Annotated in this window: 105 protein-coding genes (2 of these 105 only partly in view); 31 read left to right on the top strand and 74 right to left on the bottom strand. The window is 73.3% G+C overall.

Features of this window, described 5'->3' with window-relative positions:
* The 4 genes from NP064_RS14040 to NP064_RS14055 all read right to left on the bottom strand — a co-directional run.
* Window positions 1–352: the 5' portion of a NuoB/complex I 20 kDa subunit family protein gene (locus NP064_RS14040; RefSeq protein ID WP_227570242.1), read on the bottom strand. 200 nt of this gene lie to the left of the window's left edge; only the first 352 of its 552 coding nucleotides appear in the window; it begins with the start codon at window positions 350–352; its stop codon lies beyond the left edge, outside the window.
* A gap of 12 nt (window positions 353–364) precedes the next feature.
* Window positions 365–727, bottom strand: coding sequence for an NADH-quinone oxidoreductase subunit A (locus NP064_RS14045; protein ID WP_227570241.1), 363 nt, complete (start codon window positions 725–727; stop codon window positions 365–367).
* 148 nt (window positions 728–875) lie between these two features.
* The gene (locus NP064_RS14050) at window positions 876–2,171 is read right to left on the bottom strand and encodes a geranylgeranyl reductase family protein (protein WP_227570240.1); all 1,296 of its coding nucleotides are present in this window, start codon (window positions 2,169–2,171) and stop codon (window positions 876–878) included.
* 117 nt (window positions 2,172–2,288) lie between these two features.
* On the bottom strand, window positions 2,289–2,987 hold the full coding sequence (locus tag NP064_RS14055) for a demethylmenaquinone methyltransferase (RefSeq protein WP_227570239.1): 699 nt from the start codon (window positions 2,985–2,987) through the stop codon (window positions 2,289–2,291).
* A 47-nt stretch (window positions 2,988–3,034) separates the two neighbouring features.
* Here NP064_RS14055 and NP064_RS14060 point away from each other — a divergent pair, with 47 nt between their 5' ends.
* Window positions 3,035–4,345: an isochorismate synthase gene (locus NP064_RS14060; RefSeq protein ID WP_227570238.1), complete on the top strand. Its 1,311-nt coding sequence runs from the start codon at window positions 3,035–3,037 to the stop codon at window positions 4,343–4,345.
* Between the two features lie 79 nt (window positions 4,346–4,424).
* On the opposite strand, the gene NP064_RS14065 is transcribed toward NP064_RS14060, so the two are convergent.
* The 5 genes from NP064_RS14065 to NP064_RS14085 form a co-directional block, all read right to left on the bottom strand.
* Window positions 4,425–6,149: a S1C family serine protease gene (locus tag NP064_RS14065; RefSeq protein WP_227570237.1), complete on the bottom strand. Its 1,725-nt coding sequence runs from the start codon at window positions 6,147–6,149 to the stop codon at window positions 4,425–4,427.
* A gap of 127 nt (window positions 6,150–6,276) precedes the next feature.
* The gene (menD, locus tag NP064_RS14070; RefSeq protein WP_227570236.1) at window positions 6,277–8,145 is read right to left on the bottom strand and encodes a 2-succinyl-5-enolpyruvyl-6-hydroxy-3-cyclohexene-1-carboxylic-acid synthase; all 1,869 of its coding nucleotides are present in this window, start codon (window positions 8,143–8,145) and stop codon (window positions 6,277–6,279) included.
* Window positions 8,146–8,175: 30 nt separating this feature from the next.
* Window positions 8,176–9,168, bottom strand: a complete 993-nt coding sequence (locus NP064_RS14075; protein WP_227570235.1) for an o-succinylbenzoate synthase — start codon at window positions 9,166–9,168, stop codon at window positions 8,176–8,178.
* Between the two features lie 9 nt (window positions 9,169–9,177).
* A complete protein-coding gene (locus NP064_RS14080; RefSeq protein WP_227570234.1) occupies window positions 9,178–9,816 on the bottom strand; it encodes a TetR/AcrR family transcriptional regulator in 639 nt (212 codons plus the stop codon).
* Complete coding sequence (locus NP064_RS14085) at window positions 9,813–10,139, bottom strand: DMT family transporter (RefSeq protein WP_227570233.1); 327 nt, start codon at window positions 10,137–10,139, stop codon at window positions 9,813–9,815. Before NP064_RS14085 ends, NP064_RS14080 begins: the two co-directional genes overlap by 4 nt.
* Before the next feature lie 82 nt (window positions 10,140–10,221).
* Here NP064_RS14085 and NP064_RS14090 point away from each other — a divergent pair, with 82 nt between their 5' ends.
* On the top strand, window positions 10,222–11,187 hold the full coding sequence (locus tag NP064_RS14090) for a 1,4-dihydroxy-2-naphthoyl-CoA synthase (RefSeq protein ID WP_227570232.1): 966 nt from the start codon (window positions 10,222–10,224) through the stop codon (window positions 11,185–11,187).
* A 4-nt stretch (window positions 11,188–11,191) separates the two neighbouring features.
* On the opposite strand, the gene NP064_RS14095 is transcribed toward NP064_RS14090, so the two are convergent.
* The 3 genes from NP064_RS14095 to NP064_RS14105 form a co-directional block, all read right to left on the bottom strand.
* A complete protein-coding gene (locus NP064_RS14095) occupies window positions 11,192–11,350 on the bottom strand; it encodes a hypothetical protein (RefSeq protein WP_227570231.1) in 159 nt (52 codons plus the stop codon).
* Window positions 11,351–11,544: 194 nt separating this feature from the next.
* Window positions 11,545–12,669 carry a DUF3048 domain-containing protein gene (locus NP064_RS14100; RefSeq protein ID WP_227570230.1) on the bottom strand — a complete coding sequence of 375 codons (1,125 nt, stop codon included), beginning with the start codon at window positions 12,667–12,669 and terminating at the stop codon, window positions 11,545–11,547.
* Window positions 12,670–12,700: 31 nt separating this feature from the next.
* Window positions 12,701–13,786 (bottom strand): DUF3048 domain-containing protein, encoded by a 1,086-nt coding sequence (locus NP064_RS14105; protein WP_227570229.1) that lies wholly within the window; start codon window positions 13,784–13,786, stop codon window positions 12,701–12,703.
* Between the two features lie 76 nt (window positions 13,787–13,862).
* Here NP064_RS14105 and menE point away from each other — a divergent pair, with 76 nt between their 5' ends.
* The 3 genes from menE to NP064_RS14120 all read left to right on the top strand — a co-directional run bounded on the left by menE (window position 13,863) and on the right by NP064_RS14120 (window position 16,840).
* Entirely contained in the window at window positions 13,863–15,143 is a 1,281-nt protein-coding gene (gene menE, locus NP064_RS14110; protein WP_227570228.1) for an o-succinylbenzoate--CoA ligase, read from the top strand.
* Window positions 15,144–15,235: 92 nt separating this feature from the next.
* Window positions 15,236–16,105, top strand: coding sequence for a 1,4-dihydroxy-2-naphthoate polyprenyltransferase (locus NP064_RS14115; RefSeq protein ID WP_227570227.1), 870 nt, complete (start codon window positions 15,236–15,238; stop codon window positions 16,103–16,105).
* Window positions 16,106–16,225: 120 nt separating this feature from the next.
* Window positions 16,226–16,840 (top strand): D-alanyl-D-alanine carboxypeptidase family protein, encoded by a 615-nt coding sequence (locus tag NP064_RS14120; protein WP_227570226.1) that lies wholly within the window; start codon window positions 16,226–16,228, stop codon window positions 16,838–16,840.
* 34 nt (window positions 16,841–16,874) lie between these two features.
* On the opposite strand, the gene NP064_RS14125 is transcribed toward NP064_RS14120, so the two are convergent.
* Window positions 16,875–17,144 carry a DUF4229 domain-containing protein gene (locus tag NP064_RS14125; protein WP_227570225.1) on the bottom strand — a complete coding sequence of 90 codons (270 nt, stop codon included), beginning with the start codon at window positions 17,142–17,144 and terminating at the stop codon, window positions 16,875–16,877.
* A gap of 133 nt (window positions 17,145–17,277) precedes the next feature.
* On the opposite strand from NP064_RS14125, the gene NP064_RS14130 reads away from it, so the two are divergent.
* Complete coding sequence (locus tag NP064_RS14130) at window positions 17,278–17,607, top strand: PLD nuclease N-terminal domain-containing protein (protein ID WP_227570224.1); 330 nt, start codon at window positions 17,278–17,280, stop codon at window positions 17,605–17,607.
* Window positions 17,608–17,701: 94 nt separating this feature from the next.
* On the opposite strand, the gene ccsB is transcribed toward NP064_RS14130, so the two are convergent.
* The 6 genes from ccsB to NP064_RS14160 form a co-directional block, all read right to left on the bottom strand.
* Window positions 17,702–18,724: a c-type cytochrome biogenesis protein CcsB gene (gene ccsB / locus NP064_RS14135; RefSeq protein ID WP_227570223.1), complete on the bottom strand. Its 1,023-nt coding sequence runs from the start codon at window positions 18,722–18,724 to the stop codon at window positions 17,702–17,704.
* Window positions 18,721–20,451: a cytochrome c biogenesis protein ResB gene (resB, locus tag NP064_RS14140; RefSeq protein WP_227570222.1), complete on the bottom strand. Its 1,731-nt coding sequence runs from the start codon at window positions 20,449–20,451 to the stop codon at window positions 18,721–18,723. Before resB ends, ccsB begins: the two co-directional genes overlap by 4 nt.
* On the bottom strand, window positions 20,451–21,287 hold the full coding sequence (locus NP064_RS14145) for a cytochrome c biogenesis CcdA family protein (RefSeq protein ID WP_227570263.1): 837 nt from the start codon (window positions 21,285–21,287) through the stop codon (window positions 20,451–20,453). Before NP064_RS14145 ends, resB begins: the two co-directional genes overlap by 1 nt.
* A gap of 89 nt (window positions 21,288–21,376) precedes the next feature.
* Window positions 21,377–21,976, bottom strand: coding sequence for a TlpA family protein disulfide reductase (locus NP064_RS14150; protein WP_227570221.1), 600 nt, complete (start codon window positions 21,974–21,976; stop codon window positions 21,377–21,379).
* The gene (locus NP064_RS14155; RefSeq protein ID WP_227570220.1) at window positions 21,973–22,629 is read right to left on the bottom strand and encodes a histidine phosphatase family protein; all 657 of its coding nucleotides are present in this window, start codon (window positions 22,627–22,629) and stop codon (window positions 21,973–21,975) included. The genes NP064_RS14150 and NP064_RS14155 overlap by 4 nt, the downstream gene beginning before the upstream one ends.
* Before the next feature lie 82 nt (window positions 22,630–22,711).
* Window positions 22,712–23,221: a MarR family winged helix-turn-helix transcriptional regulator gene (locus NP064_RS14160; RefSeq protein WP_227570219.1), complete on the bottom strand. Its 510-nt coding sequence runs from the start codon at window positions 23,219–23,221 to the stop codon at window positions 22,712–22,714.
* Window positions 23,222–23,349: 128 nt separating this feature from the next.
* On the opposite strand from NP064_RS14160, the gene NP064_RS14165 reads away from it, so the two are divergent.
* On the top strand, window positions 23,350–23,910 hold the full coding sequence (locus NP064_RS14165) for a YceI family protein (RefSeq protein ID WP_227570218.1): 561 nt from the start codon (window positions 23,350–23,352) through the stop codon (window positions 23,908–23,910).
* Between the two features lie 58 nt (window positions 23,911–23,968).
* Here the strand turns inward: NP064_RS14165 and NP064_RS14170 are convergent, their stop codons facing one another.
* Window positions 23,969–24,664: a redox-sensing transcriptional repressor Rex gene (locus NP064_RS14170; RefSeq protein WP_227570217.1), complete on the bottom strand. Its 696-nt coding sequence runs from the start codon at window positions 24,662–24,664 to the stop codon at window positions 23,969–23,971.
* 56 nt (window positions 24,665–24,720) lie between these two features.
* Entirely contained in the window at window positions 24,721–25,005 is a 285-nt protein-coding gene (locus NP064_RS14175) for a glutaredoxin family protein (protein ID WP_227570216.1), read from the bottom strand.
* 92 nt (window positions 25,006–25,097) lie between these two features.
* Here NP064_RS14175 and NP064_RS14180 point away from each other — a divergent pair, with 92 nt between their 5' ends.
* Together NP064_RS14180 and NP064_RS14185 are read left to right on the top strand one after the other, a co-directional pair.
* Window positions 25,098–25,916 (top strand): HAD family hydrolase, encoded by an 819-nt coding sequence (locus tag NP064_RS14180; protein ID WP_227570262.1) that lies wholly within the window; start codon window positions 25,098–25,100, stop codon window positions 25,914–25,916.
* A 34-nt stretch (window positions 25,917–25,950) separates the two neighbouring features.
* Window positions 25,951–26,508, top strand: coding sequence for a GNAT family N-acetyltransferase (locus tag NP064_RS14185; protein ID WP_227570215.1), 558 nt, complete (start codon window positions 25,951–25,953; stop codon window positions 26,506–26,508).
* On the opposite strand, the gene NP064_RS14190 is transcribed toward NP064_RS14185, so the two are convergent.
* The 5 genes from NP064_RS14190 to NP064_RS14210 all read right to left on the bottom strand — a co-directional run bounded on the left by NP064_RS14190 (window position 26,505) and on the right by NP064_RS14210 (window position 30,668).
* Window positions 26,505–27,473, bottom strand: coding sequence for an NAD(P)/FAD-dependent oxidoreductase (locus NP064_RS14190; protein ID WP_227570214.1), 969 nt, complete (start codon window positions 27,471–27,473; stop codon window positions 26,505–26,507). The genes NP064_RS14185 and NP064_RS14190 overlap by 4 nt on opposite strands.
* 121 nt (window positions 27,474–27,594) lie before the next feature.
* Window positions 27,595–28,656 (bottom strand): LacI family DNA-binding transcriptional regulator, encoded by a 1,062-nt coding sequence (locus NP064_RS14195; protein ID WP_227570213.1) that lies wholly within the window; start codon window positions 28,654–28,656, stop codon window positions 27,595–27,597.
* Between the two features lie 232 nt (window positions 28,657–28,888).
* Window positions 28,889–28,987, bottom strand: coding sequence for a 30S ribosomal protein bS22 (locus NP064_RS14200; RefSeq protein WP_003792170.1), 99 nt, complete (start codon window positions 28,985–28,987; stop codon window positions 28,889–28,891).
* A 153-nt stretch (window positions 28,988–29,140) separates the two neighbouring features.
* A complete protein-coding gene (locus NP064_RS14205) occupies window positions 29,141–29,350 on the bottom strand; it encodes a helix-turn-helix domain-containing protein (protein WP_227570212.1) in 210 nt (69 codons plus the stop codon).
* Between the two features lie 136 nt (window positions 29,351–29,486).
* The gene (locus tag NP064_RS14210; RefSeq protein WP_227570211.1) at window positions 29,487–30,668 is read right to left on the bottom strand and encodes an acetoin utilization protein AcuC; all 1,182 of its coding nucleotides are present in this window, start codon (window positions 30,666–30,668) and stop codon (window positions 29,487–29,489) included.
* Between the two features lie 76 nt (window positions 30,669–30,744).
* On the opposite strand from NP064_RS14210, the gene NP064_RS14215 reads away from it, so the two are divergent.
* Window positions 30,745–32,121: a TrkH family potassium uptake protein gene (locus NP064_RS14215; RefSeq protein ID WP_227570210.1), complete on the top strand. Its 1,377-nt coding sequence runs from the start codon at window positions 30,745–30,747 to the stop codon at window positions 32,119–32,121.
* A complete protein-coding gene (locus NP064_RS14220) occupies window positions 32,114–32,821 on the top strand; it encodes a potassium channel family protein (RefSeq protein ID WP_227570209.1) in 708 nt (235 codons plus the stop codon). Before NP064_RS14215 ends, NP064_RS14220 begins: the two co-directional genes overlap by 8 nt.
* A gap of 87 nt (window positions 32,822–32,908) precedes the next feature.
* On the opposite strand, the gene NP064_RS14225 is transcribed toward NP064_RS14220, so the two are convergent.
* The 5 genes from NP064_RS14225 to NP064_RS14245 form a co-directional block, all read right to left on the bottom strand.
* A complete protein-coding gene (locus NP064_RS14225; RefSeq protein ID WP_227570208.1) occupies window positions 32,909–33,937 on the bottom strand; it encodes a LacI family DNA-binding transcriptional regulator in 1,029 nt (342 codons plus the stop codon).
* A gap of 64 nt (window positions 33,938–34,001) precedes the next feature.
* Entirely contained in the window at window positions 34,002–35,636 is a 1,635-nt protein-coding gene (locus tag NP064_RS14230) for a GH39 family glycosyl hydrolase (RefSeq protein WP_227570207.1), read from the bottom strand.
* 117 nt (window positions 35,637–35,753) lie between these two features.
* Window positions 35,754–36,677: a carbohydrate ABC transporter permease gene (locus NP064_RS14235; protein WP_227570206.1), complete on the bottom strand. Its 924-nt coding sequence runs from the start codon at window positions 36,675–36,677 to the stop codon at window positions 35,754–35,756.
* A 13-nt stretch (window positions 36,678–36,690) separates the two neighbouring features.
* A complete protein-coding gene (locus NP064_RS14240; protein ID WP_227570205.1) occupies window positions 36,691–37,632 on the bottom strand; it encodes a carbohydrate ABC transporter permease in 942 nt (313 codons plus the stop codon).
* 95 nt (window positions 37,633–37,727) lie between these two features.
* Entirely contained in the window at window positions 37,728–39,047 is a 1,320-nt protein-coding gene (locus NP064_RS14245; protein WP_227570204.1) for an ABC transporter substrate-binding protein, read from the bottom strand.
* A gap of 180 nt (window positions 39,048–39,227) precedes the next feature.
* Between NP064_RS14245 and NP064_RS14250 the strand changes: the two genes are divergently transcribed.
* On the top strand, window positions 39,228–40,271 hold the full coding sequence (locus tag NP064_RS14250; RefSeq protein WP_227570203.1) for a LacI family DNA-binding transcriptional regulator: 1,044 nt from the start codon (window positions 39,228–39,230) through the stop codon (window positions 40,269–40,271).
* A gap of 47 nt (window positions 40,272–40,318) precedes the next feature.
* Here NP064_RS14250 and yjfF read toward each other — a convergent pair whose 3' ends face one another.
* The 4 genes from yjfF to NP064_RS14270 all read right to left on the bottom strand — a co-directional run bounded on the left by yjfF (window position 40,319) and on the right by NP064_RS14270 (window position 45,220).
* Entirely contained in the window at window positions 40,319–41,362 is a 1,044-nt protein-coding gene (yjfF, locus tag NP064_RS14255; protein WP_227570202.1) for a galactofuranose ABC transporter, permease protein YjfF, read from the bottom strand.
* Window positions 41,362–42,399: an ABC transporter permease gene (locus NP064_RS14260; protein ID WP_227570201.1), complete on the bottom strand. Its 1,038-nt coding sequence runs from the start codon at window positions 42,397–42,399 to the stop codon at window positions 41,362–41,364. The genes yjfF and NP064_RS14260 overlap by 1 nt, the downstream gene beginning before the upstream one ends.
* On the bottom strand, window positions 42,399–43,994 hold the full coding sequence (locus NP064_RS14265; protein WP_227570200.1) for a sugar ABC transporter ATP-binding protein: 1,596 nt from the start codon (window positions 43,992–43,994) through the stop codon (window positions 42,399–42,401). The genes NP064_RS14260 and NP064_RS14265 overlap by 1 nt, the downstream gene beginning before the upstream one ends.
* Before the next feature lie 227 nt (window positions 43,995–44,221).
* The gene (locus NP064_RS14270) at window positions 44,222–45,220 is read right to left on the bottom strand and encodes an ABC transporter substrate-binding protein (protein WP_227570199.1); all 999 of its coding nucleotides are present in this window, start codon (window positions 45,218–45,220) and stop codon (window positions 44,222–44,224) included.
* Window positions 45,221–45,565: 345 nt separating this feature from the next.
* Here NP064_RS14270 and NP064_RS14275 point away from each other — a divergent pair, with 345 nt between their 5' ends.
* Window positions 45,566–45,760 (top strand): helix-turn-helix transcriptional regulator, encoded by a 195-nt coding sequence (locus NP064_RS14275; RefSeq protein WP_227570198.1) that lies wholly within the window; start codon window positions 45,566–45,568, stop codon window positions 45,758–45,760.
* Window positions 45,747–46,184, top strand: coding sequence for a hypothetical protein (locus NP064_RS14280; RefSeq protein WP_227570197.1), 438 nt, complete (start codon window positions 45,747–45,749; stop codon window positions 46,182–46,184). The genes NP064_RS14275 and NP064_RS14280 overlap by 14 nt, the downstream gene beginning before the upstream one ends.
* Window positions 46,185–46,278: 94 nt before the next feature.
* On the opposite strand, the gene NP064_RS14285 is transcribed toward NP064_RS14280, so the two are convergent.
* The 15 genes from NP064_RS14285 to NP064_RS14355 all read right to left on the bottom strand — a co-directional run bounded on the left by NP064_RS14285 (window position 46,279) and on the right by NP064_RS14355 (window position 64,660).
* Complete coding sequence (locus tag NP064_RS14285) at window positions 46,279–46,839, bottom strand: TetR/AcrR family transcriptional regulator (protein ID WP_227570196.1); 561 nt, start codon at window positions 46,837–46,839, stop codon at window positions 46,279–46,281.
* Window positions 46,840–47,065: 226 nt separating this feature from the next.
* Window positions 47,066–48,328: a multiple monosaccharide ABC transporter permease gene (mmsB, locus tag NP064_RS14290; protein ID WP_227570195.1), complete on the bottom strand. Its 1,263-nt coding sequence runs from the start codon at window positions 48,326–48,328 to the stop codon at window positions 47,066–47,068.
* Window positions 48,325–49,863: a multiple monosaccharide ABC transporter ATP-binding protein gene (gene mmsA / locus NP064_RS14295; protein ID WP_227570194.1), complete on the bottom strand. Its 1,539-nt coding sequence runs from the start codon at window positions 49,861–49,863 to the stop codon at window positions 48,325–48,327. Before mmsA ends, mmsB begins: the two co-directional genes overlap by 4 nt.
* Before the next feature lie 102 nt (window positions 49,864–49,965).
* A complete protein-coding gene (gene chvE, locus NP064_RS14300) occupies window positions 49,966–51,114 on the bottom strand; it encodes a multiple monosaccharide ABC transporter substrate-binding protein (protein WP_227570193.1) in 1,149 nt (382 codons plus the stop codon).
* Window positions 51,115–51,464: 350 nt separating this feature from the next.
* The gene (gene araA, locus NP064_RS14305; RefSeq protein ID WP_227570192.1) at window positions 51,465–52,973 is read right to left on the bottom strand and encodes an L-arabinose isomerase; all 1,509 of its coding nucleotides are present in this window, start codon (window positions 52,971–52,973) and stop codon (window positions 51,465–51,467) included.
* A gap of 54 nt (window positions 52,974–53,027) precedes the next feature.
* Window positions 53,028–53,714: an L-ribulose-5-phosphate 4-epimerase gene (locus NP064_RS14310; protein WP_227570191.1), complete on the bottom strand. Its 687-nt coding sequence runs from the start codon at window positions 53,712–53,714 to the stop codon at window positions 53,028–53,030.
* Complete coding sequence (gene araB / locus NP064_RS14315) at window positions 53,711–55,459, bottom strand: ribulokinase (RefSeq protein ID WP_227570190.1); 1,749 nt, start codon at window positions 55,457–55,459, stop codon at window positions 53,711–53,713. The genes NP064_RS14310 and araB overlap by 4 nt, the downstream gene beginning before the upstream one ends.
* A 130-nt stretch (window positions 55,460–55,589) precedes the next feature.
* Window positions 55,590–56,597, bottom strand: a complete 1,008-nt coding sequence (locus tag NP064_RS14320) for a LacI family DNA-binding transcriptional regulator (RefSeq protein WP_227570189.1) — start codon at window positions 56,595–56,597, stop codon at window positions 55,590–55,592.
* Between the two features lie 98 nt (window positions 56,598–56,695).
* Window positions 56,696–57,583: a pyrroline-5-carboxylate reductase gene (gene proC / locus NP064_RS14325; RefSeq protein ID WP_308015233.1), complete on the bottom strand. Its 888-nt coding sequence runs from the start codon at window positions 57,581–57,583 to the stop codon at window positions 56,696–56,698.
* Window positions 57,584–57,638: 55 nt separating this feature from the next.
* Window positions 57,639–58,370 (bottom strand): ABC transporter permease, encoded by a 732-nt coding sequence (locus NP064_RS14330; protein WP_227570188.1) that lies wholly within the window; start codon window positions 58,368–58,370, stop codon window positions 57,639–57,641.
* Complete coding sequence (locus tag NP064_RS14335; RefSeq protein ID WP_227570187.1) at window positions 58,370–59,155, bottom strand: ABC transporter ATP-binding protein; 786 nt, start codon at window positions 59,153–59,155, stop codon at window positions 58,370–58,372. Before NP064_RS14335 ends, NP064_RS14330 begins: the two co-directional genes overlap by 1 nt.
* Window positions 59,156–59,304: 149 nt before the next feature.
* On the bottom strand, window positions 59,305–59,829 hold the full coding sequence (locus NP064_RS14340; protein WP_227570186.1) for a hypothetical protein: 525 nt from the start codon (window positions 59,827–59,829) through the stop codon (window positions 59,305–59,307).
* 111 nt (window positions 59,830–59,940) lie between these two features.
* On the bottom strand, window positions 59,941–61,566 hold the full coding sequence (locus tag NP064_RS14345; protein WP_227570185.1) for a DUF7059 domain-containing protein: 1,626 nt from the start codon (window positions 61,564–61,566) through the stop codon (window positions 59,941–59,943).
* A gap of 30 nt (window positions 61,567–61,596) precedes the next feature.
* Window positions 61,597–62,280, bottom strand: coding sequence for an endonuclease/exonuclease/phosphatase family protein (locus tag NP064_RS14350; protein ID WP_227570184.1), 684 nt, complete (start codon window positions 62,278–62,280; stop codon window positions 61,597–61,599).
* A 25-nt stretch (window positions 62,281–62,305) separates the two neighbouring features.
* A complete protein-coding gene (locus NP064_RS14355; protein WP_227570183.1) occupies window positions 62,306–64,660 on the bottom strand; it encodes a sodium-translocating pyrophosphatase in 2,355 nt (784 codons plus the stop codon).
* 264 nt (window positions 64,661–64,924) lie between these two features.
* Between NP064_RS14355 and NP064_RS14360 the strand changes: the two genes are divergently transcribed.
* From NP064_RS14360 to NP064_RS14370, 3 genes are read left to right on the top strand one after another with little or no spacing between them, the layout of a single operon-like run.
* Entirely contained in the window at window positions 64,925–65,473 is a 549-nt protein-coding gene (locus tag NP064_RS14360) for a sigma-70 family RNA polymerase sigma factor (protein WP_227570182.1), read from the top strand.
* Window positions 65,470–66,702 (top strand): hypothetical protein, encoded by a 1,233-nt coding sequence (locus tag NP064_RS14365; RefSeq protein ID WP_227570181.1) that lies wholly within the window; start codon window positions 65,470–65,472, stop codon window positions 66,700–66,702. The genes NP064_RS14360 and NP064_RS14365 overlap by 4 nt, the downstream gene beginning before the upstream one ends.
* 24 nt (window positions 66,703–66,726) lie before the next feature.
* Window positions 66,727–67,269: a sigma-70 family RNA polymerase sigma factor gene (locus tag NP064_RS14370; RefSeq protein ID WP_227570180.1), complete on the top strand. Its 543-nt coding sequence runs from the start codon at window positions 66,727–66,729 to the stop codon at window positions 67,267–67,269.
* Between the two features lie 158 nt (window positions 67,270–67,427).
* Here the strand turns inward: NP064_RS14370 and NP064_RS14375 are convergent, their stop codons facing one another.
* The 3 genes from NP064_RS14375 to NP064_RS14385 all read right to left on the bottom strand — a co-directional run bounded on the left by NP064_RS14375 (window position 67,428) and on the right by NP064_RS14385 (window position 70,348).
* Entirely contained in the window at window positions 67,428–67,751 is a 324-nt protein-coding gene (locus NP064_RS14375) for an STAS domain-containing protein (RefSeq protein WP_431355868.1), read from the bottom strand.
* Window positions 67,752–67,847: 96 nt separating this feature from the next.
* A complete protein-coding gene (locus NP064_RS14380; RefSeq protein ID WP_227570178.1) occupies window positions 67,848–68,534 on the bottom strand; it encodes an anaerobic ribonucleoside-triphosphate reductase activating protein in 687 nt (228 codons plus the stop codon).
* Window positions 68,531–70,348, bottom strand: a complete 1,818-nt coding sequence (locus NP064_RS14385) for a ribonucleoside triphosphate reductase (RefSeq protein WP_227570177.1) — start codon at window positions 70,346–70,348, stop codon at window positions 68,531–68,533. Before NP064_RS14385 ends, NP064_RS14380 begins: the two co-directional genes overlap by 4 nt.
* A gap of 271 nt (window positions 70,349–70,619) precedes the next feature.
* On the opposite strand from NP064_RS14385, the gene NP064_RS14390 reads away from it, so the two are divergent.
* Entirely contained in the window at window positions 70,620–73,151 is a 2,532-nt protein-coding gene (locus NP064_RS14390) for a DEAD/DEAH box helicase (protein ID WP_227570176.1), read from the top strand.
* Between the two features lie 131 nt (window positions 73,152–73,282).
* Here the strand turns inward: NP064_RS14390 and NP064_RS14395 are convergent, their stop codons facing one another.
* From NP064_RS14395 to ssd, 7 genes are all read right to left on the bottom strand, one after another.
* A complete protein-coding gene (locus NP064_RS14395; RefSeq protein ID WP_227570175.1) occupies window positions 73,283–73,654 on the bottom strand; it encodes an Rv3654c family TadE-like protein in 372 nt (123 codons plus the stop codon).
* Window positions 73,655–73,743: 89 nt separating this feature from the next.
* Window positions 73,744–74,106: a TadE family type IV pilus minor pilin gene (locus NP064_RS14400; RefSeq protein ID WP_227570174.1), complete on the bottom strand. Its 363-nt coding sequence runs from the start codon at window positions 74,104–74,106 to the stop codon at window positions 73,744–73,746.
* On the bottom strand, window positions 74,103–74,417 hold the full coding sequence (locus tag NP064_RS14405) for a DUF4244 domain-containing protein (protein WP_227570173.1): 315 nt from the start codon (window positions 74,415–74,417) through the stop codon (window positions 74,103–74,105). Before NP064_RS14405 ends, NP064_RS14400 begins: the two co-directional genes overlap by 4 nt.
* A gap of 171 nt (window positions 74,418–74,588) precedes the next feature.
* Window positions 74,589–75,164: a type II secretion system F family protein gene (locus tag NP064_RS14410; RefSeq protein WP_227570172.1), complete on the bottom strand. Its 576-nt coding sequence runs from the start codon at window positions 75,162–75,164 to the stop codon at window positions 74,589–74,591.
* Window positions 75,161–75,925, bottom strand: a complete 765-nt coding sequence (locus NP064_RS14415; RefSeq protein ID WP_227570171.1) for a type II secretion system F family protein — start codon at window positions 75,923–75,925, stop codon at window positions 75,161–75,163. Before NP064_RS14415 ends, NP064_RS14410 begins: the two co-directional genes overlap by 4 nt.
* On the bottom strand, window positions 75,922–77,214 hold the full coding sequence (locus NP064_RS14420) for a TadA family conjugal transfer-associated ATPase (protein ID WP_227570170.1): 1,293 nt from the start codon (window positions 77,212–77,214) through the stop codon (window positions 75,922–75,924). Before NP064_RS14420 ends, NP064_RS14415 begins: the two co-directional genes overlap by 4 nt.
* Window positions 77,211–77,945, bottom strand: coding sequence for a septum site-determining protein Ssd (gene ssd, locus NP064_RS14425; RefSeq protein ID WP_227570169.1), 735 nt, complete (start codon window positions 77,943–77,945; stop codon window positions 77,211–77,213). The genes NP064_RS14420 and ssd overlap by 4 nt, the downstream gene beginning before the upstream one ends.
* A gap of 299 nt (window positions 77,946–78,244) precedes the next feature.
* Between ssd and NP064_RS14430 the strand changes: the two genes are divergently transcribed.
* Window positions 78,245–79,099, top strand: a complete 855-nt coding sequence (locus tag NP064_RS14430; RefSeq protein WP_227570168.1) for an HAD family hydrolase — start codon at window positions 78,245–78,247, stop codon at window positions 79,097–79,099.
* A gap of 291 nt (window positions 79,100–79,390) precedes the next feature.
* Here NP064_RS14430 and NP064_RS14435 read toward each other — a convergent pair whose 3' ends face one another.
* On the bottom strand, window positions 79,391–80,281 hold the full coding sequence (locus NP064_RS14435) for a Fic family protein (protein WP_227570167.1): 891 nt from the start codon (window positions 80,279–80,281) through the stop codon (window positions 79,391–79,393).
* Between the two features lie 75 nt (window positions 80,282–80,356).
* Between NP064_RS14435 and NP064_RS14440 the strand changes: the two genes are divergently transcribed.
* Window positions 80,357–81,748: an NAD-dependent malic enzyme gene (locus tag NP064_RS14440; RefSeq protein ID WP_227570166.1), complete on the top strand. Its 1,392-nt coding sequence runs from the start codon at window positions 80,357–80,359 to the stop codon at window positions 81,746–81,748.
* A gap of 108 nt (window positions 81,749–81,856) precedes the next feature.
* Complete coding sequence (locus NP064_RS14445) at window positions 81,857–82,960, top strand: formate/nitrite transporter family protein (protein WP_227570165.1); 1,104 nt, start codon at window positions 81,857–81,859, stop codon at window positions 82,958–82,960.
* Between the two features lie 5 nt (window positions 82,961–82,965).
* Here the strand turns inward: NP064_RS14445 and NP064_RS14450 are convergent, their stop codons facing one another.
* Together NP064_RS14450 and NP064_RS14455 are read right to left on the bottom strand one after the other, a co-directional pair.
* On the bottom strand, window positions 82,966–83,172 hold the full coding sequence (locus tag NP064_RS14450; RefSeq protein WP_227570164.1) for a hypothetical protein: 207 nt from the start codon (window positions 83,170–83,172) through the stop codon (window positions 82,966–82,968).
* A gap of 1 nt (window position 83,173) precedes the next feature.
* The gene (locus tag NP064_RS14455) at window positions 83,174–84,562 is read right to left on the bottom strand and encodes an L-lactate MFS transporter (RefSeq protein ID WP_227570163.1); all 1,389 of its coding nucleotides are present in this window, start codon (window positions 84,560–84,562) and stop codon (window positions 83,174–83,176) included.
* Window positions 84,563–84,743: 181 nt separating this feature from the next.
* Here NP064_RS14455 and NP064_RS14460 point away from each other — a divergent pair, with 181 nt between their 5' ends.
* The 7 genes from NP064_RS14460 to NP064_RS14490 all read left to right on the top strand — a co-directional run bounded on the left by NP064_RS14460 (window position 84,744) and on the right by NP064_RS14490 (window position 95,445).
* Window positions 84,744–85,583 carry an ICP22 family protein gene (locus tag NP064_RS14460; protein ID WP_227570162.1) on the top strand — a complete coding sequence of 280 codons (840 nt, stop codon included), beginning with the start codon at window positions 84,744–84,746 and terminating at the stop codon, window positions 85,581–85,583.
* A 58-nt stretch (window positions 85,584–85,641) separates the two neighbouring features.
* Complete coding sequence (gene acs / locus NP064_RS14465; RefSeq protein ID WP_227570161.1) at window positions 85,642–87,765, top strand: acetate--CoA ligase; 2,124 nt, start codon at window positions 85,642–85,644, stop codon at window positions 87,763–87,765.
* 9 nt (window positions 87,766–87,774) lie between these two features.
* Entirely contained in the window at window positions 87,775–89,217 is a 1,443-nt protein-coding gene (locus tag NP064_RS14470) for a DUF2079 domain-containing protein (RefSeq protein WP_227570160.1), read from the top strand.
* 272 nt (window positions 89,218–89,489) lie between these two features.
* Window positions 89,490–90,875, top strand: a complete 1,386-nt coding sequence (locus tag NP064_RS14475) for a cellulase family glycosylhydrolase (protein WP_227570159.1) — start codon at window positions 89,490–89,492, stop codon at window positions 90,873–90,875.
* Window positions 90,876–91,062: 187 nt separating this feature from the next.
* Window positions 91,063–92,058 carry a mycothiol synthase gene (mshD, locus tag NP064_RS14480; RefSeq protein ID WP_227570146.1) on the top strand — a complete coding sequence of 332 codons (996 nt, stop codon included), beginning with the start codon at window positions 91,063–91,065 and terminating at the stop codon, window positions 92,056–92,058.
* Window positions 92,059–92,062: 4 nt separating this feature from the next.
* The gene (locus tag NP064_RS14485) at window positions 92,063–94,474 is read left to right on the top strand and encodes an RNA degradosome polyphosphate kinase (protein ID WP_227570145.1); all 2,412 of its coding nucleotides are present in this window, start codon (window positions 92,063–92,065) and stop codon (window positions 94,472–94,474) included.
* Window positions 94,471–95,445 (top strand): NUDIX hydrolase, encoded by a 975-nt coding sequence (locus NP064_RS14490; RefSeq protein WP_227570144.1) that lies wholly within the window; start codon window positions 94,471–94,473, stop codon window positions 95,443–95,445. Before NP064_RS14485 ends, NP064_RS14490 begins: the two co-directional genes overlap by 4 nt.
* A gap of 36 nt (window positions 95,446–95,481) precedes the next feature.
* Here NP064_RS14490 and NP064_RS14495 read toward each other — a convergent pair whose 3' ends face one another.
* From NP064_RS14495 to NP064_RS14505, 3 genes are all read right to left on the bottom strand, one after another.
* Complete coding sequence (locus NP064_RS14495; RefSeq protein ID WP_227570143.1) at window positions 95,482–96,486, bottom strand: inorganic phosphate transporter; 1,005 nt, start codon at window positions 96,484–96,486, stop codon at window positions 95,482–95,484.
* A gap of 6 nt (window positions 96,487–96,492) precedes the next feature.
* Window positions 96,493–97,113 carry a DUF47 domain-containing protein gene (locus NP064_RS14500; RefSeq protein WP_227570142.1) on the bottom strand — a complete coding sequence of 207 codons (621 nt, stop codon included), beginning with the start codon at window positions 97,111–97,113 and terminating at the stop codon, window positions 96,493–96,495.
* A gap of 247 nt (window positions 97,114–97,360) precedes the next feature.
* Window positions 97,361–98,008: a hypothetical protein gene (locus tag NP064_RS14505; RefSeq protein WP_227570141.1), complete on the bottom strand. Its 648-nt coding sequence runs from the start codon at window positions 98,006–98,008 to the stop codon at window positions 97,361–97,363.
* Window positions 98,009–98,095: 87 nt separating this feature from the next.
* On the opposite strand from NP064_RS14505, the gene NP064_RS14510 reads away from it, so the two are divergent.
* Window positions 98,096–99,550 carry a sugar porter family MFS transporter gene (locus tag NP064_RS14510; RefSeq protein ID WP_227570140.1) on the top strand — a complete coding sequence of 485 codons (1,455 nt, stop codon included), beginning with the start codon at window positions 98,096–98,098 and terminating at the stop codon, window positions 99,548–99,550.
* On the opposite strand, the gene NP064_RS14515 is transcribed toward NP064_RS14510, so the two are convergent.
* The gene (locus NP064_RS14515) at window positions 99,526–100,980 is read right to left on the bottom strand and encodes a Gfo/Idh/MocA family protein (protein WP_227570139.1); all 1,455 of its coding nucleotides are present in this window, start codon (window positions 100,978–100,980) and stop codon (window positions 99,526–99,528) included. The genes NP064_RS14510 and NP064_RS14515 overlap by 25 nt on opposite strands.
* A gap of 153 nt (window positions 100,981–101,133) precedes the next feature.
* On the opposite strand from NP064_RS14515, the gene arfA reads away from it, so the two are divergent.
* Window positions 101,134–102,672, top strand: a complete 1,539-nt coding sequence (gene arfA / locus NP064_RS14520; protein ID WP_227570138.1) for an arabinosylfuranosidase ArfA — start codon at window positions 101,134–101,136, stop codon at window positions 102,670–102,672.
* A gap of 110 nt (window positions 102,673–102,782) precedes the next feature.
* The gene (locus tag NP064_RS14525; RefSeq protein ID WP_227570137.1) at window positions 102,783–103,523 is read left to right on the top strand and encodes a FadR/GntR family transcriptional regulator; all 741 of its coding nucleotides are present in this window, start codon (window positions 102,783–102,785) and stop codon (window positions 103,521–103,523) included.
* A 4-nt stretch (window positions 103,524–103,527) separates the two neighbouring features.
* On the opposite strand, the gene NP064_RS14530 is transcribed toward NP064_RS14525, so the two are convergent.
* From NP064_RS14530 to NP064_RS14560, 7 genes are all read right to left on the bottom strand, one after another.
* Window positions 103,528–105,993: a glycosyl hydrolase family 95 catalytic domain-containing protein gene (locus tag NP064_RS14530; RefSeq protein WP_227570136.1), complete on the bottom strand. Its 2,466-nt coding sequence runs from the start codon at window positions 105,991–105,993 to the stop codon at window positions 103,528–103,530.
* Window positions 105,994–106,220: 227 nt separating this feature from the next.
* Window positions 106,221–108,803 carry an ATP-dependent Clp protease ATP-binding subunit gene (locus NP064_RS14535; protein ID WP_227570135.1) on the bottom strand — a complete coding sequence of 861 codons (2,583 nt, stop codon included), beginning with the start codon at window positions 108,801–108,803 and terminating at the stop codon, window positions 106,221–106,223.
* Between the two features lie 137 nt (window positions 108,804–108,940).
* Window positions 108,941–109,408: an acyl-CoA thioesterase gene (locus NP064_RS14540; protein ID WP_227570134.1), complete on the bottom strand. Its 468-nt coding sequence runs from the start codon at window positions 109,406–109,408 to the stop codon at window positions 108,941–108,943.
* Between the two features lie 55 nt (window positions 109,409–109,463).
* On the bottom strand, window positions 109,464–110,609 hold the full coding sequence (gene argJ, locus NP064_RS14545; RefSeq protein ID WP_227570133.1) for a bifunctional glutamate N-acetyltransferase/amino-acid acetyltransferase ArgJ: 1,146 nt from the start codon (window positions 110,607–110,609) through the stop codon (window positions 109,464–109,466).
* The gene (locus tag NP064_RS14550) at window positions 110,606–111,406 is read right to left on the bottom strand and encodes an urease accessory protein UreD (RefSeq protein WP_227570132.1); all 801 of its coding nucleotides are present in this window, start codon (window positions 111,404–111,406) and stop codon (window positions 110,606–110,608) included. Before NP064_RS14550 ends, argJ begins: the two co-directional genes overlap by 4 nt.
* Window positions 111,403–112,215 carry an urease accessory protein UreG gene (gene ureG, locus NP064_RS14555; protein WP_489146090.1) on the bottom strand — a complete coding sequence of 271 codons (813 nt, stop codon included), beginning with the start codon at window positions 112,213–112,215 and terminating at the stop codon, window positions 111,403–111,405. The genes NP064_RS14550 and ureG overlap by 4 nt, the downstream gene beginning before the upstream one ends.
* A protein-coding gene (locus NP064_RS14560) for an urease accessory protein UreF (protein ID WP_227570131.1) crosses the window boundary here: on the bottom strand, window positions 112,208–112,653 show its 3' portion. 289 nt of this gene lie beyond the right edge of the window; 446 of the gene's 735 nt are visible here — the last part of the coding sequence; its start codon lies beyond the right edge, outside the window — the gene reads right to left on this strand; the stop codon is at window positions 112,208–112,210. Before NP064_RS14560 ends, ureG begins: the two co-directional genes overlap by 8 nt.

The raw sequence follows: 112,653 nt of genomic DNA on the forward strand, positions 1-112,653 counted from the left end.
CGCCCTGCACGATCGCGTAGTTGTTGAACATCCCGCCCGACGAGGCGCACACGCCCATCGACAGGACCCACTTGGGCTCGGGCATCTGGTCGTAGACCTGCCGCACCACGGGGGCCATCTTCTGGCTCACGCGGCCCGCGACGATCATCAGGTCGGCCTGGCGCGGCGAGGCGCGGAAGACCTCCATGCCGAACCGGGAGATGTCGTAGCGGCTCGTGCCCGTCGCCATCATCTCGATGGCGCAGCACGCGAGACCGAAGGTGACCGGCCACAGCGAGCCCTTGCGGAAATACCCGACGAGGTTCTCGACCGTCGTCAGCAGGAACCCCGAGGGGGCTTCTTCGATACCCATGTCAGATCACCCCTAGTCCCACTCGAAACCGCCGCGGCGCCACTCGTACACGAAGGGCACCGTGATGAGGGCCAGGAAGCCCAGCATCGCGACGAGCCCGAACGTGGCGAGCTCCGTGAAGTTCACGGCCCACGGGTACAGGAAGACCACCTCGATGTCGAAGATGATGAAGGTCATCGCGACGAGGTAGTACTTGATCGGGAACCGGCCGCCACCGACGGCATGCGGTGTCGGCTCGATGCCGCACTCGTATGCGTCCAGTTTCGCGCGGTTGTAGCGCTTCGGCCCCAGGATCGCGCTGGCGCCCACGCCTCCGAGGGCGAGGACCGCGGCGACCCCCATCAGGAAGAGGAGCGGGACGTACGGGTTGGTCATTGCTCGACTCTCCCGGTCGTGGTGGGGACGCTTCCGCGCAGGACGAAGGTCAGCGAAGGCTGGGGTGGCGGTTGAGCGTCTCCCGAGGCAGGGAGACCTCGCCGGGACCTAAGTCCCAGCGCGACCCGCGACATCGAGGGTGAGCGCATCATGCCGCCGGCGCCAGTCGGGCGAGGGCCGAGATGGTCCGATCGACCATGTCGCCGCCCCGCGGCTCGTAGCAGTCGGACAAGAGCTTCAGCACGAACTTCATGAGCAGCGGGCGCGGCAGGCCATACCGGGTGCACACGTGCATGACCTGCGGGTGCTCGATGAGCTTCACGAAGACCCGGCCCAGCGTGTAGTACCCGCCCAGGTCGTCCTTCATGCGGGTCTGGTACGCGGCCAGTGCGCGCTCCCGCCCGGCGGCGGAGCCCCGGGCGGCGGCCTGGACCACCGAGTCGGCGGCGAACCTGCCGGCCTGGAGCCCGTAGGCGATGCCCTCGCCGTTGAACGGGCTGATCATCCCCGCGGAGTCGCCGGCGAGCATGAGCCCGCGACCGTACAGCGGGCCCCGGTTGAAGCCCATGGGCAGCGCGGCGCCGCGCACCTCGCCGATCTGGTTCTCGGGCGTGAACTCCCATTCCGCGGGGGCATTCGCCATCCACTTGCGGAACAGGTCCTTGTAGTCGACCTTCGTCGCTGCGGCGGTCGAGGACACCGAGCCGAGCCCGACGTTGGCGGTGCCGTCGCCGAGGGAGAAGATCCAGCCGTAGCCGGGCATGAGGTTCGAGGAGCCCGGGGCGCCGTCCCACAGCTCGAGCTGGCTCTCCATCCACGGGTCGTCGTGGCGCGGGGTGCGGAAGTAGGTCCGGACGGCGACCCCCATGGGCCGGTCCATCCGCTTCTCCAGGCCGAGGCCGGTGGCGAGCCGCGCGGAGACGCCGTCCGCGGCGATGACCACGGGGGCCCGGTAGGTGACGTCGTCCCCGGCGCGCTTGCCGTCGCTGCCCACCGGGCGGGCCGTCACGCCGACCACGCGGCCGGTGCGCTCGTCCAGCAGGGGGCCGGTGACGTTGGTGCGCTCGAGGAGCTTGGCGCCCGCGGCACGCGCGTGGGAGGCGAGCATGTGGTCCAGGCTCATGCGGGAGCGCGCCAGGCCGTAGGACGGGTAGCTGGACAGCTCGGGCCACGGCAGCTCGAGGCGGTGTCCGCCTCCGACCACGCGCAGGCCGCGGTTGCGGATCCAGCCGTCCTCCTCGCGCAGGGAGACGCCCATGGCGGCGAGCTCCTTGACCGCGCGCGGGGTCAGCCCGTCGCCGCAGACCTTGTCGCGGGGGAACTCCGCCTTCTCGAGCAGGAGCACCTCGAGGCCTGCGGAGGCGCAGTGATAGGCGGCGCTGGACCCAGCGGGACCTGCACCGACGACGATGACGTCGGCGTCATCGCTCCTTGCGTCAACCACTGACCCGCCCCACTTGTGAAGACGTTCACATCCCAACCTGGCCGAGTGTAGCCAGGGCCACAGACCGTGTCTGCGAAGGCTTACCTCACCTGCGGGCAATACCCGGTGATCGCCGGGTCAATTGGCCGGGCGGACCCCGCGGTGCAGCGCCACGATGCCGCCGGAGAGGTTGCGGAAGGCGACGTCACGCCATCCGGAGTCCTTCAGCAGACGGCCGAGCCCGATCTGGTCGGGCCACTCGCGGATCGACTCGGCCAGGTACACGTAGGCGTCCGGCTCCTTCGACACCGCACGGGCCACTGGCGGCAGCGCGCGCATGAGGTAGTTCGTGTAGACGGTGCGGAACGGCGCCCACGTCGGGCGCGAGAACTCGCACACCACCAGGCGGCCGCCCGGGCGCGTGACCCGCAGCATCTCCTCGAGGGCCTGCTGCGTCTGGGCGACGTTGCGCAGCCCGAACGACATCGTCACCGCGTCGAAGGACTCGTCGGCGAACGGCAGGTGCACCGCGTCGCCCGCCACGAACCCGAGGTCGGGGCGGCGGCGCTTGCCCACGCCGAGCATCCCCATCGACAGGTCGCACGGCACCACGCGCACACCGGCGTCCGCGAGCGGCTCGCTCGACGTGCCCGTCCCCGCGGCGAGGTCGAGCACGCGCTCGCCCGGCTGGGCACCGACGGCGGCGAGGGTCGCGCGACGCCAGTAGCGGTCCTGGCCGAGGGAGATGACGTCGTTCGTCAGGTCGTAGCGGCGGGCGACGCCGTCGAACATGGCGGCGACCTCACGAGGGTCCTTCTCGAGGCTGGCGCGTGACATGCGCCCATCGTCTCAGGTCCGAGCCCTTGGGACGTACCCTGATCGCGATGACCAGCACCATGCCCGACGCCGTCCCGCACCCCCTCGTGGTCCGGACGGTCGCGCTCGACCACCTCGCGCGGCCCGGCTCCACCGGCCCCGACCCCGACGACCTGCTCGGGCTGCTCCCCCCGGACGCCCCGCTGGCGTGGGTGCGGCGCGGCGACGGGATCGTCGGATGGGGCGAGGCGCTGCGCGTCGAGGTGTCCGGGCGCGACCGGTTCGCCGACGCGGAGCAGGCATGGCAGGAACTGCTCGCGCACGCGATCGTGCGCGACGAGGTGGACCTGCCCGGCACCGGGCCCGTCGCGTTCGCCTCGTTCGCCTTCGAGGAGGACTCTCCCGCGGGCGGCGTGCTGGTGGTGCCGCGGGTGGTCGTGGGCCGGCGCGGCGCGCGCAGCTGGCTGACCACGATCGACACCGGCGCGACCCTGCGGGCGACCCCCGACCTGGCCGACGTCGCCGCCCGCCAGCCCGAGCCCGTGAGCCCGGGCGCGGTGTCCTACGCCGAGGGCGCGGTGCCCTCCGAGGACTGGCTGTCCGTGGTCGAGCGCGGCGTCGCCGCCATCCGGGCCGGCGAGGTCGAGAAGGTCGTGCTGGCCCGGGACGTCTACGCCACCACGACCGAGCCGCTCGACGTGCGGTGGCCGTTGCGGCGCCTCGCCGCCCGCTACCCGTCGTGCTGGACGTTCAGCGTCGACGGGCTGATCGGCGCGACGCCCGAGCTGCTGGTCCGCTCCGAGAAGGGCCTGGTCACCTCACGGGTGCTCGCCGGCACGATCCGCCGGACGGGCGACGATGACGCCGACCTGGCCCGGGCCGCCACGCTGGCGCACTCGTCCAAGGACCTCGAGGAGCACGAGTACGCGGTGTCCTCGGTCGCGGACGCGCTGGCGCCCTTCTGCACCTCCACGAACGTGCCCGACGTGCCGTTCGTGCTGCACCTTCCCAACGTGCTGCACCTCGCGTCCGACGTGACCGGGGTGCTCGCCGCGAACCCGTCGAGCCTCGCGCTGGCCGCGGCCCTGCACCCGACGGCCGCGGTGTGCGGCACGCCCACAGCCGCGGCAGCCCGGCTGATCAGCCGCATCGAGGGCATGGAGCGCGGCCGGTACGCCGGTCCCGTTGGCTGGCTCGGGGCGGACGGCGACGGCGAGTGGGGCATCGCGCTGCGCTCGGCCCACGTCGACCCGCAGGACCCGCGCCGGGTTCGGCTGTTCGCGGGGTGCGGCATCGTCGCCGCGTCCGAGCCCGCCGCCGAGCTCGCCGAGTCGGAGGCGAAGCTCGTCCCGATGCGGGACGCGCTCGGCACAGCCTGACGCCTCTCCCCCGCTGTCACAGACGCGGAACGGCCGCCGCTCCTCCGAGCGGCGGCCGTTCTCGTCCTCCGGTCGAGGATCAGCCCTGGCCCTGCTGCTGGAACCACTCCCACAGCTGCTCGGGGGTGACGTTCGAGCCGTTGCGGGGCTGTCCCGGCTCCTGCGTGCTGCCGGGCGTCGGCTCCGGGAGGGTCGTCGAGTCCTCCTCGCGCGTGGCGAGCGTGACGTCGAACTCCTCGGTCTGGCCGTCCCGCACCACGGTGAGCGTGACCTCCGAGCCCGAGGTCAGCTCCCGCACGTACGCGGTGAGCGACTCCGCCCCGGCGACGGGCCGGTCGTCGATCGCGACGATCACGTCGCCCTGCCGGATCCCGGCCTCGGCCGCGGGCGACCCCTCGGTCACCTGCTGGACCACGGCGCCGCGGCGGGTCACCCCGTCGGCGGTGGCCGTGCCGTCGGACAACGAGACGCCGAGGAACGCGTGCTCCGCCGTCCCGTCGTCGATCAGCTGGGTGGCGATCTGCTCGGCCAGGTTGGACGGGATCGCGAAGCCCAGGCCGATCGACCCGGACTGGCTCGACAGCGTCGCGATCGAGGACGTGATGCCGATGACCAGGCCCTCCCCGTCGAACAGCGGCCCCCCGGAGTTGCCCGGGTTGATCGCGGCGTCGATCTGGATCGCGTTCGTCACCGCCTGGCCACCGGCCTGCGACGTCGAGACCGGCCGGTCGACCGCGGAGACGATGCCGGTGGTCACCGTGTTCGACAAGCCCAGCGGGTTGCCGACCGCCATGACGGGCTCGCCGACCCGCACGTCCGCGGAGTCGCCCAGCGAGGCCGGCTGCAGGTCGTCCGGGGCGTCTTGGAGCTGGATGACCGCGAGGTCCGTCGCGGTGTCCGTGCCCACGATCTCCGCCGCGAACAGTCGGCCGTCGGTGAGCGTCACCTCGATGCCACCCTCGGTGGCATCCCCGACCACGTGGTCGTTGGTGAGGATGTTGCCGGAGTCGTCGATGATGACGCCCGACCCCTGGCCGGCGCCGTCGGCCGTCTGCACCGCGATCGCGACCACCGAGGCCTGCACCGACGCCGCGACCCGCTCCCAGTCCGGGTTCTCGACCGACGATCCCTCGACCGGCGCGGACGGCGAGTCGGTGTCCTGCCCGATCGTCGCGAGGGACGAGTCGTCGTCGTCACGCAGCACGAGCGACATCAGCCCTGCCGTCACGATGCTCGCCAGCAGCGCCGCGGCGATAGCCACGCCGACGAGCGGCCCCCAGAGGGAGCGCCGCCGCTCGGGCTGGCCGTCTCCGGCGCCGCCCGTGGGGTACGGGCCACCGTCATGGGGCGGCTCGCCGGGCCCCCCGTAGCCGCCTTGGCCGCCAGGGCGGTCCTGGCCGCCAGGGCGGTCCTGGCCGCCGGGACCGGCGCCGCGCGGGTCGCCCGAGCCGTAGCCCCCGTACGAGGCCGGGGCCGCGGGATGCGGCGGGCGGAACGGGTTTGTGGGGTGCTCCCCCGGGCCCTGCTGGCCTGGCTGGCCCTGCTGGCCCTGCTGGCCCTGCTGGCCCTGAGGCGGCGGCCACTGCGAGGTCGGGGCGCCGGCGCTCTGGGGCGTCGTCGGACGGAGCACCTGCGTCTCCGCCGCATGGGCATCGTGCGCCTCGCGCTGCTCGGGCGGGGCGGGGCGCTGCGACTGGGGGTGCTCGGGCTCGGAATGCTGCTCGGGAACGGCCGGCCGCCGCGGCGGGGGCGGCTGCTCGGGCTGGCTGGGCTGAGCCGAGCGGGGATCGTCCGGGGTGCTCATGGGTGGCCTCCTTATTGCCCACCATGAGACATGCGAGCACTGGGCGCATCCTTCAGGATTCCTGGGAGTTCCCTAAGAATCGGCGCACGGCGGGGCGCGCGGCCCTCACCAGCGCGGATGCTGTCGCTCACGCCAGGGTGCGGCTGACCGCCTCGTCCGCGGCCGCCCCGAGCCGGGCCATCAGGGCCCGACGTCCGGCGCGGTCGACCCGCACCTCGACCACGCTCACGCCGGGACCGGGCGCGGCCAGGGCGGGCGCCAGGCCGTCGACGTCGGACACCCGGGTGTGGCGGACGCCGTAGCCCGCGCACAACGCGGACAGGTCGGCGCCGTGCGGTGTGCCGAAGACCCGCTCGAAGGCGTCGGCGTGCTCGGGCGCGCCGTGCTCGAGCGTCGAGAAGATGGACCCGCCGTCGTCGTTCGCGACCACGATCTGCAGGTCCACCGGCGGCTCGAAGGGCCCGCGCAGCAGGCCGCCGACGTCGTGCAGGAAGGTGAGGTCGCCGAACAGCGCGCGGACCCGGCGGTGCGGCAGTGCCAGGGCGACGCCGAGCGCGGTGGAGACCAGCCCGTCGATGCCCGCGAGGCCGCGGTTGGCCAGCACCATGCGCGGCCCGTCCCACGCCGCGACCAGGTCCAGGTCGCGGACGGGGTTGCTCGATCCGACCACCAGCACGTCGTCGCCGTGGGTGGCCCGGGCCACCTCCCGGGCGAGGGTGGGACCGCTGACCCGCGTCCCGCTGCGGGACGGCGGTGCAGGCGCGTCGAGCACGTCGTCGATGGCGGCGAGCGCCGCCTTGCCCGCGGCCTGCCACGCGGCCAGCCACCCCGGAGGCCCGCCGTCCGGGTCGGCTCCCGCGCGCATGCGGGCGGGGACGGCGGTGAGCACCTCGGAGGCGCCGCGCATCGCGTCGGGCCAGTCCCGTCCGGTGGGGGCGATGACCACGACCTCGACGTCGTCCCGGCCGAGCAGCGCCTGGACGGGACGGGTCAGCGTGGGGCGGCCCAGCACCACGGCCCGGCGCACCGCGCCGCCGAGCGCGGGGTGGGCCAGCAGCAGCCGGTGTGCTGGCACCCCGTTCGCGCTGCCCAGCGCCCCGGAGGACGGCTCGGCGAGCAACGGCCACCCGTTCGCCTCCGCGACCTCGCGGGCGACAGGGCCGGCCCCGTCCCCGGCGACGACAACCGTCGGCGCATCGGCAGCGCGTCGGGCGGCCAGCGCGGGCTCTCCCGCGAGGAAGGGCTCGGCCAGGGCCGCGAAGGGCCCGTCGACGGGGCTCGTGGCTGGCGCCGCGTGCTCCGCGGCGCGTGCCTCGACCCGGGTGATCCCGTCGGAGCTCGGCTCGGGCCAGCCGGACGACGCCGGCGCCAAGGGCTCGCGGAACGCCAGGTCGAGGTGGACAGGCCCTGGGTCGGCGCTCCGGGCGCCCAACGCAGCGGCCATCGCGCGCGAGAGCAGGTTCCGCAGGTCCCGGTCCTCGCCGGACCGGCCGACCGGCGCGGGCACGTCGGCGGTCAGCCGCACGGCGGCGCCGAAGATGCCGACCTGCGCGGTGGTCTGGTTGGCGCCCGTGCCGCGCAGCTCGTGCGGGCGGTCGGCCGTGAGCAGCACGAGGGGCAGGCCAGCGTGATGTGCCTCGAGGACGGCGGGGTGCAGGTTCGCCACAGCGGTGCCCGACGTGGTGACGACCACCACGGGCCGTCGCTCGCCGATCGCCTCGGCGGCCTTGGCCAGGCCCAGCGCGAGGAATCCCGCGGACCGCTCGTCGGTGCGCACGTGCAGCCGGATCGAGGGCGCGCCCGCCGGGCGCTGCCCGTCGGGCCGGGCGGCGTCGGCGAGGGCGTAGGCGAGCGGCGCGCTGCGGGAGCCCGGCGCCAGCACCGCGTCCCGCACGCCGAGCGCTGCGAGGGCCTGCACCAGGACACGGGCCGCGGTGGTGGCAGGACCGTCGTGGGCGCCTGCCGGGCGGGGGCCCGCGGCGGATGTGCTCGTCACGGTCCCACCGTAACCGCGGAGGCTGCGCGCTCAGGCACGGGCCGCCGCCGCCTCGATCGCCTCGATCGCGTCGAGCCGCGCGAGCCAGCGGTCACGCGTCGGCGCGTCGGCGGCGCTGGCGGCGAGCAGGCCGGGGTCGGCCTCGGGCCGGCTGACCTCGATCTGGCCGTCGCGGGGCAGCAGCGGGCGCCCGGTGACGTCGGCGGTGAGGAGCTGCGCGGTGGCGAGGCCGCAGGCGTATGGCAGATCGGGCAGCGCGGCCGCGAGCGCGATGCCCGCCGCGAGCCCCACGGAGGTCTCGAGCGCGGATGACACCACCACGGGGAGCCCCACCTCGGCGGCGAGGTCGAGGCAGGCGCGCACGCCGCCGAGCGGCTGCACCTTGAGCACCACGATGTCCGCGGCCTCGGCGCGCACCACCGCGAACGGGTCCTCGGCGCGACGGATCGACTCGTCGGCCGCGACCGGGACGTGGGTCGCACGGCGCACCGCCGCCAGTCCGGGCACGTCGGCGACGGGCTGCTCGGCGTACTCCAGCCCGCCCGCCGCGCGGTCGAGCACCCGGAGCCGGGCGATCGCGGTGTCGACGTCCCAGCCGCCGTTCGCGTCGACCCGGATGGCGCCGCCGGGCCCGAGGGCGTCGCGCACGGCCTCGAGCCGCTCGACCTCGTCGCGCTCCGACTGCCCTGGCTCGGCCACCTTCACCTTGGCGGTGCGGCACCCCCCGGAGGCGGTGACGATGCGGTGGGCGGTCTCGCCGTCCACCGCGGGGACGGTCACGTTGACCGGGATCGACGTGCGGACGGGGGCGGGCCAGCCGACGTCGGCCGCCTCGCGGGCGGCACGCAGCCAGCTCGCCGACTCGGCGGCGTCGTAGTCCCAGAACGGGCTGAGCTCGGCCCAGCCGGCCGGCCCGCGCCACAGCATGCCCTCGCGCACCGTGATGCGGCGGAACCGGGTGCGCAGCGGGATCGCGTAGACGTGGAGGTCGGCGGGCGGGGCGGTGGGATCAGGCCGGTGCACGCCTCCAGCCTAGGAGCCGCCGGGCAGCACCTGGGCGAGCAGAGCGGCGGCGCCCGGCCGGACCGGCCGCTGCTCGGTGAGGGCGGTGACGACCGCGCCGTCCACCACGGCGACCACGAGTGCCGGGCTGATCTCTGCCCCGGCCAGCCGCGCGACCTGGGCGACCACCGCGTCGAGCTCCGCGCGCCCTGCGGCGATCGCCCGAGCCAGGGCGGGCACGCGACCTGCGCCAAGGAGGTGCTCGTAGTGGGCGCGCACGGCGTCGTCGTCCCCCGGGGGCAGCACGGCGCTGGCGAGCAGTCGGGCGGCCTGGTCCGCGGGCGCACCCGCGCCGCGCAGGTCCTGGGCGGCCTGAGCGGCTACCGCGCGGGCGTGCTCGACCCAGGCGGCCACGAGCGCCTGACCCGCGGCCGTCAACAGGTCGTCGAGGCCGGTGAAGTAGTACGTGGTGGCGGACAGCGAGGCGCCGGCCCGCGCCGCGACGGCTCGGTGGGTGAGCGCCCCGGGACCCTCCTCGCGGACGATCGCGGCCGCCGCCTCGGCCAGCTCGGCGCGGCGACGCTCCCCCTTGGCGGTCGTCGTGCCCTTGGCGGCGGCGCCGGGGTGGGCGCCGGCCCCGGCCGCGTTCTCGTCGTGGGCGGCGGTCACGCGTGCTCCGCGCCGGACAGGTTGAGCCCGACCACGCCCGCGACGATCAGCACGAGGGAGACGATCTTGAGCACCGAGACCGTCTCGCCGAAGATCACGATCCCGAGCACGGCGGTGCCCACCGCCCCGATGCCCACCCAGACGCCGTACGCGACGCCCACCGGCAGCGTGCGCAGCGACCAGCTCAGGCCGGCGAAGGACAGCACGGCGAGCACCACGAAGGCGACGCTGGGCCACAGGCGCGAGAACCCGTCGGACGCCTTGAGGCTCAGCGCCCAGCCGGTCTCGAGGAGCCCGGACAGGACGAGGACGATCCAGGCCATGGGCCGGTCTCCATTCTGGTACGCACGTACCGCTCTGGTTTGGTACGACCGTACCACTCGTCTGCTGACCTAGGCTGGCCCCGTGAGCGACCTCCCCGCACAGGTGTCCCAGACCTTCGACCCGACGCGCTGGCGCGCAGTCGCCGGCTTCGAGGACCTCACCGACCTCACGTACCACCGAGGCGTCGAGCGCGGCGCCGGGCCGGACGGCCCCACCGAGCGGGACCTGCCCGTGGTGCGGGTCGCCTTCGACCGCCCCGAGGTACGCAACGCGTTCCGCCCGCACACCGTGGACGAGCTCTACCGCGTGCTCGACCACGCGCGCATGAGCTCCGACGTGGGCACTGTGCTGCTCACCGGCAACGGCCCCAGCCCCAAGGACGGCGGCTGGGCCTTCTGCTCGGGCGGCGACCAGCGCATCCGCGGGCGGGACGGCTACCGGTACACCTCGGACACCGCCGAGGAGCACGCCGACGCGATCGACCCCGCCCGCGCGGGCAGGCTCCACATCCTCGAGGTCCAGCGGCTCATCCGGACCATGCCCAAGGTCGTCGTGGCCGTGGTGGGCGGCTGGGCGGCGGGCGGCGGGCACTCGCTGCACGTCGTCGCCGACCTGACGATCGCCTCGCGCCAGCACGCGCGATTCATGCAGACCGACGCCAATGTCGGCTCGTTCGACGGGGGCTACGGCTCAGCGCTTCTCGCCCGCCAGGTGGGGCAGAAGCGCGCCCGGGAGATCTTCTTCCTCGCCCGCGAGTACTCCGCCGAGCAGGCCCTCGCGTGGGGCGCGGTCAACGACGTCGTCGACCACGACCAGCTCGAGGACGCGGCGCTCGAGTACGCGCGCATCATCGCGACCAAGTCCCCGCAGGCCATCCGAATGCTGAAGTTCGCCTTCAACCTGGCCGACGACGGACTGGCCGGGCAGCAGGTCTTCGCCGGGGAGGCCACGCGCCTGGCGTACATGACGGACGAGGCCGTCGAGGGCCGGGACGCGTTCCTGCAGCGCAGGGACCCGGACTGGTCCGGCTTCCCCTACGCCTACTGACCTGTCAGCGCTCGGCGAAGACCCAGGACGCGACGTCCAGCAGCTGGTTGACGACCAGGGCGCCGCCCAGGATCAACGCGAGAAGGATGGCGCCGGACAGGAGCACCGCCGCGACACCGTGGCCGTCGTGCTCGATCACCTCGTGCGAGTCAAGAGTTGTCATGCGACCAGCCTGGTCGCGCGGCCGCCGCGCCACATCGGCCCACCGGTCGAGCCGCGGGCCCCAGCCGTCCACCCCGCCGGGGGCGCTCCCGTCCGCCCGGGGGCGCAGTCGCCCGCGCCCGGCCTCCACCCTGGGCAGGACAAGGGACGAGCACGCGCGCGGCCAGGCGGCCGCTGACGCCCGGGCGGTCCCGCTCAGCTGATGGTGAGCGAGCCCTTCCCGGCGGGCACGAGCTCCACCCAGGTGTTGCCGGGGGCCAGCGTGACGGACGAGCCGTCGGCGCCGAGCAGCCGCAGCGGGGCGTCGGGGGCGTCCTTCTGCCACCTCGCCGCGAGGGTCTTGCCGCCCGTCGCCACCACCGCGTCCCCCGACCCCACCAGCGAGTAGGTCGGCACCGCGGCGCCGCCCTGGGCGCCGTACGGCGTGTCCGGGTGCTCGGCCGTGATCGCGACGACGTTGACCGCGGAGAGCCGGGCGCCGTTCGCCGCGCTCGCGGGCTTCGCGCCCTCGGACCGGAGCCACGCCGAGCCGTCCCACGTCCAGCTCGGGCTTGAAGCGGGCGAGAGCCGGAACGCGAGCGTCGTGGCCGGGGCGCCCGCGACGACGGCCGAGGCGCGCTCCATGCTCCGGGCGAAGTCGAACTGCTCCTGAGGGGCCGCCTGGTGCGCGCCGTCGACCTGCTCCCAGAACGTCTGCGGGCTGCCGTACACGTTGTGCGGCGCGGACCGGCCGCTCACCCGGTACATGCCCGCGACGCCCCGGTCGTGGCTCAGCGACTGCACGCCACTGGCCACGACCTCCTCGAGGATGCCGGGCTGGCCCCCCGAGTACGCGAGCAGCCCGCGCAGCGGCGCCACGATCAGCGGGTCCATCGGGCGCACCGAGCGGATCGGCCCGACCTCGTCCGGGGTCTGCGAGTGGAAGACCGCGACGAACCTCGACACGTCGAACTCGACGATGGTCTCCCAGACCACGTCCGCCTGGTCGAGCCCGGCCTGCGGGCGCGCGACGGCGGTGTTCTCCACCTTGACCGCGAGGGCCGGCCGGGCCGCGGGCTCGCCTGCCACGCCGGTGAGCGGCCACGTGGCCGGGACCACCGGAGCGGGGGCGGCCGCCTTCGCGGCGTCGATCGCCGGGGCGACGGACTCCGTGGCACGCACCTCCGGCGGCCCCGCGGGAGAGCCGCAGGCCGCCAGCAGGAGCACCGCGGCGACGCCCAGGCCCCAACGACGGGACGCGCCCGCGGCGAGGGGCCGCCGGTCACCGCCCGTCGTCACCGACGTCGTGCGTGCCGCGCGTGCCGTGCGTGCCGTGCGCATGAGTACCCCCTCGTCGCGGCGGGCGCCGCGGTCAGCTGACGGTGACGGTCCCCGACCCGTTCGGGACGAGCTCGACCCAGGTGTTGCCCGGAGCCAGTGTGACGGTCGATCCGTCCGCCGCGGTGAGCGTGAGCGGCGCGTCGGTGGACGGCTTGGACCAGGTCGCGGCGAGGGTCTGGCCGCCCGAGGCGACGAGCGCCTCACCCGTGCCCACGAGCTTCGTCTCCGGGACGGGGCTGCCCGCCGGGTCCACCGTGCCCGAGTCCACCAGGTCGACGCGCACCACCACGACGTTCGCGGCGGACAGTCGCGCGCCCGAGGGGGCGGTGGCGGGGACGCCCGACTCGGAGCGCAGCCACGCCCCCGCCTCGGCGTCCCAGTCCCAGCCCGGGTTCGAGTACGACGAGATGTGGACCGCCACGGACGCGGCCGGCGTGCCCGCGGTGACCGCGCTCGACTGGGCGACGGCCCGCGCGAAGCTGAACTGCTCGGGGGGCAGGTTCTGGTGGTCGGCGTCGGCCTGCTCGAGGAACGTCGCCAACGTCCCGAACACGTTGTGCGGGGCCTTCGCCGTCTTGGCGCGATAGAAGCCGCCGTCACCACGGTCGTGGCTGAGGATCTGCACCCCGGAGTCGGCTAGGGACGTCACGAAGCCGGCCTGCCCGCCGGAGAACGCCACCAGGCCCTTGAGCGGGGCGGTGATGGCGGGGTCCATCGGCCGGATCGAGCGGATGGGCCCGACCTCGGTGGGGAGCTGCGAGTTGTACACGGCGACGAACCGGGTCACGCCGCCCTCGACGACCTGCTCCCAGACCACGTCGGCCTGGTCCAGGCCCGTCTGCGGGCGGACCTCCTTGGGATTCTCGATCTTGACCGCCACGGCGGGGCGGTTCACGACGTCGTCGGCCGCGACACCGGTGAGCGGCCAGCGGTCCGGGACGACGGGCTCGGGCGCTGCGCCCTTGGCGGCGTCGATCGCGGCGTCGGCGGTGACCGGGTCGCTGGGGGCCCCCGATCCGCACGCGCCCAACGCGAGGCTGGCCCCCAGGGCGAGCAGGGCTGCTGCGCGGACGCGTCGGGCAGCCGGCGACCTCCGGGGACGGACTGTCACAGACACGGCTGAACTCCTTCCGCTGCCCGGCCGGTCTGCCGGGCGACCGCCACACTGTAGAGCCCCCGCCTAGGCTGGCCGTGTGAGCCGTGCCGTCCGCCAGATCTGTGTCTCGTCCTCCCCCGCCGACGTGTCGGCCCTGATGGCGGCCCTGTCCGCCGCCCTGGACGGCTCCGGGCCGGCCGTCCTGCCCGTGGCGGCGACGCAGCCCTCCGACGCGCCCCCGTCGGAGGCGCCGGACGACGTCGCCGTGGTGATCCGCACGTCGGGCTCGACCGGCGCCCCGCGCGGCGTGCAGCTCACCGCCGCGGCGCTCCGCGCGTCCGGCGAGGCGACGGCGGCCCGGCTCGGCGGCCACGGCCGCTGGCTGCTCGCCCTGCCCACCGAGCACGTGGCGGGACTGCAGGTGCTGGTGCGCTCGCTGCTCGCGGGGTCCGAGCCCGTCACCATGCCGGCGGGCGGCTTCCACGCCGAGTCCTTCGCGAGCGCCGTGGCGGAGCTCGACGCGGGAGGCCCGGGGCGCCGGTACACGTCCCTGGTGCCGACCCAGCTGCACCGCCTGCTCGACTCCCCCGTCGGCGTCGAGGCGCTGCGGGTCTTCGACGCGGTGCTGCTCGGCGGCGCCGCCGCCTCCCCGGCGATGGTGGACGAGGCCCGCGCCGCGGGGGTCCGCGTGGTGCTGACCTACGGGATGAGCGAGACCTGCGGCGGCTGCGTGTACGACGGCGTGCCGCTGGACGGGGTTCGCGTCGACGTGGACCCCGATGGCCGGGTGCTGCTGGCCGGCCCGGTGCTGGCCGCTGGGTACCTGGGCCGCCCCGACCTGGACGCCGAGGCGTTCACCGACCGCGAGGACGTGCGCTGGCTGCGCACCAGCGATCTCGGCGAGCTGGTCGCCGGCGACGGGCCCATCCCCCGGCTGCGCGTCCTGGGCCGCCTGGACGACGTCATCGTCACCGGCGGCGAGAAGGTCGCCCCGGCGGCCGTGGAGCGGGCGCTGCAGGCCCTCGACGGCGTCGCCGAGGCGTGCGTGGTGGGCGCGCCCGACGCCGAGTGGGGCCAGGCCGTCACCGCGGTCGTCGTGCCCCGCCCCGGCTCCGACGGCCCCACTCTGGGCGAGGCGCGCGCCGCCGTCGCCGCCGCGGTAGGACCCACCGCGGCTCCACGGCTGCTGCTGGTGGTGGAGGCGCTGCCGGTGCGCGGCCCCGGGAAGGTCGACCGCCGGGCCGTGGCGGAGGCTGTGGCCGCCGCCCTCGACGAGGCGGGCCACGACGCCGACGACGACCTCGACCACGTTCTCGGCGGCGACAGCCCGGCAGGCCGGGGGCACGGCGGGGAGCAGGCTCCCGGCGAGGCCCGGTAACGTCCGTCTGGAATCCCCGCCCGCACCGGCCCGCCCGGCGCATCTGCCCGCCCACCTGGCCCGTCCACGAGCGGCGACCGAACAGGAGCATCATGGCCACCTCGTCCCAGTGGATCGCGGGCGCCCGCCCCCGCACGCTGCCCGCAGCGGCCGCCCCCGTGATCGTCGGCACGGGCGCCGCCGCCCAGCTGGGCTCCGAGGACCTGCTGCGCGGGCTGCTCGCGCTGGGGGTCGCGCTCGCCCTGCAGGTGGGCGTCAACTACGCCAACGACTACTCCGACGGGGTGCGCGGCACCGACACCGACCGCGTCGGCCCCATGCGCCTGACCGCCGCAGGGCTCGCGCGCCCGCGGCAGGTCAAGCTCGCGGCGTTCGCCGCGTTCGGCGTCGGCTCGCTGCTGGGGCTGGCGCTCGTGGCGCTCTGCGGGCAGTGGTGGCTGATCGCCGTCGGCGCGGTGTCCATCGCCGCTGGCTGGTACTACACCGGCGGCAGGCGGCCCTACGGCTACCGGGGGCTCGGCGAGGTCGGCGTCTTCGTGTTCTTCGGCCTGGTCGCGGTGCTGGGCACCACGTACACGCAGGCTGGCCGGATCTCCTGGCCGGCCGCCGCGGGCGCCGTGTCGATCGGGCTCATCGCGTGCGCGCTGCTCATGGTCAACAACCTGCGGGACATCCCCACCGACGCCCTTGTGGGCAAGCGCACCCTCGCGGTGCGGCTGGGCGACCACCGGGCCCGACGCGTGTACGCCGCGATGGTCCTGCTGCCCATCGCGCTCGCCGTCGCGTGCGCCTTCGTCGCGCCGTGGTCGCTGCTCGTGCTGCTGCTGGTGTTCCCCGCCGGCCTGCTCGCGTTCACGGTGCTCGTGGGCGCGCGGGGGTTCGCCCTGGTTCCCGTGCTGGCGGGCACAGGCGCCTACGAGCTCGGCTTCGGCGTCCTGCTCGGGCTGGGCCTCGCGCTCTAGCGTCGACCGCCACTCGCCACCTGGGGACCACGCGCTCGGCGCGGCGCCCACCCCCGGGCGGACGGCGATCGAGCCGACGGGTGGACGCGGCGGGGCCGGAGCCCGGACCACCCTGGGTCCATGACCCTCTATGTCCATGGCCGCCGGGCGCGGTCGACGCGTCGTCGCACCATCGCCGTGATCGCCGTGCTCACCCTCGCGCTGACGGCCGGCGCGACGGTCGCCCTGCTGCGGGCGGCAGCCTCGGACGCAGCCGAGGACGCCGGAGGAGCCGTGATCGAGCAGGACCGCATCGTGGCGACCGGCTCAGCGGACCCCGCTCCGATGGACGAGGGCAAGGCGGGCACAGACCCCGCGCTCGCTGGCGTCGACGCGGAGCTGGCCCGACGGGTCTCGAGCGCCCAGGCGGCGGCCGCCGCGGAGGGCGTCGTGGTGGCCATCACCTCCGCGAAGCGCTCGGCCGAGGAGCAGCAGGCGCTCGTCGACGCGGCGATCACGCGGTACGGCTCGCAGGAGGAGGCGTCCCGGTGGGTGCTGCCTCCCGAGGCGTCGAGCCACGTGACGGGCCTGGCGGTCGACGTGGGTCCCACCGAGGGGGCGCTGTGGCTCGGCGAGCACGGGCTCGACTTCGGCCTGTGCCGCGCCTACGCCAACGAGATGTGGCACTTCGAGATGCTCCCCGAGGGAACGTCGACGTGCCCGCCCATGCACGAGGACTCGTCCGGTGGGTGGTGACCAGCGGAGGGCCCGAGGCGGGCTGGAGCAGCCCTCAGGCTGCGCCCCGCTCGCGCTCCGCGGCGTCGAGCGCGGCGTCCTCGACCTCGGCGTCAGCGGGTGCGGAGCGGCCCGGCTTGGCGCGCTGCGCCAGGTGCAGCGCCGCCGCGTCGCGCTGGCGGCCCAGCAGGACATAGGACAGCGCCCACGCGATGACCGCGGCGAGCACGATGGCGAGCCACGATCCCATCCCGACCCACACGAGCACGACGAGGGTCACGGCGAAGAGGCTGAGCCTCCACAGGGTGTACGTCACGACTGGCACGCCACCAGGGTATGCCGCCAGTCCGGCGCCGATGGACGGGGTCGCGCGGTCGGCGCGGTGAGCGGATGCCCGATGGGCGGACAGCGGCGGGCCCCGGCGCCTGGCCCCGCGCCGCGCGAACTAGGCTGAGGCGATGCGCAACCTCCTCGCCCTCGCAGCGGTCGCACTCATCGTCTACACGATCTTCGACGTCCTGCGCAGCGATGAGGCCGAACGGTTCGGGGTCCACAAGCTCATCTGGCTGGCCTTCATCGTGGTGCTGCCGGTGATCGGCTCGGTCGCCTGGCTGGTGCTGCGGCAGATGGCCCGGTCCAGGTCCGCGGGACCCGCGCGGTCGCCCGGCGCCGCCGCGCCCGCACCGGACGACGACCCCGAGTTCCTGTGGCGGCTTGAGCAGCAGCGCCGCCGGGCCGACCGCGAGCAGTCCCGCGAACACCCGGACGAGCCGCGCCCCGAGAGCTGACCTCGCCGGGCCGGCCGACAGCACAGCCGCAGACGGCAGCAGCCGCCGTGGACCTCCACGGCGGCTGCTGTCGTTCAGGCTCGAGCCGGGCGGCTCAAAAGCCGTTGTATGAGTGCAGGCCGTTGGGGATGAGGTTGACCACGGTGAAGTTGGCGATCACCGCGGCGTAGCCCCAGAACACGAAGTACGCGGCGCGGCGCCCGCTCCAGCCGCGCGTGGTGCGAGCGTGCAGGTACGCGGCGTAGACGACCCACGCGACGAAGGTGCCGACCTCCTTGGGGTCCCAGCCCCAGTACCGGCCCCAGGCGTGCTCGGCCCAGATCGAGCCGCCCACCAGGGCGAAGGTCCACAGCACGAATCCGATGGCGTTGAGCCGGAACGACTGCGCCTCCAGGGCGCGCGGCGAGGGCACGCTGCGCAGCCAGGCGAACGCGGGGCCGGTGACGCGCCACCGGTGCAACGCCCGGCGCAGGCCGTCCGCGCGGCGCCAGGGCTGCCCGAGGTGGCTGCGGCCCGTCTCGCGGGAGTCCTTGAGCACCTGCAGCAAGGCCGCCGCGAACGCGACAGTGAAGACGCCGGTGGCCAGGATCGCCACGCCGACGTGGAGCACCAGCCAGTAGCTGTCCAGCGCGGGCTGCACCGAGTCCGCACGGACGAAGAAGACCAGGAGCGCCACGGCGAGGGCGAGCACCGAGATGCCGAGCACGATCACCCCGACGAACGGGATGAACCGCTTGCGCTCCACGAACACGAGCACCGCCACCGCGGTCAGGACGCCCACGAGCGTGAACTCGTACATGTTGGCCGTGGGCGAGCGTCCTGCGGCGACTCCTCGCGCGACGATGCCCGCAAGGAGCAGCAGCCCGCCCAGGAGGGTCGTGGCGCGGGCGATGCCGCTGGCCTTGGACCCGTCGCTGGTGGGCATGTCGTCAGCCTCGGCAGGCACGTCCAGGGCCACCGACGGGACGCCGGCGCCGACCAGAGCGGGCTCGGGGGCCGCGGCACGAGAGGCGAGCTCGGCCTGACGGCCGAGAGCGAGCGTGTACGCGAGGAACGCGATCGTCAGCGCTGTCGCGGAACCCCACACGAACAACGTGCTCAGGTCGCCGACTGTCATCTCTGGGCCTCTTCTGCAGGTGCGGGCGGGCGGGGGGCGGACCCGTGCGAGGACGAGTCTGGGGAGGACGTGCTGGACAGAACGGCGCGAGACAGCCCGGGGAGCGCGCCGAGCACGCGGTCGAGCTCATCCTGCAGCCCCACGTCGTCGCTGCGGGCGAGCGCGCCAGCCGTGACCACTGTACGGACCGGGTCCGCGTCGTCCACCGCGGCGCGGACCCAGACCCGGCGACGCGGCACGAACAGCGACGTGCACAGGCCAGCGATGCCGAGCAGCGCGAAGACGAGCAGGAACGGCAGCGCCGGGTCGTAGCGCAGGTCGAGGGCGACGAAGCGCGGGACGCCCTCGAAGGTCAGGGTGCCGAGGCCGTCAGGGAGCTCGACGGTCTCGCCCGGGCGCAGGTGCAGGGTCACCGGGTCGCCCTGGGCGTCGACGGCCTGCTCCATGCCCGTGTCGTCGAGCTGGTAGACGTTCTGCGGGATGCCGGTGTCCAGGCCCAGGTCTCCCGACCACACCGAGAGCACCAGCACCGGGTCGGCGGGCTGGGGGTCGACGGACCGCCAGATCGTCTCGGTGAGCTGCTGCGCGGTGGGCAGGAGCGAGCCCACGAGCCCGATCTGCGCCTGGCCGCCGGACACGTCGGGCACCTTGATGACGCCCTGCGAGGTGTAGACCTCGTCCTGCGGCAGGAACGGCACGGCGCCGGCGAAGGCCACCTCTCCCGCGGCGTCGCGCACCACCACCTGCGGGGCGTACCCGTTGCCCTGCAGGTACACCTTGGCGCCGCCCGCGGCGAGCGGGTGGTTCACCTTGATGGTCGTGGCCTCGGGCTCGGCGCCGGGCTCGTCGAGGGTGACCTCGGCCAGGAAGTCGCGCGACTGCAGCGTCACCGGGTCGAAGCGCGAGGTGAAGCGGTCCAGGGTGAGCCGGAACGGGTCCAGGCTCTCCGGCTGGAAGGCGATACCGGACTCGAACGTGTCGTAGTCGGTCTGCGCGTTGACGAAGGTGCGCCCCTCCCCCAGGAGCACCTGCCCGCGGAAGTGCAGCATCTGGCCGGTCGCCACCGACACCAGCAGGCCGACGAGCGCCAGGTGGAACACGAGGTTGCCGGTCTCCCGCAGGTAGCCGCGCTCGGCGGACACGGACCAGACGCCCGGCTTCTCCTCGCGCACGTCGGTGCGGAACGTGGGCAGCGGCCCGCGACCGCGGAGCACCCGCTCAGCCGCGCGCACCACGTCCTCGGGGCTCGCGGAGGACTCGGCGGAGCCACGGGCGGGGAACCTGTCGAAGCGGCGGGGGGTGCGCGGCGGACGCGCGCGCAGAGCCCGGAGGTGGACCTTGGCGCGAGGCAGGATGCAGCCCACCAGCGACACGAACAACAGCAGGTAGATCGCCGAGAACCACGCCGACGTGTAGACGTCGAAGAAGCCGATCCGGTCGAGCCACGGGCCGCTGGCCGGGTGGTCCAGCAGGTACTGCGCGACGTCCGCCGGAGACTGCGGCCGCTGGGGGAACATCGAGCCGGGCACAGCCGCGACGGCCAGCAGCATGAGGAGGAGCAGCGCGACGCGCATGCTGGTGAGCTGGCGCCACGCCCAGCGCAGCCAGCCGACCACCCCCAGGCGCGGCAGCGCGGCGGGCGCGGCCCCGTCGCCGGGCAGCGCGTCGCCGGAGAACGCGTCCTCGAGCCCGTCGGGCGTGTAGGCGGGCGGGCGGTCGCTGCTCATCACACCACCGGGACGAAGACGTCGGAGCCTGTCAGGAGGCCTTGCAGCCAGAGCGACCACGACGACCACAGGCCGGTGGCCAGGGCGACACCGAGGACGACGAGCATCCCGCCGCCGACGCGGCTGACCGCGAGCCGGTGGCGGCGCAGGAAGCCGAGCGCGCGGCGACTGCGCGCGGCGCCCAGCGCGATCAGCAGGAAGGGCAGGCCGAGCCCCGCGCAGAACGCGACGGACAACACCGCGCCGCGGCCGGCGGAGCCCCCGTCCAGGGACAGCGCGGTGATGGCCACCAGCGTCGGCCCGATGCACGGCGTCCAGCCGAGCCCGAAGACGAGCCCCAGCAGCGGGGCGCCCCACAGTCCCGCCTGCGGGCTGACGCGCACCCGGCGGTCCTGCTGGAGGAAGGGCACGAAGCCCATGAACGCGAGGCCCATGAGGACCACCACGACGCCCAGGACCCGGGTGATGACGCCCTGGCCGTCGTGCAGCGCGGCGCCCACCGAGCCCGCGAGGACGCCCAGTGCGACGAAGACGAAGGTGAAGCCGGCGATGAACAGCGCGACCCCGGTCAGCAGCCTGCGCCGGTCGACGGCGGGCGCGGCATCGGCGGGCGCGGCGCCCGTCCCCGGCTGCCCGGCGCCGGGCTGGTCCGTCGAAGGCCGGCCTGTCCGTGGCTGGCCCAGCGGCGCCAGGACCCGGGGGGCCGTGGGCGAGGCCACCGTGGCGCCCGACATGCCGCCGAGGTAGCCGAGGTACCCCGGCACGAGCGGCAGCACGCACGGCGAGGCGAACGCGACGAAGCCGGCGAGGAGCGCGACCGGCACCGCGAGGGCCATCGAGCCGGAGAAGGCGGTGGTGGCGAACGCGTCGCCGACGTCTGCCGACAGCACCGCCGCTGACAGCCCCACCACCCCTGCTGCCACGGCTACGCGCCCTGCCCCTCGGCGAGGACGTCGTCGACGAGGCCGCGCAGGGTCGAGCCCTCGACCGCGCCGAGGACCCGCGCCGCGACGCGGCCGTCGCGGTCGAGCACGACTGTGGTGGGCACGGCCTGGACGGGGACGGCGCCCTGGAGCGCCGCGATCGCGCTGCGGTCCCCGTCGGCGATGCTCGGGTACGGCACCTCGAACGTGCGCTGGAAGGCCTGGGCGGCCCCGGCGTCGTCCGTGCCGTTGATGCCGAGCACCCGCACGCCCTGCGCGGCGTAGTCGGTCGCGAGGGCCGCCAGGTCGGGCGCCTCGGCGCGGCACGGCGGGCAGGCCGCGTACCAGGTGTTGAGCACCACGACGTCGCCGCGCCAGGCGGTGACGTCCTGCTGGGAGCCCTCGAAGTCCGTGCCGATGATCTCGACCGGCTCGGACCGCTCGGCCTCGACCCAGGTGCGCGTCGAGCCGTCGCCGGACTGGTAGCCCTGGTCGACGACGTCTGTGGGGCCCTGCGCGTCGTCGGAGCCGCACCCGGCGACGAGCAGCAGCCCGGCGACGAGCGCTCCGACGATCGCGGGACGACCCCGCAGGCCCCTCATGCTCCCGGCACTCCCGCGACGCCGGGCAGCAGGGCGCCGGCCGGCTCGCTGTAGTCGATGCCCACCAGCCGGTCGTCCTCGAACCGGAGGCTGGTCAGCGAGGCCACCGAGCACTCGCGTCGGCGCGGGTCGTGCCACAGGCGGCGGTTCTCGAGTGCTCGGCGGGTCACCCAGATGGGCAGCTGGTGGCTGACCAGCAGTGCCTCGTGGCCGCGGGCGGCCTCGCGGGCGGTGTCCACGGCGGCGAGCATCCGGTCCACCTGCACCCGGTAGGGCTCGCCCCAGGACGGGCGGAACGGGTTGCGCAGCAGCGGCCAGTGGCGGGGGTGCCGCAGGGAGCCGTCGCCGACGCCGAAGGTCAGGCCCTCGAACTGGTTGATCGCCTCGAGGAGGTTCTCGTCGACGCCGATCGGCAGGTCGAAGGCCGCGGCTATGGGCCCGGCGGTCTCCTGTGCGCGCTGCAGCGGCGACGCCGTGACGACGGTGATGTCCCGGCGCTCGCCCCCGGACTCCCCGGCGAGGTGCGCGGCGACCATCTCTGCCATCGCCCGTCCTCGCTCTGAGAGCCGGAATCCGTCGAGCCGGCCGTAGAGCACACCGGTGGGGTTGTGCACTTCACCGTGGCGCAGGAGATGGACAGTGGTGGCGACCATGGGACCAGTGTCCCAAACCCGGGCGTGTGCTCTGTGCCGTTCCGCTGTGGCGCGAGCCACGGATGGCCGCCGGGCCGGGCTCTCAGGCGTTCGAGCCGCCGCGCAGGGCGTCGGTGACGGCCTGCATCGCCGCGCCGAGGGCCTCGAGCTGGCCGGGGGTGAGCACGTCGACGAGGTGCTCGCGCACGGCGCGGACGTGGCCGGGCGCCGCGGCCACGAGCCGCTCCCAGCCGGCCTCCGTCATGGTGGCGTTGACGCCGCGGGCGTCCTCGCGGCAGGCGGTGCGCTCGACGAGGCCCGCGGCCTCCATGCGGCGGATGGTGTGCGTGAGCCGGCTGCGGGAGTGCGCGAGGCCGTCGGCGATCTCGGACATGCGCAGCGTTCGCCCGGGGGCCTCGGAGAGCCGCACCAGGACCTCGTACTCCCCGAGCGAGAGCCCGGAGTCGGCGTCGAGCTGGCGCGCGAGGGCGTCGTTGAGCAGGGCGTTCCCGTCGCGGAACGCCCGCCACTGGGCTTGCTGCTCAGCGGAGAGCCAGCGCACCTCGGGCTGGTCGTCGTGGGGGGCCGCCGTGGCTGCCGTCTGCTGTGTCATGGGTCCTCCGCTCCAGGAAGTCGGCAGCTCCGGGGCACTCTCGCGGTCCAGGGGTTGCGCGCTCGCCCTCAGTATAGTAGAAATCTCAACTAACAACCTGTTGATCATTCAACTATTAGGAGCCCTCCATGAGCACGACGACCACCACCCTCCCCGCCGGCCTCACCACGGGCGTCTGGGCCATCGACGCGTCGCACAGCGAGGCGGCGTTCTCCGTGCGCCACGCCGGCATCTCGAAGGTGCGCGGGACGGTCGCCATCACCGAGGGCGCGCTCACGGTCGGCGAGGACCTGAGCAGCACGTCCGTGACCGCCACGCTCGACCCGAGCACGGTCAGCACAGGCGACGCCGGCCGCGACGGCCACCTGCAGTCGGCCGACTTCTTCGAGGTCGAGTCCTTCCCGACCTGGACCTTCGTCTCCACCTCCGTGCGCAACGACGGCGGCGAGTTCGTCATCGCCGGCGACCTCACGCTGCACGGCGTGACCCGGCCCGTCGAGCTCGCGACCGAGTTCAACGGCACCGCCGTGGACGCCTACGGCAACCTGCGCGCCGGCTTCAGCGCCACCACGACCATCTCCCGCAAGGAGTTCGGCCTCACCTGGAACGCGGCCCTCGAGGCCGGCGGCGTGCTCGTCTCCGACAAGGCCGCCCTCACCATCGAGATCTCGGCGATCCGCCAGGCCTGAGCCTGACCACGCCTCATCGGACGGGGACCGCGCGCCTGGCGTGCGGTCCCCGTCCGCGTCAGCGGCCGCCACCCGACCGGTGGTGATCGTGGAACGCCAGGATCTGCAGCTCCGAGCCCAGGTCCACCGCCCGCAGGTCCACCCCCACCGGCACCTGCAAAGGACGCGGCGCGAAGGAGAGGATGCCGCGCACCCCCGCCCGCACCAGCCGGTCGCACACGTCCTGGGCCACCTCGGCGGGCGTCGCGATCACCGCGACGGTCGCCTCCTGGTCGCGGACCAGCGCGTCGAGGCGCTCGAGCGGCTCGACGAGGAGCCCGGCCGCGCGGGTCCCCACCACCGCCGGATCGGCGTCGACCAGCCCGACGACCACGAAGCCGCGGTCCGGGAACCCCGGGTACCGGGCGAGGGCGCGGCCCAGGTTGCCCACGCCGACGATGACGACGCGCCGCTCACGGGTCAGCCCGAGCGTGGCCTCCAGCTCCGCGCGCAAGCCGGCGACGTCGTAGCCCACGCCGCGCCGCCCATGCGCGCCGAGCAACGACAGGTCCTTGCGCAGCTGCTCGGGGCGCACGCCCGCGACCTCGGCGAGCACGCCCGACGGGGCCGTGACCACACCGCGCGCCATGAGCGTGGCGAGCGCCCGCAGGTACCCCGGCAGCCTTGAGATCGTGGCCGTGGGGACGGAGCCCTTCGTCCGGGCTCGCCCGGCGCCCGTCCCGTCCAGCGCCCCGCCGGCCTCGCGCAACACCACCTGGCCCCCTCGTCGTCGCTGACGACGCCAGGCTAGGCGGTGGACGCCGCCCCGGCCTAGGACCTCCGCGCGCCGTCCGCGAGCGCCGCCCGCACCCGGTGCTCGTCGATGCGCCAGTACCCGCGTCGCACGCCGTCCACCTCGACCACCGGCACCAGCTCGCCGTACTCCTCGCGGAGCGAGACGCCGCCCGGGCCGGGGAGGTCGACGTCGACCTCGTCCCATGTGGCGCCCTCCTCGGCGCACACGCGGCGCACAAGATCGCGCGCGTCGTCGCACAAGTGGCACCCCGAGCGGGTGAAGAGCTGGACGCGGGCCGCGGGCTGATCCGTGGGAGGCACCACACCAGCCTAGGCGCCGTCGTTACAGTGGCCAGGTGCCCGACCAGAACACGCCCGAGACCGCGGACGCCCCCAGGCCCGCGGTCGACGACATGCCGGCCGGCCTGGCCCCTCCCGCGGGCGGCCCCGCCACGCAGGGGGACCCCACCGTCGGCGCGTTCTTCGACGTGGACAACACGATCATCCGCGGCGCCAGCGCGTTCCACCTGGCCGTGGGGCTCTACCGGCGCGGGTTCTTCCGCTGGTGGGACATCATCACCTTCGCGGTGCACCAGTCGCGCTACCTGATGTTCGGCGAGAACAAGGAGCAGATCGACGAGGTCCGCGAGCGGGCCCTGGAGATCATGGAGGGGCACTCGGTGGCCGAGGTCGTGGCCATCGCCGAGGACGTGTACGACGAGGTGCTGTGCCTGCGCATCTTCCCCGGCACCCAGAAGCTCCTGGACGAGCACATCGCCGCCGGCCACCAGGTGTGGCTGGTGACGGCGACCCCGGTGGAGATCGGGGAGCTGATCGCGCGCCGGCTCGGCGTCACGGGCGCCATCGGCACCATCGCGGAGCACCGCAACGGCTTCTACACCGGGCGGCTCGTGGGCGACATGCTGCACGGCAAGGCCAAGGCCAGCGCGGTGCAGGCCATCGCCGAGCGCGACGGGATCGACCTGTCACGCTCGTACGCGTACGGCGACTCGGCGCATGACGTGTCGATCCTGTCGAAGGTCGGCAACCCGTGCGCGATCAACCCCGACGCGCGCCTGCGCCGCCACGCCCGCGAGGTGGGCTGGCCCATCCGGGAGTTCCGCGGCAAGCGCCGGGCCGCCCGGCGCGGCGTCAACGCGGCCAGCCTCGCCGGCCTGGTGTGGGCGGCGAGCCTCGTGGTGCGGGCCATCCGGCGCGGCTCGCGCTCCTGACCCGCCCGTGAGCACGGCTCCCTACACTGGCGTCGTGCCCGTCGCCGTCCGCCTCGCCGAGCCTGCCGACGCCGACGCCCTCGCAGAGGTCGCGGCCCTCACGTTCCCCCTCGCGTGCCCACCGGAGTCGACGCCCGAGTCCCAGCAGGCGTTCATCCGCACGGTCCTCTCCGCGGACCGGTTCGCCGACTACGCCGGCGACCCGTCGCGGGTCCTCCTCGTGGCGCAGGACGCAGCCGACGCCCCGGGCGGCCCCGGCGAGGGACCGCTGCTGGGCTACACGATGCTCGTGGACGGCGAGCCGTCCGACGCCGACGTGCGCGCCGCGATCACCCTGCGCCCCACCATCGAGCTGTCGAAGTGCTACGTGCTCGCGGGACAGCACGGGCGCGGCGTGGGGCCCGCGCTAATGGCGGCGTCGCTCGACGCGGCCCGCGAGCGCGGCGCCGTCGGCGTGTGGCTCGGCGTGAACCAGCTCAACGCCCGCGCCCAGGCGTTCTACCACCGCCACGGTTTCGAGCGCGTCGGCACGAAGCGCTTCCAGGTGGGCGACCGCCTGGAAGACGACTTCGTGCTCGAGCGCGAGCTCTAGGCCCACCGGGCCGCGGCCGCCCGGGCGCCGCGGTGCTGCTCCACGGCGATCCGGATGTCCTCGCCGCCGAGGTCGGCGTTGATGCCCGCTCCGGCGACGAGGCCGCCCGCGGCGGCGTTGATGACCTGCGCCCGAGGGTCGGCGAGGTTGCCCGCGACCCACACACCGGGGACCGCGGTGAGCCCCATCGGGTCGGCGTCGACGTAGGTGGCAGCCACCTGCCCGTCCATCTCGTAGTCGGTGGGCTCGAGCCCGAGGTCGCCGAGCAGCTCGAGACGCGCGCGCACCACCGCCGCGACGACCAGCTCCTGGCGCTCGACCACGGTCCCGTCGGCGAGCCGCACGCCGTCGGGCCCCCACGCCGCCACCTCGCCCTCGACCACCTGGACGCCCCGCGCCGCGAGCTTCTCGAGCTCCTCCTCGCCGAACGGGGGCGCGGTGTGCTGGAACAGCACGATGTCGCTGCTGAGCTGACGGAAGGCGAGCGCCTGGTGCACCGCGTGGCCGCTCGTCGCCAGGATGCCCAGGGCGTGGTCCCGGACCTCCCATCCGTGGCAGTACGGGCAGTGCAGCACGGTGCGGCCCCACCCCTCGGCGAGCCCGGGCACGTCGGGCAGCACGTCGACGACGCCGCTGGCCAGGAGCAGCCGGCGGGCGGTGACCGAGCGATCGGCGAGGTGGACGACGAACGAGCCGTCAGGCTGCCTCGTCGCGGAGCGGGCCTCGCCGTCGACGACCTGCACCCCGTAGCGAGCAACCTCCTCGCGGCCGATCGCGAGGAGGTCGTGCGGGGAGGCGCCCTCGCGCCCGAGGTAGTTGTGCATGTGAGCCGCTGGGGCGTTGCGGGGCGTGCCCGCATCGACCACCAGGACTGTCCTACGCGCCCTGCCGAGCACGAGCGCGCCGCTCAGGCCCGCCGCTCCGCCGCCGATGACCACCACGTCGTACGTCGTCTCGTTGTCCATGCCTCCAGATTTCAGATCGGAGGCCGCGGTGGCTACCCCTGACACCAATCCCGCACACAAGCGGCGCCTGGGGCCTCGTGGCGCATCGGCTGCGCGGGATCGACGCGCGGGCTGGTGGCGGTCAGAGGGCCCCGGTCCGGGACCCCGCGCTCCCCGCGAGGTCCACGGCGAGCGTGGTGGACCCGGCCCCCGCGGTGGACTCCCGCACCACGATCGAGTAGTCCGACACCACCTGCTGGTACGGGAGGGCATCGTTGGCGCCGGCGATCCGGGCGACGAGCAGGTCCACCGCGGTCCGCGCGATCTCCTCGCGCCCCGGGGACACGGTCGACAGCGTCGGCGAGGAGTAGGCCCCGTCGTCGATGTCGTCGAAGCCGATCACGGCGATCTGCTCCGGCACGGCCACCCGCCGGGCGTGCAGCACGTGGAGGGCGCCGAGGGCCAGCGCGTCGTTGAGCGCGAAGACGGCGTCGACCTCGACCCCCGAGTCGAGCATCCGGCGCATCGCCTCGGCGCCGGTCGAGCGGTGCCAGAGCCCTGCCTCGCCGATCAGGGCGGGGTCGACCTGCAGACCGGCGGCCGCGAGGGCCTGCTGGTAGCCGCGCACGCGGAGTGTCGCGGAGCCCATCTCCTCGCCCTCGTGGGCGCCGATCACGGCGATCCGGCGACGGCCCAGGTCGATGAGGTGCTGGGTGGCGGCCCGTGCCGCCTCCACGTTGTTCATCGTCACGTGATCGGCCGGGGCGCCGAAGACGCGCTCGCCGAGCAGCACCATGGGGAAGTCCACGGCGAACGACGCGGTGTCCTCGGGGCCCAGGCTAAGCGGGGAGAAGACCAGCCCGTCGGTGAGGTGCCGGCGCTGCCCGGACAGCACCTCGAGCTCGCGGGCCCGCACGGCGCCGGTCTGCTCGATCAGCACGGTGAGGCCGACCGCCTCGGCGGCGCGGATCACGGAGTCGGCGAGCTCGGCGAAGTACGGGAGGCTCAGCTCGGGCACCGCGAGGCCGATCATCCCGGTGCGCCCCTGGCGCAGGTTCCGGGCGGAGATGTTGACCTGGTAGCCGAGCTCGGCGATCGCGTCCTCGACCTTGGCGCGGGTGATCGGCCGGATGTGCGGGTACCCGTTGACCACGTTCGAGACAGTCTTGATCGAGACCCCAGCCAACTCGGCGACGTCGTGCATGGTCGCCCCTCCGGCGCGCCTGATGCTCCCCACGCTGCCCTCCCCCGTCGGCTCGTCCACGCGGACGCTGACTCACTGTGCCAGAACGGGTCGGCTCGCGGAACGGCCGAGCGGGGCGACCTGGCGGCTCCACCGTACATCGATGGAGAACCGCCGCGGAGCCCGCCAACGACTCAGGCCCGGCATGGAAGCCGGGCCCGAGGTCGTGCTGCCTACCGCTGGAGCGGAAGGGTCACTTCTTGTTGCGACGCTGGTGACGCGTCTTGCGCAGCAGCTTGCGGTGCTTCTTCTTAGCCATCCGCTTGCGACGCTTCTTGATGACGGAGCCCATAGGTCCTCGCTAACTGAAGGTGGTCGGACGCTCAGCGCCCTGCCAGGTGATGGTCGATCGACGCGCGGCACGTCGAACGCCCACGCACGGGAAAGTCCGCTCATACATTACGCGATCTCAGCGGTTCGATGCGACGCGGGGGCCTTCCAGTGCTCAGGAGGACATCCTGTCGCGCTCGACCACGGCCGTGCGCAGGTAGTGGTCCAACGCGTCCTGGGGCACCCGGAACGAGCGTCCGACCCGCACCGCGGGCATCTCACCCGAGTGCAGCAGCCGGTACACGGTCATCTTCGACACGCGCATGACGTCCGCGACCTCAGCGACGGTGAGGAACCGCATGCGCTGAGGCTGTTCGTTCGACATCGTGGCTCTTCCCGCGGGGCCGGCGTGCGAGCCGGCGTTTGCGCGGCCATGACCCAGGCCGCTGGTCCACCCTAGGCCCTGGCCAGGCGGCGCGAAAGCGGCCGAGGAGCAGATCACCCGGTCTGAGGCAGCCGGGTCAGTCGTGCTCCGGGTCCAGCCCGAGCAGCGGGAACGCGGCGGCGCGGGTGGCCCGGACCGCCCGGTCCACGTCGTCCGCCGGGTCGTACCCCGCGGCCCACGGTCGGAACGCCGCGTCCGCCCCATCGGTCATCCGAGCCGGCCCCCGGCGCCCGTACCGCGCCACCACCTCCGCCTGCCACTCCTCGGGCAGCCGCAGGCCGGGGTCCACCGGCCGGTGCGCCGCCTCCGCGATGACGTGCGCCCAGGCCCGGGGCACCACGTCCACCACCGCGTAGCCGCCGCCGCCCAGGGCCACCCAGCGCCCGTCCGCGACCTCGTGCGCCAGCCCGTGCACCAGCTCCACGGCGGCCCGCACCGCGTCGACGCTCACGTCCAGGTTGGTGATGGGGTCCTCGACGTGCGCGTCGCACCCGTGCTGGCTCACCACCACCTGCGGCGCGAAGGCCCGCAGCACGGCCGGCAGCACCGCGTCGATGGCCCGGAGCCACCCGGCGTCGCCCGTGCGAGCCGGGAGCGCCACGTTGACGGCGCTGCCCTCCGCGGCGGGGCCGCCCGTCTCACGCGGGTGCCCCGTGCCCGGGAACAGGGTGTGGCCGCTCTCGTGGACGGACACGGTCAGCACCCGCGGGTCGTCCCAGAACACCCGCTGCACCCCGTCGCCGTGGTGGGCGTCGACGTCCACGTAGGCCACCCGCTCGGCGCCCGCGTCGAGCAGCGCGCGGATCGCCACCGCGGCGTCGTTGTACACGCAGAAGCCGGAGGCCGCGCCCGGCATCGCGTGGTGCATGCCGCCGGTCAGGTTGACGCCGTGCTCCGCCTCGCCCCGCCACACCGCCAGGGCGACGGCCACGCTGCCGCCCACCACCCGGGCGGCGGCCTCGTGCATCCCTGAGAAGACCGGGTCGTCGGCCGTGCCGAGCCCACGCGCGGCGTCGGCCGCGCCGCCGTCCGAGGCAGCCCGCACCGCGGCGACATACGCCGGCTCGTGCACGGTCTGCAGCACGGCGTCCGACGCGGGCTCCGCGCCGACCACCCGCACACCGGGCCCCTCGAGCAGGCCCAACGACTGGGCCAGCCGCATGGTGAGGTCGAGGCGCAGCGGGGCCATCGGGTGCCCGTCACCGAAGTCGTAGCCCAGCAAGGCCGGCGACCACACGACCTGCACGTCCCCTGACATGGGCCCACGCTAGCCTCCGAGCCGCCGCCGACGTGACAGAGTGGGCATGTCAGCGCGTGCGCGTACGGGAGGTGCGATGGCTCGGGGCCTCCCCGGGGCGATCTGGTCGGGGCGAGAGCTGGTCGACCGGCTCGCCCGGCAGTCGCCCGCCCGGCTGGCGATCGGCGTGTTCGCCGGCGTGGTCGCGGTGTTCACCGCGCTGCTCTCGGCCCCGTGGGCCACGGCCACCGGCGAGCGCGCGCCGTTCGTCGACGCCCTGTTCACGGCCACTTCGGCGGTGTGCGTCACCGGGCTGGTGACCGTGCCCACCGGCTCGTACTGGTCGGGCGCCGGGCTCGTCACCATCGCCGTCGCGATCAAGGTGGGCGGTCTGGGCGTCATGACCCTCGCCTCGATCCTCGGCCTGGCCGTCTCCCGGCGCATCGGCCTGACCCAGCGCCTGCTGACCGCCTCCGAGACCAAGACCACCCGGCTGGGCGAGGTCGGCTCGCTGGTGCGCACCGTCATCGTCACGTCCACCGCCCTCGAGGTCGCCATCGCGGCCGTGCTGTTCCCCCGCTTCCACATGCTCAGCGAGGGCTGGGGCGAGGCGGCGTGGCACGCGGGGTTCTACGCGGTCTCCGCGTTCAACAACGCGGGCTTCGTGCCGACGGTCGACGGGCTGGCGCCGTTCGCCACGGACTGGTGGGTGCTGCTGCCCATCACGATCGGCGTGTTCATCGGCGCCCTGGGCTTCCCCGTGCTGCTCAACGTCGGGCGGCTGCTGCGCACCCCGAGCCGCTGGAACCTGCACGCGAAGCTGACCCTCACCACGAGCGCCGTGCTGGTGGTGCTCGGCGGCGTCCTCATCGCGGCGTTCGAGTGGACGAACCCCCGCACGTTCGGGCCGCTGGGGGTGGGCGACAAGCTCCTGACCGCGCTGTTCTCCGGTGTGATGCCCCGGTCCGGCGGCTTCGCCACGGTGCCCGTGGACGAGATGCGCGAGTCGACGTGGCTGATCAACGACGCCCTGATGTTCGTGGGAGGCGGCTCCGCGTCCACGGCGGGCGGCATCAAGGTGACGACGCTCGCCGTGATGCTGCTCGCGATCGTCGCCGAGGCGCGCGGCGACGAGGACGTCGAGGCATTCGGGCGGCGCATCCCCCGCGCGGCGCTGCAAGTCGCGATCGCGGTCTCGCTCGTGAGCGCGACCCTGGTGCTCGTCGCGACGCTCTTGTTGCTGGAGATCACCGGGTGGACGCTGGACGTGGTGCTGTTCGAGGTGATCTCGGCGTTCGCCACGTGCGGGCTCTCCACCGGCGTCACGGGCGACCTGCCCGAAGCCGGCAAGTACGTGCTCACCGTCCTCATGTTCATCGGCCGCACCGGCACGATGACGCTCGCCGCCGCGCTCGCGCTGCGCAACCGCCGCCGGGTCATCCGGTACCCCGAAGAGAGGCCGATCATTGGTTGACACCGAGCTCACCGGCGCCACGGCGCACGGTCGCCCCGGGCGGACCCCGAAGAAGGACGCCGGCGTGCTGGTCATCGGGCTGGGCCGCTTCGGCTCCGCCATCGCCACCACGCTGGACCGCCTGGGCCAGGACGTGCTGGCCGTCGAGCGCAGCCCCGAGCTGGTGGCCCAGTGGGCGGGCCGGATCCCGCTCGTCGAGGCCGACGCCGCGAACCCGGACGCGCTCGACCAGATGGGCGCCCGGGACTTCGGCGTGGCCGTGGTGGGCGTCGGCTCCTACCTGGAGGCCAGCGTGCTCATCACCGGGAACCTGGTGGACCTGGGCACCCCGCAGATCTGGGCGAAGGCGGTCTCGGCCGAGCACGCGCGCATCCTGCAGCGCATCGGCGCCCACCACGTCGTGCTCCCTGAGGCGGACGCCGGCTCCCGGGTCGCGCACCTCGTCTCCGGGAAGATGCTCGACTACATCGAGGTCGAGGACGGCTTCACGATCGTCAAGATGCGGCCCCCGCGGGAGACGCAGGGGTTCACGATCGAGCAGTCGAAGATCCGCGACCGGTACGGCGTCACGGTGATCGGGGTCAAGAGCCCGGGCCGGGAGTTCGTCTACGCCCAGCCCGACACCCGCATCGCCGCCAACGACCTGCTCATCGTGTCCGGCCACGCCGACCTGCTGGAGCGGTTCGCCGCACGGCCGTGAGCTCGGGACCGGGATAGTGACGACCTCGATCTCGACGCCGAGTGGGTCGCTGCCCCCTCGCGGGGCAGTTCAGGAGATGAGGTCCGGTCAGTCCTGCCGAGCAGGCGGCGGGGCCGCGCTGCCGCGCAGGACGAGCGGGGGGATCGCCGTCGAACGCGCAGTCGACCTTCCGGTGCGCGCCAGGTCCATGAGCATCCCGAACGCGCGCCGGCCCAGGCCCACGAAGTCCTGGGCCACCGTGGTCAACGGCGGCGACCACATCGCCGCGAACGGCTCGTCGTCGAAGCCCACCACGCTCACGTCCTGCGGCACCGACCGGCCCGCGTCCATGAATGCCCGCATCAGGCCGATCGCGAGCTGGTCGTTGCCCGCCAGGACCGCCGTGACCGCAGGGTCCTGGGCGAGCAGGACCCCCGCCTCGTAGCCCGCCGCCGGATGCCAGCCCGGCGCCATCGGCTCGGGCTCCGGCGCGCCCGCGGCGGCCAGCGCGTCCCGCCAGCCGAGCGTGCGGCCCACCTCCGGGCCGCTCGACGGGATGGACACGTGATGGACGGTGCGGTGCCCCATACCCAGCAGGTAGTCCACCGCCTCCGCGGCCGCGGACCTGTCGTCGAGGTCCGCGTGCGGACGGTCGTGCTCCCCCGGCCGTGTCGCCGAGACGGTGACCACCGGCACCGACTCGGGCAGCGCCCGAGCCGCGGCGATCCCCGCGGCGTCGAACTCGAGCACCACCACGCCGGCCACCGCCTGGCCCAGCACCAGGTCGACCACGCTGTCGACGACCGCCTGCTCGTCCGACTCGACCACGGTGATCACCACCAGGTACCCCGCCGCCCGCGCCGCCTCCTCGACCCCCTGGAGCGTGGCCGCGTACCCGTACCGCGTGGTGTTCCCCGCCAGCACCGAGATCATCGAGTGCCGGCCGCTGACCAGCGCCCTGGCCGCCGCGTTGGGCCGGTAGCCCAGCTCGTCGATGGCGGCCATCACCTGCGCCCGCTTCGCCGCGGAGACCGGGGTCGAGCCCGTGATCACCCGGGAGACCGTCGGCACGGACACACCGGCCACGCGGGCGACATCGGCGATCACGGGAGGTCTGCGGCGGGTGGGCTCAGTCACAACGGAACCTTAGCGACGACAGGGCGCCGAGCCTCCCCGGACGGTCAGGGATGGTCTGTGCTTGCTAGGGAGCCTGCGTCACCGAGGCGACCGCCCAGGGCGCGAGCTCGAGGTCGATCTCCAACACGCCGGTCACGGGGACCACGAGCGTCTCGACGCGCAGGTCGTCGGCATGGCGCCGCAGCTCGTCCGCCTGGTCGCGCGTGAGGTTGAGCGGCTGGCCCATCTGGTGCCAGCGCTCGGCCACGTTGCCGTGGTCCCAGTCGACGACGCGGACGGAGAGCTCGGTCCCGGGCGCGAGCCCTTCGACGGTGTGGCGGATCCTGCGGGCGGGGCCCATCGCGGCCAGGTGGCGCGTCGCCTCGTAGGCCGTCTCGGAGCCGATGCCCCGGCGGCCCATCTCCTCCGGGTAGTTGAGGAAGACGGCCGACAGCAGGCCTGTCGCGCTGTCGCGGGTGATGACGCCGTGCGGCGTGCTGAGCAGCGTCTCGTCGCCCAGCCGGTGCAGCATCTCGAAAGCGTGGAAGGTCGGCTTGTGGATGCCCTGCTCGTTGACCAGGCCGAAGCCCCCGTGGAACGGTCCGATGCCGGCGCCGCCCTCCTCGAACACGTCGGTGAACGTCCAGTAGGAGATCGAGTCGGCCACCTCCGCGCAGCGCAGGTAGGCCCGGGTGATGTAGGCGGCCGCGAACACGGTGTCGTGCATGGCGTCGCGGCTCGACGGCGAGCTCGACCACTCGGTGATGTGCAGCTCGGCGTCCGGGAACGGGCTCGCGGCGATGAGCTTCCGCAGGGCCACGAGGTCGTCGTGCGTCGCGTCGACGTGGCGCCGGATATGCCGCGCCTCGCCGTCGGCGCCGAAGGCCACGTCCGTCGGATACAGGTGCGTGGACAGGAAGTCGAGCGGCGCCTCGCGGCTCGCGCACCACTCGATGAGCTCCTCGATCCACACCGGGCGCCAGTCGAGGGCGTCGACGTCCTCCGCCTCCGCGGTGGCGTGCTCGACCGAGCGGTCCTCGTACTCCCCCGCGTAGCGCGCGTCCGGGACGAAGACGCTGGTCGAGGGCCCGCCCACCTTGAGCTCGGGATCCACCGCCTTGACCGCACGCGCCGTCGCCTCGTACAGCTCGAAGTACTCGGTGCGGGTGCCGGTCCAGAAGTGCGGCACCAGGTTGGGCTCGTTCCAGACCTCGAACCGCCACTGCCGCACCTCGGCCAGGCCGTAGCGCTCGACCCAGTGGCGCAGGGTGGCCGTCACGAGCTCGACCCAGCGCGCCATGTCCTTCGGCGGGCTGCAGTGCGCCTTCCACCAGAACAGCGTCTCGGTCTGGGTGGCCAGGTCCCGCGGCATGAAGCCCAGCTCGACGAACGGCCGGGCGCCGGACTCGAGGATGAAGTCGAACACCTTGTCGACGTAGGAGAACGTGAGGACCGGCTCGTCGAGGGGCGTGCCCGGCCCGAAGCCGCCGCCGTCGCTGGCCCGGTGCACGAACATGTCGTCGTGGAACAGGCCGTGGAAGCGCACCTGCCGGGCGCCCAGCACGGTCACCGCCTCGCGGAAGTGCTGCTGCCAGTCGGCCCGGAGCGCCTCGTTGGCGCGACCCGCGCCCACGCACTCCGTCCAGATGTGGCGGAGCGGCGAGGGCGGACGCGACTCTCCGTCGATCCGGACGCTGGCTGCGGGAAGTGCTGAGGACATCGTGGGGTCACCTCGTGATCGTGTGGGGCTGCGCGGGGTCGTCGCCGTGGTGGCGGGTCGTGGGTGGACGCGGGTCGTCGGGTGCGGGATGGCGGCCGAGGGGCACGGGCCAACGGCTCACCCCTTGACGGCCCCGAGGGTCAGGCCGGACTGCCAGTAGCGCTGCAGCATCACGAAGGCCGCGATCAGCGGCAGGATCGTCAGCAGCGACGAGGTGATCACCAGGTTCTGCAGCAGCTCGCCGTTGCCGGCGGTCGTGGCGAGCTTGTTCCACTGGTTGATGCCGATGGTCAGCGGGTACCAGGCCGGGTCCTTGAGCATGATCAGCGGCAGGAAGTAGTTGTTCCAGATCGCGACGAACGAGAACATCAGCACCGTCACGGTCGCGGGGGCCAGCATCGGCATGGCGATCTGCACGAAGGTGCGGAACTCCCCGGCGCCATCGATCTTCGCGGCCTCGAGCAGGCCGGTGGGCACCGCCTGCGCGGCGAACACCCACATCAGGTACAGGCCGAAGGGGTTGAGGAAGGACGGGATCAGCACGGCCCACGGGGTGTTGGTCAGCCCCACCTGCGCGAACAGCAGGAACTGCGGGATGGCCAGCGCGATGCCGGGCACGGAGATCGACCCGAGCACCACGAAGAGGAACACCCGCTTGCCGGTGAAGTCGAGCTTCGCGAGCGCGTACCCGCCGAGCGCCGCGAGGAACGTCGAGACCGTCGCCCCCACCACGACGTACAGCAGCGTGTTGAGCAGCCAGCGGACGAAGATCCCGTCGTCGTGGGTGAAGACGGCGGCGATGTTCTCGAACAGCGCGAACCGCTCGCCGGGGACGAGGCCGAAGGTCGAGACGAAGTCGGCCTGCGACTTGGTCGAGTTGATGACCAGCCAGATCAGCGGGAGCAGGCAGTAGAAGGCGAACAGCCCCGTGAAGAAGGTCAGCGTCCCGTTCTTGCGCGGGTTGGTGATCGTGTGCCGCTGCCGCCCACGGGCTGCGGGCGTCGAGGTCCGGCTCGTGGTCCGGCTCGTGGTCGTGGCCATGGAGGGCATCTCCCTAGTCCTGGAGGGCACGCTTCATCCCCCGGATCTGGACGGCGTAGGCGATCGCGATGGTCATCGCCGCCATGACCAGCGCGAGCGCGGCGGCGTAGCCCTGCTGCGAGCCGGTGAACGCGAGGTTGTAGGCGTAGAGGTTGGGCGTGTAGTAGGTGGTGATGCCGCTGTTCGCCACCATCGACGGCAGGATCTGCGGCTCATTGAAGATCTGGAACGTGCCGATGATCGAGAAGATGATCGTCACCACGAGCGACCCGCGCAGGGCTGGCAGCTTGATCGCGCGGATCACCCTCCACTGGTTCGCGCCGTCGATCGCGGCCGCCTCGTACAGCTCGTGCGGCACCGCGCGGAGGGCGGCGTAGAAGATGAGCATGTTGTAGCCGGTGAACGCCCACGTGACCATGACGCCGATCGACACGAGGGTGGCGCCGGGCCGGAACGGGTCCAGCGACGTGCCGAGCCAGTCGTTGAGGTTGCGGAACAGGCCGTACCGCACCCCGAGCATGAAGCCCCACATGAGGGTCGACACGATGGCCGGGACGGCGTACGGCAGGAAGATCACGATCCGTAGGAACTTCGAGCCCCGCAGCCGCAGCGAGTCGAGCGCGAGGGCGAGCGCCATGGCCAGCAGCAGCATGACCGGCACCTGGACGATGGTGAACCGGACCACGCGGGCGAAGCCGTCCCAGAACTGCGGGTCGGCGGCGAGCTTGGTGTAGTTGGCGAGACCTGCGAAGACGCGCCCGCCGACGAGCCGCTCCTGGAAGAGGCTCAGATAGGCGGCGTAGACGATCGGCACGATGAACACGAGCGCGAACAGCGCCCCGAACGGCGCGACGAACGCCCAGCCGATCTGCCGGCGCCGGGTGCGCATCCGGCGCGGCGTCGACGCCGGCGCCGTGGCGCCGGCCACCGGCCCGGTGTGCGTGAGTGCGGCCATGTCCTGCCCTTTCGGTGATGGGACGGCTCCTGGGCGGCTGCTCGCCGGGCGCCCCGCGCGGGGCTCATCGCCTGCCGCGCGGGACGCCCCGCGGGTCAGCTGACCTCGAAGCCCTGCTCGTTGCCGTAGGCGATGCAGCGCTGCTTCCACGTCTCCAGCACGGCCGCGAGGGATCCCTGGCCTGACGTGTACAGCGGCGAGGCGAGGTCGCCGTAGATCGACCGGGCCCACTCGAAGAAGGGCGGGTACTGCCAGCCGACAGCGGCGGCCTTGGACGCCTCGGCCAGCACGGCGCCTGTCGCCTGCCCGCCGAAGTACTCGTTGGGCACCTCACGGAACGCGGCGTCGTCGAGCACCTTCGCGCTGGGCACGAACGCCCCGGCGTCGACGCGCGGCTGCAGCCCCTCGCCGTGCGTGAAGTACTCGAGGAAGTCGTAGGCCGCCTGCTTGTTCTGCGCCGCCTCGGGGATGCCGAACGACGACCCCCCGTTCTCGGCGCCCACCGTCTGGCCCGCCTCCCACTGCGGCATGAGGGCCACGCGGAAGTCCCCGGCGGCGTCGGGGGCGCGCTCCGGGAGCGTCGAGGTGAGCCAGCCGCCCATGTTCTGGGTGGCGAGCGAGCCGTCGTTGAGCGTGCGGTTCCAGTCGTCCGACCAGGCGGTGACCTTGGTGTTGAGCAGGTCCTCGTCGAGCATCTTCTGCCAGAAGTCCACGGCCTTCTTGGTGGCGGGCTCGCTGAAGTCGATCTTCACGGAGGTGCCGTCGACGGTGAACGGGCGACCGCCGGCCTGCCAGATCAGCGACAGGAGGAAGAACAGGTCGCCGGTGTCCTGGGCGATGTAGTGGTCGGGGCCGAGGGCGCGGATCTTCTTCGCGGCCTCGTAGTAGTCGTCCCACGTCGCGGGGGCCTCGGTGATGCCCGCCTGCGCGAAGGTCGCGGAGTTCCAGAACATCGCGGCGGGGCCGTAGTCCGAGGGCAGTGCGTAGACGCCCTCCCCGAGCTTCACGTTGTTCCACGCGGCGGGAAGGAAGTCGTCCTCCAAGTCGCCCGCGCCCAGGGTCGTCAGGTCGGTGAGCTTGCCCGGGATGGCGAAGTACGGCACGGCGAAGTACTCGAACATCACCAGGTCCGGGACTCCCGTCCCGGCCTGGATCGCGTTGTCGAGCGACTGGTACAGGTCGGACGAGGAGCCGACGTTGACCACGTCCACGGTGGTGCCGGGGTTCGCCTCCTCGAACCCGGGGACGGCGAGCTCGACCGTGCCGTCCCAGCTCCAGACGGTCAGCTTGGCGTTCCCGCCGTCGCCCTCCGACCCGGCGGAGCCGCCACCGCCCCCTGTGCTCGTGCACGCCACGAGCGCCGCCGCCGTCACAAGCGCGACGGGAACAAGCCTCGCCTTCGACGAGAGTCGCATGGACCCTCTCCTCTCCTCGTTGAGAGCTTCGAAACTGTTTCGCAACCTTTTGGTTGTTTCGGGACTGTAGCGACGCTGTTGGACCCACGTCAACAGATCAGTCCAACGCGACTGCAATCTCTTTGACCTCACGCCTCGTGCGGGATAGGATCGAAAAAGTTTCGGACAGGGAGACAGCACATGGCAGGTCGGGCAGCCAGGGAACGCGTCACGCTCGCCGACGTCGCAGAGGCGGCGGGCGTCACCAAGGGGACCGTCTCCAAAGTGCTGAACGGCCGCAGCGACGTGGCGGCGGACACCCGCGCCCGCGTCCTGGCCACCGCCACCGAGCTCGGCTACCGGCCCACCACCTCGCAGTGGGAGCCGCCGCGCACCCGCACCCTCGCCGCCGTGATCGACGTGCTCGACTCGCCGTACATCTCCAACGTGCTCCAGGGCATCCTGGACGCCGCCACCGCCTCCCACACGAACCTGCTGGTCCGCCTCGCCCCCGACCGCGCCGTCCGCGCGACCAGGGCGGCCGCCCGCGCCTGGGTGGCCGAGCAGCAGGAGGCCGGCGTGGTCGGGATCATCGGGCTCACGCTCGGCGAGCCCACCGCGGTGCTGCGCGCCGCGACCGAGGTCGGGGTGCCCTTCGTCATGGTCGACCCGGTCGACCTCGACGACCCGACCGTGGTCAGCATCGGCTCGACCAACTGGGCCGGCGGCCGCACAGCCACCGAGCACCTGCTCGCGCTGGGCCATCGCCGCATCGGCTGGATCGGCGGCCCGCAGACCTCCGCCGCGGCCCGCGAGCGGCTCCACGGCTACCGCGCCGCGATGGGCTCCGCGGGCGTCGAGCCGGACCCCGAGCTCGTGCGCGGCGACTGGTTCTCGGTCGAGTCCGGGCTCGCCCACGGCCGCGAGCTGCTCACCCTCCCCCATCCCCCCACCGCGATCGTCGCGGGCGACGACGAGATCGCGGTCGGGGTGCTCGAGGCGGCGCGCCAGCTCGGGGTCGCCGTGCCCGCCCAGCTCAGCGTGGTCGGCTTCGACGACACCCCGCAGGCGATGTGGACGACGCCGCGCCTCACCTCGGTGCACCAGCCGTTGGCCGGCATGGGCCGGATGGCCGTCGAGACCGTGCTCGCCATGGCTGCTGGCGTCGAGCCCGCGTCACGGCACGTCGAGCTCGCCACCAGCCTCACCGTGCGCGACTCGACCGGGCCCGTCGGCGAGGCCTAGCGCGGGGCGGCCCGTCCGGCCACCCCGCGCTGGCGCGAGACCGGCCGCTACGTGCGGCGGCGGATGATGAGCAGCCGCTGGAGCACCACGAAGACCAGCAGCAGCGCGCCGATCACGATCTTGGTCCACCACGAGCTGAGCGTGCCCTCGAAGCTGATGATCGTCTGGATGGTGCCCAGCACCAGCACGCCCAGCAGCGAGCCGATCACGAACCCCGAGCCGCCCGTGAGCAGCGTCCCGCCGATCACCACCGCCGAGATCGCGTCCAGCTCGACGCCCACCCCGGTGAGCGCGTACCCGGACAGCGAGTACGTCGCGAAGATCAGGCCGCCGATCGCCGAGCACAGCCCGCTGACCACGTACACCAGCACCTGGGTGCGGGCCACGGGCAGGCCCATCAGCTCGGCCGAGCCCTGGTTGCCGCCGATCGCGTACACCGTGCGGCCGAACCGGGTGGCGTGCAGCACCCACGCCGCGATCGCCACGATCACCAGCGCCACGATCACGCTGGGCGAGATGAACGCGTACAGCGTGCGGCCGTCGAACGCCGTCCCGGTGGGCCACAGCCGGATCCGGCTCTGCGACAGGGACACGAAGAACGGGTCGGTGATGGACAACGAGTTCGGGCTCACCACGAAGCACAGGCCGCGGGCCAGGAACATCGCGGCCAGCGTGGCGATGAACGGCTGCACCTCGAAGACCCGGATGAAGAACCCGACCCCCAGCCCGAACAGGCAGCCCAGCACGAGCACCGCCGCGATCACGGGCCCGGGCGCCCAGCCGGCGATCAGCAGCCGCGCGGTGACCATCGTGGACAACGCCATCACCGCGCCCATGGACAGGTCGATGCCGCCGGTGAGGATCACGAAGGTCATGCCCACCGCGAGCACGATGAGGAACGCGTTGTCGATGAAGAGGTTGAGGATCGTCTGGCTGTCGAGGAACCCGGTGTACCGGGTCGAGCCGATGACGAACACCAGCACCAGGGTCACCAGGGTCGCGAGGACCGACCCGTAGCGGGCCAGCGGCGACGTCCCCCGGCTGCGGGCCACCCGCGTCAGGACGCCGGTCGGAGCCTCGGTCGCGGCCATCACGCCACCACCTCGACGGCCTCGCCGTGCTCCTGGGCCACCGCTCTGCGCCTGGCCCGGAACTTCCGTTGCACCACGGGCGACTGCAGCAGGCAGACCAGGATCACGACCACGGCCTTGAACACCAGGTTGACCTCCGGGGCGATGCCGAGCGAGATCACCGTGATGCGGAGCGTCTCGATGATGAACGCCCCGATCAGGGTGCCGGTGAGCGAGAACTTGCCGCCCATGAGCGACGTGCCGCCGATCACCACCGCGAGGATCGCGTCGAGCTCGATCCACAGGCCGTTGTTGTTCGCGTCGGCCGCGGTGACGTTCGAGCTGATGAGGATCCCGGCGATGGCCGCGCACAGCGCGCTGAAGACGTAGACCGTCCAGATGATGCTGCGGGCCCGGACCCCGGCGAGACGGCTGGCCTCGGGGTTGATCCCCACGGACTCGACCAGCGTGCCGAGCGCGGTGCGCCGGGTCAGCAGCGCCGTGGCGGCCAGCACGACGCCCGCGATGATCGCCGAGACCGGCAGGGTGAGCAGGTACCCGGCCCCGATCGACTTGTACAGCGGGCTGTTGACCGTGGTGATCTGGCCCCCGGTGACGAGCATCGCGATGCCGCGGCCCGCGGTCATGAGGATGAGCGTGGCGATGATCGGTTGGATGCCGATCACCGAGACCAGGAACCCGTTCCACACCCCGAGCACCAGGCAGACGAGCACCGCGGTGCCGATCGCGATCAGCACCGTCGCCGCCGACCCCGGGTTCGGAGACGCGGCGATCTGCGTGCAGGCCACGGCGCCCGCGATCGCGACCAGCGCGCCGACCGACAGGTCGATGCCGCGGGTGGCGATCACCAGCGTCATCCCGATGGCCACCAGCAGGATGGGCGACGTGTTGCGCAGGATGTCGATGAGCGACCCGTACAGGTGCCCGTCCTGCATGCGCACGCCCAGGAACCCGGGCCGCGCCGCGACGTTGACCGCCAGCAGCGCGACGAGCGCGATGAGCGGCCAGAAGACGTTCGACCGGGTGAGGCTCCGCATCACTCCTGCCCTCCGCTCGCGATGAGCTCGAGGACGTCACGCGCGGTGACGTCCGGACCGTTGGCGATCTCGGCGACCTTGCGGCGGTCGCGCAGCACCGCGATGCGGTTGCTCAGGCGCAGCACCTCGTCGAGCTCGGCCGAGATGAACACCACCGACATGCCCTCCAGGGCGAGGTCGTGCACCAGCTTCTGGATCTCGGCCTTGGCGCCCACGTCGATGCCGCGGGTCGGCTCGTCGAGGATCAGCAGGCGGGGCGCCGTCGCGAGCCAGCGGGCGAGCAGCACCTTCTGCTGGTTCCCGCCCGAGAGGTTCCGCACGAGCGCCTCGGGGTTGGCGGGCCGGATGCCCAGCGCCTCGATGTAGTGCGCGGTGAGCTCGTCCTGCTTGCGCTGCGGCACCCGACGGGCCCATCCGCGCGCGGCCTGCAGGCCCAGCACGATGTTCTCCCGCACGGTCAGGTCCTCGACGAGCCCTTCGGCCTTGCGGTTCTCGGAGGAGAACGCGATCCGCTCGCCGATGGCGGTGCGCGGGGTGCGCAGCCGCACCGGGGAGCCGTCGACCTCGAGCGTGCCGGAGTCCGCGTGGTCGGCGCCGAACAGCAGCCGCGCCAGCTCGCTGCGCCCCGATCCCAGCAGCCCCGCGAGCCCGACGACCTCGCCGGGGTAGACGTCGAGGTCGAAGGGCTCGATCGACCCGCGCCTGCCGAGCCCGACCGCCCGCACGAATGGCGTGGGCGCCGACCCGTCGCCCGATCGCGCGGCGGCCTCCTCGCGGGACTCCGCGTCCTGCGCGATGTCCTCGAGCACCGCGAGCTCGCGGCCGATCATCATCGACACCAGCTCGAGCCGGGTCATCTCGCTGGTGCGCCGCTCCCCCACCCTGGCCCCGTTGCGGAGCACCGTGATGCGGTCGGCGATCTCGTCGACCTGCTCCAGGAAGTGGGTGACGAACAGGATGGCGACGCCGTCCTCGCGCAGCCCGCGCATCACCCGGAACAGCTCGGCGACCTCGTCGGCGTCGAGGCTGGACGTCGGCTCGTCGAGGATGAGGACCCGGGCGTCCACCTGCATGGCGCGGGCGATCGCGACGAGCTGCTGGACGGCGATCGAGTGCGCCGACAACGGGGACGCCGGGTCGATGTCCACGTTCAGGCGCCCGAGCACCTCGGCGGCCTGCCGGCGCATGCCGCGCCAGTCGATCCCGCCGGCCCGGCGCGGCTCGCGGCCCAGCATGATGTTCTCGGCCACGGACAGGTTGGGGCACAGGTTGACCTCTTGGTACACGGTGCTGATGCCCAGCGCCTGTGCCTGGGCGGGCCCGTGGATCGCCACGGGCCGGCCGTCGACCTCGATCTCGCCGGCGTCGGGCGGGCGCACGCCGGTGAGCGCTCTGATGAGCGTCGACTTGCCGGCGCCGTTCTCGCCCAGCAGCGCGTGCACCTCGCCGGCGCGGAGGGTGAGGTCGACGCCCTGGAGCGCGCGGACCCCGGGGAACTCCACGACGATGCCGGTCATCCGCACGATGGCCTGGGCGTCGTGCACGGGTGCGGGGATGCCGGGGCCGGGGCCCGGCGGTGTGGTTCGGGTGGCCATGGGACTGCCTTCCGGTCGGCGCCGTGCGGCGCTGGTCGGCGAGGGCGGCTGCGCTGGCCTGGCCGCGGTCCGCCGTCGTGGCGCCTGGGGCTCGTGGCGCCTGGGACTCGTGGTGCGTGGGGCGGGGCGCAGCCCGTGCGGGCTCGGCCGGAGGGGATCCGTCCGCGCCCGCACGGGCCGCCGCCGGGCCGCGTGAGTGACGGCGCGCGGCCCGGCGGTCGGTGACGTCAGTACTGCCGGGAGGGCAGCGCCTCCTTGGCCTGCTCCTGGGTGAAGGTCGTCTCCTCGGTGACGATGCGCGGCTCGACGCTGTCGCCGGCCAGCACCGTTTTGGTGATCTCCATGAGCTGCGGGCCGAGCAGCGGCGAGCACTCGACGATGAAGTTGATCTTCCCGTCGGCGAGGGCCTGCATCCCGTCCTTGACGGCGTCGACCGTGACGATCTTGATGTCCTGGCCGGGCACCTTGCCCGCGGCCTCGATCGCCTCGATGGCTCCCAGGCCCATGTCGTCGTTGTGGGCGTAGACCAGGTCGATGTCGGGGTTCTGCTGGAGGAACGCCTCCATGACCTTCTTGCCCCCGTCGCGGGTGAAGTCGCCGGTCTGCGAGGCGATGACGGTGAAGTTCGACTGACCGGCCAGGACCTCCTCGAACCCCTCCTTGCGGTCGATCGCCGGGGCGGAGCCGGTGGTGCCCTGCAGCTCGACGATGTTGGTGGGCTCCGAGCCGAACTCCTCGACCACCCACTCCCCGGCCTTCTTGCCCTCCTCGACGAAGTCGGAGCCGAGGAACGTCACGTACAGCGACGTGTCCTCGGAGTCGACGGCGCGGTCGGTGAGGATCACGGGGATGCCCGCGTCCTGGGCCTCCTTGAGCACGGTGTCCCAGCCCGTCTCGACCACCGGCGAGAAGGCGATCACGTCGACCTTCTGCTGGATGTAGGAGCGGATGGCCTTGATCTGGTTCTCCTGCTTCTGCTGCGCGTCGGAGAACTTCAGCTCGATGCCGGCCTCCTCGGCGGCCTCCTGGATCGACTTGGTGTTCGCGGTGCGCCACCCGCTCTCCGCGCCGACCTGGGCGAAGCCCATGACGATCTGCTCGTCGCCGCCCCCGCCTCCTGTCGATCCGGAGCCAGAGTCTGAGTCGTTCGCGCAGGCCGTGAGCCCGAGGGCGAGGACTGCTGCGGCGCCTGCCGCGAGGGCGCGCCGCCCGTTCCTGCTGACCATGCTTCTCCTCCTTGAGTCGCACCGGTGCGGGTCCCCTTCGACCCCAAACCATATGTTAACGCTCACATCAGGCATAAGGCGGCAATAAGGAGATTACGGATCCGTAACGGGCGCGAACGCCGAGGGCTCTCCACCGCGGCGGCAGAGCGCGAGCGCGCGAGCGATGCCCGTGGCCGCCGCATGGCAGGACCATGCGCCCACAGAGTCTTCCCGGGTGACCATGCCGGGTGGACGCGTGCACCGAGCCACCCAGGACACCAGGCCCGACGTCAAGGCTGCTTGACATCAACCCTCCCCGAAGCCACGCTGATGTACAGGTTCCTTGACACTAGAGAAGGGCAGCCGATGCGGAACAGCATCCCCGAGCTCCGAGCGGCGGCCGGCCTCACCCAGTCCGAGCTGGCCCAGCGGCTCGACGTCTCCCGCCAGACCGTCATCTCCATCGAACGCGGCCGTTACGACCCGTCGCTTCCGCTCGCGTTCCGCATCGCCCGGTTCTTCGGACGCACGATCGAGGAGGTCTTCCATGCCGACGACTGACGCCACAGCCCGCCCTGCCCGATCACGTGCCATCGCCATGGCCGCCGTGGGGTCGACGGCGGCGCTCCTCGCGGGGGTCGCGCTCGCCCTCGACCGATGGGCCCCGGGGAACATGGGACGAGGGTTCGCGATCGGCGCCCTCATCGGCGCCGCGCTCGCCTGCGTCGCACTCGGGCGCGCGTGGCGGCGGCCCGAGCGCGCGACCACAGGCGACCGGCTGTTCGCGGGCGCCGCTGACGAGCGGGATGAGGCGGTCGCGACGCGAGCCTTCGCCGTGCTCGGGGCCGCTGCCCTCCCGATGACCTTCGCCGCGGCCATCGCGATCGCCCTCGGCGCCCCGGCAGACGCGACCGTCTTCTTCCTGATCGTCGGGCAGGTCGCCGCCGGATGGGTCGCCTTCGCGAGCACGGCCCGCCGCTTCTAGCGAGGCGACAGCACCCGTGGCATGCGGACCGCAAAGCGGCCCTCCGGATCCCCTGAGGCCAGCGAGGCCCGTGCGGCCCGAGCCCGGCAGCGGCTCACCGACTGTCGAGCGTGCGGAGCGTCGCGTCGAGCGCGTCAACGAGGAACGCGAAGCTCTGGTCGACCGACACGGGCAGCCCGAACCCGCCGCGCCGCTCGAGGTCGACGAAGCCGTGCAGCGCCGCGCGCACGAAGCGGATGCTGTCCACGTCGCCCTCGTCCACGCCGTACCCCGACAGGGCCGCCGCCACTGAGGCGACCGCGTCCGCGGCGGCAGCCGCCCAAGCGTCGGAGCTGAGGTTCCGCTGCGTCAGCGGGTACGTCCCGGGGTGCTCGCGCGCGAACCGGCGGTAGGCGTCGGCCACGGCCTGCAGCGCGTCGCGGCCGGACCGGCCACGGCTCGCAGCGCCGAGCCGCGCCGCGAGGTCCGCGGTGGCGGCGGCCGCCACCCTGTCGAGCAGGTCGTCGAGCCCGCCGATGTGCTTGTAGAGGCTCGGGGTGGCGACGCCGAGCCCGCTCGCGACGCGCGCGAGGGTGAGCGCGTCGATCCCCTGCTCGTCGATGAGCGCGCTCGCGTGGCGCACCACGACGTCGGCATCAAGGCCAGCGCGGGCCATGGACGACTCCCCTCGGCGGCTCGTCGGGCTGGTCGGCCTGCGAGCCGGGCGCCGCGGCGACCGCCCGCTCACAGCCGCTCGCCACGTGGCTAATATCCATAGCCGGAAAGCTATGTGCGTTAGCCGCCTCCGTCAAGCGCCCTCACCGCGCCAGAGGACGTCCGCGCACGACGAAGGGGCAGGGCGCCGATGCGACGCCCTGCCCCGGTCCCCCGGCTCGAGCCGGTCAGCGCGTGGCGCCCACGGGCTCACCGTCGGCCGGAGCGGCCTTCGGAGCCTTGGGCGTCTTCGCCTTGATCGTCCGGTCGTCCGGAGCGGTCGAGGCGCGGCGCTTGTTGTAGACGTCGAACGCCACGGCGAGGAGCAGCACCAGGCCCTTGATCATCTGCTGGATCGACTGGTCCACGCCCATGAGCTGCATGCCGTTGCTCATCACGGCCATGACCAGGCCACCGACCATGGCGCCCACCACCGTGCCCACCCCACCGGTGACGGCGGCGCCGCCGATGAAGCCGGCCGCGATCGCGTCGAGCTCGAACATGTTGCCCGCCGCCGGCTGCGCGCCGTTGGACCGCGACGAGTACACGACCCCCGCGATCGAGGCCAGGAAGCCCATGTTGACGAAGATCCAGAAGTTGACCCGCTTGACCTTCACCCCGGACAGCTGCGCGGCGTTGAGGTTGCCGCCGATCGCGTAGACGTGCCGTCCGAAGACCGTGCGCGTGGTGACGACCGTGTAGATGAGGATGAGCGCGCCCAGGATGACCAGCACGATCGGCAGGCCGCGGCTGCGCGAGAGCTGGTAGGCGAACGCCATGACCAGCGCGCCGATCAGCACCAGCTTCAGCACGAACAGCGGCAGGCTCTCGACGGCCTGCTGGTAGGCGATGCGGGCGCGGCGCGAGCGGTAGGCGCTGAACGCGTAGCCCCCCACGCCGATCGCCGCGACCACCAGCGTGAACACGTCATACCCCTGGCCGCCCAGGAAGCCGTTGAGGAACCCGCCGGCGATGGTCTTGTACGAGTCCGGGAACGGCGACAGCGAGATGTTGTCGAGCACCTGGAGCGTCATGCCGCGGAACAGGAGCATGCCGGCCAGCGTGACGATGAAGGCGGGGATTCCCACGTACGCGACCCAGAAGCCCTGCCACGCGCCCACGGCCAGGCCCACGGCCACCGCCGCGAGGACGCCGACCCACCACGGCTGCCCGCCGCGGATGACCAGGACGCCGGACACGGCCCCGGTCAGCGCCACCACGGAGCCGACCGACAGGTCGATGTGCCCGCCGATGATCACGATGACCATGCCGATCGCGAGGATCAGGATGTAGGAGTACTGCAGGATGATGTTGGTCAGGTTGCCCGGGTTCAGCAGGACGCCGTCGGTGAGGATCGCGAACAGGCCGACGATGGCCGCGAACGCGATGAAGATGCCGGACTGCCGCAGGTTCCTGGTGAACAGCTGCTGCAGGGATGCCAATGCGTTCATCGGACCTGCTCCCTCTCCTTGGTCATGAGCTCCATGAGGCTCTCCTGGGTGGCCTCGGCGCGCGGCAGCACACCCGTGACCCGTCCCGCGGAGAGCGTGAAGATCCGGTCGCAGATGCCGAGCAGCTCGGGCAGCTCGGAGGAGATGACGATGATCGCCTTCCCCTCGTCCGCGAGGCGGTTGATGATCGTGTAGATCTCGTACTTCGCGCCGACGTCGATGCCGCGGGTGGGCTCGTCGAGGATCAGCACGTCAGGGTCGGTGTGGATCCACTTGCTGAGGACCACCTTCTGCTGGTTGCCGCCGGACAGCTTGCCCGCGAGGGCCATGACCGTCGGCGCCTTGATGTTCATCGAGCGCCGGTAGTCCTCGGCGACCTTGACCTCTTCGTTGCCGTTGACCCAGCCGCTCTGGGACAACCGGTCCAGGCTGGCGGCGGAGATGTTGCGGCGGATGTCCTCGATGAGGTTGAGGCCGTACTTCTTGCGGTCCTCCGTGGCGTACGCGATGCCGTGCTCGATGGCCTCGCTCACGCTGCGGGTGCGGATCTCCTTGCCGCGCAAGAAGATCCGGCCGCTGATGTCACGGCCGTAGCTGCGCCCGAACACGCTCATCGCCAGCTCGGTGCGCCCGGCGCCCATCAGGCCGGCGATGCCGACGATCTCGCCCGCGCGGACGTCGAGGCTCGCATGGTCCACCACGACGCGCCCCGGCTGGGTGGGGTGGTGGACGGTCCAGTCCTCGATGCGCAGGACCTCCTCGCCCACCGTCGAGACGTGGTCGGGGTAGCGCTGGTCGAGGTCCCGGCCGACCATCCCCTTGATGATCCGCTCCTGGCTGACGTCGCCGCCGCGCATGTCCAGGGTCTCGATCGTGCGGCCGTCGCGGATGATCGTGGTCGAGTCCGCGATGGAGGCGATCTCCCCGAGCTTGTGGGAGATCATGATCGACGTGATGCCCTGCTCCTTGAGCTGGCGCAGCAGGCCGAGCAGGTGCTCGGAGTCGGAGTCGTTGAGCGCCGCCGTAGGCTCGTCCAGGATCAGCAGCTTGACGCGCTTGGACAGCGCCTTGGCGATCTCGACGAGCTGCTGCTTGCCCACGCCGAGCTGGCCGACGGGCGTCACGGGAAGCTCGTCCAGGCCGACCCGCGCGAGCAGCTCGGCGGCGTCGGCGTTCGCCTTGTTCCAGTCGATGAGGCCGCGCGCGGAGCGCTCGTTGCCGAGGAAGAGGTTCTCGGCGACGGAGAGGAAGGGCACCAGCGCGAGCTCCTGGTGGATGATGACGATCCCCTTGTCCTCGGAGTCGTTGATCGAGCCGAACTCGACCTTCTCCCCGTCGAAGACGATGTCGCCGTCGTAGCTGCCCGCGGGGTACAGCCCGGACAGCACCTTCATCAAGGTGGACTTGCCCGCGCCGTTCTCGCCGCAGATGGCGTGGATCTCGCCGCGCCTGACGTTCAGGGTGACGTCCTGCAGGGCCTTGACCCCGGGGAACGTCTTGGTGATGGAGTGCATCTCAAGAATGTGGTCGCTCATGCGGCCTCGACCGTCCTTGCTCGTGTGCGGACTGGGTACCTCGCGACGACCGGGGGCACGGTGTCCGTGCCCCCGGCCGTCTGCGGGACGCGCCGGCCTAGATCAGGCCTGGCCGCTCGCGACCTGGGCGTCGGTCCAGTAGCCCGAGTCCACCAGCAGGGACTTGATGTTGCCCGCGTAGACGATGTCCGACTCGAGCAGGTAGGACGGGACGATCTTCACCTTGTTGTCGTACGTCTCGGTGTCGTTCGCCTCGGGCTCCTCGCCCTTGAGGAAGGACTCGGCCGCCGTGACCGCCTGCGTGGCGAGCTTGCGGGTGTCCTTGAAGATCGTGGAGAACTGCACGCCGTCGTTGATGAGCTTGATGGAGGCGATCTCCGCGTCCTGGCCGGTGACGATCGGCAGGCCGGCGTCCTGGCCGGGGCCGTAGCCGGCGTTCTGGAGCGCCGTGATGATGCCGCGCGAGATGCCGTCGTACGGGGACAGCACGCCGTCGACCTTGCTGCCGTCGGAGTAGGTGGACGTGAGCAGGTCCTCCATGCGCTTCTGCGCGGTCTCCTGCAGCCAGCGCAGCGTGGCGGCCTTCTCGATGTCCGTCTGGCCGGACTTCACGACGATCGTGCCCTCGTCCATGTACGGCTTGAGGGTGTCGATCGCGCCCTTCCAGAAGAAGTGGGCGTTGTTGTCGTCCAGTGAGCCGGCGAACAGCTCGACGTTGAAGGGGCCGGTGGCGGAGCCCGCGGCCTTGCCGTCCTCGGCGAGCAGGCCGAGGCCCACGAGCAGCGACGTGGCCTGCTGCACGCCCACGTTGTAGTTGTCGAACGTCACGTAGAAGTCGACGTTCTCGGTGCCGTTGATCAGGCGGTCGTAGGCGATGACCGGGATGTTCTTCTCGGCCGCGGCCTCGAGCTGGTTGGCCAGCGCGGTGCCGTCGATCGAGGCGACGATGAGCAGGTCGACGCCCTTGGTGATCATCTGGTCGATCTGCTGCTGCTGGGTCGGGATGTCGTCGTTCCCGAACTGCAGGTTGACCTCGTACCCGGCGGCCTTGAGGCCGTCCTCGACGGCCTTGCCGTCGGCGATCCAGCGCTCGGAGGTCTGCGTCGGCATCGCGACGCCGACGGTCTTGGCGCCGTCGCCGCCTGCGGCGGGCGCCGCGTCGGTCTCGCCGCCACCGGCGCCGTCGCCGGCACAGGCAGCGAGGCTGAGCGCGAGGGCTGCGCCCAGCGCCACGATCTTGAGGCTCTTCATGTCCGTCTCCTCCTTGAGAAGGTGATGCTGATCTCGAGCTGGTCAGGGACCGGCCGCCCCGGGGGACCGAGGTGGCGGCCGGTTGATGCGCGTGCGCGAGGGGTGGACGTCATCGCGCCGGCTGCGGTGAGGCGACAGCGCCTGCCCGTCCGGCCCGGTCAGCGACCGATGAGTTCGACTCTTCTTCGAGCACGACCCCAACCTTCGACTCTTGTCTTCATTTCGTCAAGACAGAACGGGATGAACGAAGGTTGCAGATCAATAACAGACGCCCCGGCCTCCTCTCGGGAAGCCGGGGCGTCACGTTCTGTTCATTTGTCGAACGGACTAGCCGCTCGCATCACGCCATGTCAGATGCCCTGCGCCAGGCGGTAGTACGCCGCGTTCCACCGGATCGCGTCCTTGAAACCGCGCCGGGTGGTGTCCTTGTCGATCACCAGCAGCTCGGTGCGGGCGATCTCCGCGAAGTCCTCCCAGACCTCGAGCCCCACCGCCGTCGTGAGCACCGTGTGGTGCGCCGCCCCGGCGGTCAGCCACGCCTCGGCGGACGTCGCGAAGTCCGGCTCGGGCACCCACACCGCGCGCGCCACCGGCAGGTTCGGCAGCTCGGCGTCGGGGGCCACCACGTCCACCACGTTCGCCGTCAGGCGGAAGCGGTCGCGCATGTCGGACAACGCCACGACGACGCCCTTGCCCGGGTCGGTGTCGAAGACCAGGCGGACCGGGTCCTCCTTGCCGCCGATGCCGAGCGGGTGGATCTCGAGCTTCGGCTTGGACGTGGTCAGGGTCGGGCAGATCTCGAGCATGTGCGCGCCGAGGATCTTCTCCGCGCCGGGCACCATGTTGTAGGTGTAGTCCTCCATCAGCGACGCGCCGCCAGGCAGCCCCTCGCCCATGACCTTCGCGGCCCGAACCAGCAGCGCCGTCTTCCAGTCGCCCTCGGCGCCGAAGCCGTAGCCTTGCGCCATCAGACGCTGCACGGCCAGCCCGGGGAGCTGGCGCAGCGCGCCCAGGTCCTCGAAGTTCGTGGTGAAGGCCGTGGCGCCCAACTCGCCCAGGAAGGACAGCAGCGCGAGCTCCTGACGGGCGCCGTAGCGCAGCGACTCGTGCCGCTCCCCGCCCTTGCGGAGCTCGGGGACGACGTCGTAGAGCTCCTCGTACTCCGCCACCAGCGCGTCGACGTCCGCGTCGGCGACAGCCTCGACGGCCTCGACGAGCTCGTTCACAGCCCACGTGTTCACCGAGACGCCGAACCGCAGCTCCGCCTCGGTCTTGTCGCCCTCGGTCACCGCGACGTTGCGCATGTTGTCGCCGAACCGCGCCAGGCGGGTGTCGTGCATCGTGGCCCAGCCCGCGGCGGCCCGCACCCATGTGCCGATCGACTTCGCGACCACCGGGTTCGAGTGGTGCCCCACGACGGTCTTGCGCGCCACGCCCAGGCGCGACTGGATGTACCCGAACTCGCGGTCGCCGTGCGCGGCCTGGTTGAGGTTCATGAAGTCCATGTCGATGCTGTCCCACGGCAGCTCGACGTTGGCCTGCGTGTGCAGGTGCAGCAGCGGGGTGCGCAGCGCGTCCAGGCCGGCGATCCACATCTTCGCCGGGGAGAACGTGTGCATCCACGCGATGACGCCGATGACCTTGTCGTCGCTGTTCGCGTCGAGGGCCGCACGGCGGATCGACGCCGAGTCCTTCAGCACCGGCTTCCACACGATGCTCACCGGCACGTCCGAGGACGCGTCCAGCGCGCGGGCGATCTCCTGCGACTGCTCGGCGACCTGGCGCAGCGTCTCCTCGCCGTACAGGTCCTGGCTGCCGGTGAGGAACCAGACCTCGCGGTCGGCGTACGGCTTGCTCATGCGGATGCTCCTGGGGTCTCGTGGTGCGGGACGAGCGGGGTGGCGCGGTCGGGCTCAGCGCCCGTAGACGTTCTGGTACCTGTCGTACAGCGAGTCGATGTGCTCGTGCGCGATCGGCAGCGGCTCGCCGAGCTGGCGCGAGATGTGCACCGTCCGGGCGACCTCCTCGACCATGACCGCGGCCTTCACGGCGGCCTTGGCGTCCTTGCCGATCGTGAACGGCCCGTGGTTGCGCATCAGCACGGCCGGGCTGCGCGAGCCCTTGAGCGTCTCGACGATGCCCTGCCCGATCGAGTCGTCGCCGATCAGCGCGAACGGGCCGATGGGGATGTCCCCGCCGAACTCGTCGGCCATCATCGTCAGCACGCAGGGCACGGGCTCGGCGCGGGCCGCCCACGCCGTGGCGTACGTCGAGTGCGTGTGCACCACGCCGCCCACCTCGGGCATGTTCCGGTACACGTAGGCATGCGCCGCGGTGTCCGAGGACGGCGAGCGGTCGCCGTCCACCAGGTTCCCGTCGAGGTCGCACACGACCATCGACTCCGGGGTCAGCTCGTCATAGGTCACGCCCGAGGGCTTGATGACGAACAGGTCCGCCCCGGCCACCCGCTGCGAGACGTTGCCCGCGGTCCACACCACCAGACCCCAGCGGGGCAGCTCCGCGTGCAGAGCGGAGACGACCTCGCGGACCCGCGCGACCTCGGCCTGGACCTCGGCGGAGAACTGCGCCAGCCCGCTCACGCGTCCGCCCCCAGACGATCGGCGCGCGCCTCGCGGCGGATGGCCTTGAGCCGGTGCATGACCTCGTTGGCGCCGCGGCCGAAGTAGTCGTGCAGCGTCGAGTACTCGGCGAACAGCGCGTCGTACCGCTGCGAGTTCTCCTCGATGGGCGTGTAGGCGGCGACGGTGCGCTTGCCCATCGACTTGGCGGCGGTGCGCACATCCGGGTACGCGCCCGCGGCGACGGCCGCGTGGATGGCGGAGCCGAGCGCGGGGCCCTGGTCGGAGGCGATGGTGCTGAGCGGCAGGCGCGTCACGTCCGCGTAGATCTGCATGAGCAGGGCGTTCTTCAGCAGGCCGCCCGCCACGACCAGCTCGGTGACCGGCACCCCCGAGGAGGTGAACGCCTCGACGATGGTCCGCGTGCCGAAGGCCGTGGCCTCCAGCAGCGCCCGGTACGTGTCCTCGGGCTTGGTGGCGAGCGTCTGCCCCACCACGATGCCGGAGAGCTCGTGGTCCACCAGCACCGATCGGTTGCCGGAGTGCCAGTCGAGGGCGATCAGGCCGTGCTCGCCGATCTGCTGCTCGGCGGCGAGCTCGGTGAGGTACTGGTGCACGGACAGCCCGCGCTCGGCGGCTGCGGTGACGTAGGCCGGCGGCACGCCGTTGTCGACGAACCAGCCGAAGATGTCGCCCACGCCGCTCTGGCCGGCCTCGTAGCCCCACAGGCCCTCGACGATGCCGCCGTCCACGACACCGCACATGCCCGGGACCTGGTGCAGCTCGTCGCCGTTCATCACATGGCAGGTGGAGGTGCCCATGATCGCGACCATCTGGCCGGGCTCGACGGCGTTCGCGGCCGGGGCGGTGACGTGCGCGTCGACGTTGCCGACGGCGACGGCGATGCCCTTCGGCAGCCCGGTCCAGGCCGCGGCCTCGGCGGTGAGCCGCCCGGCGGGGGCGCCGAGCTGGCCGATCTCGTGCTCGACCTTGTCGGCGACGAAGCCGGCGAACTCCGGGTTCAGCGCGGCGAGGAAGTCCGTGCTCGGGTACTCCCCGTCCTGGTAGATGCCCTTGTAGCCCGCGGTGCAGGCGTTGCGCACGTAGCGCCCGCCGAGCTGCCAGACGATCCAGTCCGCCGCCTCGACCCAGTGGTCCATGGCGTCGTAGACCTCGCGGTCCTCCTCGAGGAGCTGCAGGCCCTTCGCGAACTCCCACTCGGAGGAGATGAGGCCGCCGTAGCGGTTGATCCACGCCTCGCCGCGCTCGTGGGCGAGGGCGTTGATGCGGTCGGCGTGCGACTGCGCGGCGTGGTGCTTCCACAGCTTGACGTACGCGTGCGGCCGGTCCGCGAACTCGGGCAGCTCGCACAGCGGCGTGCCGTCGGCCGTGGTCGGGACCATGGTGCAGGCGGTGAAGTCGGTGCCGATGCCGATGACGTCGTTCACGTCGATGCCGTGCTCGGCCTGCGCGGCGGCGAGGGCCGCGGGCACTGCCGTCTTGAGCACGTCGACGTAGTCGGCCGGGACCTGCAGCGCCCACTCGGGGGCCAGGGCCACCGGCTCCCCCGCCTCGGCGGCGGGGCCCGCCGTGAGCTGGCTGTCCATCACGGCGTGCGGGTAGGCGTGCACGCCCGATCCGAGCTCGGCGCCGTCGTGCACGCGGACGACCACCGCGCGCCCGGAGAGGGTTCCATAGTCCACGCCCACCACGAGGGCTCGCTGCGGGTCCACCGTCATGTCGTCGTCCTGTCCGTCGGGCCTCATCGCCGCCAGAACCAGCGTCCCCACATGGAGGACCGCTGACGTCCGCCGGGCTCGTGGCCACCAGCGGACGCCGGCGGCCAAGACCAATGTTAACGCTAACATCAGGATGGCCGTCAAGGAGCCGGGGGCGTCACTCCCCCACCCGGGAGGCGGGCCGCCCGCTCCACGAGCTGGCCCGCACCACGAGCTCCGCCGGGAGGGTGTGGCGCGTCACCGAGCGCCCCTCGAGCGCCGCCGTCAACGCCTCGATCGTCAGCCTGCCGAGCGCCGCGAAGTCCTGCCGCACCGTGGTCAGCGGCGGCGTGAAGTACGCCGACCCGGTCACGTCGTCGAAGCCCGCCAGCGCCACGTCCTGCGGCAGGCGCACGCCGCCCTCCCAGAACGCGCGCAGCAGGCCGAGCGCGAGCTGGTCGTTCGCCGCGAACACCGCCGAGGGGGCGCCCTCGCGGACCATCGCCCGGCCCACCGCGTAACCCCGCTCGGCCGTCCAGTCCGCCTCGATCGGCTCCGGCGCGGCCACCCCCGCGGCGGCGCACTCGGCACGCCACCCGGCCAGGCGGTCCTGCGCGTCGAACCAGTCCAGCGGCCCGGCCACGTGCGCCACCTCGCCGCCGCCCGCCGCCAGCAGGTGCCGGGTGGCCTGGCGCGCCCCGTCGAACTGGTCCACCGACACGGTGTGCAGCCGCACCGCGTCCGGCTGGTCGGCCGAGCTGATCATCACCACCGGCACCGGCGCGTCGAAGTCCTCCACGGCCCGCATCACCTCGACCTGGGGCGCGATGATGACGATCCCCTCGACCCCCTGGCCCATGAAGTGCTCGAGGGCGCCGTGCATGGTCGCCGCGTCGAACCCGCTGATCGTCGCCACGCTGACGAAGTAGCCGGCGTCACGCGCCGCCTCCTCGAGCCCCACGAGCGTGCTCGTCGGCCCGTACAGCAACGAGCCCGTGGTCACCACGCCGATCGTCCCCGAGCGCCGCGTCACCAGGGCCCGGGCCGCGCTGTTGCGCCGGTACCCGAGCTCGCTGATCGCCGCGAGCACCCGGTCGCGGGTCTCCGGGCGCACGCTGGGATGATCGTTGAGCACCCGAGAGACGGTCTGGTGGGACACGCCCGCGACCTCGGCGACGTCGCTCATCGCCGGCGGGCGACGGCGACGCCCGGACGGCCCCGCGCCGCCCTCCCGTGGCCCGCGGCCCGAGTCGCCGGAGAGCCGAGGCTCCGATGGCATCGGTGCTAGCCCGCGTACTCGGCGCCGAGCTCGCGCGAGCGGTCCCGCGCGGCCTCGGCGGCGGCCACCACGGCCGCCCGCACACCATGGGCGTCGAGCTCGCGCACCGCCGCCACCGTGGTGCCGCCCGGGGAGGACACCCGCTCCCGCAGGATCGCCGGGTGCTCGCCACCCTGCTGGGCGAGGGTCGCGGCGCCCTGCACCGTCCCCACCGCGAGGGTCGTCGCCACGTCCCGCGACAACCCCAGCAGCACGCCGGCCTCGGCCATGGCGTCGATCAGGTAGAACGCGTACGCCGGGCCCGATCCAGAGATCGCGGTCACGGCGTCGAGGTCCTTCTCGGGCGCCTCGACGACGATGCCCGTCGCCGCCAGGATCCGGCGCACCAGGGCCATGTCCTCGGCTCCAGCGTGCGTGCCGGCGGAGATCACGCTCACGCCGCGCCCCACCACGGCCGGGGTGTTCGGCATGACCCGCACCACGGCGGCGCCCTCGGGGAGCCGCTGCTCGTAGAAGCTGATCGGCAGCCCGGCGGCGATCGTCACCACCACCGTGCCGGGGCGCAGCACCGGGGACACCTCGGCCAGCACCTCGCCCACCACGTTCGGCTTGACCGCGACGACCAGCACGTCCGCGCGACGCGCGACCTTCGCGTTCGAGTCGCACGAGCGCACGCCGTGCCGCTCGGACAGCTCGTTGGCCCGCAGCGCCGAGCGCTCGGTCACGTCGACGTCCTCGGGCGCCCACCCGGCCTGCAGCAGCGCCGAGACGATCGTCTCGCCCATCACCCCGCCGCCGAGCACCGCCACCTGCGGACGCCGTGCGTCCGTCGTCCCGTCCGACATCGTCAGCCTCTCCGTGCAGCCCAGCGCGTGGACACCGGCTGGCGCCACCCGACGAGCGTATCCATCCGCACGTCGTCACCCGCGCAGGGCTCACGCGCGCCGACTACGGGGTCTGGCGCCGCAACGTCGTCGCGCCCACCAGCACCGCGCCCACGATGAACCCGGCGATCACCAGCACATCGCCGCGCACGTCCGCGAACCCCTCCCCTGCCGCCAACCGCTGCAACGCGTCCACGCCGTAGGTCAGCGGCAGCACCCGGGAGACCGCCTCGAGCACCGCGGGCATCTGGTCGCGCGGCATGAACAGGCCGCAGGTGATGAGCTGCGGGAAGACGAACAGCGGCATCAGCTGCACCGCCTGGAACTCGGTGCGGGCCAACGCGGACGCGGCCAACCCCAGGGTGGCTCCGAGGATCGCGTCCAGCACCGCCACCAGCATCACCACCCACAACGGCCCGGCGACGTCCATGCCCAGCAGGCCGACCGCGACGCCGGTGAGCACCAGGCCCTGCACCACGGCCAGCACGCCGAAGCCGAGCGCGTAGCCGCCGATCAGGTCGGCCCGCCCGATAGGCGAGGCCATCAACCGCTCCAAGGTCCCCGAGGTGCGCTCCCGCAGCGTCGCGACGCTCGTGACCAGGAACATCACGATCAGCGGGAACAACCCCAGCAGCAAGGGCCCGAACCGGTCGAGCACGTCGGTGCCCTCGAACATCCACGCGACCAGCCACAGCAGCAGGCACGGCAGCACGATCACGAGCCCGAGGGTGCGCGGGTCGGCGCGCACCTGGGCCAGCACCCGGCGGGCGGTCGCGAAGGTCAACGCCGCGCTCATCACGACCCCCTGCCGTTCGGCGGCTGGCCCTCGATCAACGCCAGGAAGGCGGCGTCCACGTCGCTCGTGCCGGTTCGGGCCAGTAGCCCGGGCAGGGTGTCGTCGGCGATGACGTGGCCGTCCCGGAGCAGCAGCAGTCGGTCGCACCGGGTGGCCTCGTCCATCACGTGGCTCGACACAAGCAGCGTCGTGCCCCGCTCGCGCAACCGCCCGAACAGGTCCCACAGGTCCCGCCGCAGCACCGGGTCCAGGCCGACGGTCGGCTCGTCGAGCACCAGCAGCTCGGGCGTGCCGAGCAACGCCGCCGCGAGCGACACCCGCGAGCGCTGCCCGCCGGAGAGCGAGTCGACCCGGCGGTGCGCGCAGTCCACCAGGTCCACCTCGTCCAGCACCCTGCCCACGTCGCTGGCCGGGGCGCCCACCACGGCGCCGAGATACCGCAGGTTCCGCTGCACCGTCAGGTCGCCGTACACGCTCGGGGCCTGCGTGACGTAGCCGAGGCGACGACGGAGGCCCGTGCTGCCCGCAGGGAGCCCCAGCACCTCGATCGAGCCCGACGTGATCACCTGCACGCCGACGATCGCGCGCAGCAGCGTCGACTTGCCGCTGCCGCTCGGGCCGAGCACGCCGACGATCACGCCAGAGGGGACCGTCAGGGTCACCCCGTCGAGCGCCAGCGTCCCGCGGCGCCCACCGCGGACCACCCGCAGGTCGGTCGCCCGCACCGCTGGCCCGGGCGCCCGGGCCCCTGGCGCGCCGCCCGCAGGCGCTCTGACGTCAGGCATCTCGCCGCCGGGCGTCTCGTCGCCCCGCGCGGCAGCGTCCGCCGTGCTGGCCGGTGTCGGTCATACGACGAACACTGGCCGCACGGCGGACGCTGCGCAAGACGGCTCCCGGCGACGCGGTCGCCAGGTCGGTCGGTGGGGCTGGCAGGTCAGAGCGTCGCGCCCTCCGCAGAGCCGGCGTCCTCACCCTGCTGGCCTTGCCCCTGCCCGCCGGGCTGGCCCTGCTCGCCGGGCTCGCCCTGGCCGCCCCGCTCGCCCTGGTCGCCGGGCTGACCCTGGCCGCCCCGCTCGCCCTGGTCGCCGCGCTCGCCGCCTCGGTCGTCGCGCTGCTGGCCGGGGTCGTCCTGGCCGGGGGCGCTGTCCTCGCGTCCGCCCGGGCCGCCGCGCAGGCCGGGACCGTCGCCGCCGCCCGGGGCCCGATCGGCGCTCACACCGGCCGGGCCGCGGGGCGCGTCACCCGGGGTGGCCACGTGGCCGACGACGACGCCGCCGAAGAACAGGAGCAGCGCGCCGAGCACGCCGCCGACGGCCGCCAGGACACGGCGGCCGCGGGTCGGCGCGGTCGCGGCCGGCACGGCAGTCGCAGGCGCGGCCGCCGGGGCCGTCGTGGGCGCCGGGGCGGAGGTCTCCGGGGTGCTGCTCTGGTGGGCGTTGGTGTTCGGGGTGTTCTCCATGGGTGCCTCCTCCGAGGGATGTCGGTGAGGTCGATCCTCGGGCGGGCGGCTGAGCCGGCTCCTGGCGCCGGCTGTGGCCCGCCTGAGAGTCCCGGGTCGGAGAGTCCCGGGTCACGCCGGGAGCAGCAGACCGTCCCGGACGAGCCCTCGCACACCCGGCAGCACGTCCGCCGCGACGTCGGCGGCGGGAGCGTCCAGCAGGGAGCCGAGCGCCGCGACGATCTGCCCGAGGCTCAGCTCGCCGTCGCAGGCGCCCACCAGGCCCGCCAGGGCGGTCCCGGTGCGCACCGTGCGGCCCAGTCCGCCGCCCTGGCGGAGCAGCACGATGGAGGGGTCGTCGGCCCCAGGGGTCAGGTACCGCTCCTCGGTGACGTCGCCGGCGACGACGAGCCGCTCGCGGGCCAGAGCGTCGTCGTCGCGCGCCGTCAGCCAGTCGTGGGCCGCAAGGCTTGACTCGATCCACGGCCCGAGCGGCTGGCGCACCGTGCCCGTGACCTCCTCGAGCCGCCGCAGGCTGGGCGCGCCGTGCTCGGGTCGGCGCAGCGTGACGATCCCGAACCCGATGGCCTCGACGTCGCGCGAGGCGAAGTCGTCGAGCCACGCGGCGTACCGCTCGTCCCACGCCGCACGGTCGCGGTCGGGGGTGGTGCCGCCGTCGCGGATCCACGTCTCGGCGTACTGGGCCGGGTCCTGGAGCTCGCGCTGCACCACCCAGCCGTCGAGCCCGGACTCCTCGATCCACTGCCCGACGCGCTCGGACCAGTCCTCTCCCCGGCGCACCTCCCAGTTCCCCAGCAGCTGGGCGACGCCACCGGGCGCCAGCACCCGGCCCACGCCCGTCACCAGCTCGCGCACGATCGCGTCGCCCGTGCGGCCGCCGTCGCGGTACTCGTAGACCGGCACGGCGCCGTCCCCGGCCGCGCCGCCGTGCGCCCGGGGTGTGATCACGAAGGGCGGGTTGGACACGACCAGGTCGAACAGCGGCTCGCCGGGCCTCACAGCGGGCTCGAGCATGGAGCCCTCGCGCAGCTCGAAGCGGTCCTCCCCTAGGCCCGCCAGGCTCGCGTTGAACCGCGCGAAGGCCAGCGCCCGCCGGGAGATGTCGGTGCCGACCACGTGCTCGGCGTGCCGGCTGGCGTGCAGCCCTTGGATGCCGCATCCGGTGCCCAGGTCGAGCACCCGCCCGCGCGGCCCCCGCACCGTCACCTGGGCCAGGGTGGTCGAGGCGCCGCCCACGCCCAGCACGTGGTCGGTGCGCAACGCGGCGCCGGTGGCCAGCTCGCCCAGGTCCGAGGCGATCCACCAGTCGACGACGCTCGGCGTGCTGCCGTCGAGCCCACCGCTGTCGAGCCCACCGGCGCCCAGCCCGTCCGCCGCCTCGTAGGGGCGCAGGTCGACGAGCGCCCGCACGGCGTCGTCCGGCCCGGCCCCTGCCGCGTCCACCAGGCCGAGGCGCCGGGCGCCGTCGACCGTCAGCGAGCCCAGCGCCCGCTCCGCCTGCGCCCGCGGCACGTCCACGCCGAGCACGAACAGGCGCGTCAGCGTCGCGCGGGGGTCGCGGCTGCCCGCGGTGGCGCGCAGCGCGGGCAACGCCTCCTCACGGTGCAACGCGGCCGAGGCCACGGGCCCCAGCAGCCCTTCGACCCCGTCGACGGTGAACGCGGAGCCGGTCAGGTCGCGTCGCAGCGCTGCCAGCAGGGCGGGGTCGGTGCGGGGGGTCCCGATGGTGTCGTCCACCCGACCATCCTCCCGCGTGCGGCCGCCGGCTCAGACCCGCGAGGAGCCCGCCCCGACGTCCTCCCCCGCGGCGTCCACCCCGGCGACGTCCACCACCAGCGGCAGGTGGTCGCTGGCACGCCGGGCAGCGGCGTCGCGCAGGACGCGCGACTTCCGGGCCTCGAGCTCGGGCGAGGCGAGCACCGCGTCGATCCGGTGCCGGGGGCCCGAGGCGCGGAAGGTCGGGGCGGCACGGCCGCCCGCGGTGTCCTGGGCGTAGCGGGCCAGCCGCTGCCACGCCGGGCCGTCAGGCCCCTCGTTGAGGTCGCCGACCACCACCAGCGGCCCCTGCACCTGCGCGAGGTACGCCTCGACCAGGTCGAGGTGGCGGGCGCGCTCCTCCGGATGCACCGACAGGTGCAGCACCACCACCTCGACGCCGTCGACCCGGGCCGTGGCGAACCCCCGCCGCGTCCAGCCCACCCGCCAGGGCAGCCGGTGCGCACGGGGGGCCTCCACCACGGCGTCGGGGCGCGCGAGCAGCGCCGTGGTGCGGGCGGCGAAGTCGTCCACCACGACGCGCAGCCCGGCGCGCTCCGCCCACCGGCGCAGCCGCGCCTTGCGCAGCGGCCCCCGTGGCGGCTCCTGCACGCCCAGCACGTCCACCTGCGCCAACCGCACCACGGCCACGGCGGCGTTCTCGTCGAGCTGCAGCCCTTTCAGGTTGTACGACATGACTCGCATCGCTCTCGCCCCCCGGCTAGTCCCGCACCCTCTCCTCCGCCCGGCCATGCCCCGCGCGGGCGCCGCTCGATATCGGCTGCGGCGCGGCAGGCCCGGCCTCGACCTCTAACATCCCCTCGCGGTCGACCCGCGCCGCCCGCAGCCGGGACAGGATCACGGCGCCGAACGCGATCAGCGTGGCCACGGACGCGATCGCGATCCGCGCCGGGTGGTTCGCGCCGTCGCCCACGCTGATGGCCACGATCGCGGGGGCGATCAGCAGCGCCACCAGGTTCATCACCTTGATCAGCGGGTTGATGGCCGGCCCCGCGGTGTCCTTGAACGGGTCGCCCACGGTGTCGCCGATGACCACGGCCGCGTGCGCCTCGGAGTTCTTGCCGCCGTAGTGGCCGTCCTCGACGATCTTCTTCGCGTTGTCCCAGGCGCCGCCCGCGTTGGCCAGGAACACGGCCATCAGCACGCCGGTGGCGATGGCCCCGGCGAGGAACCCGGCGAGCGGGCCGACGCCCAGGCCGAAGCCGACGGCGATCGGCGCGAACGCGGCGAGCAGGCCGGGCGTCGCGAGCTCCCGCAGCGAGTCCCGGGTGCAGATGTCCACCACGCGCCCGTACTCGGGCCGCACCTCGCCGGTCATGATCCCGGGGTTCTCCCGGAACTGGCGGCGCACCTCGAAGACGATGGCGCCCGCCGCACGCGTCACGGCGTCGATGGCCAGGCCCGAGAACAGGAACACGGTCGCCCCGCCGAGCACCACCCCGACCAGCGTGATCGGCGAGATGATCGAGTAGGTGAGCATCGAGGCCACGATGTCCGAGGTCACCGGCGCCAAGCCGGCCAGGGCCCGGTTCACCGACTCCGCGTAGGCCCCGAACAGCGCGGTCGCCGCGAGCACCGCCGTGGCGATCGCGATCCCCTTGGTGACGGCCTTGGTGGTGTTGCCGACGGCGTCCAGGTCGGTGAGGATCTTCGCGCCCTCGTCGGTGACGTCGCCCGACATCTCCGCGATCCCCTGGGCGTTGTCGCTCACCGGGCCGAAGGTGTCCATCGCCACGATCACGCCCACCGTGGTGAGCAGGCCGCACCCGGCCAGCGCGATGAGGAAGAGCGCGAGCGGGATCGACCCGCCGGCGAGCAGGAACACACCGCAGATGGCGGCGGCGATGATGCCCGCGGTGTACACGGCCGACTCGAAGCCGACCCCGATGCCGGACAGGACCACGGTGGCCGCCCCGGTCAGCGAGGTGCGCGCCACGTGCAGCGTCGGCTTCGACGTGGTGCCGGTGAAGTAGCCGGTGACCCGCAGGATGACGCCGGCGAGGACGACGCCGATGGCCACGGCCACCGCCGCGATCAGCCGCGGGTCGCCGCCGTGCCCCTCGAGCCCTGCGGTGCCGCCGACCAGCTCGGCGAAGGTGTCGGGCAGGTAGGCGAACGCCGCGACTGCGGCCAGCAGCACGCCCACGAGCGCCGCGGTGTAGAAGCCCCGGTTGATGGCCGCGAGGCCGCCCTCCTCGCCGCGCACCCGCGTGACGAGGACCCCCAGCACCGCGACCAGCGCGCCGATGGCGGTCACGATCAGCGGGAAGACGAGCCCGTGCTCCCCGAAGGCCGCCTTGCCGAGGATCAGCGCCGCCACGAGGGTCACCGCGTACGACTCGAAGAGGTCGGCCGCCATGCCCGCGCAGTCGCCGACGTTGTCGCCCACGTTGTCCGCGATGGTGGCCGCGTTGCGCGCGTCGTCCTCGGGGATGCCCTGCTCGACCTTGCCGACCAGGTCCGCGCCCACGTCGGCCGCCTTGGTGAAGATGCCGCCGCCCACCCGCATGAACATCGCGAGCAGCGCGGCCCCGAAGCCGAAGCCCTCCAGGACGGCGGGCGCCTCGCCACGGTAGATCAGCACCACCGACGCCGCGCCGAGCAGGCCCAGGCCCACGACGCACATGCCGACCACCCCGCCGGTGCGGAACGCGATGCGCGCGCCCTCCGCCCGGCCTCCCGGCAACGACGCCGCTGCGGCGACGCGCACGTTCGCCCGGGTCGCCAGCCACATCCCCAGGAACCCGATCGCCGCGGAGAAGCCGGCTCCCAGCACGAAGAACACTGACCGGCCGACCTTGACCCCGGCGTCGCCTGGCAGCAGGAACAGCAGCCCGAAGACCACAGCGGCGAACAGCACGAGCGTGCGGAACTGCCGCGACAGGTACGCGGAGGCGCCCTCCTGCACCGCCGTGGCGATCCGCTGCATCGACGCGGTGCCCTCGTCCGCGGCGAGCACCTGGCGGCGCAGCACCACCGCGTAGAGCAACGCGGCGACGGCGACGGCGGCGATGACACTGACGATGGTGAGGCTCGTCGGTCCGAGCGTGAGCATGCGACCTCCTCGGGCACAGGCGCGGCCCCCTGACCACACCCCTGCCGCACGGCCCCGTTGCCGTGCAGACCCGCGAAGTCTAGTCAGACATATCGCCCCTGGCCTGGGCGGGACCCGGGCTTCCACCAGACGGCCCAGGACGGGATGATGCCGGGCAGCCCCAACGTTTCCGGCTCGCCGTTCGTGGAGGAGTGTGACCGGGCAGATCTGCGCGTGCGACCGCACGCGGCACGACGAGCGATCAGAGCAGGACGGGAGGGACCGATGGCCGACTGGGCACGCGCGCTCGACGAGCTGGTGCGCAGCCGTGGCGTCGCCCTGACCCGGTACGCGTACCTGCTGAGCGGCGACCACCGCGAGGCCGAGGACCTGGTGCAGGACGCGCTGGTCAAGACGTTCAGCCGCAGCCGCCTGCTGCACGACTCGGGCTCCATCGAGGCGTACGTCCGCCAGGCGATCCTCACCACGTACGTCGACGGGTTCCGCCGCCGCCAGCGCTGGGCGGCGATCCGCCACCTCGCCGCGCGCCCGGAGACGCGGCTCGGGCCCGACCAGACGTCGTCCGACCGGATCGACCTGGAAGCCGCCCTCGGCGCGCTCAGCCCGCGCGAGCGAGCGTGCGTCGTGCTCCGGTTCTACGAGGACCTGACCGTGCCGGAGATCGCGCACCGCCTCTCGCTGGCCCCCGGGACGGTCAAGCGTTACCTGAGCGACGCGGTCCGCCGCCTCGAGGACCGCCTCGGATCCATGCCCCCCGACCTCCACGAGGAGCACGACGTCGTGCTCGTCGCCACCGCAAGGAGCGCCCGATGAGCACAGACCTCGCCGATGAGCTGCGCAGGCTCGCCGAGGCCGCGCCCGTGGACAGCAGGCGGGCCGACGAGCTGGGCCTGCGGGCCCACGGCATGGTCGCCCGGATCCGGCGCCGGCGGGCCGCCCGTCGGGGCGCCACCGCGGTGCTGTCGGTCGCGGCCGTGGCCGTGCTCGCCGTCGGCGGGCTCCCCTCGACCCACGCCACCGACAAGCCCCCCGCGAGCTCTGGGGAGAACGCGCTGGGCCGGGACAGGGCGAGCGGTCCCGCGCTGTGCGGGCGCACCCTCGACGAGGCGGGGTGGGCCACGACGAGCCCGGCCCGGCTCGCCGCGCACCCCATCGCGCCCTTCACCTCCGGCCACGCGGGCCTCGGGCTGTGGTTCGCGCTCGCCTCGACGGAGGGCCACGACGCTCGGGGCGGCTCGCGTGGCGGCGGCGACGCAGCGGCCGCGGCCCCCAAGGTCACCGTGACGTCCCTCGACACGCTCGACGCCGTGGCGGTCGCGGGCGACGGGCGGATCGTCGGCGTCCTCGACCGCGGCGCGCCCGCGATCACCGAGGTCGCCGTCAACGAGGACGAGGGCTCGCGGCTGATGGCCACCGGGACGGCGGCGATCCCGCTCCGCTCCTGCGACCCCGCCGACGAGACCCTCCCGGCCGGCGAGTACGCCGTGCACCTGAGGCAGACCGGGACGATGCACCACGCCGTCGACGGCTCGGCGGCGCTGGTGGCCGTCAGCGACCCGATCGCCATCACGCTCCCGACGCTCTCCGGCACGGGGTTCCCCTCCTGCGGCGAGGCGTTCGACCCCGACAGCAACAGCGTCGACGGCATCGAGGCGCGGCTCCGCTCCAAGATCCCGCCGGTCATCGACGCCGGCGGGCACGTCGACTTCGACCTCGAGGTGACGAGCACCTCGCGCTCGCGTCTGCTCAGCGGGCAGGGCTTCGCCGCCGGGCTCGTCTTCGAGCAGCACGGCGTCATCGTGGGCGGCGGGGCGGTGCCCATCGTGGGCGACGTCATCAGCGCTGGCCGCATGTTCGAGCTCTCGTCCGGGCGCGCCGCCGCGGTCGACTGCGAGGGGATCCCGCTGCCGCCAGGCGAGTACACCGCCTATCCCGTCCTGGACGTGCAGGTCGACGACGTCAGCCCGTCCGGCTGGGTCGCGCGACCGGTGGCCGACCTGCGCACCGTGGTCGCCGAGCCGCTGACCCTCACCGTCCGATGACCCACGACGGCACGAAGCGCGGCCATGGCTGACTGGGAGGACGCGCTCGACGAGCTGGTCCGGCTCCGCGGCACCGCGCTGACCCGCTACGCGTACCTGCTGTGCGGGGACGCCGCCGAGGCCGAGGACCTCGTACAAGACGCGCTGGTCAAGACCTTCAGCCGTCGGCGCTCGCTACGAGACCCCCGGGCCATCGAGGGGTACGTCCGCCAGTCGGTGCTGACCACCTACCTCGACGGCTTCCGGCGGCGTCGCCGCTGGGCGGCCATCCGGCACCTCCTGGCTCGGGAGGAGGCGCGCCCCGGCCCCGAGCGCGCCGCAGCGCAGCGCATCGACGTCACCGCCGCGCTGGGCGGCCTGTCGCCCCGCGAGCGCGCCTGCGTCGTCCTGCGCTTCTACGAGGACCTGACCGTGCCGGAGATCGCCAGACAGCTCAGCCTCGCGCCGGGCTCCGTCAAGCGGTACCTCAGCGACGCGATGCGCCGGCTCGAGACGCACCTCGGCCCTCTCGAGCGCGCCGACCACGACGAACGAGCAGTGCTCACCCTCACCAGCAGCACGCGCTGACCGCGCCCACGGCGCGAGACCGGCTGCCCGCGGCATCCCCGCCGGGCGGCGATGAACCACCGGATGGCCCGGCAGGGGGCGGGCCCACCCGGTGCCGACGGGCCTCGGGCCGGCCGCGCCGCCGGCCCGAGGCCCGTCGCAGCGGCTGAGACCCGTGATCAGGCCTCGAGCGCGGCGTCCACCGTCTCGTGGATGGTGAAGACCTGTGTCAGCGCCGTGATGTGGAAGACCTTCAGCAGCCGCTCGGAGTCGATGACGAGCTGCAGCCTGCCGCCGACGCCGCGCACCTTCTTGAGCACGCCCAGCAGCACTCCCAGGCCCGTCGAGTCCATGAACCCCACCTGCGTCAGATCCACCACCAGGTCGGCGCGCCCCTCGTCGACGAGGGCGGCCAAGCGCTCCCGGAGCACCGACGCGGTGAACACGTCGATCTCGCCCGTGACCTCGACAACCGTCAGGCCGCCCACGTCTCGGCTGGTCACGCCCACATCCATCGCTGGCTCCCGCATCGTTCCACTAGTACGAGCATTCAAACAGCCTTTGAGGGCTGCCTGGCGCCACGCGCCACAGTCCTTCCCTCACGCCCGCCTGACCGCCGCGAGCGCCGCCCGGTACTCCGGGGTCGTCCCATCGGGGCGCACCTGCTGCAGCACATGGTGGCGCACGCCGAGGCGACGCAGGGTGGCCCGCAGCTCCTCGACGTCCGACGGGCTCAGCACGGTGGGGTCGACGGTGGTGCGGACCTGCACATCGACCCCCGAGTCGAGCACGAGCCGCAGCGACGTGAACGCCGCGTCGGCGGCGGCCCCCACACCGGTGATCGCCCGGTACAGCGCGGCGGGGGCCTTCACGTCGAACCCGATCCAGTCGACCAGCGGCAGCATGGCCGCGAGCCGCCGCGGGTAGGCGCCCGAGGTGTGCAGCCCGACGCCATAGCCCGCCTCGCGGATCTCTCGGGCGGCCGCCGGCAGCCCTGGCTGCCTGGTCGGCTCGCCGCCCGAGAGCACCACGCCGTCGAGCAGGCCGTGCCGGCGGCGCATCAGCCCGCGCACCCGGGACCAGGGGACCTGGCCGGGTGCGCGGGGATCGATCAGGCCGGGGTTGTGGCAGTACGTGCACTGCCACGGGCACCCCTGCAGGAAGAGGGTCGCGACGAGCTTGTCCGGCCAGTCGCACGTCGACAGCGGGGTCATGCCCGCGATCGCCAGCGAGTCCGCCGTCGGCTCGTCGCCAGCCCCTGCGCAGCACGCGGCGTCGGAGGTCATACCAGGATCGCCGACTCCTGGAACGGGACGCGCTCGGCGTGCTCGCCCTTCTTGCCCACGTTGAACGAGCTGACCGGGCGGTGGTAGCCCATCACCCGGGTCCACACCTCGCACACCACGGGCGCGGCCCCGGGGTCGGCCTCGGCGCAGCGCTCGCAGGTGGGGTGCTCGCCCGCCAGGTAGCCGTGGCTCGGGCAGATCGAGAACGTCGGGGTGATGGTGATGTACGGCAGCCGGTACGTCGACAGGGACCGGCGGACGAGCTCCCGGCAGGCCGACGCGCTGGACATGCGCTCCGACATGTACAGGTGCAGCACCGTCCCGCCGGTGTACTTGCCCTGCAGCTCCTCCTGGCGCTCGAGGGCCTCGAACGGGTCGTCGGTGAACCCGACGGGCAGCTGCGAGGAGTTCGTGTAGTACGGGTGGTCGGGGGTGCCCGCCTGGATGATCTCGGAGAACCGCTTCTTGTCCTCCTTGGCGAACCGGTAGGTGGTGCCCTCGGCGGGTGTCGCCTCCAGGTTGTACATGTGCCCGGTGGACTCCTGGAACTCGACCATCCGCGCCCGCACGTGGTCGAGCAGTCGCACGGCCATCGCGTGCCCGGCCTCGGTGGTGATGTCCTCGGCGTCGTCGGTGAAGTTGCGGATCATCTCGTTGATCCCGTTGACGCCGATCGTCGAGAAGTGGCTGTCCAGGGTGCCCAGGTACCGCCTGGTGTATGGGAACAGCCCTTCGTCGATGTACCTCTGGATGACGGTCCGCTTGACCTCGAGCGAGTCGCGCGCGAGCTCGAGCAGGCGGTCCAGCTCCTTGAGCATCACCGCCTCGTCGCCCCGGTGCAGGTAGCCCAGCCGGGCGCAGTTGATCGTGACCACGCCCAGCGACCCGGTCTGCTCCGCCGATCCGAACAGCCCGTTGCCACGCTTGAGCAGCTCGCGCAGGTCCAGCTGCAGGCGGCAGCACATCGACCGCACGTCGCCGGGCTTGAGCTCGGAGTTGAGGAAGTTCTGGAAGTACGGCAGCCCGTACTTCGCGGTCATCTCGAACAGCCGCTCGGCGTTCTCCGACTCCCACGGGAAGTCGTGCGTGATGTTGTACGTCGGGATGGGGAACGTGAAGACCCGGCCCGAGGCGTCGCCCTCCGTCATGACCTCGATGTACGCGCGGTTGATCAGGTCCATCTCGGCCTGGAGGTCGCCGTAGGTGAAGTCCATGGGCTCGTCGGCGATCATCGGCGCCTGGTCGCGCAGGTCGGCGGGGCAGGTCCAGTCGAACGTGAGGTTCGTGAACGGCGTCTGGGTGCCCCAGCGCGACGGCACGTTGAGGTTGTAGACCAGCTCCTGGATGCCCTGCCGGACCTGGGTGTACGTGAGCTGGTCGACCCGCACGAACGGCGCCATGTACGTGTCGAACGAGCTGAACGCCTGGGCTCCTGCCCACTCGTTCTGCATCGTCCCGAGGAAGTTCACGATCTGGCCGATCGCCGAGCTGAAATGCTTGGGCGCCCGGGCCTCCACCTTGCCCGGCACCCCGTTGAGCCCTTGCTCGAGCAGGGTGCGCAACGACCAGCCGGCGCAGTACCCCGCGAACATGTCGAGGTCGTGGATGTGCAGGTCGCCCTCGCGGTGCGCCCGGCCGATCTCCGGGGAGTACACGTGGCTCAGCCAGTAGTTGGCGATGACCTTGCCCGAGGTGTTGAGGATCATCCCGCCGAGCGAGTACCCCTGGTTCGCGTTGGCGTTCACCCGCCAGTCGCTGCGGTCCAGGTACTCGTCGATCGACGAGCCGACCTCGACGACGGGGTGATGGTCCATGGTGCGACTCCTCAGTGAGATCTCCGCATTGCCACTACATGTGGGGGCGGGCGCGGCATCGGACAACAAGATGTGCCATCTTGGGTCGCTGCGGCGAGGGCAGCCGGGGACCTTGGTCCCTGCCGGGGAGGCCCGCGGCCCGCCACCACGGCACACGCTCCGCGCATTCCCCCGAACGCCCGGCGTGTCGCTGCCGGGAGCCGTGGGCGAGGGCTCGTCGGCGGCCCCGGGGCGCGCCAGGAGCCCAGCCGCCGATGGGAGGATGAGCGCCATGGTCCACACCGGCGAGCTGCTCGATGTGCTGCTCGCGGGGGGTCGCAGGAGCGACCGCCTGACGCACCTGCGCCACCTGCCCGCGCGCGCGGGCGAGCAGGTGGACTGGCCCGCCTGGGCCGATCCCGACCTGGTGCGCGGCTATCGGAGCCTGGGCGTCGAGCGCCCGTGGCGCCACCAGGCCGAGGCGGCCGACGCGGCATGGTCGGGCAGGCACACGGTGCTCGCCACCTCGACGGGCTCTGGCAAGTCGCTCGCCTTCTGGCTTCCGGCCCTCACCGCCGTGCGCGCGGACGTCGCCGCCGGGACGCTCGACCCCGGCCGCATCGAGTCGGCGGCGCGGCGAGGCTCGGTGCTCTACCTCTCCCCCACCAAGGCGCTCGCCGCCGACCAGCTCGGCTCGGTCCAGCGTGTGCTCACGGCCTCCGGGGCGCGCGACGTGCGCGTGGCGACCTGCGACGGCGACACCGGCCGCGACGAGCGCCGGTGGGTGCAGGAGCACGCCGACGTGGTCCTCACCAACCCCGACTTCCTGCACTTCGCCCTGCTGCCGAACCACCGTCGCTGGTCCCGGTTCCTCGGCTCGCTGCGCTACGTCGTGGTGGACGAGTGCCATGCCTTCCGGGGGGTGTTCGGCGCCCACGTCTCCGCGGTGCTCCGCCGGCTGCACCGGGTCAGCGCCTCGTACGCGCCCCAGCAGCCCAGGCTCCCGGGATCTGCGCAGGAGGCCCGGCGGCCGGCCACGCCCGGCCCGGTGTTCCTCCTCGCCTCGGCCACCACCTCGGACCCGGCCGCGAGCGCGGCTCGCCTGGTCGGCGGCGAGGGCCGCGAGATCGTCGCCGTCACCGACGACGCGTCCCCCGCCGGTCGCAAGACGTTCGCCCTGTGGCAGCCTCCCGAGCTGCCCTCGGCCGGCGGGCCCTGGTCGGACCTGCTGCCCGAGGCCGACCCGTGGGCCACCCCGTTGCCGGGAGACGCCCCCGGGCCGGAGGGCTCCGGACCGGTGGGGACCGGCCAGGAGCAGGTCGCAGAGGAGCCCGACCGTCCCCGCCGATCGGCGACAGTCGAGACCGCGGACCTGCTCGCCGACCTCACCGCGGCGGGCGCCCGCACGCTGGCCTTCACCCGTTCCCGCAGGTCCGCGGAGTCGGTGGCGACCATCGCGCAGGAGCACCTGGACGCGGTGGACCCCAGCCTGCGCGGCGTGGTCGCGGCGTACCGCGGCGGCTACCTGCCCGAGGAGCGCCGTGCGTTGGAGCAGGCCATCCGGGACGGCAGGCTGCGGGCCCTCGCCACCACGAACGCCCTCGAGCTCGGGGTGGACATCTCCGGGCTCGACGTCGTGCTCATCTCCGGCTGGCCCGGCACCCGCGTGTCGATGTGGCAGCAGGCCGGCCGCTCGGGACGCGCTGGCGCCGAGGGCCTCGTGGCGCTCATCGCGCGGGAGGACCCGCTCGACACCTACCTGGTGCACCACCCCGAGGCCATCTTCGACACCCCGGTCGAGGCGACCGTGTTCGACCCTGCCAACCCATACGTCCTGGCGCCCCACCTGTGCGCCGCCGCCGCCGAGCTGCCGCTGCGCGAGGAGGACCTGCCCCTGTTCGGCCCGCGCACGCGGGAGCTGCTCGACTCCCTCGTGGCGCGGGGCGCCCTGCGCCGCCGCGCGTCCGGCTGGTACTGGACCCACGCCGAGTCCGCGGCCCGGCTGACCGACCTGCGCGGCTCCGGCGGCGACCCGGTGCGCGTGGTCGAGCTGTCCACCGGCCGCATGCTCGGCACGGTCGACGCGGCCGCAGCCGACTCCACCGTCCACCCCGGCGCCGTGTACGTGCACCAGGGGGCGACGTTCGTGGTGGACGAGCTCCACCTGGCCGACAGCGTGGCGCTGGTCTCCCGCCGCGACGTCGACTACGGCACCTGGGCCAAGTGGGTCACCACCACCGAGATCCGCTCGGTGGACCAGGAACGCCAGTGGGGCCCGGTGCGGTGGGGCTTCGGCGCCGTGGACGTCACCACGCAGGTGGTCAGCTACCAGCGCAAGCGCGTCCCCGACATGCAGTCGCTGGGCACGGAGGTGCTCGACCTGCCGGCCCGCACCCTGCACACGTCGTCGGTGTGGTGGACGGCGCCCGCCGAGGTGCTCGAGGCGGCGGGCGTCACCGCGGAGACCGCGCCGGGCGCCCTGCACGCGGCCGAGCACGCCTCGATCGGCCTGCTCCCCCTGCTCGCCACCTGCGACCGCTGGGACCTGGGCGGCGTCTCCACCGCCCTGCACGTCGACACCGAGCAGGCGACTGTGTTCGTGCACGACGCCTACCCGGGCGGCGCGGGGTTCGCCGAGCGCGGGTACGAGCTCGGGGAGACCTGGCTGCGCGCCACCCGGGAGGCCATCGCCACGTGCCGCTGCGCGAGCGGCTGCCCGGCCTGCGTGCAGTCGCCCAAGTGCGGCAACGCCAACAACCCGCTCGAGAAGGCGGCCGCCATCAGGCTGCTCGACGCGGTGCTCGCGCACTCCCCCGGGAGCTGACCCGCCGCGCCTGGGTCGTCCGGCCGTCCTCGGATTGCCCCACCGGTCGAAAGCTCGCCGGCTCCGCCGGTCGCCACGGCTCCACGATGGGTCACATGCTCCCGTCGATCGTCAGGTGCGCCATCGCCCAATCACCGGCCCCACCGGGCTGTCGTGGGCCCTGCGCGGGCCGTCGCGTGAGCTCGGCCCGCCGGGGTGGAGCAGTCGACCGCGACACCCAGCACCCCTGCCCCCTCGTGCGCGCAGTCGCGGAGCACACCGCCGTTGCGCTCGACCGCTTCTCGGGCCACTGCGCACGCCCCGTCGACGTCGCCCGACGCGCCGAGGAGGTGCTCCGCGCCCGCGAGCGCGGCCAGGTCCGCCGCAGTCTGGGCGCGCCAGCGACCGCCCTGGGCGCCGGCCATCAGGCCGAGCGCGAGCATGAGGAGGACGACCACCGCGATCAGCCCCAGCGCGAGCACCGTGCCAGACCCGCGCTCGCCGTCCTCGCGGTGGAGGGCCACCGGCGGGCGCGCCCGCTGAGCCTGGAGCAGGGACGCGCCGCAACGGGCCCGCCCACGCCATGAGGACGCACGGGCGTCGCCGCGCGGCGTCACGGCTCGACCCATGCCGTGGCGGAGGCGGCGACCCGCACGGGGGCCAGGTGCAGCGCGCCCACCGTCGACGGGCTGGTGACCGAGACCGTCACCCAGTCGCCGTCCCGCCCGAGCTCGACCTCGGCGCGCGCGCCCGCCAGCCGGGTCACCACCTCGTCGACGGCAGCCTCGTCCTCGCCCAACGCCGCGATGCGAGCCCCGGCCCGTGCCGCGTCGGCGCATCGGAGCTGGGTGGTGGCAGCCGACGCGAGGACGAGCAGGGCGACCAGCAGCACGACGACCGCTGGCAGCGCCACGGCCAGCTCGGCCGTGGCGCTGCCGCGCTCGCGCTCATCGTGCGACGCCGGGCGGTGGGTCATGTCGAGAGCGCCGTGCGGATGATGCCCTGCAGCAGGGCCTGCACCTCGGCGCTGCGCAGGACCACGACCAGCAGGCCGGCCAGGCCGACGGCCGCGATCGTCGCGATCGCGTACTCGGCCGTGGCCATGCCCCGATCCCCTGCGGCGTCGCGGGCCTCCGCCCAGCGTGTCGACATCCGTGCGAGCCGCCCACGCCGCACGGTCCCCTGTGCCGCACGGACCGGCGTGGCATCTCCGCACCGCTCCGGGCGCCCGTCTGCTTGCTGTGCCGGGTCCGCCCGCCGCGCCGCGTACTCCGTCTGTGCCGTCATGTCGCTCCTCCTATCTGGTGCGGCCCACGGGGCGTGGGCCGCGAGTGACACCACCGTCCCGTCGACGGGCTCGGCGCTGGCAGTCCCGCCGCGCGACCACGGAGCGCCGACGACGCCCCGGCTGGCTGTGGGTGGCCGAGACACGCGATCGGCCCGCTCCGACGGAGCACGTCACTGGAGCAGCCCTTCGGCGAGGGAGAGCATCACCGGGGCCAGTCCCAGCAGCACGAACGCCGGGAGGAAGCACAGGCCCAAAGGCAGCACGAGGTGCACGCCCATGCGCGCGGCGGCCTCACGAGCGGCCCGCTGGCGTCCGCGGCGCACCGCCGCGGCTTGCGAGCGCAATGCAGCGCCGGGCGCCGAGCCCGCGCTCCAGGCGGGCTCCAGGCAACGGGCCACCGCCTCCAGGCGGCGCGGCGCCCGCGCCCATGCCTCCTGCCACGACGAGCCGAGCACGAGCATGGAGCCGGTCCGCTCGAGCGCCTCGCCGTCGCGGCCCCCGACCGCCGCGCCGACGGCCTGCAGCGCGTGCGGGACGCTGACACCCGTCGCGAGCGCGACGTCGACCAGCTCGAGCACCAACGACACGTCGAGCGGCGCGACGGCTCTCGCATCGCGGTCTCGGCCCGCGCCGCCTGCCCGAGGGGCCGCGACCGCGGCACGTCGCACGCACGGGCCCAGCGCCCAGCCCGCGCCGGCCCCCACCAGCAGGACGGAGACGAGCACGCCGACCCCGATCGGGGTCATGCGTCGGCCCCCGCCGCCCGGGCGCCCGCGAGCATGCGCGCCGTCCACCAGCGCCCGGCGAGGAGGAGCGCGCCACCGAGGATCGCCGCGAGGGAGCCCGCCCCACCGCCCAGCACCACCTGCAGCGGGTCCGCGCCCAGTGCGTAGCCGAGGACGAGCCCGAGCGCCGGCAGCCAGGCCAAGACTGTCGCGGTCGAGCGCGGCCCCGCGAGGATGGTCCGGCGCTCGGCCTCGATCTCGTCCTCCGCCACGATGCCCTCCGCGACGCGCTCGAGCACCGGGGCGAGCGGGGCTCCCAGGCGGACTGCGAGCACGGCCGCGGCGCGCACGGCCTCCACGTGGCGCGCGCTCCGCTCGCCTGATCCCGAGGACCTCATGGCTCGCCCCGGGCCGGGGCCGACCACGGAGAACAAGGCGCCGAGATCGGGGATGCCGTCGGGCGACGTCGGCACGCCGACCGCCCGCCACGCCTCGACCGGCGGGCGACCGGCCCGGAGGGCGGCGCTCACGACGCCCACGAGCTCGACCAACGGAGGCGCCGTGGGACCTGCCTGCCGCCCGGAGACCCGCTCCACGAGGCCGCGCCACCCCGCGCCCCGGGCGCCGTCCGCCGCCCTCGCCAACCGGCCCGCCTGGAGCTCGATCCGCGCGGCGCGTCGACCCACTCCCCGACGGGCCGGCGACGAGGGCGCTCTGCGCCCGCCGGGGCCCCGGGCAGCGAGGACTGTCGCGGCGACGAGCAGCGCCAGCAGCGTGCTCACGCGCCGAGCCTGCGGGCCAGCGCCTCCCAGCCGCTGGCCTGGGTGGGGACGCCGCCGGGCGAGACGCTGAGCGCGGTCTCGACCATCAGCGCGCCAGACCTGTCGCGGCGCACCACGGCGATCTCCGCGACATAGCGGCGGCCGTGGTCCCGGCGCAGGTGCAGCACCGCCTCCAGGGCGCTCGCCGCCTGGGCCGCGAGTGTGGCGCGGTCCATGCCCGCGAGCGCAGCGAGCGCCTCGAGCCGGGCCGGGACGTCCGCGGCGGTGTTGGCGTGCACGGTCGCGCAGCCGCCGTCGTGCCCGGTGTTGAGCGCTGCGAGGACCTCGCGGACCTCGGCCCCGCGGCACTCTCCGAGCACGATGCGGTCGGGGCGCATGCGCAGGGCTTGCCGGACCAGCTCGGCGAGGCCGATGTCGCCCGCCCCGTCGACGTTGGCGGCTCGGGCCAGGAGCCGCACGACGTGGGGATGCGCGGGAGCGAGCTCCCCGGACTCCTCGATGCACACGATCCGCTCGTCGGCAGGGGCGAGCGACAGGAGCGCGGAGAGCAGTGTCGTCTTGCCGCTGCCCGTCGCCCCCGAGACCAGGAAACTGACCCGGGCGGCCACGAGCGCCCGGAGCACCGGCGCCAGCCCGGGAGCGACGCCGCCCGCCGCGACGAGCTCCTCGAGGGTGAAGGCCCGTTGGCGCAGCGCCCGAAGGGACAGGAGCGTGCAGGCGCCAGCTATCGGGGGCAGCACGGCGTGCAGTCGCGTGCCGTCGGGCAGGCGCGCGTCGACCGTGGGCCTGGCGTCGTCGAGGCGCTGCCCGCCCGCGGCGGCGAGCCGCACCGCGAGCTCGCGGACCTGGGCTGTCGTCCCGAGGTCCACCGCGACCCGTTCGAGCCTCCCGGCACGCTCGACCCACACCTCGTCCGGCGCGTTGACGAGCACGTCGGTCACGGCGGGGTCGTCCAGGAACGGCTGGAGGGGCCCGGCGCCGAGCACCTCGGCGCGCACCGCGGCGCCGAGCTCGGCGAGCGCCCGGCTGCCCAGCACCGATCCTGCGGCCCGCACCGCCGCGGTGACGTCCGCCTCGGTGGGTGGGGCGCCCTGGCGGGCGAGCCGGGTCCGCACGTCGTCGACGAGCACAGGATCGGGAGCCCGGCGGGTGATCCGCGCGTCACGGCCGTCGTAGTCGCCATCGCGGTCGCTGCGGGCGTCGCTGGGCGGGACCAGCCCAGGGTCCCGCCCTCCCGCGCCGGCTCGGGCCTCGACGGCCGGGCGGGCGCCCGGCGTCGCCGGCCTCATGCGAGCTCTCGGGTGAGGGAGGCGACCGCCCGGGCCAGCGGGCCCCGGCGTGCGGACGGCCCGGCGCCGCGCTCGACCGCGGCGGCGATGCGCCGGTCGGGGCCCATGCTGGCCGCGACGGGCAGGTCCACCACGTGCGCGAGCTCGAGCACCCCGAGCCCGCCGGGAGCCGGCCCGCGGACCACGAGTCGCACGTCGGGCACGATCCCGAGGATGGCCGCGCGCAACGCGAGCACCCCGGCGACGCCGCGGAGGTCGCGCGGCACGACGACCAGCGCGGTGCGGCAGGCCGCCAGGCCAGGGCCCCGGGCCAGCACGTCGGCCCGGTCCAGGTCGATCACGACGTGCGCGTGGTGCGGGGCGAGCGCGCTCAGCACGTCGGGCACGGCGTCGGCGGGAGGCGGGCCGGGCCTGGTGCGGTCGGCGCTCAGCACGGCGCACGATCCCCACCGTGGGAGCAGCGCGGCCAGCTCGTCTCCGGCGACGGCGCCCCGGGCGTCGGCGAGGTCGGGCCAGCGCAGGCCGGTCGAGTCCTCGAGCCCGACCAGCACGTCGATCCCGCCCCCGGCATGCTCCAGATCGACCAGGCAGGTGGGGCCGTGGCGGGCCAGCCGTCGGGCGAGGGCGGCGGCGAGCGTCGACGCCCCCACGCCACCGCGCGCCCCGACCACCCCGATCGCCCCACCACTGTTCCCTCTGACACCGCGCGACCCGACGTCGTCCCACCCCATCTGCGCCTCCCGCATTCGCCTCGCGCGCCGTGGGTCGGGGCGCCGCCTCCAGCCGTGAGGATCATGAGTGGCGGGGACCACCCGATCCTTGGAGCCCTCAGGCGCCGCGGGACGGTCCTGCCCCCTCACCCGTGGTGGACCGGGTGGGCGGGCAGGGCTGTGGGTGGCGCGCACGCGCGAGGCTGACTATGCGGATGGCCCACCCGTCCCCTGCGACTCCCCTGCCGGTCGTGTCCCACCTGACCAAGGCCTGCCAGGGCCGTTAGGCTCGGCGGGGCGAGGAGCGGACGAGGAGCGGCATGGCGACGGACGCGGCAGGCGCCGATCACGGGGCACACGAGGGTGCGCGCCCCACAGCGCCGCGCGCCCAGCCCAAGACCGCCGCCTTCTTCGACCTCGACAAGACGATCATCTCGACGTCCTCCGCCACCGCGTTCTCGCGGCCGTTCCTGGCGGGCGGCCTCCTGACCAAGCGTGCTGTGCTGCGCACGGCGTACGCCCAGTTCTTCTACCTGGTCGGGGCGGCTGACGCGAACCAGACCGAACGCCTGCGCCGCGAGCTCTCCCGGATGGTCGCCGGCTGGGAGGTCGCGCAGGTCTCGGCCATCGTCGAGGACACGCTGCACGAGTCGATCGACGCCGCGGTCTACGCGGAGGCCGTCGCGCTGATCGACGAGCACCACGCGGCCGGCCGGGACGTCGTGATCGTCTCGGCGTCAGGCGGCGAGGTGGTGCGCCCGATCGCGGCGCTGCTCGGCGCGGACCACGTCATCGCCACCCGCATGGGAGTCGCCGACGGCCGGTACACCGGCGAGATCGACTTCTACGCGTACGGCCCCCACAAGGAGGTCGCGATCCGCGAGCTCGCCGCGAGGAACGGCTACGACCTCGAGGCGAGCTACGCCTACTCCGACTCCATCACCGACGCCCCGATGCTCGGCGCCGTGGGAAACGCCTCGGCCGTGAACCCGGATCGGGCGCTGCGCCGGCTGGCCGCGCAGGAGGGGTGGGAGGTGCTGACCTTCACCCGGCCTGTGCCGCTGCACGCGCTGCTGCGCCCCGGCCGGCCGGCGGCGCTCACGGCCGGGCTCGTGCTGCTCGGCGCCGCTCTGCTGGCATGGCGGCTCGTGGTCAGGGCCCGGCGCCGCGGCTGAGGTCCGCCATCCGGACGCCCGATCCGCGATGTGGCCCGCGACTCCGGACATTCCGCTCAGATTGCGCACGGTCCTTGAAATGCGCTGCCCTCAGGAGTACCAAGGAATCACAACAGAATGACGTGAGGGAACCCACGCGCGAACAGTCCCCGTACGGACAGGTCGGCCGGGGCATCGCCCCCAACGACACCTTGTGCACGCTTGATATCTCTCACGTCGTTTGTTCGGCAGCGGCGTCCGCAAGGGCGCCGTTGTCCTGTCTGGAGACGTTCCCCGTGCGGCGCGGGGCCCTCAGCCCTGACCGGCGTCTGATTGCTCGCCGTCCAACCGCCCCGCGAGCACCGCGTCAGCGATGTCGCGTGCCCGCCCCGCTCCCTCCACCACCGCCTCGGCGCACACCTGCACCCACCGCGCGACACCCTCAGGGGCGCCGGTGGCGAACCCGGCGGCCGCCCCCAGGTAGGGGTTGGCCGCCTGCGCCCAGGCGGCCTCTGCCACCACGGAACCGGTGGGGTCGAGCCCGCGGGCGGTGAGCAGGACACGCGCGACCGCGCGGGCCACCACGCCGTTGCCGGCGGCGAACGGGCGCAACGTGAGCAGCTCCCCATGCGTTACGGCGGCCACGACGAGCGCGGGGGCGGCCGTGTCCCGCACCACCTGGCCCAGCAGGTCGAGGCGCGCCGCCAGCTCCGGCCCGGCGACGGCGGGCCCCAGCCCGCGCAGGTCCGCCGGGCCCTCGTCCAGCCGCAGCCGTCCGAGCTGGTCGTCGGGGAGCCATCCCGCCGCGGCGGCGCTGTGCACCCCGGCGACGAGCTGGCCGAACGGTGGGAGCCGCGTGGCGCCGCGGGCTCCGAGGTCGGGCATGAGGCGCTCCACGTGGGCGCCCGCGCGCAAGGCCCCGAGGGCGATCAGATGCTCCTGGCCACCGGCCGGCTCCGCGCCGACGAGCATCGCCCGCACCACCTCGAGGGGCACGCGCGCGCCCTCCAGCGCGGCGCTGGACCGGGCGCTGCGCACGGTCGCCTCAGCGCGCACCCCTCGCCACCGCCGGCGGTAGGCCTCATGCCACCGCAGCTCCTCGCAGGCTGCGCGCGCGGCGTCGACTGCCTCGGGGACGCCTGGCAGCGCGGCGATCCCCGCGAGCGCGTCCGGGCCTGTGTCCTGCGCTGCTGCTCCCGCCACAGGCTCAACCCTAAGGCGACGCGCCCGGGCGCCGGGCCTGGGCGCCGGGCGATGGTCCAGGCCACACTGTGCGCCATGGCCTCCGCCCCCAGCGTCTCGTCGTCCATCACCGCCCGCCTCCAGGTGGAGGCGCGGCCCACCGCCGTCAGCGAGCTCACCACGGCGATCGAGCGCGAGGGCGGAATCGTCACGGCGCTCGACGTCACGGCCTCGGGGCACGAGCGGATCACCGTGGACGTGACGTGCGCGACGCGCGGCGAGGCGCACGCCTCCGACATCGTCGAGGCGCTGCGGATGCTCGACGGCGTCACGGTCGAGCGGGTGAGCGACCGGACGTTCCTGCTGCACCTCGGCGGCAAGCTGTCGGTCGAGTCGAAGGTGCCGCTGCGCAACCGTGACGATCTTTCGATGGTCTACACGCCCGGCGTGGCGCGGGTGTGCGAGGCCATCGCCGCCCACCCGGAGGACGCCCGGCGGCTGACCATCAAGCGGAACACGGTCGCAGTGGTCACCGACGGCACCGCAGTGCTCGGCCTAGGGAACCTGGGCCCGCTGGCGGCGCTGCCGGTGATGGAGGGAAAGGCAGTCCTGTTCAAGCGCTTCGCGGACATCGACGCGTTCCCCATCGCTCTGGACACCACCGACATCGACCAGATCGTCGAGGCGGTGTGCGCCATCGCCCCGGTGTTCGCCGGGATCAACCTCGAGGACATCTCCGCGCCCCGCTGCTTCGAGATCGAGCGGCGGCTGCGCGAGCGGCTCGACATCCCGGTGTTCCACGACGACCAGCACGGCACGGCCATCGTGGTGGTGGCGGCGCTGACGAACGCGCTGCGGGTGGTGGAGAAGAAGCTGCCCGAGGTGCGGATCGTGCTGTCCGGCGCGGGCGCCGCCGGCACCGCCGTGCTCAAGCTGCTGCTCGCCGCGGGCGCCCGGGACGTGGTCGTGGCCGACATCGACGGCGTGGTCCACCCGGCGCGTGCCGGGCTGCGGCCCGAGCTGGACTGGACCGCCGCGAGCACCAACCCGCGGGGCGTCACGGGCACGCTGCGCGCCGCGCTGGCGGGGGCCGACGTGTTCGTGGGCGTCTCCGCGCCGGACGTGATCGACGGCGACGACGTGGCGACGATGGCGCCCGACGCGATCGTGTTCGCCCTGGCCAACCCGCGCCCGGAGATCGAGCCCGAGGTCGCGGCCCTGCACGCCGCGGTGGTGGGCACCGGCCGCTCGGACTTCGCGAACCAGATCAACAACGTGCTCGCGTTCCCCGGGGTGTTCCGCGGGCTGCTCGACGCGCAGTCCCACCGGATCACCGAGTCGATGCTGCTGGCGGCGGCCCAGGCGCTCGCCTCGGTGGTGCACGACGACGAGCTGAACCCGACGTACATCGTGCCGAGCGTCTTCCACCCCGACGTGACGGCGGTGGTGGCGGCCGCCGTCGAGCAGGCGGCCCGCGCGGCCGTCTGAGCCCCCGCCCGGGCCCTCCGCCCCGCTGGGACGTGTATCGCGTCTCGGCGGCCATGATCGGGCTTTCGTCCCATGACTAGCCCTGAAAACGCGCGCACGATGTGTCCCATGCTCAGCATCTCGGAGACGCTCGACCAGCAAGGCGCTGCTGCCAAGAAGAAGGCGGCCCTCACCCGGACCCCGGGCGTCTATCTCGTGCACACCATGCTCGCCGGGGCGTACATCGGCATCGGGGTCGTCATCATGACCACCGCCGGCGGCCCGCTGGCGGTGGCGGGGTCGCCGTGGGCCCCGCTGGTGCAGGGCCTGGTCTTCGGGGTCGCGCTGACCATCGTCGTGGTGGCCGGCGGCGAGCTCGCGACCTCCGCGATGATGACGCTGACCCAGGGCGCCCTCGGCAAGTCGATCAGCTGGGGCCGCGCCGCCGCGACCCTGGTCTTCTGCCTGGCGGGCAACTTCCTGGGCGCGCTGCTGTTCGCGACGCTGGTGCACCTCTCGGGCGCGCTCGGCCCCGCCACGGACGCCGGCCGCACGATCGCGTGGATGGTGGAGCACAAGGCCGCCGAGACGACCACCCAGCTGTTCTTCCGCGGCATCCTGTGCAACCTCCTGGTCTGCCTCGCGATCTGGTCGGCGGCGCGGCTGCGCTCGGAGGGAGCGAAGATCGCGATGATCTTCGCCTGCGTCATGGTGTTCATCACCTCGGGCTTCGAGCACGTCGTCGCCAACATGACCACGTTCTCGCTGGGCCTGCTCGGTGGCCTGCCGCACGCCTCGTGGATGGAGCTGGGCCGCAACGTCGCAGCCGTGGGCCTCGGCAACCTCGTCGGCGGCGGGTTGCTCGTCGGCGCCGCCTACGCCTACGCGGCGGGCCGCCCGGCGCCCCTCGAGGCCCCTGCCGTGGACCCGGCGCCCGCCGCCACCTCCGTCCCGGCGGGCGGCGCCCCGGCCGTGGCCGCCACGGCCGCGATGGCCACCGCCACATCCCTGGCCGCCACCGCGAGCGCGACCTCCCCGGCGGGCATGGGCGCGGTCTCGACCGTGGGCACCGTGGGCGGCGTGGCCGCCGTGGGCGTCATCGCCCCCGTCGGTTCCGCCGCCTCCCGGCACGACGTCCCGCTGGTCCGCCGCCCTGGGCCGCTGGTCGCCGAGACGCCCGCAGCCGGTCGGCACGCCGACGGGGCGGGACGACGGACGCCGACCCGCCCCTGACGGCGTCAGCCGCCGAAGAGCGCCCCCGCCTTCATCACGGTCTGCACGACCCCGTAGACCAGCAGGCCTCCCACGACGCCCCACAGGCCCAACGCCAGCATCCGCACCTTGGCGTTGCCGGCCGCCACGGGCGCCGGGACCGCCATCACCGGCGCCGGCTCGACGGGCTCTGCCTGCTCGTGCGTCACGGCTGACTGCTCGCGCGTGCTCATGTCATGACTCCTTCGTGGCGGCGGCGAGCTCGGGCTCGGTGGACTGGGGCTGGATCGACTCGGACTCGACGGGCACGGCCTCGGTGGGCTCGTGGTGCCGCGGATTGACGGCGCGGACCAGGATGTTGGCGACGAAGCCGATCACCAGCACCCCCGTCATGACCAGCAGCGACGGCAGGTAGAGCGCGGCGCCCTCGACCCCTTGGGCGGCCCGGGCGTCGGCGATGCGGTTGACGATGAGCGGCCCCGCGATGCCGGCCGCCGACCACGCGGTCAGCAGGCGGCCGTGGATGGCGCCCACCTCGAAGGTGCCGAACAGGTCCTTGAGGTACGCCGGGATGGTGGCGAAGCCGCCGCCGTAGAAGCTGACGATGAAGAAGGTCAGGACGACGAACAGCGCGACGGCCTGGCCGCCGATGGCCGCGAGGCCGCCGTACAGCAGCGCGCCGACCCCCAGGTAGATCACGTACATGCGCTTGCGGCCCAGCACGTCGGAGGTGGTCGACCACACGAAGCGCCCGCCCATGTTGGCCAGCGACAGCAGGCCCACGAACCCCGCGGCCGTGGCCGCGGTCACCGCCGGGAAGAAGTCCTGGATCATCGGCGACGCCTGCTCCAGGATGCCGATGCCGGCCGTCACGTTCGTGAACAGCACGATCCACAGCAGGTAGAACTGCGGGGTCCGCACCGCGTTGCCCACCCGCACGTCGGCGTGGCTCTGCAGCGAGTTCTTCTTGGGCTGCGGCGTCCACCCCTCGGGCTTCCAGCCCGGCGCGGGAACCCGGATGACGATGGCGCCGCAGGCCATCAGGACGGCGTAGATGGCCGACAGCGTGAGCAGGGTGGGCACGATCGCGTCGGCCGGGTTGTCCGCGTAGGCGCCGAGCAGCCGGGCCGTGAGCGGGGAGGCGACCATCGCGCCTCCGCCGAAGCCCATGATCGCCAGGCCCGTGGCCAGCCCTGGGCGGTCGGGGAACCACTTGATGAGGGTGGACACCGGCGAGATGTAGCCGATGCCGAGCCCGATCCCGCCGAGGAATCCGTAGCCGAGGTAGACGACCCACAGCTGCTCGAGGGACACGCCGAGGGCGGCGACGAGGAAGCCGCTGACCCAGAACACGGCCGAGAGCACCATCGCCTTGCGAGGGCCGTTCCGTTCCATCCACTTGCCGCCGAACGCAGCGGAGAGCCCCAGCATCACGATCGCGATCGAGAAGATCACCGCGATGGAGGTGTGGCTCGAGCCGAACCGCTCGATGAGCGGGTTCTTGAAGACGCTGAACGCGTACACCTGCCCAATCGAGAGATGCACTGCAAGCGCAGCGGGCGGCACGAGCCACCGGTTGAAGCCGGGGGGAGCCACCGTGCGGCTCCTGTCGAGCAGGTTCATCGATGTCCTTCCACGTTGAAGGCCAGGTCAACCAGACCGGTTCCGGACATCCTCTGGGAGCGCGCAACGCTCTGACCAGGGACTTTGGTCACGACGAGCGGTAGATGACCCTCCCCCCTACGGTGAGTGGCGACGGCTGCGCCGTGACCTGGCGCCCGCATGGCCGACCAAGGAGCACACCATGAGCACCTCCGACCCGGAGCGCCCGACCCCGCCGGAATCCCCTGGCCGTCCCACCACCGGGCGCCTCTCGTCGAACGAGCCCGCGACCCGCGACGCGGGCGCCGCGCCGGACGTCGGCGCGGCGTCGGACCCGCCGTCGGACCGCCCGGTCGGGGCGCCGTCGGACCGCCCGGTCGGCGCGGTGCGGGGCACGACCCCGACGCACGCGGTCGGGCCGGCCGTCGCCCACGACACCGCCGCTCCCCCGGCCACGAGCGCCCCGGTCCCCCACGACCACGGCACGCCGAACCCGCGCGAGCAGACGGCGCCGAGCCCTCGCGAGCAGACGGCGCCCGAGCCCCTCACCGAGCACCCCACGGAGGACGAGCCGCACGGCGCCGGGTTCGGGGGCCACCTGCTCGGCGTGCTGGTCGGCGCGGTGCTCTCGGTCTTCGCGTTGGTCCTGCTGCTGCTCGGCCAGTCGCGCATCCTGGGCTCCGACGACCCGACGGTGGCGAACGGCGTGGGCATCGTGCTCGTGACCCTCGCTGTGCTGCTGTTCGCCACGATCGCCTACCTGGGCGTGTGGACGGCGGCGCTGCCGATCACCGGCGGGGTGGTGCTGACCGTCATCGGCGGCTTCTACCTGTACTTCCCCTCCGCGGCCAGCGACGAGACGCTGCGCCTCCTGGCGACCGACGCGTCCCGGACCACGGTGATCTACGGCGTCATCGCCAGCACTGTGGGCGTCACGTTCGTGGTCGGCGTGCTGCTGCTCGCGGCCGGATGCGCGCTCGTGGTGGCCCGTCGACGAGGCCGGGCGCTGGGCGTGGCGCGGGAGCGGCTGCGGACGCCATGACGCGTCTCAGATGTCCGGACCAGCAGACGAACCGGGACGCTCCCCCCTAGAGTGCGACATGGCACTCGAAATCCCACGCCGCACCAACGTCGTTGCGCAGGAGGTATTTTCCGTGACCCAGGTCGACGAGCCCACCCACCCCGAGCCTTCGGACCCGAGCCCTCGGACGGCTCCCACCGGCGCCGCCTCGCACGACGGCGCGTCAGCTGACGCCCCCTCCGCGGGCCTGGCGAACCTCCTCACCGAGGACCGCCGATTCCCCCCGGACCCAGACTTCGCCGCTCAGGCGAACGCGCACCCCGAGCTGTACGCCTGGGCCAACGCCGACCGGCTGGACTTCTGGCGGGACCAGGCCCGCGACCTGGTGTCCTGGTCCACGCCGTTCGAGGAGGTGCTCGACTGGTCCGGCGCGCCGGTGGCACGGTGGTTCGCCGACGGGCGGCTGAACGCGACGTACAACGCGGTGGACCGCCACGTCGAGGCCGGCAACGGCGACCGGGTGGCGCTGCACTTCGAGGGCGAGCCGGGCGACACCCGCACGGTCACGTACGCGGACCTGCAGCGCGAGGTCTCGCAGGCGGCGAACGCGCTGCTCGCCCTCGGCGTCGAGACGGGCGACCGGGTCGCGATCTACATGCCGCTGATCCCCGAGGCCGTCGTCGCGATGCTGGCGTGCGCGCGGATCGGCGCCCCGCACTCGGTGGTGTTCGGCGGGTTCTCCGCGGAGGCGCTGCACTCCCGGATCGAGGACGCCCAGGCCAAGCTCGTCATCACCGCCGACGGCGGGTACCGCAAGGGCGCGGCCTCCGCGCTGAAGCCCGCGGTGGACGACGCGCTGGCGAAGGGATCGGCGAGCGTCGAGCACGTGCTGGTGGTGCGCCGCACCGGGCAGGACGTCGCCTGGACCGAGGGCCGGGACGTGTGGTGGCACGAGGCCGTCGGGTCCGCGAGCGCCGAGCACACGCCAGTGGACGTCGAGGCCGAGCACCCGCTGTTCATCCTGTACACGTCCGGCACCACGGGGAAGCCCAAGGGCATCTTCCACACCACCGGCGGGTACCTGACACAGGCCGCGTACACGCACCTCAACGTCTTCGACCTGAAGCCCGAGCAGGACGTGTACTGGTGCACGGCCGACATCGGCTGGGTCACCGGGCACACCTACGTGGTCTACGGGCCGCTGGTGAACGGCGCCACGCAGGTGATCTACGAGGGCACGCCGGACACCCCGGACCGGGGCCGCTGGTGGGACATCGTCGAGAAGTACAAGGTCTCGATCCTGTACACGGCGCCCACGGCGATCCGCACCTGCATGAAGTGGGGCGACGCGATCCCCGGCGCGCGCGACCTGTCGTCGCTGCGGGTGCTCGGGTCGGTGGGCGAGCCCATCAACCCCGAGGCGTGGATGTGGTACCGCCGGGTCATCGGCGGTGACCGCACGCCCATCGTGGACACCTGGTGGCAGACCGAGACGGGCGCGATCATGATCTCGCCGCTGCCGGGCTGCACCACGACGAAGCCTGGATCGGCCCAGGTCCCGCTGCCGGGCATCTCGGCGGACGTCTTCGACGACGCCGCGGAGCCGGTGCCGAACGGCTCGGGCGGGTACCTGGTGCTCACCGAGCCATGGCCTGCCATGCTGCGCGGCATCTGGGGCGACCCGGAGCGGTACCGGGACACGTACTGGTCGCGGTTCCCCGGGGTGTACTTCGCGGGAGACGGCGCCAAGAAGGACGACGACGGGGACATCTGGCTGCTGGGCCGGGTGGACGACGTCATGAACGTCTCCGGCCACCGGCTCTCCACCACCGAGATCGAGTCCGCGCTGGTCTCGCATCCGACGGTCGCCGAGGCGGCGGTGGTGGGCGCGGCCGACGACACGACGGGCCAGGCGGTCGTCGCCTTCGTGATCCTGCGCGGTGACGCGGCGCAGGATCGCAGCGCCGAGGAGGTCGCCACCGAGCTGCGGGCGCACGTCGCCAAGGAGATCGGGCCGATCGCCAAGCCCCGCACGATCCTGGTGGTGCAGGAGCTGCCGAAGACCCGGTCGGGCAAGATCATGCGCCGCCTTCTGCGCGACGTCGCCGAGCACCGCACAGTCGGCGACGCGACGACGCTCGCGGACGCGTCCGTGATGGACCTCATCACCGCAGGCCTGAGCACTCCGCCGCCTGAAGCCTGATCTGTGGCGGTGCTGGAGTCCTCCGGCGCGCCCAGCGAGGCCCACCCGCTCCAGGACGGCGATGGCGCGAGCCAGCCGTCCTGGCGGCGGGTGGCTCGCGGGCCGTGGGTCGTGGCGGCGGCGGCCGGGGCTCTCTATATCGGGTTCTCGTGGTCCCAGTGGCGCCGCTTCGAGTCCCTGTCGTGGGACCTGGGCATCTTCACCCAGCTCGCGCAGCGGTACGCGGGCCTGGAGGCGCCGATCGTCACGATCAAGGGCGAGGGCTTCAACCTGCTCGGCGACCACTTCCACCCGTTGCTCGTCCTGCTCGGCCCGGTGTACGCGGTGTTCCCCAGCGCGCTGACCCTGCTGGTGGTCCAAGGGCTCCTCCTCGCCGCGTCGGTGCTCGTGATCGCCCGGGAGGCGGCCCGCCGGCTCGAGCCGGCCGCTGGCGTGGCGATCGGGGGCGCCTACGCGGTGAGCTTCGGGGTGGTCGGGGCGATGGCCGCCCAGTTCCACGAGATCGCCTTCGCGATGCCGCTGCTCGCCGTGGCGCTCGTGGCTCTGCTGCGCCGACGCTGGCTGGCGTGCGCGCTGTGGGCGGCCCCGCTGGTGCTGGTCAAGGAGGACCTGGGGCTCACGGTCGCCATGCTGGGCGCGGTCCTGGCCTGGCGCAGCCGGCGGCCGGTCGGCGTGCTGCTCCTGGGATGGGGCCTCGGATGGTTCATCCTCACGACCTACGTGCTCATCCCCGCGCTGAGCACCCGCGACCAGTGGGACTACGGCAGCAGGGTCGACGTCGGGGCGTTCGCCTCCCAGCCGTGGTTGGCGGCGTTGGCGCTGGTCGACGACAGGGACAAGGTCGCCACGTTGGCGATGCTCGTCGCGGTGACGGGCCTGATCGGGCTGCGGTCGCCGATCCTCCTGGTGGCGGCCCCCACGATCGCCTGGCGTTTCCTCGCCGACTACGAGGGGTACTGGGCGCACACCTGGCACTACAGCGCCGTGCTGATGCCCATCGCGTTCGCGGCACTGATCGACGGGATCCGGCGAGCCCGGGTCTCGCCCCGGCGCTGGCTGCGGCGGTACAGCGTGATGGCGGTCCCGGTGGCAGTCACCGTCGCGGTGATGCTGACGCCCCGGCTCGCCCTCAACCAGCTGTCCCACGCCGCGTTCTACCAGTCGCCGCCCCGCGCGGCGGAGGCGCGGGCAGTGCTCGGGAAGGTGCCCGAGGACGTGGTCGTCGCGACGGACGTGGGCCTGATGTCGTACCTCGTGGACGACCGACAGGTCTACTTCGTGGGCGCGGCGGGCAACCCCGCGCCCGACTACGTGCTGATCGACGCCCAGGGCGGCGGTTGGACCCCGGCGCCGCCGGACGCGGCGGCGTACGCCGAGCAGCTGCATCCCGGCGTCAACTACTGGCTGGTCCACGACCAGGGCGGCTTCCAGCTCGCCGAGCGCCACCACTAGCGGAGTGCTCAGCCGTCCGCCTGCCCCACCACCATGCCCTCGATCGCCCCGCGCGCTGTCTGACGACCGCCTTCCCAGCGCCGAGGGTGAAGCGTTTCGCGCCATGGGGCGCGTCCGATTCCTCTGATAATTCTGTGGCCGAAGAAAGTCCCCGGCGCACTGCTGCGCAGCGGACCGCCGACGGTGGACCACCACCGCGCCTCGACGAAGAGCCGCCCCCGAGGACGTGGACCGCCGGCCCCCTCTCGAGCGGCCCCCGGAACGAGGACGCCATGAGAACGCGACTCTCCGTGCTGGCCGGAGCCTTCGTGGCTGCGACCGCACTGGCGCTGGGCGGGATCACCGCGGCCAACGCCGCGACCCCGGTCGGCCTGCACATCGAGGACGGCAGGCTCGTCGAGCGGAACGGCACACCCTTCGTGGCCCGCGGCGTGAGCCACGCCCACACCTGGTACGCCGGCCAGACCGGCGCCTTCGCCGACATCAAGGCGGCGGGCGCCAACGCTGTGCGCGTGGTCCTGTCCAGCGGCGACCGGTGGACCAAGAACGACGCCGCCGATGTGGCCGACGTCGTCAGCCGGTGCAAGGCCAACAAGCTCGTCTGCATGCTCGAGGTGCACGACACCACCGGCTACGGGGAGGAGGGCGCCGCGATCACGCTCGACCAGGCCGTGGACTACTGGGTCAGCGTCAAGTCGGCGATCGAGGGCCAGGAGGACTACGTCCAGCTCAACATCGGCAACGAGCCCTACGGCAACAGCGAGTCGGTCAACGCGGGGTGGGCGTCCGACACCTCCGCCGCGATCAAGCGCCTGCGGGCCGCCGGCTTCAAGCACAACATCGTGGTCGACGCGCCGAACTGGGGCCAGGACTGGCGCGGCATCATGCGGGACAACGCGGCGACCGTCTTCGCCGCCGACCCGGACGCGAACACGCTGTTCTCGGTGCACATGTACGGCGTGTACGGCCAGGCCTCGACCATCACGTCGTACCTCAAGGCGTTCACCGACGCCCGGCTGCCCCTCGTCATCGGCGAGTTCGGCTTCGACCACTCGGACGGAGACGTCGACGAGGACACGATCATGTCCGAGGCGCAGCGCCTGGGCATCGGCTACTACGGCTGGTCATGGTCGGGCAACGGCGGCGGCGTGGAGTACCTGGACCTCGTCACCGGCTTCGACCCGAAGCGGTTGAGCCCGTGGGGCCAGCGGCTCATCAACGGCGCCAACGGCATCGCCGCCACCTCCCGGCAGGCCACGGTGTACGGCGTCAACCCGACCAGCCCGCCGCCCACGACTCCCCCACCGACGACTCCCCCGCCCACCACGCCGCCGCCGACCACCCCGCCGCCGACTGGGCGCGCCTGCGCCGCGACGCTCGTCGTGCAGAACTCCTGGCCGGGCGGCTTCCAGGGCGCCGTCACCGTCACGGCCGGCCCAGCCATGCTGAGCGGCTGGTCCACGTCCTTCACCCTCCCGTCGGGCTCGAGCGTGGCCCAGGCCTGGAACGGCGTGGCGACCACGGCGGGCGGGGTGACGACGGTGCGGAATGCCGCCTGGAACGGCCTGCTCGACGCCAACGGATCGGCGGCCTACGGGTTCATCGGCTCCGGCGCGGCCCCGACCGGGATCGTGCCGGTCGGCTGCACCGCGAGCTGACTCCCTGATCTGATCGCCGCACGGATCTCGCGGCGATCACCGAGACAGGGCCCGCAGGCGTGGTGGAGCCCAACCCCCTGGGGCTCCACCACGCTCCGCGGGCCCTGTCTCATGCCGTCCCGCGCGGTCGTGGTCCGGCAGGGCGTCGCGGCAGCACGGGCACGAGCGGCTGTGGTGGGATGGGCCGATGGTGGACATCCGCACAGTTCGGGACCCTCTCGCGGCCCCCGTGGCCCAGGCCGTGCGCTCACTCGCGGCGCGCGCCCACGAGGTCGACGGGGTGCCGCCCTTGTCCGAGCAGCCGCTGCTGTGGCTGTCCGACGCGGCCGCTCCCGCCGTCCATCTGCTCGCGCAGGGGCCCGACGGCGCCCTCCTGGGCTACGCGCAGCTCGACCTGCGCGCCCCCGAGGGCGCCACGGCCGAGATCGCGGTCGATCCCGCCGCACGACGCCAGGGCGTCGGGCGATCGCTCGTCGAGCACGCGCAGGCCGTCGCCGCGGAGCGAGCCGGGCGGCTCGACGCCTGGGCGCACGGCGACCTGCCCGCGGCCCGGGCGCTGGCGGAGGCCGTCGGCATGGAGCCGGTCCGGGAGCTGTGGCAGATGCGGATGCCCCTCGCCCGGGGCCGCGCCGCCGCGGGCGCCGAGCAGGCCGAGGAGCCCCGCCCCGGCCCCGCGACGCGGAACAGCGGCGGCGCACTCCCGGCGGGGGTCACGCTGCCTGCTGGCGTCACGGTGCGCGAGTTCGTCCCCGCCCAGGACGAGGACGCCTGGGTCCGCCTGAACGCGCGCGCCTTCGCCGATCACCCGACGCAGGGCCGCCTGACACGGACTGACCTGCTGGCCCGCGAGGCCGAGCCGTGGTTCGACGCCGCGGGCTTCTGGCTGGCGGAGCGCGACGGGCGCCTGCTGGGGTCGATGTGGACCAAGGTCGCCGAGCCGGGCGTCGGGGAGATCTACGTGCTCGGCATCGACCCCGACGCGCAAGGGCTGGGGCTGGGCGGCGCCCTGACCGCGCTGGCGGTCGAGGCGCTGCGAGACCGCGGCCTGCACACCGCCGAGCTGTACACCTCGGGCCACAACGAGCGTGCGATCCGCACCTACGCGCGGGCGGGCTTCACACGCTCCAGCCTGGACGTGATGTACGGGACGCCTGCCCCGAGCACGCCGTCAGTGACACGATGAACATATGACCGACGACACCACCCCGAGGTCCGGCCGCGGCTCGTCCCGCGGCTCCCGAGCGTCCCGCGGCGACGCCGTCTCCCTGGTCGCGCCCGAGGGCCCGTCCGCCGTGCACGCCACGCCGGACCCGGTCAGCGCCCCGGCCGGCGGGGACGAGGCGCCCCGTGCGGTGCGGACCCTTCCCCCGGAGCTGGCCGCGCACATCGCGGAGCACATCGCCGAGGACGAGGCCGGGCAGCGCCCCACGGGCGCCTCGGCGCCGCTGCCGCCCGGCAGATTCCTGGACCGGGAGCTGAGCTGGCTGGCCTTCAACCAGCGGGTGCTCGAGCTCGCGGAGGACCCGGAGCAGCCGCTGCTGGAGCGGGTGCGGTACCTGGCGATCTTCGCCTCGAACCTGGACGAGTTCTTCATGGTGCGCGTCGCAGGTCTGAAGCGGCGCATCGCCACGGGCCTGGCGGTCACGGCTGCGTCGGGGCTCAGCCCTCGGCAGGTGCTCGAGGCCATCAGCGTGCGCGCCCACGAGCTGGTCGCCCGGCACGCCCGCGTCTTCGCGGAGGACGTCCAGCCCGCCCTCGCGTCCGAGGGCATCACCATCGTGCGCTGGGACGACCTGGGCGACGGCGAGCAGGAACGCCTGCGCAAGTTCTTCCGGCGGCAGATCTTCCCGGTGCTGACGCCCCTCGCCGTGGACCCGGCACACCCCTTCCCGTACATCTCGGGGCTGTCGCTGAACCTGGCGGTGGTGGTGACGAACCCGGCGACCGGCAAGGAGCACTTCGCCCGGGTCAAGGTGCCGCCGCTGCTCCCCCGGTACATCGCCGTCGACGCCCGCGGCCGCCCGAGCGCGCCGAGCACCCAGGCGGGCACCCTCGAGACGGGGCCCACGTCCTTCGTGCCGCTGGAGGACGTCATCTCCCAGCACCTCGACCAGCTCTTCCCGGGCATGGACATCGTCGAGCACCACACCTTCCGGGTGACCCGCAACGAGGACGTCGAGGTCGAGGAAGACGACGCGGAGAACCTGCTGCAGGCGATGGAGAAGGAGCTGCTGCGGCGCCGCTTCGGCCCCCCGGTGCGCCTCGAGCTCGCCGACGGCATCAGCCCGCGCATCCGCCAGCTGCTGGTCCGCGAGCTCGGCGTCGTGGAGGAGGAGGTGTACCAGGTGCCCGCCCCCCTGGACCACACCGGCCTCAACCTGATCGCCGACCTGGATCGCCCGGACCTGCAGTACCCGCACTTCGTGCCCTCGACCCACCGGCACCTCGCCGAGGTGGAGAGCGCCACGCCCACCGACGTGTTCGCGGCCATCCGGGTGCGCGACATCCTGCTGCACCACCCGTACGACTCGTTCTCCACGTCGGTGCAGACGTTCCTGCAGCAGGCGGCGGCAGACCCACAGGTGCTGGCCATCAAGCAGACCCTGTACCGCACGTCCGGCGACTCGCCCATCGTGGACGCCCTGATCGACGCGGCCGAGGCCGGCAAGCAGGTGCTCGCCCTGGTGGAGATCAAGGCCCGGTTCGACGAGCAGGCCAACATCTCGTGGGCGCGCAAGCTCGAGCAGGCGGGCGTGCACGTGGTCTACGGGATCGTGGGCCTCAAGACGCACTGCAAGCTGTCGCTCGTGGTGCGCCAGGAGGCCGACGGGCTGCGCCGGTACTGCCACATCGGGACGGGCAACTACAACCCGAAGACGGCCCGCATCTACACCGACCTGGGCCTGCTCACCTGCGATCCCGATGTCGGCCAGGACCTGACCCGGCTGTTCAACCAGCTGTCGGGCTACGCGCCGAAGTCCCGTTTCCACCGGCTGCTCGTCGCCCCGCGCTCGGTGCGCACCGGCCTCATCGAGCGCATCGACCGCGAGGCCGAGGCCGCCCGCGAGGGCCGCCCCGCGTGGATCAAGATCAAGGTCAACTCGATGGTCGACGAGGCGGTGATCGACGCCCTGTACCGCGCCTCGCAGGCCGGCGTGCCGATCGACCTCGTGGTGCGCGGCATCTGCGCGCTGCGGCCCGGCGCGCCAGGGCTGAGCGAGACGATCCAGGTCCGCTCGATCCTCGGCAGGTTCCTCGAGCACTCGCGCATCTTCGCGTTCGCCGCCAGCGGGGGCGTGATGACCGGCACGGGCCAGTCCACGGAGCCGGGGCCCGAGGTGTTCATCGGCTCGGCCGACCTGATGCACCGCAACCTCGACCGCAGGGTCGAGGCGCTGGTCCGCATCACCGATCCCGACCAGACCGCCGAGCTGGTGGGGCTGATCGACGAGTCCGTGGACCCGGGCACGTCGAGCTGGCACCTGGCCTCCGACGGCTCCTGGACGCGGCACTCGACCGCTCCCGACGGCTCCCCGCTGCAGGATCTGCAGGCCTCGCTCATCCGCCGTCAGCGTCGTCGTCACGGCGCGGCCCGGTGAGCCCAGCCCACCCGCCCGTCGTCCAGTCCGCTGGCGCGCTCGTGTGGCGCGTGCGCCAGGGCAGGTTGCAGGTGGTGCTGGTGCACCGGCCCCGCTACAAGGACTGGTCCTGGCCCAAGGGAAAGCTCGAGCCTGGCGAGTCGCTGGTCGCGGCCGCCACCCGCGAGGTCGCGGAGGAGACCGGCCATGACGTGGTCCTGGGCATGCGCCTGCCCAGCGTGCGCTACCGGCTGGGCGACGGCCGCCGCAAGCACGCGCACTACTGGGCCGCGCAGGTCGCCGGGCGGCCGGACGCGCCCGCACTGCTGGCCCGCCCCCCGGTGCCGCCTGCCTCCACCGACGAGATCGACACGCTGCGCTGGATGGACGTGTCCACGGCGGAGAAGAAGCTGACCCGGCCCGACGACCTTGAGCCGCTGGTGGCGCTCGTCGACGCGTTCGCCAAGGGCCGCCTCGACACCCGAGCCTTGGTGGTCGCCCGGCACGGCAAGGCCGTGCGCAGGGCCGCCTGGGACGGCGAGGAGGCGCTGCGCCCGCTCACCCCGCTGGGCCGGCGGCAGGCGAAGGCCCTTGTCCCGGTGCTCTCCGCCTTCGGGGTGACCCAGGTGGTGACCAGCCAGTGGGCCCGCTGCCAGGAGACCGTCGCCCCGTACCTGGCCGCTATCGCGGGCGAGCCGGTGGTCAACGAGCGGCTCACCGAGGCCTCGCACCAGAGCTCGCCGAGCCAGGTCGCCGCCGAGGTGGAGGACCTGCTGACGAGCCGTGCGGACTCGGTGCTGTGCACCCACCGGCCGGTGCTCCCCACCGTGCTCGACGTGCTCAGCGGCCACTCGCGCCGCAAGGTGGCCGACACCCTGCCGACCGCCGACCCGTTCCTGGCGCCCGGCGAGGTGCTCGTCGCGCACGTGGCCCTCACGGTGAAGGGCCCGCGGGTGGTCGCCGCAGAACGACACCTGCCCGCGGCCGATTGACGGCTCGCGGGCAGGCGGTGGTGCGGTGCGGGGCGCTCAGGAGAGCAGCGGGTTCAGCATCCAGAAGAAGACGGCCGCGACCAGCGCCGCCGCCGGGATGGTCAGCACCCAGGCGAGCCCGATGTTCTTGGCGACGCCCCAGCGCACGGCCGACAGCCGCTTGGTGGCCCCGACGCCCATGATCGCCGAGGTGATCGTGTGCGTCGTGGAGACCGGCGCGTGCAGGACGAAGGCGTTCACGTAGAGCACGACCGCCGAGACCGACTCGGCGACGAAGCCGCGCGCCGGGTCCAGCTCGATGATCTTGCGCCCGAGCGTGCGCATGATGCGCCAGCCGCCGGAGTAGGTGCCCGCGGAGATCGCCGCGGCCGCTGCGAGCTTGACCCACAGCGGGATCCCCTCGCCCGGGGCGGCCCAGCCGACGGTCAGCAGCGCCAGGTAGATCACGCCCATGGTCTTCTGCGCGTCCTGCAGGCCGTGGCCCAGCGCCATCGCGGCGGCCGAGGCGGTCTGAGCGAGGCGGAACCGGCGCGTGGTGCGCGAGGGGGAAGCGTTGCGGATGAGCCACAGCAGGCCGACCATCACGAAGAACGCGAGCCCGAAGCCGACCACCGGCGAGATGATCATCGGCAGGACGACCTTGTCGACGATCGCGCTGCCGTAGATGCCCAGTCCGCCGGCGAGCCCGGCGCCGACCAGGCCGCCGATGAGGGCGTGCGTGGAGGACGACGGCAGGCCGAACCACCACGTGATGAGGTTCCACGTGATGGCGCCGACCAACGCGCAGAGCACCACCACGAGGGCGGAGTGCGGTGAGGCGTCCTGCAGGTCGACGATCGAGGTGGCGATGGTCTCGGCCACCTCCGTGCCGAGCAGCGCCCCGGCGAAGTTCATCACCGCGGCCATGATCAGCGCCGCGCGGGGCGTCAGGGCGCGGGTCGAGACCGAGGTGGCGATGGCGTTCGCCGCGTCGTGGAAGCCGTTCGTGTAGTCGAAGCCGAGTGCGAGCGCGACGACGAGGATGACAAGTGCGAGTTCCACCGGGGCTCAGGACTCCTTGAGCGCGATGGTCTCGACGGTGTTCGCCACCTTCTCGAACGCGTCAGCGGCGTCCTCGAGCTTCTCCACGACCTCCTTGAGCTTCATCAGGAGGATCGGGTCGGAGATCTCGTCGAAGAGCTGCGCGAGCAGCTTGCGGTGCGTCTTGTCGGCCTGGTTCTCCAGGCGGTTGACCTCGACCCAGTAGTCGGCGAGGTCCTCCATCGAGCGCAGGCGCGGCATCGCGTCGGCCGTCAGCTCGGCGGCCCGCTGCAGCACCTGGACCTGGTCGGCGACCCGTGCCGGGAGCTCCTCGAGCTTGTAGAGCACGATGAGGTCGGCGGCCTCCTCCATGAAGTCCATGCAGTCGTCCAGCGCCGAGGCGAGGCCGTAGATGTCATCCCGGTCGAACGGGGTGACGAAGGTCTGGTTGAGGCGACGCATGATCGTGTGGGTCGCGTCGTCGGCGAGGTGCTCCACCTCGACCAGCTGCTTGGCGATCGCCTTGCGGGCGGGGCGCTCGGCGCCGATCAGCTCGGCGAGCAGGTTGGCGCCCGTCACGAGGTGCGCTGCCGAGGCGGCCAGGAGGTCGAAGAACGAGGTATCGCGCGGGGTCAGGCGCAGGCGCACGGCAGGCTCCGATGGGGGGGATGCAGGTCGGGCACAGGTTAGAGCAGGTACGACGGGCGTCGCACACACCGCATGTCCGGACGTGCATGGTGTCGGGGGTTGGACGGGGCAATTCGAGGGCGACGCCGGACCGCAGAGCGCCTGTCGGCGCGAAGGCCGCTCGAGGCGGCATTGTGTGGAGCCCGGGGCTACCGCGATCCGACGTCGACAAAATGATACGCCCGGCGCCTCAGGGTTCGACGACGTCTCAGTCGAGCTTCTCAGCCCGCCAGAGCGATGCCGCCTCCTCGAGCTCTTCAGCCGTTCTGACCAGCGAGGACGCGCCACGGGTGAGCCGGCGAGCCGCCGTGTCGTCGGTCGCCTCGAGGTAGTCGGCGTCGAAGGCGGCGCCTGTGGCGAGCACCCGGCAGAAAGCCGCGCCGCGCTCCAGGGCCACCGCGAGGTCGCCCGCGTACACCCCGGACAGGACTGCGTCGGCAACTTCGCGCACCTCGTCGGGCCCGGGAGGGCTCGCGACCCCGGCCACGGCGTCGTGCACGGGCGCCGCGTCCAGGCCCAGGCGGTACCGCTCGGCGACGGTCCGCGGATCGCGCCGCACCCACTCGCGCAGCACGTACAGCCGCCACAGGGCTCCCGGCAGGGTCGCCGACGGACTGTCGGCCCACATCGCGGCCACCACGTCCAAGCCCTCGGCCTCGACGAGGCGGACTAGACGCTCGACCAACTCGGGGTCGTCGGCGCCCGTGCGCCCCTGCCGGACGATGGCGCCCGCGGTGGTGTGCGCGACCTCGGACCTGACCGCGGGGTCGATGCCGCCGGGCAGGTCCTCGGCCTGCTGCTGGTCCAGCCGGGCAGGTCGTCGCGGACGTCTCGCCGCGCCGTCTGAGGTGCTCATCGTTACATTGTCAACGAGGCCGATGTCGGTGCACACCCCCGGGTGGAGCGCTCGTTCGGACGAGGCACGGGTCACTGGAGGCGAACCATGGCGCAGTCCGCAACGGGTCCGGCACAGGAGCGTCACCCTGATCACAACAAGGCCGTCGCGCTCGCCGTGGCGGCCGCCGTCGGCGGGTTCCTGTTCGGCTTCGACAGCTCGGTCATCAACGGGGCCGTCGACGCGATCGAGGACACCTTCGAGCTGAGCGCCACCCTGACTGGCTTCTCGGTGGCGGTGGCGCTGCTGGGCTGCGCGGTCGGCGCGTGGGCCGGTGGCCGGCTCGCCGACCGCTGGGGCCGGCCGCGCGTCATGCTGCTCGGCGCGATCCTCTTCTTCGTGTCCTCGCTGGGCTCGGGCTTCGCGTTCTCGGTGTGGGACCTGATCATCTGGCGCATCGTCGGCGGACTGGGCATCGGCATCGCGTCGGTGATCGCGCCCGCGTACATCGCCGAGATCGCGCCCGCCGCGATGCGCGGGCGGCTGGGCTCGCTGCAGCAGCTCGCGATCACCCTCGGCATCTTCGCAGCACTGCTCTCCGACGCGCTGTTCGCGAACCTCTCGGGCGGCGCCAACGAGCCGAGCCTGTTCGGCCTGGCGGCATGGCGGTGGATGTTCCTCGTGGCCGTCATCCCGGCCGCGGTGTACGGCATCCTCGCGCTCCGCATCCCGGAGTCGCCGCGCTACCTGGTGGCCGAGGGCCGCCAGGAGGAGGCGGTCCGGGTGCTCTCCCGGGTGCTCGGCCCCGACGAGGACCCCCGTGCCCGCGTGCGGGACATCGAGAAGACCATCGAGTCCGACAAGGCCCTGGCCAACCAGGCGTCGTTGCGCGGCTCGACCTTGGGGCTGATGCCCATCGTGTGGGTGGGCATCCTGCTGTCCGTCTTCCAGCAGTTCGTCGGCATCAACGTGATCTTCTACTACTCCACGACGCTGTGGCAGGCGGTCGGCTTCGACGAGTCCGACTCCTTCATCGTCTCCGTCATCACCTCGGTCACGAACGTGGTCGTGACGTTCATCGCCATCGCGCTGATCGACAAGGTGGGACGCCGGCCCATCCTCATGACCGGGTCGTTGGGCATGGCGGTCACGCTGGGCATCATGGCGCTGGCGTTCACCCAGTCCGTGGGGCCCGCGGACGACGTCACCCTGCCCGGCGCGTGGGGCCCGATCGCGCTCGTCTCGGCGAACCTGTTCGTGGTCTTCTTCGGCGCCTCGTGGGGCCCGCTCGTCTGGGTGCTGCTCGGGGAGATGTTCCCGAACCGTATCCGCGCGGCGGCCCTGGGCGTCGCGGCCGCGTGCCAGTGGATCGCCAACTTCCTCATCACCGTGTCGTTCCCGCCGATGCTCGACGCGTTCGGCGCGACGGGTCCGTACCTGATGTACGCGGTGTTCGCGGCGCTGTCCTTCTTCTTCGTGTTCTGGAAGGTGCCGGAGACCAAGGGCGTCGAGCTCGAGGACATGACGGGCGCGACGCGTCAGCGCAAGCCTCGCGCCGTCTGACCAGCGGCCGTCTGACCAGCGGCCGTCTGACCAGCGGTGGCGTGCAGCTCGACGCCGAAGTCGACGTCGGCGAGCAGCACGGGGAGCCCGCTAGCCATCGACTGGTTCGCGGCGATGCCGACCGCGGCGGCCCGCACCCCGTCCAGGTAGCCCGCGGCCCGGCCCAGCGGGTCGTCCTGCGCCCCGCGGAACACGTCGGCGAGCAGGATGGCGTCGCCGCCCCCGTGGCTCCCGGTCCCCCGCGGGATCGGGTGCTCGTGGGCCCGGGACCAGTGTCGTTGCACCAGCAGCCGCTCGCCGTGCGGGCGCGGGCCCTCCTCGACGACGTCGGGCGTCGCGCTCGGGTCCAGCACCGCGTTGCCCTCGGCGTCGGGCTGCACGGCGCCCCGCTCGACGACCTCGAGCTCGGCGCGGCCGGCCGTGCCGTTCACCGTGACGCGGTAGCCCTCCCAGGGGCTGTGCGCGTTGAGCGAGTAGGCGAGAGTGGCGCCCCGGGCGTAGTCCACGAGCACCGCCATGTTGTCCTCGATGGTGATGCCCGGGCCGAAGACGTCTTGATCGCGCAGGTACCCGTCGTGCTCCTCGGCGTCCAGGTAGAGCGCCGCCAGGCGGGGGTCGGCCCGCAGGTCCAGCGAGAACGGGTCGCCGGTGGCGCCGGTGCCGCGTGCGGGCCGTGGCCCCATCGACCGGGCGCGGGCGTTGTCGTCGCCGTAGAACCGGAGCCCGCCGGAGGCGAAGACTCGGGTGGGCACGTCGCCGAGCCACCAGTTCACCAGGTCGAAGTGGTGGCTGGACTTGTGCACCAGCAGGCCGCCGGACTTCGACTTGTCCCGGTGCCACCGGCGGAAGTAGTCGGCGCCGTGCACGGTGTCGAGGGCCCATTCGAAGTGCACGCTGGTGACGTCGCCGATGGCGCCGCTCACGATGACCTCGCGCAGGGCCGAGTTCCGTGGCGAGTAGCGGTAGTTGAAGGTCATGACCACATCGCGGCCAGTGCGGGCGACGGCGTCGCTGATGCGGCGGCAGCCGGCGGCGTCGATGGTGAGCGGCTTCTCCAGGACGACGTCGGCCCCCGCGTCGAGGGCCCGGGCGACGAGCTCGGCGTGGGTGTGGTCCGGGGTGGCGATGACCACCCGGTCGACGTGCTGCTCGGCGATCATCTGCTCGAGCGCGTCGGGCTGGTAGCGGGGCAGCTCGGCGCCGATGCGCGTGTCGTAGTACGCCGCGCGGGCGGGGTTCGGCTCGCACCAGGCGACGAGCTCGGCCAGGTCTGCGTGCTCCCCGACGATGGCGTCGATGTACATCTGGGAGCGGTGCCCCGCGCCGACCACGGCGTGCCGTCGGCGCGCCGGAGTGGCGGGGGGCGGGGACCCGAGGTCCGCGGCGGGGTGGTGGGCGGTGCTGGCCGATGCGGGCGACGACGACGGCATGGTGTCCTCAGCGTTCTCTCGGCGCGATGCGCCGCTCCATTGGGAAAGCGCGTTCCGTGCACGTCACACTAGTCCGCGCGTGGGGCGGCATCTAGGCTCTACAACGTTGGAAGAGTTGGCGATGACGCCGACACGAGTCACTCAGGAGAACTGATGCCCCACCCGCGCGCCCAGGTCGTGCTGCACCCCGACTTCCAGGTCGGGGAGATCGACCGCCGTCTGTTCGGATCCTTCGTCGAGCACCTCGGCAGGGCCGTCTACACCGGGATCTACGAGCCGGGCCATGCCACCGCCGACGAGCACGGCTTCCGTCGCGACGTCGCCGACCTCACCCGCGAGCTCGGGGTGAGCGTGGTCCGCTACCCCGGCGGCAACTTCGTCTCGAACTACGTCTGGGAGGACGGCGTCGGCCCCCGGTCCGAGCGCAAGCCGTTCATCGACCTGGCATGGCGCACCATCGAGCCCAACGACATCGGCACCGACGAGTTCCTGCAGTGGGCCGAGCGCGAGGGCATCGAGCCGATGATGGCCGTGAACCTCGGCACCCGGGGCGTCGCCGCGGCCGCAGCGCTCGTCGAGTACTGCAACGGCGAGGCGGGCAGCCGCTGGGCCGACCTGCGCATCGCGAACGGCCGTGTGAAGCCCTACGGCGTGCGGCTGTGGTGCCTCGGCAACGAGATGGACGGCCCGTGGCAGATCGGGCACAAGGATGCCGAGTCCTACGGGCGGCTCGCCGCCGAGGCCGGGAAGGCCATGAAGCTCGTGGACCCCAGCATCGAGCTGGTGGTGTGCGGGTCCTCGTCGATGCAGATGGACACCTTCGGCTCGTGGGAGCGCACCGTCCTGGAGCACACCTACGACATCGTCGACCACCTGTCGATGCACGCGTACTACGAGGAGCTCGACGGCGACCGCGCGAGCTTCCTGGGCTCCGGCACGGCGATGGACCGCTTCATCCGCCGGGTCGTGGCCTCCGCCGACGCGGTCGGGGCCGAGCGCCGCTCCGACAAGCAGATCACCATCTCGTTCGACGAGTGGAACGTCTGGTACCTCGCCAGCCGGTTCCCCGGCGAGAAGAACCTGCCGCTGCAGCGCGACGCTCCGCGCATCATCGAGGACGTCTACTCCGGGCTCGACGCCGTCGTCGTGGGCGACCTGCTGGTCACGCTGCTCAACCACGCCGACCGGATCCCCGTCGCGTGCCTGGCGCAGCTCGTCAACGTCATCGCCCCGATCATGACCGAGCCCGGCGGGGCGTCCTGGCGCCAGCCGACCTTCCACCCGTTCGCCGAGACCGCCCGGCTGGCCCGCGGCGCGGCGCTCGACCTGCGCGTCACCGCCCCCACCACGAGCACCCGGCAGCACGGCGACGTCCCGATCGTCACCGCCGCCGCCACGTGGGACCAGGGCGCGGACGGCGACGGCGACGTGGCCCTGTTCCTCGTGAACCGCTCCTCCGAGCCGGTCGAGGTGGACATCGCCCACCCCGGCCTCACCCTCGCGCTCACCGGAGGCGTCCAGCTCGTGGCCGACCACGAGCCGGCCGTGCCCGGACCCGAGCACGCCGCCCGCGTGATCGACCGGTGCCTGTCCTCCGTGGCCGCGCCCGACGCGGGCCAGGACGGCGCCCGCACCACGCTGACCCTCGCGCCGGAGTCCTGGACGGCCTACCACGGGACCGCCCGCCGCTGACCACCGCCCCGGTGGACGTCGCCCGATCGGCGTCCACCGGGTGGTCCGGGCGGCGGATCGCGACGCCCATCGACGGATGGCGGCTCCCCCGCTGCGGCACACTCGTGCCTATGTCCCGTCCCATGTCCCGCACCGACGAGGTCGTCGACGGCGTCAAGCGCATGATCCTCGACGGCCGGCTGCGGCCCGGCGACCGGCTCCCCGTCGAGAAGGAGCTGGCCGCGGAGCTCGGGGTGTCCCGCGGCTCCCTGCGGGAGGGCGTGCGCGCGCTGTCGATCCTCGGCGTGCTCGACACGCGGCAGGGCGACGGCACGTACGTCACGAGCCTGGACCCCGAGCGGCTCCTCGCGCCGATGGGCTTCGTGATCGACCTGCACGGCGAGAGCGACGCCGAGTCCTTCCACGCGGTCCGCCGGCTGCTGGAGACCGAGGCGGCGGCGCTCGCGGCCCGCTCGATCGACGAGAGCGGGCTCGCCGAGGCTCGCCGCCTGCTCGACACGGCCGCCGGCGCGCTGCACGAGGAGCCCTTGGACCACGAGCGCCTGCTCGAGACCGACATCGCCTTCCACCGCGCCATCGCCACAGCGGCGGGCAACCCGGTGCTCGCCGCGCTCGTGGAGACGCTCGCGAGCCGCACCGTGCGGGCCCGGCTGTGGCGCAGCCGCACGGACGACGACGTGGTCCGCCGCACCCACAGCGAGCACGAGGCGATCCTCGACGCCCTCGCCGCGGGCGACCCCGACCGCGCGCGCCTGCGCATGGCCATGCACCTGATCGGGGTGGAGGACTTCGTCCACTCCGCCGGGTCCACCGGGGCCGGGGGGACGGGGCACCCCTCGCAGGGCGGATGACGCGCTAGCCGGCCGGGACCGCCTCCCCGACCAGCGCCGCCGCCACGACAGCCGGGGCGCCCCGGCGCAGCTCGAGCCCCAGCCGCAGGCTCCCGCAGCGCAGCGCGACCGCGGCCACGTCCGCCGGGTCCTCCGCCTCCTCCAGGTCGGGCGCGTCCGCGTCGCGCGCGTCCCGCCGCTCGTCGAGGGTGAGGACCGCCTCGACGAGCTCGCCCTCAGCCCAGGACAGGTCGACCGTGATCCCGCCGCGCACCCGCAGGCCGCGGGCCGACCCGTCGCGCCACCCCGGAGGGAGGGCCGGCAGCAGGTGGACCTCGCGGATCCCGTCGACCACCCGGTGCCCCTGCACGAGCAGCTCGACCACGCCGGCCGTGAACCCGAGGTTGCCGTCCACCTGGAACGGCGGGTGGGCGCTGAACAGGTTCCGGTACACCCCGGCCCCGTCGCCCGCCGGGGCCAGCAGCGCGTGCACGAGCGCCTCCGCGCCGACGCCGTCCTGCAGTCGGGCCCGCAGGGCGAGCCGCCAGGCGAGGGCCCAGCCGGTGGACCGGGGGCCCCGGGCGTCGAGGGTCGCCGCGGCGGCACGGGCCAGCTCGGGGGTGCTCTCCGGGTGCACCCACCCTCCGGGGTGCACGCCGATCAGGTGCGAGGTATGGCGGTGCTCGGGCTCCGCGTCGACGAGGTCCTGCGACCACTCGGCGAGGCGCCCGTCGGGGCCGACCCGCTCCGCCGGCAGCCGGTCCAGGGCGGCGACGACCTCGGCCCGCCACGCGTCCACGTCCACGGGCTCCTCGGTGTCCGGGTCCAGGTGGTCGACCCTGTCCTCCAGCACGCCCAGCGCCGCGAGGGTGCAGGCGAGCGTCCCGCGCACGAGCGCCAGGTCGGAGGTCGTGGAGGTCGACACCGCCGCCGGGGCGCCGTCCTCGGCCACGAAGTGGTTCTCCGGGCTCGTGGCGGGCGACGTGCCCAGGGACCCGTCCGGCTGCTCGACGAGCCAGTCCAGGCAGAACCGGGCGGCGCCGTGGAGCAGCGGCCAGGCCCGCTCGAGGGCGGCCGCGTCACCGGTGTACTCGTAGTGGTCCCACACGTGCTGGACGAGCCACGCGCCGCCCAGCGGCCACGCCGTCCAGGACGGGTCCCCGTCGCCCTCCCCCGCCGGCAGCGTGAACGCCCACGCGTCCGAGTTGTGGTGCGCGGCCCAGCCGCGGGCGCCGTACAGCTCGCGGGCGGTCGTGGTCCCCGAGGCCGCGACCCCCGGCAGCCAGGCCAGCAGCGGCTCGGCGCACTCCGCCAGGTTCGCGGGCCCCGCGGGCCAGTACGCCATCTCCAGGTTGATGTTGGTGGTGTACGCGGAGCTCCACGCCGGGCGCACGTCCTGGTTCCAGATGCCCTGCAGGGTCAGGGGCATCGTCCCGGGCCGGGAGCCCGCGATCATCAGGTACCGCCCGTACTGGAACAGCAGCGCGGCGAGGGCGGGATCCCCACCCATGACGGCGTGCCGCGCGACACGGGAGTCGGTGGTCAACGCGTCATGACCCGAGTTCCCGCCCAGGTCGAGCTCCACCCGGTCGAACAGCGCCGCGTGGTCGGCGACATGCTCGGCGCGCAGCGCCCCGACAGGCCGCTCGGCCGCCGCCGCGACGGCGCCCCGGGCCCGACGGAGCAGCTGCCCGACGTCCCCGTGCGGCGGGCGCATCGCCCCGGCGTAGTCCGTGACCGAGGTGAGCAGCACCGTCACCTCCCGGGCGCCGTGGACGGTCAGGCCGTCGTCCCGCACCCGCAGCGTGCCGTCCGTGACGACCCGCATCACCACGGCGGCCGTGATCGCGACGCCCGGGCTGTCGTCGTAGACCACCGGCTCCGGGGCGTCCTCGTGCGGCGGGTGGACGTGCGAGGGCATGCGCACCGTCCCGGCCCACAGGTCCACGTCGCCAGGCGCCAGCTGCACCGGATGCGGGGAGGTGACGCGCACCAGCAGGTCGACGGGCACCTCTGAGGCACGGTGCACCACCAGCACGCCGGCGGGCGCGCTGACGAACGCCTCCTGCGTGGTGCGCTCGCCCTCCTCGCCGAACCGATGGCCCGCGACCGCCTCGCCCAGGTCGAGCCACCGCCGGTAGCCGGGCGGAACCTCGTCCTCCGGGCGGCCCGGCTGCTCCACGACCAGGTCCACGAGCGGCTGGTACGCCTGCGCATGACCGTGCTGCAGTCGCCGCACCAGCTCCTCGGCGCGACGCACGTCCCCCTCGGCGAGGGCGTCCCGCGCGGCCCGCACCACCTCCGGCCCCTCCCCGGGCGCCAGCAGCGGCCGACCGGAGGCGGTCGCCGGCGACCCGGACCAGCAGGTGTCGTCGTTCACCTGGAACCGGTCGCGGCGGACCCCGCCGAAGCACATGGCCCCGAGCCGCCCGTTGCCCAGCGGCAATGCGTCGGTCCACAGATCGGCGGGTCGGTCGTCGTGTATGCGCACCCTGGTCCCCCTTCGCTCGGGCCGGCCAGACGGCCAGGTCCCCCACGTCGCGGACCGCCGTCGTGCACCTGACCGAAAGGTCCGATCCTGTCAGGAAGATCGGCCGCCGTCCTGCGGGAACGCGTCGGAGGCGCCATCTCCGCGGCGAGATCGGGCGGGGTGCGCCCAGACATGCCTCGACCCGGGACCGACGTGCGGTCCCGGGTCGAGGGGGTGGTGCTGGTGGCTCAGGCCTGCTTGGGCAGCGGGCCCGTCCCGGCGTCAGCCGAGCCGGTGGCCGGCGCGGCCGGCGGCAGGTCCGTGCCCGAGCCCGGCGTGCCGACGGCGCCCACGTGCGCGGGCTCCTTCGACAGCGAGTCGTTGGCGACGCCCTTGAACGTGAACTCGCCGAGGATGCCCTCGCCCTCCGCGTCCACGATCACCTTCTGGCCGGACTTGATCTCCCCGAACAGGATCTTCTCGGAGAGCTGGTCCTCGATGTCGCGCTGGATCGCGCGACGCAGCGGACGGGCGCCGAGCACCGGGTCGTAGCCCTTCTCCGAGAGGAGCTTCTTCGCGGCGTCGGTGATCTCGATCGACATGTCCTTGTCCCGCATGCGGGCGTCGAGCTTGGCGATCATCAGGTCGACGATCGCGAAGATCTCTGGCTGCGAGAGCTGCGGGAACACCACGACGTCGTCGACACGGTTCAGGAACTCCGGGCGGAAGTGCTGCTTCAGCTCGTCGTTGACCTTCGCCTTCATCCGGTCGTAGGACGTCGACAGGTCGCCGCCGGCCTGGAAGCCGGTCTGCAGGCCCTTGGCGATGTCCCGCGTGCCGAGGTTCGTGGTCATGATGATCACGGTGTTCTTGAAGTCGACCACCCGGCCCTGCGAGTCGGTCAGGCGACCGTCCTCGAGGATCTGCAGCAGCGAGTTGAAGATGTCGGCGTGGGCCTTCTCGACCTCGTCGAACAGGACGACCGAGAACGGCTTGCGGCGCACCTTCTCGGTGAGCTGGCCGCCCTCGTCGTACCCGACGTAGCCGGGGGGCGAGCCGAACAGCCGCGAGACGGTGTGCTTCTCCGAGAACTCCGACATGTCGAGCTGGATCAGCGCGTCCTCGTCCCCGAACAGGAACTCGGCGAGCGCCTTGGCCAGCTCCGTCTTCCCGACGCCCGTGGGCCCCGCGAAGATGAACGACCCACCGGGGCGCTTCGGGTCCTTGAGGCCCGCACGCGTGCGGCGGATGGCCTGGGACAGCGCCTTGATGGCCGCCTCCTGGCCGACGACCCGCTTGTGCAGCTCGTCCTCCATCTTGAGCAGGCGGCTGGACTCGGCCTCGGTCAGCTTGAACACCGGGATGCCGGTCGCGATCGCCAGCACCTCGGCGATGAGCTCCTCGTCCACCTCGGCCACGGCATCGAGGTCGCCCGACTTCCAGGCCTTCTCCTTCTCGATGCGCTTGAGCCCGAGCTGCTTCTCGGCGTCGCGCAGGCGAGCGGCCTTCTCGAAGTCCTGCTCGTCGATCGCGGACTCCTTGTCGCGGCGCGTCTCGGCGATCTGCTCGTCGAGGTCGCGCAGCTCCGGCGGAGCCGTCATGCGGCGGATGCGCAGGCGCGCGCCCGCCTCGTCGACCAGGTCGATGGCCTTGTCGGGCAGGAACCGGTCGTTGACGTAGCGGTCCGCGAGCGTCGCGGCGGCCACCAGGGCCCCGTCCGTGATGGACACGCGGTGGTGCGCCTCGTAGCGGTCGCGCAGGCCCTTGAGGATCTCGATGGCGTGCTGCAGGTTCGGCTCGGAGACCTGGATCGGCTGGAAGCGGCGCTCCAGGGCCGGGTCCTTCTCGACGTACTTGCGGTACTCGTCGAGCGTGGTCGCGCCGATGGTCTGCAGCTCGCCGCGCGCCAGCATCGGCTTGAGGATGCTGGCCGCGTCGATCGCGCCCTCCGCGGCGCCCGCCCCGACGAGGGTGTGGATCTCGTCGATGAACAGGATGATGTCGCCGCGCGTGCGGATCTCCTTGAGGACCTTCTTCAGGCGCTCCTCGAAGTCACCGCGGTACCGGGAGCCGGCCACGAGCGCGCCGAGGTCCAGCGTGTAGAGCTGCTTGTCCTTGAGCGTCTCCGGCACGTCCCCGCGGACGATGTCCTGCGCGAGGCCCTCGACGACGGCCGTCTTGCCGACGCCGGGCTCGCCGATCAGCACCGGGTTGTTCTTGGTGCGGCGGGACAGCACCTGCATGACCCGCTCGATCTCCTTCTCGCGCCCGATCACCGGGTCGAGCTTGCCGTCGCGCGCGGCCTGCGTGAGGTTCCGACCGAACTGGTCGAGCACCGCAGAGCCCGAGGGCTGGCCCTCGGCCGGGCCGCCCGAGGCGACCGGCTCCTTGCCCTGGTAGCCGGACAGCAGCTGGATGACCTGCTGGCGCACGCGGTTCAGGTCGGCGCCCAGCTTGTTGAGCACCTGGGCGGCGACGCCCTCGCCCTCGCGGATGAGGCCGAGCAGGATGTGCTCGGTGCCGATGTAGTTGTGGCCGAGCTGCAGCGCCTCGCGCAGGCTCAGCTCCAGGACCTTCTTGGCCCGCGGCGTGAACGGGATGTGCCCGCTCGGCGCCTGCTGCCCCTCGCCGATGATCTCCTGGACCTGGGCGCGCACGGCGTCCAGCGAGATGCCGAGGGACTCCAGGGCCTTGGCCGCGACACCCTCACCCTCGTGGATCAGGCCCAGGAGGATGTGCTCGGTGCCGATGTAGTTGTGGTTGAGCATCCGCGCCTCTTCTTGGGCGAGGACGACCACGCGACGGGCTCGGTCCGTGAATCTCTCGAACATGTGCACTCCTCACGAGCGACGTGCTTGGTCGGTTGCCCGGGCAGGGCCGCGGGCCCGACAAGGCGGCGTTGTTCGATGCTAACGGCGGCGCCCCGCCCAACCTGCCCGTGTTCGCCGCAGGCGTGACGCCGGCAGGGTCACCAGCCCCGCAGCTGGGGCGACTCCTCGAGGTAGGCCTCGTACAGGGCGCGCTCCTCGGGGGTGAAAGCCCGCGCCGCGTGGGTGGCCTGGTCGAGCTGGACCATGCGGGAGCGGGCGCGCAGGTAGACCGTGGCGGAGTCGGCCGCGTCCACGATCTCGTAGGCGAAGTCGACCGACGAGCGGCCGATCCGGGACACCCACACCTCGACGGCGAACGGCGCGGGGCGGAACGTCAGCGGGGCGACGTAGTCGATCTCGTGCTTGACGACCACGAGCAGCGACGCTGTGAGCGCCCCGAGCTCGTCCACGCCCATGGAGGGGAACAGGGTGAACCGGGCGTCGTCGAGGTAGCGCAGGTAGGCGGCGTTGTTGACGTGCCCGAACAGGTCGACGTCCGACCAGCGCACCGGCATCTCGACGCGGCCCCGGTGCGTCCTGGTGGTCTGTGGCGCTGTCGTGTCCATGGCGGCAACCCTACGACCGGCGGCTCGACGTCCGGGCGCAGGGCTGCCGCGCGGGTCAGGTGGTGTAGTCCGCGTTGATGCGGATGTACCCCTCGGTGAGGTCGCACCCGTACACGGTGAACGCCCCCTCGGCGATGCCGAGGTCGACCTCGATGACCACCTCGTCGTTCCTCAGGTACGCCTCGAGCTGCGACCGTGCCTCGGGCGTGGGGAGCCGGGGGTAGGTCTCGAGCCCGCCGAACGCGATGCGGACGGCCTCCTGGCGGATGTCCTCCTCGGTCGAGCACTTCCCGATGGCCATGGCGACCCGGCCCCAGTTCGGGTCGGCGCCGTGCACCGCGGTCTTGACGAGCGGGGAGTTCACGATGGCCTTGCCGACCAGCTTGGCCTGGGCGTCGTCGCGCGCGCCCGTGACCCGCACCTCGATGAGCGTCGAGGCGCCTTCGCCGTCGGAGGCGATCATCCGCACCAGCTCGGTGCAGACCTCGAGCAGCGCGGCCTCGAGCTCGTCCAGGTCGACCGGCCCCGCGGCGCCGGAGGCGAGGATCGCGGCGGTGTCCGAGGTGGACGTGTCGGTGTCGACGCTCACCGCGTTGTACGTCCGGGCGACCACGGCGCGGAAGACCCGGTCCAGGTCCGCGGCGGGGACCTGCGCGTCGGTGTAGACGAAGGACAGCATGGTCGCCATGTCGGGCTCGATCATGCCCACGCCCTTGGCGACGCCGACGACGGTCGCGGCGCCCACCTGGCGGGAGGCGGCCTTGGGGTGCGTGTCCGTGGTCATGATGGCGCGGGACACCGCGTCGAGGTCCACCGGCGCCGCCGCGGGCAGGGCGGCCAGTCCGTCGCGCAGCGCGTCCATCGGGTACGGCACGCCGATGACGCCGGTCGAGGCGACGAGCACCTGCTCGGGCGCGCAGCCGGCGCGATCGGCGGCCCAGGACTGCAGCTCGCGGGCGTCGGCCAGGCCGGCGTCCCCGGTGGCGACGTTCGCGTTGCCGGACACCACGACCACCGCGCGCAACCCCGCGAGGTCGCCCGCGCGGCTGAGCGTCACGCTCGGGCCCGAGAACAGCGACCGGGTGAACACGGCGGCCGACGTGCTGGCGCCGGTGGCGTGCACCAGGCTGACGTCCGGCCGGCCGTCCTTGACGCCCGCGTTGCCGGTGACGCCGACGAACCCGGCGACGGTGGTGGTCATGCGAACTCCTTGGTGTGGGTGGTGCGGAGGGGGACGGGTTCTGGGGTTGGCGACGCGTCGCCGCGCGGCTGGGCGAGCTCGGCCGCCCACGCGGCGAGGCAGCGGTCGCCGACGGTGTCCTGGTGCAGCTCGCGGCCGAGCCAGCGCAGCATCGCGCCAGGGCGCTCGAGCTCGAGATAGGTCACCCAGGGGTCGGACGGGCCGGCCAGCGGCGTGGGCCGCCAACCGAGGGCCAGCACGGTGTCCACCACGGTCAGCGGCGCGGCGCCCGAGCCGCCGCTGACGACCCCCGGCAGGGCCCGCGCGGGCCGGGACAGGTCCAGGTCCTCGACCTGCAGCGGTCCGACGGCGTCGTGCGCGGCCAGCTCGCTCCACAGGTCGCCGCCCGCCTGGCCGGCGCGCCCGAGCACCAGGGTCTCGCGGAGCAGGGCCCGCGCCCCCTCGCCCAGGCGCGCCCGGGTGCGGCGGTGGGTGCGGGCGCCGTCGGACACCACGAACGGGAGCGCGCCCCAGGTGAGCGTGGCGCCGGCGCCCAGGCGCACGTCGACGTCCCACCGCGAGCGCTGCTCCCCGCCGTACGCCACCGTGCCGGTGGTCTCCACGACCTCGAGCCAGGCGCCGTCCGCGACGTCCACCTCGACCTCGACGACGTCGCCCGCCAGGAGCAGGGCGCCGTTGGCGACCAGGGCCACGCGCGCGCCGGTCGCGTCCTGCTCGAGCACCCGCGCCGCCAGCGCGCCGGACCGCAGCTCGAGCATGGACCGCCCGGGCCCCGGCGCGACGACGATCCGGGTCACGCCGGCTCGCCCACCGCGGCGCCCTGCGGCGCGTCGTCGTGGTCGTGGTCGTGCGTGTGGGTGAAGCCGCCGTCGGGGTGCTCCTCGTCGGCGTGGAAGTGCGGCGCCATCGGCCCCGGGTCCACCGCGACGTGGCCGCCCGCCCGGTACCCGGCGAGGGTCTCCAGCACCCAGGCGACGAGCTCGTCCACCGACGCCTCGTCGTGCCGGGACAGCGCCACCACGGGGCGCCCGTCACGCGCGGCGACGCCCTCGCGGACCATGCGCTCCACGTCGACGCCCACGTACGGGCCCAGGTCCGTCTTGTTCACCACGAGCAGGTCGGCGCGGGCGATGCCGGGGCCGCCCTTGCGGACCACGTCGCCGCCGCCGGCCACATCCAGCACGAAGATCTGCGCGTCCACGAGCGCCGGGGAGAACGTCGCGGTGAGGTTGTCCCCGCCGGACTCGACGACCACCAGGTCGAGCGGCGCGAAGTCGGCCTCGAGGTCCTCGACGGCCAGCAGGTTCGCGGTCACGTCGTCGCGGATCGCGGTGTGCGGGCAGGCGCCTGTCTCCACCGGGCGGATCCGATCCGGGTCGAGCACCCCGGCGGAGCGCAGGAACCGCGCGTCCTCGTCGGTGTAGATGTCATTCGTCACCACGGCCAGCGAGAGCTGGTCCGCGAGCCGGCGGCACAGCGTCGCGATGAGCGAGCTCTTCCCTGTGCCGACCGGGCCGGCGACGCCCAGACGCATGGCCCGGGCAGGCTCGGCGGAGGCGGGCGCGGCAAGGGCGGCAGGGGCGGCGGGTGTGATGTCCTCAGGCACTGAACAGCCTCTCGGTCGTGGCGGCGTGGGTCTGCGCCCACCGTTCCATGAGCGGCGCGCCGCCTGCAGGGATTTCCACGGGGTGGCGCAGGTGCGACACCCGCGCGGCGAGCGCGTCGATCTCCGGCAGCAGGTCCACGACCATGCCGGTGGTCTCGAGCGGGTCGGCAGGCTCGAGCTTGAGCAGCGCGGCGACGACGGTCTGCACGTCGTCGTAGCCGACGAGCCGCCCCAGGTCCCACGCGTCCAGCCCGGCCCGGTGCGCCAGCACGCCGAGCACCACAGGACGCGGCCAGGCGCGCGCCGCCGGCTGGCCGAGCGGGTCCGGGCGACCGGGGGCGACCGGCCACAGCGTCCGGGCGACCCGCAGCTGCCCGCGGCCCAGCCGCCGCGCGTTGGCCCGGAGCGCCGGCGACGGCGTCCGGGCGGCCCACGCGG

Source organism: Cellulomonas chengniuliangii, from assembly GCF_024508335.1.
GTDB classification, from domain to species: Bacteria; Actinomycetota; Actinomycetes; order Actinomycetales; family Cellulomonadaceae; genus Cellulomonas_A; species Cellulomonas_A chengniuliangii.

Coding starts and splice junctions, on each gene's coding strand:
- NP064_RS14045 (WP_227570241.1), bottom strand. CDS start 727: ATGACCAACCCGTACGTCCCGCTCCTCTTCCTGATGGGGGTCGCCGCG.
- NP064_RS14055 (WP_227570239.1), bottom strand. CDS start 2,987: ATGTCACGCGCCAGCCTCGAGAAGGACCCTCGTGAGGTCGCCGCCATG.
- NP064_RS14060 (WP_227570238.1), top strand. CDS start 3,035: ATGACCAGCACCATGCCCGACGCCGTCCCGCACCCCCTCGTGGTCCGG.
- NP064_RS14065 (WP_227570237.1), bottom strand. CDS start 6,149: ATGAGCACCCCGGACGATCCCCGCTCGGCTCAGCCCAGCCAGCCCGAG.
- NP064_RS14085 (WP_227570233.1), bottom strand. CDS start 10,139: ATGGCCTGGATCGTCCTCGTCCTGTCCGGGCTCCTCGAGACCGGCTGG.
- NP064_RS14095 (WP_227570231.1), bottom strand. CDS start 11,350: ATGACAACTCTTGACTCGCACGAGGTGATCGAGCACGACGGCCACGGT.
- NP064_RS14100 (WP_227570230.1), bottom strand. CDS start 12,669: ATGCGCACGGCACGCACGGCACGCGCGGCACGCACGACGTCGGTGACG.
- NP064_RS14115 (WP_227570227.1), top strand. CDS start 15,236: ATGGCCACCTCGTCCCAGTGGATCGCGGGCGCCCGCCCCCGCACGCTG.
- NP064_RS14120 (WP_227570226.1), top strand. CDS start 16,226: ATGACCCTCTATGTCCATGGCCGCCGGGCGCGGTCGACGCGTCGTCGC.
- NP064_RS14130 (WP_227570224.1), top strand. CDS start 17,278: ATGCGCAACCTCCTCGCCCTCGCAGCGGTCGCACTCATCGTCTACACG.
- ccsB (WP_227570223.1), bottom strand. CDS start 18,724: ATGACAGTCGGCGACCTGAGCACGTTGTTCGTGTGGGGTTCCGCGACA.
- resB (WP_227570222.1), bottom strand. CDS start 20,451: ATGAGCAGCGACCGCCCGCCCGCCTACACGCCCGACGGGCTCGAGGAC.
- NP064_RS14145 (WP_227570263.1), bottom strand. CDS start 21,287: ATGGCCCTCGCGGTGCCGGTCGCGCTCCTCGCCGGCTTCGTCGCGTTC.
- NP064_RS14150 (WP_227570221.1), bottom strand. CDS start 21,976: ATGAGGGGCCTGCGGGGTCGTCCCGCGATCGTCGGAGCGCTCGTCGCC.
- NP064_RS14155 (WP_227570220.1), bottom strand. CDS start 22,629: ATGGTCGCCACCACTGTCCATCTCCTGCGCCACGGTGAAGTGCACAAC.
- NP064_RS14160 (WP_227570219.1), bottom strand. CDS start 23,221: ATGACACAGCAGACGGCAGCCACGGCGGCCCCCCACGACGACCAGCCC.
- NP064_RS14165 (WP_227570218.1), top strand. CDS start 23,350: ATGAGCACGACGACCACCACCCTCCCCGCCGGCCTCACCACGGGCGTC.
- NP064_RS14180 (WP_227570262.1), top strand. CDS start 25,098: ATGCCGGCCGGCCTGGCCCCTCCCGCGGGCGGCCCCGCCACGCAGGGG.
- NP064_RS14190 (WP_227570214.1), bottom strand. CDS start 27,473: ATGGACAACGAGACGACGTACGACGTGGTGGTCATCGGCGGCGGAGCG.
- NP064_RS14195 (WP_227570213.1), bottom strand. CDS start 28,656: ATGCACGACGTCGCCGAGTTGGCTGGGGTCTCGATCAAGACTGTCTCG.
- NP064_RS14200 (WP_003792170.1), bottom strand. CDS start 28,987: ATGGGCTCCGTCATCAAGAAGCGTCGCAAGCGGATGGCTAAGAAGAAG.
- NP064_RS14205 (WP_227570212.1), bottom strand. CDS start 29,350: ATGTCGAACGAACAGCCTCAGCGCATGCGGTTCCTCACCGTCGCTGAG.
- NP064_RS14210 (WP_227570211.1), bottom strand. CDS start 30,668: ATGTCAGGGGACGTGCAGGTCGTGTGGTCGCCGGCCTTGCTGGGCTAC.
- NP064_RS14215 (WP_227570210.1), top strand. CDS start 30,745: ATGGCTCGGGGCCTCCCCGGGGCGATCTGGTCGGGGCGAGAGCTGGTC.
- NP064_RS14230 (WP_227570207.1), bottom strand. CDS start 35,636: ATGTCCTCAGCACTTCCCGCAGCCAGCGTCCGGATCGACGGAGAGTCG.
- NP064_RS14235 (WP_227570206.1), bottom strand. CDS start 36,677: ATGGCCACGACCACGAGCCGGACCACGAGCCGGACCTCGACGCCCGCA.
- NP064_RS14240 (WP_227570205.1), bottom strand. CDS start 37,632: ATGGCCGCACTCACGCACACCGGGCCGGTGGCCGGCGCCACGGCGCCG.
- NP064_RS14245 (WP_227570204.1), bottom strand. CDS start 39,047: ATGCGACTCTCGTCGAAGGCGAGGCTTGTTCCCGTCGCGCTTGTGACG.
- NP064_RS14250 (WP_227570203.1), top strand. CDS start 39,228: ATGGCAGGTCGGGCAGCCAGGGAACGCGTCACGCTCGCCGACGTCGCA.
- yjfF (WP_227570202.1), bottom strand. CDS start 41,362: ATGGCCGCGACCGAGGCTCCGACCGGCGTCCTGACGCGGGTGGCCCGC.
- NP064_RS14260 (WP_227570201.1), bottom strand. CDS start 42,399: ATGCGGAGCCTCACCCGGTCGAACGTCTTCTGGCCGCTCATCGCGCTC.
- NP064_RS14265 (WP_227570200.1), bottom strand. CDS start 43,994: ATGGCCACCCGAACCACACCGCCGGGCCCCGGCCCCGGCATCCCCGCA.
- NP064_RS14270 (WP_227570199.1), bottom strand. CDS start 45,220: ATGGTCAGCAGGAACGGGCGGCGCGCCCTCGCGGCAGGCGCCGCAGCA.
- NP064_RS14275 (WP_227570198.1), top strand. CDS start 45,566: ATGCGGAACAGCATCCCCGAGCTCCGAGCGGCGGCCGGCCTCACCCAG.
- NP064_RS14280 (WP_227570197.1), top strand. CDS start 45,747: ATGCCGACGACTGACGCCACAGCCCGCCCTGCCCGATCACGTGCCATC.
- NP064_RS14285 (WP_227570196.1), bottom strand. CDS start 46,839: ATGGCCCGCGCTGGCCTTGATGCCGACGTCGTGGTGCGCCACGCGAGC.
- mmsB (WP_227570195.1), bottom strand. CDS start 48,328: ATGAACGCATTGGCATCCCTGCAGCAGCTGTTCACCAGGAACCTGCGG.
- mmsA (WP_227570194.1), bottom strand. CDS start 49,863: ATGAGCGACCACATTCTTGAGATGCACTCCATCACCAAGACGTTCCCC.
- chvE (WP_227570193.1), bottom strand. CDS start 51,114: ATGAAGAGCCTCAAGATCGTGGCGCTGGGCGCAGCCCTCGCGCTCAGC.
- araA (WP_227570192.1), bottom strand. CDS start 52,973: ATGAGCAAGCCGTACGCCGACCGCGAGGTCTGGTTCCTCACCGGCAGC.
- araB (WP_227570190.1), bottom strand. CDS start 55,459: ATGAGGCCCGACGGACAGGACGACGACATGACGGTGGACCCGCAGCGA.
- NP064_RS14320 (WP_227570189.1), bottom strand. CDS start 56,597: ATGAGCGACGTCGCCGAGGTCGCGGGCGTGTCCCACCAGACCGTCTCT.
- NP064_RS14330 (WP_227570188.1), bottom strand. CDS start 58,370: ATGAGCGCGGCGTTGACCTTCGCGACCGCCCGCCGGGTGCTGGCCCAG.
- NP064_RS14335 (WP_227570187.1), bottom strand. CDS start 59,155: ATGCCTGACGTCAGAGCGCCTGCGGGCGGCGCGCCAGGGGCCCGGGCG.
- NP064_RS14340 (WP_227570186.1), bottom strand. CDS start 59,829: ATGGAGAACACCCCGAACACCAACGCCCACCAGAGCAGCACCCCGGAG.
- NP064_RS14350 (WP_227570184.1), bottom strand. CDS start 62,280: ATGTCGTACAACCTGAAAGGGCTGCAGCTCGACGAGAACGCCGCCGTG.
- NP064_RS14355 (WP_227570183.1), bottom strand. CDS start 64,660: ATGCTCACGCTCGGACCGACGAGCCTCACCATCGTCAGTGTCATCGCC.
- NP064_RS14360 (WP_227570182.1), top strand. CDS start 64,925: ATGGCCGACTGGGCACGCGCGCTCGACGAGCTGGTGCGCAGCCGTGGC.
- NP064_RS14365 (WP_227570181.1), top strand. CDS start 65,470: ATGAGCACAGACCTCGCCGATGAGCTGCGCAGGCTCGCCGAGGCCGCG.
- NP064_RS14370 (WP_227570180.1), top strand. CDS start 66,727: ATGGCTGACTGGGAGGACGCGCTCGACGAGCTGGTCCGGCTCCGCGGC.
- NP064_RS14380 (WP_227570178.1), bottom strand. CDS start 68,534: ATGACCTCCGACGCCGCGTGCTGCGCAGGGGCTGGCGACGAGCCGACG.
- NP064_RS14385 (WP_227570177.1), bottom strand. CDS start 70,348: ATGGACCATCACCCCGTCGTCGAGGTCGGCTCGTCGATCGACGAGTAC.
- NP064_RS14390 (WP_227570176.1), top strand. CDS start 70,620: ATGGTCCACACCGGCGAGCTGCTCGATGTGCTGCTCGCGGGGGGTCGC.
- NP064_RS14400 (WP_227570174.1), bottom strand. CDS start 74,106: ATGACCCACCGCCCGGCGTCGCACGATGAGCGCGAGCGCGGCAGCGCC.
- NP064_RS14405 (WP_227570173.1), bottom strand. CDS start 74,417: ATGACGGCACAGACGGAGTACGCGGCGCGGCGGGCGGACCCGGCACAG.
- NP064_RS14410 (WP_227570172.1), bottom strand. CDS start 75,164: ATGACCCCGATCGGGGTCGGCGTGCTCGTCTCCGTCCTGCTGGTGGGG.
- NP064_RS14420 (WP_227570170.1), bottom strand. CDS start 77,214: ATGAGGCCGGCGACGCCGGGCGCCCGCCCGGCCGTCGAGGCCCGAGCC.
- ssd (WP_227570169.1), bottom strand. CDS start 77,945: ATGGGGTGGGACGACGTCGGGTCGCGCGGTGTCAGAGGGAACAGTGGT.
- NP064_RS14430 (WP_227570168.1), top strand. CDS start 78,245: ATGGCGACGGACGCGGCAGGCGCCGATCACGGGGCACACGAGGGTGCG.
- NP064_RS14440 (WP_227570166.1), top strand. CDS start 80,357: ATGGCCTCCGCCCCCAGCGTCTCGTCGTCCATCACCGCCCGCCTCCAG.
- NP064_RS14445 (WP_227570165.1), top strand. CDS start 81,857: ATGCTCAGCATCTCGGAGACGCTCGACCAGCAAGGCGCTGCTGCCAAG.
- NP064_RS14450 (WP_227570164.1), bottom strand. CDS start 83,172: ATGAGCACGCGCGAGCAGTCAGCCGTGACGCACGAGCAGGCAGAGCCC.
- NP064_RS14455 (WP_227570163.1), bottom strand. CDS start 84,562: ATGAACCTGCTCGACAGGAGCCGCACGGTGGCTCCCCCCGGCTTCAAC.
- NP064_RS14460 (WP_227570162.1), top strand. CDS start 84,744: ATGAGCACCTCCGACCCGGAGCGCCCGACCCCGCCGGAATCCCCTGGC.
- acs (WP_227570161.1), top strand. CDS start 85,642: ATGGCACTCGAAATCCCACGCCGCACCAACGTCGTTGCGCAGGAGGTA.
- NP064_RS14475 (WP_227570159.1), top strand. CDS start 89,490: ATGAGAACGCGACTCTCCGTGCTGGCCGGAGCCTTCGTGGCTGCGACC.
- mshD (WP_227570146.1), top strand. CDS start 91,063: ATGGTGGACATCCGCACAGTTCGGGACCCTCTCGCGGCCCCCGTGGCC.
- NP064_RS14485 (WP_227570145.1), top strand. CDS start 92,063: ATGACCGACGACACCACCCCGAGGTCCGGCCGCGGCTCGTCCCGCGGC.
- NP064_RS14505 (WP_227570141.1), bottom strand. CDS start 98,008: ATGAGCACCTCAGACGGCGCGGCGAGACGTCCGCGACGACCTGCCCGG.
- NP064_RS14510 (WP_227570140.1), top strand. CDS start 98,096: ATGGCGCAGTCCGCAACGGGTCCGGCACAGGAGCGTCACCCTGATCAC.
- NP064_RS14515 (WP_227570139.1), bottom strand. CDS start 100,980: ATGCCGTCGTCGTCGCCCGCATCGGCCAGCACCGCCCACCACCCCGCC.
- arfA (WP_227570138.1), top strand. CDS start 101,134: ATGCCCCACCCGCGCGCCCAGGTCGTGCTGCACCCCGACTTCCAGGTC.
- NP064_RS14525 (WP_227570137.1), top strand. CDS start 102,783: ATGTCCCGTCCCATGTCCCGCACCGACGAGGTCGTCGACGGCGTCAAG.
- NP064_RS14535 (WP_227570135.1), bottom strand. CDS start 108,803: ATGTTCGAGAGATTCACGGACCGAGCCCGTCGCGTGGTCGTCCTCGCC.
- NP064_RS14540 (WP_227570134.1), bottom strand. CDS start 109,408: ATGGACACGACAGCGCCACAGACCACCAGGACGCACCGGGGCCGCGTC.
- argJ (WP_227570133.1), bottom strand. CDS start 110,609: ATGACCACCACCGTCGCCGGGTTCGTCGGCGTCACCGGCAACGCGGGC.